At 60.0% G+C, this 114,611-nt stretch carries 115 protein-coding genes and 1 riboswitch (2 of these 116 cut by a window edge); of the genes, 58 read left to right on the top strand and 57 right to left on the bottom strand.

What is annotated here, in order from left to right; all coding sequences use genetic code 11:
- Together JJ917_01075 and petA are read right to left on the bottom strand one after the other, a co-directional pair.
- Positions 1 to 71, bottom strand: the 5' portion of a protein-coding gene (locus JJ917_01075; protein MBO6697400.1) for a cytochrome b/b6. It extends 1,222 nt beyond the left edge of the window; the window shows 71 of its 1,293 coding nt (coding positions 1-71); the start codon lies at positions 69 to 71; its stop codon lies beyond the left edge, outside the window.
- Between the two features lie 44 nt (positions 72 to 115).
- Positions 116 to 688 carry a ubiquinol-cytochrome c reductase iron-sulfur subunit gene (gene petA / locus JJ917_01070; GenBank protein ID MBO6697399.1) on the bottom strand — a complete coding sequence of 191 codons (573 nt, stop codon included), beginning with the start codon at positions 686 to 688 and terminating at the stop codon, positions 116 to 118.
- A 344-nt stretch (positions 689 to 1,032) separates the two neighbouring features.
- Between petA and JJ917_01065 the strand changes: the two genes are divergently transcribed.
- The 3 genes from JJ917_01065 to JJ917_01055 all read left to right on the top strand — a co-directional run bounded on the left by JJ917_01065 (position 1,033) and on the right by JJ917_01055 (position 2,961).
- Positions 1,033 to 1,548: a tRNA (cytidine(34)-2'-O)-methyltransferase gene (locus tag JJ917_01065; protein ID MBO6697398.1), complete on the top strand. Its 516-nt coding sequence runs from the start codon at positions 1,033 to 1,035 to the stop codon at positions 1,546 to 1,548.
- Positions 1,549 to 1,562: 14 nt separating this feature from the next.
- A complete protein-coding gene (gene hemF / locus JJ917_01060; protein ID MBO6697397.1) occupies positions 1,563 to 2,480 on the top strand; it encodes an oxygen-dependent coproporphyrinogen oxidase in 918 nt (305 codons plus the stop codon).
- Between the two features lie 127 nt (positions 2,481 to 2,607).
- Positions 2,608 to 2,961 (top strand): GNAT family N-acetyltransferase, encoded by a 354-nt coding sequence (locus JJ917_01055; protein MBO6697396.1) that lies wholly within the window; start codon positions 2,608 to 2,610, stop codon positions 2,959 to 2,961.
- Here JJ917_01055 and JJ917_01050 read toward each other — a convergent pair.
- Genes JJ917_01050 through JJ917_01035 form a run of 4 tightly spaced genes read right to left on the bottom strand, consistent with a single transcriptional unit; the run spans position 2,958 to position 5,763 of the window.
- The gene (locus JJ917_01050; protein MBO6697395.1) at positions 2,958 to 4,205 is read right to left on the bottom strand and encodes a CCA tRNA nucleotidyltransferase; all 1,248 of its coding nucleotides are present in this window, start codon (positions 4,203 to 4,205) and stop codon (positions 2,958 to 2,960) included. The genes JJ917_01055 and JJ917_01050 overlap by 4 nt on opposite strands.
- Positions 4,202 to 4,456 (bottom strand): hypothetical protein, encoded by a 255-nt coding sequence (locus tag JJ917_01045; protein ID MBO6697394.1) that lies wholly within the window; start codon positions 4,454 to 4,456, stop codon positions 4,202 to 4,204. Before JJ917_01045 ends, JJ917_01050 begins: the two co-directional genes overlap by 4 nt.
- A gap of 24 nt (positions 4,457 to 4,480) precedes the next feature.
- Positions 4,481 to 5,173 (bottom strand): CoA pyrophosphatase, encoded by a 693-nt coding sequence (locus tag JJ917_01040; protein ID MBO6697393.1) that lies wholly within the window; start codon positions 5,171 to 5,173, stop codon positions 4,481 to 4,483.
- Positions 5,174 to 5,205: 32 nt separating this feature from the next.
- On the bottom strand, positions 5,206 to 5,763 hold the full coding sequence (locus tag JJ917_01035; GenBank protein MBO6697392.1) for a DUF1285 domain-containing protein: 558 nt from the start codon (positions 5,761 to 5,763) through the stop codon (positions 5,206 to 5,208).
- 316 nt (positions 5,764 to 6,079) lie between these two features.
- On the opposite strand from JJ917_01035, the gene JJ917_01030 reads away from it, so the two are divergent.
- From JJ917_01030 to JJ917_01015, 4 genes are read left to right on the top strand one after another with little or no spacing between them, the layout of a single operon-like run.
- A complete protein-coding gene (locus JJ917_01030) occupies positions 6,080 to 7,078 on the top strand; it encodes a MoxR family ATPase (protein ID MBO6697391.1) in 999 nt (332 codons plus the stop codon).
- Positions 7,075 to 8,016, top strand: coding sequence for a DUF58 domain-containing protein (locus JJ917_01025; GenBank protein MBO6697390.1), 942 nt, complete (start codon positions 7,075 to 7,077; stop codon positions 8,014 to 8,016). The genes JJ917_01030 and JJ917_01025 overlap by 4 nt, the downstream gene beginning before the upstream one ends.
- Complete coding sequence (locus tag JJ917_01020) at positions 8,017 to 10,857, top strand: DUF4159 domain-containing protein (protein MBO6697389.1); 2,841 nt, start codon at positions 8,017 to 8,019, stop codon at positions 10,855 to 10,857. It abuts the gene before it with no gap.
- On the top strand, positions 10,854 to 12,992 hold the full coding sequence (locus tag JJ917_01015) for a hypothetical protein (protein MBO6697388.1): 2,139 nt from the start codon (positions 10,854 to 10,856) through the stop codon (positions 12,990 to 12,992). The genes JJ917_01020 and JJ917_01015 overlap by 4 nt, the downstream gene beginning before the upstream one ends.
- Here JJ917_01015 and JJ917_01010 read toward each other — a convergent pair.
- Positions 12,989 to 13,459 carry an N-acetyltransferase gene (locus JJ917_01010; protein MBO6697387.1) on the bottom strand — a complete coding sequence of 157 codons (471 nt, stop codon included), beginning with the start codon at positions 13,457 to 13,459 and terminating at the stop codon, positions 12,989 to 12,991. The genes JJ917_01015 and JJ917_01010 overlap by 4 nt on opposite strands.
- Before the next feature lie 379 nt (positions 13,460 to 13,838).
- Between JJ917_01010 and JJ917_01005 the strand changes: the two genes are divergently transcribed.
- Positions 13,839 to 14,831 (top strand): glutathione S-transferase family protein, encoded by a 993-nt coding sequence (locus JJ917_01005; protein MBO6697386.1) that lies wholly within the window; start codon positions 13,839 to 13,841, stop codon positions 14,829 to 14,831.
- A gap of 3 nt (positions 14,832 to 14,834) precedes the next feature.
- Here the strand turns inward: JJ917_01005 and JJ917_01000 are convergent, their stop codons facing one another.
- Entirely contained in the window at positions 14,835 to 15,257 is a 423-nt protein-coding gene (locus JJ917_01000) for an NUDIX domain-containing protein (GenBank protein ID MBO6697385.1), read from the bottom strand.
- A 389-nt stretch (positions 15,258 to 15,646) separates the two neighbouring features.
- A complete protein-coding gene (locus JJ917_00995) occupies positions 15,647 to 16,339 on the bottom strand; it encodes a hypothetical protein (GenBank protein MBO6697384.1) in 693 nt (230 codons plus the stop codon).
- A gap of 172 nt (positions 16,340 to 16,511) precedes the next feature.
- Between JJ917_00995 and JJ917_00990 the strand changes: the two genes are divergently transcribed.
- Entirely contained in the window at positions 16,512 to 17,408 is an 897-nt protein-coding gene (locus JJ917_00990) for a metallophosphoesterase (protein MBO6697383.1), read from the top strand.
- Here the strand turns inward: JJ917_00990 and JJ917_00985 are convergent.
- The 6 genes from JJ917_00985 to JJ917_00960 all read right to left on the bottom strand — a co-directional run bounded on the left by JJ917_00985 (position 17,405) and on the right by JJ917_00960 (position 24,043).
- Entirely contained in the window at positions 17,405 to 18,022 is a 618-nt protein-coding gene (locus JJ917_00985; protein MBO6697382.1) for a hypothetical protein, read from the bottom strand. The genes JJ917_00990 and JJ917_00985 overlap by 4 nt on opposite strands.
- Positions 18,015 to 19,187 carry an acetate/propionate family kinase gene (locus JJ917_00980; protein ID MBO6697381.1) on the bottom strand — a complete coding sequence of 391 codons (1,173 nt, stop codon included), beginning with the start codon at positions 19,185 to 19,187 and terminating at the stop codon, positions 18,015 to 18,017. The genes JJ917_00985 and JJ917_00980 overlap by 8 nt, the downstream gene beginning before the upstream one ends.
- A 6-nt stretch (positions 19,188 to 19,193) precedes the next feature.
- On the bottom strand, positions 19,194 to 20,639 hold the full coding sequence (locus JJ917_00975) for a bifunctional enoyl-CoA hydratase/phosphate acetyltransferase (protein MBO6697380.1): 1,446 nt from the start codon (positions 20,637 to 20,639) through the stop codon (positions 19,194 to 19,196).
- Between the two features lie 67 nt (positions 20,640 to 20,706).
- On the bottom strand, positions 20,707 to 21,423 hold the full coding sequence (locus JJ917_00970) for an ATP-binding cassette domain-containing protein (GenBank protein MBO6697379.1): 717 nt from the start codon (positions 21,421 to 21,423) through the stop codon (positions 20,707 to 20,709).
- Positions 21,420 to 23,003, bottom strand: coding sequence for an ABC transporter permease subunit (locus JJ917_00965; protein ID MBO6697378.1), 1,584 nt, complete (start codon positions 23,001 to 23,003; stop codon positions 21,420 to 21,422). Before JJ917_00965 ends, JJ917_00970 begins: the two co-directional genes overlap by 4 nt.
- 23 nt (positions 23,004 to 23,026) lie before the next feature.
- Positions 23,027 to 24,043 (bottom strand): thiamine ABC transporter substrate binding subunit, encoded by a 1,017-nt coding sequence (locus tag JJ917_00960; protein ID MBO6697377.1) that lies wholly within the window; start codon positions 24,041 to 24,043, stop codon positions 23,027 to 23,029.
- Between the two features lie 74 nt (positions 24,044 to 24,117).
- Positions 24,118 to 24,221, bottom strand: a riboswitch (TPP riboswitch).
- A gap of 94 nt (positions 24,222 to 24,315) precedes the next feature.
- Here JJ917_00960 and JJ917_00955 point away from each other — a divergent pair.
- Complete coding sequence (locus tag JJ917_00955) at positions 24,316 to 24,966, top strand: thiamine diphosphokinase (GenBank protein ID MBO6697376.1); 651 nt, start codon at positions 24,316 to 24,318, stop codon at positions 24,964 to 24,966.
- Here JJ917_00955 and JJ917_00950 read toward each other — a convergent pair.
- From JJ917_00950 to JJ917_00930, 5 genes are all read right to left on the bottom strand, one after another.
- Positions 24,963 to 26,060 (bottom strand): LacI family DNA-binding transcriptional regulator, encoded by a 1,098-nt coding sequence (locus tag JJ917_00950; protein MBO6697375.1) that lies wholly within the window; start codon positions 26,058 to 26,060, stop codon positions 24,963 to 24,965. The genes JJ917_00955 and JJ917_00950 overlap by 4 nt on opposite strands.
- A 183-nt stretch (positions 26,061 to 26,243) precedes the next feature.
- Positions 26,244 to 27,629: an MATE family efflux transporter gene (locus tag JJ917_00945; protein ID MBO6697374.1), complete on the bottom strand. Its 1,386-nt coding sequence runs from the start codon at positions 27,627 to 27,629 to the stop codon at positions 26,244 to 26,246.
- A gap of 25 nt (positions 27,630 to 27,654) precedes the next feature.
- Positions 27,655 to 28,353, bottom strand: coding sequence for a D-lyxose/D-mannose family sugar isomerase (locus tag JJ917_00940; GenBank protein MBO6697373.1), 699 nt, complete (start codon positions 28,351 to 28,353; stop codon positions 27,655 to 27,657).
- A gap of 116 nt (positions 28,354 to 28,469) precedes the next feature.
- Entirely contained in the window at positions 28,470 to 28,787 is a 318-nt protein-coding gene (locus tag JJ917_00935) for an usg protein (protein ID MBO6697372.1), read from the bottom strand.
- Between the two features lie 159 nt (positions 28,788 to 28,946).
- The gene (locus JJ917_00930) at positions 28,947 to 29,795 is read right to left on the bottom strand and encodes a helix-turn-helix domain-containing protein (GenBank protein ID MBO6697371.1); all 849 of its coding nucleotides are present in this window, start codon (positions 29,793 to 29,795) and stop codon (positions 28,947 to 28,949) included.
- 102 nt (positions 29,796 to 29,897) lie between these two features.
- Between JJ917_00930 and JJ917_00925 the strand changes: the two genes are divergently transcribed.
- A complete protein-coding gene (locus tag JJ917_00925) occupies positions 29,898 to 30,728 on the top strand; it encodes a phytanoyl-CoA dioxygenase family protein (GenBank protein MBO6697370.1) in 831 nt (276 codons plus the stop codon).
- Positions 30,729 to 30,732: 4 nt separating this feature from the next.
- On the opposite strand, the gene JJ917_00920 is transcribed toward JJ917_00925, so the two are convergent.
- On the bottom strand, positions 30,733 to 31,206 hold the full coding sequence (locus tag JJ917_00920) for a DMT family transporter (protein MBO6697369.1): 474 nt from the start codon (positions 31,204 to 31,206) through the stop codon (positions 30,733 to 30,735).
- 144 nt (positions 31,207 to 31,350) lie between these two features.
- Between JJ917_00920 and JJ917_00915 the strand changes: the two genes are divergently transcribed.
- The 7 genes from JJ917_00915 to JJ917_00885 all read left to right on the top strand — a co-directional run bounded on the left by JJ917_00915 (position 31,351) and on the right by JJ917_00885 (position 41,837).
- The gene (locus JJ917_00915) at positions 31,351 to 32,028 is read left to right on the top strand and encodes an MBL fold metallo-hydrolase (protein MBO6697368.1); all 678 of its coding nucleotides are present in this window, start codon (positions 31,351 to 31,353) and stop codon (positions 32,026 to 32,028) included.
- A 21-nt stretch (positions 32,029 to 32,049) separates the two neighbouring features.
- Positions 32,050 to 32,664: a LysE family translocator gene (locus JJ917_00910; protein MBO6697367.1), complete on the top strand. Its 615-nt coding sequence runs from the start codon at positions 32,050 to 32,052 to the stop codon at positions 32,662 to 32,664.
- 183 nt (positions 32,665 to 32,847) lie between these two features.
- Positions 32,848 to 34,581 (top strand): ABC transporter substrate-binding protein, encoded by a 1,734-nt coding sequence (locus JJ917_00905; GenBank protein MBO6697366.1) that lies wholly within the window; start codon positions 32,848 to 32,850, stop codon positions 34,579 to 34,581.
- 102 nt (positions 34,582 to 34,683) lie between these two features.
- The gene (locus JJ917_00900; GenBank protein MBO6697365.1) at positions 34,684 to 35,760 is read left to right on the top strand and encodes an ABC transporter permease; all 1,077 of its coding nucleotides are present in this window, start codon (positions 34,684 to 34,686) and stop codon (positions 35,758 to 35,760) included.
- A complete protein-coding gene (locus JJ917_00895; protein MBO6697364.1) occupies positions 35,760 to 36,788 on the top strand; it encodes an ABC transporter permease in 1,029 nt (342 codons plus the stop codon). The genes JJ917_00900 and JJ917_00895 overlap by 1 nt, the downstream gene beginning before the upstream one ends.
- A gap of 11 nt (positions 36,789 to 36,799) precedes the next feature.
- Entirely contained in the window at positions 36,800 to 38,569 is a 1,770-nt protein-coding gene (locus tag JJ917_00890) for an ABC transporter ATP-binding protein (GenBank protein MBO6697363.1), read from the top strand.
- Between the two features lie 22 nt (positions 38,570 to 38,591).
- Positions 38,592 to 41,837, top strand: a complete 3,246-nt coding sequence (locus tag JJ917_00885) for an alpha-mannosidase (protein MBO6697362.1) — start codon at positions 38,592 to 38,594, stop codon at positions 41,835 to 41,837.
- On the opposite strand, the gene lhgO is transcribed toward JJ917_00885, so the two are convergent.
- Positions 41,791 to 42,933 carry an L-2-hydroxyglutarate oxidase gene (gene lhgO / locus JJ917_00880; protein ID MBO6697361.1) on the bottom strand — a complete coding sequence of 381 codons (1,143 nt, stop codon included), beginning with the start codon at positions 42,931 to 42,933 and terminating at the stop codon, positions 41,791 to 41,793. The two genes, JJ917_00885 and lhgO, sit on opposite strands and share 47 nt — an antisense overlap.
- Positions 42,934 to 43,005: 72 nt before the next feature.
- The gene (locus JJ917_00875) at positions 43,006 to 43,461 is read right to left on the bottom strand and encodes a lactoylglutathione lyase (protein MBO6697360.1); all 456 of its coding nucleotides are present in this window, start codon (positions 43,459 to 43,461) and stop codon (positions 43,006 to 43,008) included.
- 70 nt (positions 43,462 to 43,531) lie between these two features.
- Here JJ917_00875 and JJ917_00870 point away from each other — a divergent pair, with 70 nt between their 5' ends.
- From JJ917_00870 to JJ917_00850, 5 genes are all read left to right on the top strand, one after another.
- The gene (locus JJ917_00870; GenBank protein MBO6697359.1) at positions 43,532 to 45,175 is read left to right on the top strand and encodes an FAD-dependent oxidoreductase; all 1,644 of its coding nucleotides are present in this window, start codon (positions 43,532 to 43,534) and stop codon (positions 45,173 to 45,175) included.
- Positions 45,165 to 46,007, top strand: coding sequence for a helix-turn-helix transcriptional regulator (locus JJ917_00865; GenBank protein MBO6697358.1), 843 nt, complete (start codon positions 45,165 to 45,167; stop codon positions 46,005 to 46,007). Before JJ917_00870 ends, JJ917_00865 begins: the two co-directional genes overlap by 11 nt.
- A 102-nt stretch (positions 46,008 to 46,109) precedes the next feature.
- Positions 46,110 to 46,640: a YbhB/YbcL family Raf kinase inhibitor-like protein gene (locus tag JJ917_00860; GenBank protein MBO6697357.1), complete on the top strand. Its 531-nt coding sequence runs from the start codon at positions 46,110 to 46,112 to the stop codon at positions 46,638 to 46,640.
- 60 nt (positions 46,641 to 46,700) lie between these two features.
- Positions 46,701 to 47,324 carry a YbhB/YbcL family Raf kinase inhibitor-like protein gene (locus JJ917_00855; protein MBO6697356.1) on the top strand — a complete coding sequence of 208 codons (624 nt, stop codon included), beginning with the start codon at positions 46,701 to 46,703 and terminating at the stop codon, positions 47,322 to 47,324.
- A 262-nt stretch (positions 47,325 to 47,586) separates the two neighbouring features.
- Positions 47,587 to 48,102 carry a damage-inducible protein DinB gene (locus JJ917_00850; GenBank protein MBO6697355.1) on the top strand — a complete coding sequence of 172 codons (516 nt, stop codon included), beginning with the start codon at positions 47,587 to 47,589 and terminating at the stop codon, positions 48,100 to 48,102.
- A gap of 23 nt (positions 48,103 to 48,125) precedes the next feature.
- Here the strand turns inward: JJ917_00850 and JJ917_00845 are convergent, their stop codons facing one another.
- On the bottom strand, positions 48,126 to 48,527 hold the full coding sequence (locus JJ917_00845) for a RidA family protein (GenBank protein ID MBO6697354.1): 402 nt from the start codon (positions 48,525 to 48,527) through the stop codon (positions 48,126 to 48,128).
- Between the two features lie 271 nt (positions 48,528 to 48,798).
- On the opposite strand from JJ917_00845, the gene JJ917_00840 reads away from it, so the two are divergent.
- The 9 genes from JJ917_00840 (at position 48,799) to JJ917_00800 (ending at position 57,327) form a co-directional block, all read left to right on the top strand.
- Positions 48,799 to 49,830: an ABC transporter substrate-binding protein gene (locus JJ917_00840; GenBank protein MBO6697353.1), complete on the top strand. Its 1,032-nt coding sequence runs from the start codon at positions 48,799 to 48,801 to the stop codon at positions 49,828 to 49,830.
- A gap of 181 nt (positions 49,831 to 50,011) precedes the next feature.
- Positions 50,012 to 50,719 carry an ABC transporter ATP-binding protein gene (locus tag JJ917_00835; GenBank protein MBO6697352.1) on the top strand — a complete coding sequence of 236 codons (708 nt, stop codon included), beginning with the start codon at positions 50,012 to 50,014 and terminating at the stop codon, positions 50,717 to 50,719.
- Positions 50,719 to 51,600, top strand: a complete 882-nt coding sequence (locus JJ917_00830; protein MBO6697351.1) for an ABC transporter permease — start codon at positions 50,719 to 50,721, stop codon at positions 51,598 to 51,600. Before JJ917_00835 ends, JJ917_00830 begins: the two co-directional genes overlap by 1 nt.
- Positions 51,601 to 52,875 (top strand): cytosine deaminase, encoded by a 1,275-nt coding sequence (locus JJ917_00825; GenBank protein ID MBO6697350.1) that lies wholly within the window; start codon positions 51,601 to 51,603, stop codon positions 52,873 to 52,875.
- A 3-nt stretch (positions 52,876 to 52,878) separates the two neighbouring features.
- The gene (locus JJ917_00820; protein MBO6697349.1) at positions 52,879 to 54,279 is read left to right on the top strand and encodes an FAD-binding oxidoreductase; all 1,401 of its coding nucleotides are present in this window, start codon (positions 52,879 to 52,881) and stop codon (positions 54,277 to 54,279) included.
- Positions 54,280 to 54,337: 58 nt separating this feature from the next.
- Complete coding sequence (locus JJ917_00815) at positions 54,338 to 54,907, top strand: NAD(P)H-dependent oxidoreductase (GenBank protein MBO6697348.1); 570 nt, start codon at positions 54,338 to 54,340, stop codon at positions 54,905 to 54,907.
- Between the two features lie 6 nt (positions 54,908 to 54,913).
- Entirely contained in the window at positions 54,914 to 55,594 is a 681-nt protein-coding gene (locus tag JJ917_00810; GenBank protein ID MBO6697347.1) for an NAD(P)H-dependent oxidoreductase, read from the top strand.
- Positions 55,591 to 56,529 (top strand): isopenicillin N synthase family oxygenase, encoded by a 939-nt coding sequence (locus tag JJ917_00805; protein ID MBO6697346.1) that lies wholly within the window; start codon positions 55,591 to 55,593, stop codon positions 56,527 to 56,529. The genes JJ917_00810 and JJ917_00805 overlap by 4 nt, the downstream gene beginning before the upstream one ends.
- The gene (locus JJ917_00800) at positions 56,530 to 57,327 is read left to right on the top strand and encodes a creatininase family protein (protein ID MBO6697345.1); all 798 of its coding nucleotides are present in this window, start codon (positions 56,530 to 56,532) and stop codon (positions 57,325 to 57,327) included.
- 6 nt (positions 57,328 to 57,333) lie between these two features.
- On the opposite strand, the gene JJ917_00795 is transcribed toward JJ917_00800, so the two are convergent.
- Together JJ917_00795 and JJ917_00790 are read right to left on the bottom strand one after the other, a co-directional pair.
- Complete coding sequence (locus JJ917_00795; GenBank protein ID MBO6697344.1) at positions 57,334 to 57,555, bottom strand: helix-turn-helix transcriptional regulator; 222 nt, start codon at positions 57,553 to 57,555, stop codon at positions 57,334 to 57,336.
- Positions 57,555 to 58,124, bottom strand: a complete 570-nt coding sequence (locus JJ917_00790; protein MBO6697343.1) for a DUF2975 domain-containing protein — start codon at positions 58,122 to 58,124, stop codon at positions 57,555 to 57,557. Before JJ917_00790 ends, JJ917_00795 begins: the two co-directional genes overlap by 1 nt.
- Positions 58,125 to 58,233: 109 nt before the next feature.
- Between JJ917_00790 and JJ917_00785 the strand changes: the two genes are divergently transcribed.
- The 3 genes from JJ917_00785 to JJ917_00775 all read left to right on the top strand — a co-directional run bounded on the left by JJ917_00785 (position 58,234) and on the right by JJ917_00775 (position 61,312).
- The gene (locus JJ917_00785) at positions 58,234 to 58,854 is read left to right on the top strand and encodes a hypothetical protein (protein ID MBO6697342.1); all 621 of its coding nucleotides are present in this window, start codon (positions 58,234 to 58,236) and stop codon (positions 58,852 to 58,854) included.
- 95 nt (positions 58,855 to 58,949) lie between these two features.
- Complete coding sequence (locus JJ917_00780; GenBank protein ID MBO6697341.1) at positions 58,950 to 60,761, top strand: amidohydrolase family protein; 1,812 nt, start codon at positions 58,950 to 58,952, stop codon at positions 60,759 to 60,761.
- Positions 60,762 to 60,937: 176 nt separating this feature from the next.
- Complete coding sequence (locus tag JJ917_00775) at positions 60,938 to 61,312, top strand: hypothetical protein (protein ID MBO6697340.1); 375 nt, start codon at positions 60,938 to 60,940, stop codon at positions 61,310 to 61,312.
- Positions 61,313 to 61,413: 101 nt separating this feature from the next.
- Here JJ917_00775 and JJ917_00770 read toward each other — a convergent pair whose 3' ends face one another.
- A complete protein-coding gene (locus JJ917_00770) occupies positions 61,414 to 62,283 on the bottom strand; it encodes a DUF2189 domain-containing protein (protein ID MBO6697339.1) in 870 nt (289 codons plus the stop codon).
- Positions 62,284 to 62,778: 495 nt separating this feature from the next.
- Between JJ917_00770 and ccoN the strand changes: the two genes are divergently transcribed.
- From ccoN to JJ917_00725, 9 genes are all read left to right on the top strand, one after another.
- On the top strand, positions 62,779 to 64,275 hold the full coding sequence (ccoN, locus tag JJ917_00765; GenBank protein ID MBO6697338.1) for a cytochrome-c oxidase, cbb3-type subunit I: 1,497 nt from the start codon (positions 62,779 to 62,781) through the stop codon (positions 64,273 to 64,275).
- Positions 64,276 to 64,281: 6 nt separating this feature from the next.
- A complete protein-coding gene (gene ccoO / locus JJ917_00760; GenBank protein ID MBO6697337.1) occupies positions 64,282 to 65,022 on the top strand; it encodes a cytochrome-c oxidase, cbb3-type subunit II in 741 nt (246 codons plus the stop codon).
- On the top strand, positions 65,019 to 65,231 hold the full coding sequence (locus JJ917_00755) for a CcoQ/FixQ family Cbb3-type cytochrome c oxidase assembly chaperone (GenBank protein MBO6697336.1): 213 nt from the start codon (positions 65,019 to 65,021) through the stop codon (positions 65,229 to 65,231). Before ccoO ends, JJ917_00755 begins: the two co-directional genes overlap by 4 nt.
- Before the next feature lies 1 nt (position 65,232).
- A complete protein-coding gene (gene ccoP, locus JJ917_00750; protein ID MBO6697335.1) occupies positions 65,233 to 66,138 on the top strand; it encodes a cytochrome-c oxidase, cbb3-type subunit III in 906 nt (301 codons plus the stop codon).
- A gap of 137 nt (positions 66,139 to 66,275) precedes the next feature.
- On the top strand, positions 66,276 to 67,730 hold the full coding sequence (ccoG, locus tag JJ917_00745; protein MBO6697334.1) for a cytochrome c oxidase accessory protein CcoG: 1,455 nt from the start codon (positions 66,276 to 66,278) through the stop codon (positions 67,728 to 67,730).
- A 52-nt stretch (positions 67,731 to 67,782) separates the two neighbouring features.
- On the top strand, positions 67,783 to 68,328 hold the full coding sequence (locus JJ917_00740; GenBank protein ID MBO6697333.1) for a FixH family protein: 546 nt from the start codon (positions 67,783 to 67,785) through the stop codon (positions 68,326 to 68,328).
- A 33-nt stretch (positions 68,329 to 68,361) separates the two neighbouring features.
- Positions 68,362 to 70,665 (top strand): cadmium-translocating P-type ATPase, encoded by a 2,304-nt coding sequence (gene cadA / locus JJ917_00735; protein MBO6697332.1) that lies wholly within the window; start codon positions 68,362 to 68,364, stop codon positions 70,663 to 70,665.
- Complete coding sequence (ccoS, locus tag JJ917_00730) at positions 70,665 to 70,859, top strand: cbb3-type cytochrome oxidase assembly protein CcoS (protein MBO6697331.1); 195 nt, start codon at positions 70,665 to 70,667, stop codon at positions 70,857 to 70,859. The genes cadA and ccoS overlap by 1 nt, the downstream gene beginning before the upstream one ends.
- Positions 70,856 to 71,458, top strand: a complete 603-nt coding sequence (locus JJ917_00725; GenBank protein MBO6697330.1) for a hypothetical protein — start codon at positions 70,856 to 70,858, stop codon at positions 71,456 to 71,458. The genes ccoS and JJ917_00725 overlap by 4 nt, the downstream gene beginning before the upstream one ends.
- Before the next feature lie 78 nt (positions 71,459 to 71,536).
- On the opposite strand, the gene JJ917_00720 is transcribed toward JJ917_00725, so the two are convergent.
- The 12 genes from JJ917_00720 to cofG form a co-directional block, all read right to left on the bottom strand.
- Complete coding sequence (locus tag JJ917_00720) at positions 71,537 to 73,645, bottom strand: PAS domain-containing protein (protein MBO6697329.1); 2,109 nt, start codon at positions 73,643 to 73,645, stop codon at positions 71,537 to 71,539.
- 158 nt (positions 73,646 to 73,803) lie between these two features.
- Entirely contained in the window at positions 73,804 to 74,343 is a 540-nt protein-coding gene (locus tag JJ917_00715) for a hypothetical protein (GenBank protein ID MBO6697328.1), read from the bottom strand.
- 115 nt (positions 74,344 to 74,458) lie between these two features.
- Positions 74,459 to 76,300 carry a cyclic nucleotide-binding/CBS domain-containing protein gene (locus JJ917_00710; protein ID MBO6697327.1) on the bottom strand — a complete coding sequence of 614 codons (1,842 nt, stop codon included), beginning with the start codon at positions 76,298 to 76,300 and terminating at the stop codon, positions 74,459 to 74,461.
- Between the two features lie 177 nt (positions 76,301 to 76,477).
- Positions 76,478 to 78,256, bottom strand: coding sequence for a cation acetate symporter (locus JJ917_00705; GenBank protein ID MBO6697326.1), 1,779 nt, complete (start codon positions 78,254 to 78,256; stop codon positions 76,478 to 76,480).
- 15 nt (positions 78,257 to 78,271) lie between these two features.
- Positions 78,272 to 78,535, bottom strand: a complete 264-nt coding sequence (locus JJ917_00700) for a DUF4212 domain-containing protein (protein ID MBO6697325.1) — start codon at positions 78,533 to 78,535, stop codon at positions 78,272 to 78,274.
- Between the two features lie 408 nt (positions 78,536 to 78,943).
- Complete coding sequence (locus JJ917_00695; protein ID MBO6697324.1) at positions 78,944 to 79,948, bottom strand: TIGR03842 family LLM class F420-dependent oxidoreductase; 1,005 nt, start codon at positions 79,946 to 79,948, stop codon at positions 78,944 to 78,946.
- 37 nt (positions 79,949 to 79,985) lie between these two features.
- The gene (gene npdG, locus JJ917_00690; GenBank protein ID MBO6697323.1) at positions 79,986 to 80,654 is read right to left on the bottom strand and encodes an NADPH-dependent F420 reductase; all 669 of its coding nucleotides are present in this window, start codon (positions 80,652 to 80,654) and stop codon (positions 79,986 to 79,988) included.
- A complete protein-coding gene (cofE, locus tag JJ917_00685) occupies positions 80,651 to 81,424 on the bottom strand; it encodes a coenzyme F420-0:L-glutamate ligase (GenBank protein MBO6697322.1) in 774 nt (257 codons plus the stop codon). Before cofE ends, npdG begins: the two co-directional genes overlap by 4 nt.
- Positions 81,421 to 82,068: a 2-phospho-L-lactate guanylyltransferase gene (cofC, locus tag JJ917_00680; GenBank protein MBO6697321.1), complete on the bottom strand. Its 648-nt coding sequence runs from the start codon at positions 82,066 to 82,068 to the stop codon at positions 81,421 to 81,423. The genes cofE and cofC overlap by 4 nt, the downstream gene beginning before the upstream one ends.
- The gene (locus tag JJ917_00675; protein MBO6697320.1) at positions 82,065 to 82,982 is read right to left on the bottom strand and encodes a 2-phospho-L-lactate transferase; all 918 of its coding nucleotides are present in this window, start codon (positions 82,980 to 82,982) and stop codon (positions 82,065 to 82,067) included. Before JJ917_00675 ends, cofC begins: the two co-directional genes overlap by 4 nt.
- A gap of 1 nt (position 82,983) precedes the next feature.
- Complete coding sequence (gene cofH, locus JJ917_00670) at positions 82,984 to 84,249, bottom strand: 5-amino-6-(D-ribitylamino)uracil--L-tyrosine 4-hydroxyphenyl transferase CofH (GenBank protein ID MBO6697319.1); 1,266 nt, start codon at positions 84,247 to 84,249, stop codon at positions 82,984 to 82,986.
- Entirely contained in the window at positions 84,236 to 85,345 is a 1,110-nt protein-coding gene (gene cofG, locus JJ917_00665; GenBank protein ID MBO6697318.1) for a 7,8-didemethyl-8-hydroxy-5-deazariboflavin synthase CofG, read from the bottom strand. The genes cofH and cofG overlap by 14 nt, the downstream gene beginning before the upstream one ends.
- A 221-nt stretch (positions 85,346 to 85,566) precedes the next feature.
- On the opposite strand from cofG, the gene JJ917_00660 reads away from it, so the two are divergent.
- The 7 genes from JJ917_00660 (at position 85,567) to tmpT (ending at position 91,924) form a co-directional block, all read left to right on the top strand.
- Positions 85,567 to 86,955, top strand: a complete 1,389-nt coding sequence (locus JJ917_00660) for an HD domain-containing protein (protein ID MBO6697317.1) — start codon at positions 85,567 to 85,569, stop codon at positions 86,953 to 86,955.
- On the top strand, positions 86,946 to 87,458 hold the full coding sequence (locus JJ917_00655; GenBank protein MBO6697316.1) for a hypothetical protein: 513 nt from the start codon (positions 86,946 to 86,948) through the stop codon (positions 87,456 to 87,458). Before JJ917_00660 ends, JJ917_00655 begins: the two co-directional genes overlap by 10 nt.
- Positions 87,459 to 87,518: 60 nt before the next feature.
- Positions 87,519 to 88,754 (top strand): OmpA family protein, encoded by a 1,236-nt coding sequence (locus tag JJ917_00650; protein MBO6697315.1) that lies wholly within the window; start codon positions 87,519 to 87,521, stop codon positions 88,752 to 88,754.
- Between the two features lie 69 nt (positions 88,755 to 88,823).
- Complete coding sequence (locus tag JJ917_00645; protein MBO6697314.1) at positions 88,824 to 89,804, top strand: carbohydrate kinase family protein; 981 nt, start codon at positions 88,824 to 88,826, stop codon at positions 89,802 to 89,804.
- The gene (locus JJ917_00640; protein ID MBO6697313.1) at positions 89,801 to 90,724 is read left to right on the top strand and encodes a pseudouridine-5'-phosphate glycosidase; all 924 of its coding nucleotides are present in this window, start codon (positions 89,801 to 89,803) and stop codon (positions 90,722 to 90,724) included. The genes JJ917_00645 and JJ917_00640 overlap by 4 nt, the downstream gene beginning before the upstream one ends.
- Positions 90,721 to 91,224: a CIA30 family protein gene (locus tag JJ917_00635; protein ID MBO6697312.1), complete on the top strand. Its 504-nt coding sequence runs from the start codon at positions 90,721 to 90,723 to the stop codon at positions 91,222 to 91,224. Before JJ917_00640 ends, JJ917_00635 begins: the two co-directional genes overlap by 4 nt.
- A gap of 49 nt (positions 91,225 to 91,273) precedes the next feature.
- Positions 91,274 to 91,924: a thiopurine S-methyltransferase gene (gene tmpT / locus JJ917_00630; protein MBO6697311.1), complete on the top strand. Its 651-nt coding sequence runs from the start codon at positions 91,274 to 91,276 to the stop codon at positions 91,922 to 91,924.
- A 159-nt stretch (positions 91,925 to 92,083) separates the two neighbouring features.
- Here tmpT and JJ917_00625 read toward each other — a convergent pair whose 3' ends face one another.
- From JJ917_00625 to JJ917_00580, 10 genes are all read right to left on the bottom strand, one after another.
- On the bottom strand, positions 92,084 to 93,079 hold the full coding sequence (locus tag JJ917_00625; GenBank protein MBO6697310.1) for an ABC transporter substrate-binding protein: 996 nt from the start codon (positions 93,077 to 93,079) through the stop codon (positions 92,084 to 92,086).
- 65 nt (positions 93,080 to 93,144) lie between these two features.
- A complete protein-coding gene (locus JJ917_00620; GenBank protein ID MBO6697309.1) occupies positions 93,145 to 94,017 on the bottom strand; it encodes an ABC transporter permease in 873 nt (290 codons plus the stop codon).
- Positions 94,017 to 94,895: an ABC transporter permease gene (locus JJ917_00615; GenBank protein ID MBO6697308.1), complete on the bottom strand. Its 879-nt coding sequence runs from the start codon at positions 94,893 to 94,895 to the stop codon at positions 94,017 to 94,019. The genes JJ917_00620 and JJ917_00615 overlap by 1 nt, the downstream gene beginning before the upstream one ends.
- Positions 94,892 to 95,473 carry a hypothetical protein gene (locus JJ917_00610; protein ID MBO6697307.1) on the bottom strand — a complete coding sequence of 194 codons (582 nt, stop codon included), beginning with the start codon at positions 95,471 to 95,473 and terminating at the stop codon, positions 94,892 to 94,894. The genes JJ917_00615 and JJ917_00610 overlap by 4 nt, the downstream gene beginning before the upstream one ends.
- 33 nt (positions 95,474 to 95,506) lie before the next feature.
- Entirely contained in the window at positions 95,507 to 96,070 is a 564-nt protein-coding gene (locus JJ917_00605) for a hypothetical protein (GenBank protein ID MBO6697306.1), read from the bottom strand.
- A 17-nt stretch (positions 96,071 to 96,087) separates the two neighbouring features.
- The gene (locus JJ917_00600) at positions 96,088 to 96,879 is read right to left on the bottom strand and encodes an ABC transporter ATP-binding protein (GenBank protein ID MBO6697305.1); all 792 of its coding nucleotides are present in this window, start codon (positions 96,877 to 96,879) and stop codon (positions 96,088 to 96,090) included.
- 190 nt (positions 96,880 to 97,069) lie between these two features.
- Positions 97,070 to 97,471, bottom strand: coding sequence for a hypothetical protein (locus tag JJ917_00595; protein MBO6697304.1), 402 nt, complete (start codon positions 97,469 to 97,471; stop codon positions 97,070 to 97,072).
- The gene (gene hydA / locus JJ917_00590; GenBank protein ID MBO6697303.1) at positions 97,471 to 98,922 is read right to left on the bottom strand and encodes a dihydropyrimidinase; all 1,452 of its coding nucleotides are present in this window, start codon (positions 98,920 to 98,922) and stop codon (positions 97,471 to 97,473) included. Before hydA ends, JJ917_00595 begins: the two co-directional genes overlap by 1 nt.
- Positions 98,919 to 99,293 (bottom strand): endonuclease domain-containing protein, encoded by a 375-nt coding sequence (locus JJ917_00585; GenBank protein MBO6697302.1) that lies wholly within the window; start codon positions 99,291 to 99,293, stop codon positions 98,919 to 98,921. Before JJ917_00585 ends, hydA begins: the two co-directional genes overlap by 4 nt.
- Positions 99,294 to 99,450: 157 nt before the next feature.
- Positions 99,451 to 100,725: a Zn-dependent hydrolase gene (locus JJ917_00580; protein MBO6697301.1), complete on the bottom strand. Its 1,275-nt coding sequence runs from the start codon at positions 100,723 to 100,725 to the stop codon at positions 99,451 to 99,453.
- Positions 100,726 to 100,902: 177 nt separating this feature from the next.
- Here JJ917_00580 and rutR point away from each other — a divergent pair, with 177 nt between their 5' ends.
- Entirely contained in the window at positions 100,903 to 101,517 is a 615-nt protein-coding gene (rutR, locus tag JJ917_00575; GenBank protein ID MBO6697300.1) for an HTH-type transcriptional regulator RutR, read from the top strand.
- On the opposite strand, the gene JJ917_00570 is transcribed toward rutR, so the two are convergent.
- A complete protein-coding gene (locus tag JJ917_00570) occupies positions 101,514 to 101,984 on the bottom strand; it encodes a MarR family transcriptional regulator (protein MBO6697299.1) in 471 nt (156 codons plus the stop codon). The genes rutR and JJ917_00570 overlap by 4 nt on opposite strands.
- Before the next feature lie 122 nt (positions 101,985 to 102,106).
- Between JJ917_00570 and JJ917_00565 the strand changes: the two genes are divergently transcribed.
- The 6 genes from JJ917_00565 (at position 102,107) to ugpC (ending at position 109,256) form a co-directional block, all read left to right on the top strand.
- Positions 102,107 to 102,634 (top strand): cytochrome b/b6 domain-containing protein, encoded by a 528-nt coding sequence (locus JJ917_00565; protein ID MBO6697298.1) that lies wholly within the window; start codon positions 102,107 to 102,109, stop codon positions 102,632 to 102,634.
- 152 nt (positions 102,635 to 102,786) lie between these two features.
- Positions 102,787 to 104,136 (top strand): extracellular solute-binding protein, encoded by a 1,350-nt coding sequence (locus JJ917_00560; protein ID MBO6697297.1) that lies wholly within the window; start codon positions 102,787 to 102,789, stop codon positions 104,134 to 104,136.
- A gap of 197 nt (positions 104,137 to 104,333) precedes the next feature.
- Positions 104,334 to 105,581, top strand: a complete 1,248-nt coding sequence (locus tag JJ917_00555) for a sugar ABC transporter permease (protein ID MBO6697296.1) — start codon at positions 104,334 to 104,336, stop codon at positions 105,579 to 105,581.
- A gap of 3 nt (positions 105,582 to 105,584) precedes the next feature.
- Positions 105,585 to 106,865, top strand: coding sequence for a carbohydrate ABC transporter permease (locus JJ917_00550; protein MBO6697295.1), 1,281 nt, complete (start codon positions 105,585 to 105,587; stop codon positions 106,863 to 106,865).
- A gap of 3 nt (positions 106,866 to 106,868) precedes the next feature.
- Positions 106,869 to 108,188 (top strand): hypothetical protein, encoded by a 1,320-nt coding sequence (locus tag JJ917_00545; GenBank protein ID MBO6697294.1) that lies wholly within the window; start codon positions 106,869 to 106,871, stop codon positions 108,186 to 108,188.
- A gap of 9 nt (positions 108,189 to 108,197) precedes the next feature.
- Positions 108,198 to 109,256 carry a sn-glycerol-3-phosphate ABC transporter ATP-binding protein UgpC gene (gene ugpC / locus JJ917_00540; GenBank protein MBO6697293.1) on the top strand — a complete coding sequence of 353 codons (1,059 nt, stop codon included), beginning with the start codon at positions 108,198 to 108,200 and terminating at the stop codon, positions 109,254 to 109,256.
- 39 nt (positions 109,257 to 109,295) lie between these two features.
- Here ugpC and JJ917_00535 read toward each other — a convergent pair whose 3' ends face one another.
- The 7 genes from JJ917_00535 to JJ917_00505 all read right to left on the bottom strand — a co-directional run.
- The gene (locus JJ917_00535; protein MBO6697292.1) at positions 109,296 to 110,075 is read right to left on the bottom strand and encodes an ABC transporter permease; all 780 of its coding nucleotides are present in this window, start codon (positions 110,073 to 110,075) and stop codon (positions 109,296 to 109,298) included.
- Positions 110,076 to 110,140: 65 nt separating this feature from the next.
- On the bottom strand, positions 110,141 to 110,938 hold the full coding sequence (locus tag JJ917_00530; protein ID MBO6697291.1) for an ABC transporter ATP-binding protein: 798 nt from the start codon (positions 110,936 to 110,938) through the stop codon (positions 110,141 to 110,143).
- Between the two features lie 24 nt (positions 110,939 to 110,962).
- The gene (locus JJ917_00525) at positions 110,963 to 111,982 is read right to left on the bottom strand and encodes an ABC transporter substrate-binding protein (GenBank protein ID MBO6697290.1); all 1,020 of its coding nucleotides are present in this window, start codon (positions 111,980 to 111,982) and stop codon (positions 110,963 to 110,965) included.
- A gap of 207 nt (positions 111,983 to 112,189) precedes the next feature.
- Positions 112,190 to 113,554: an FAD-binding oxidoreductase gene (locus tag JJ917_00520; GenBank protein ID MBO6697289.1), complete on the bottom strand. Its 1,365-nt coding sequence runs from the start codon at positions 113,552 to 113,554 to the stop codon at positions 112,190 to 112,192.
- Positions 113,551 to 113,943 (bottom strand): oxalurate catabolism protein HpxZ, encoded by a 393-nt coding sequence (gene hpxZ / locus JJ917_00515; GenBank protein MBO6697288.1) that lies wholly within the window; start codon positions 113,941 to 113,943, stop codon positions 113,551 to 113,553. Before hpxZ ends, JJ917_00520 begins: the two co-directional genes overlap by 4 nt.
- On the bottom strand, positions 113,940 to 114,380 hold the full coding sequence (locus JJ917_00510; protein MBO6697287.1) for a cupin domain-containing protein: 441 nt from the start codon (positions 114,378 to 114,380) through the stop codon (positions 113,940 to 113,942). The genes hpxZ and JJ917_00510 overlap by 4 nt, the downstream gene beginning before the upstream one ends.
- A protein-coding gene (locus tag JJ917_00505) for a cysteine hydrolase (protein ID MBO6697286.1) crosses the window boundary here: on the bottom strand, positions 114,377 to 114,611 show its 3' end. Its footprint extends 554 nt past the window's final position; only the last 235 of its 789 coding nucleotides appear in the window; its start codon lies off the right edge, out of view — the gene reads right to left on this strand; it ends in the stop codon at positions 114,377 to 114,379. Before JJ917_00505 ends, JJ917_00510 begins: the two co-directional genes overlap by 4 nt.

The raw sequence follows: 114,611 nt of genomic DNA, 5'->3' as shown, positions 1-114,611 counted from the left end.
ACGACAGGCAGGCGTGCATCGAGCCAACGCTCAATACCGCTCTTTGGAACGTAGGTTGAAGGTCCAGCCATAAAGGGGTCTCCTAGAAACCTTTCAAACGAAAGATAGGATCGGCTTAGCCGATGCGAATGGTCGTTTCTGAAATGAACGCATACTGCGGAATGTGCAGGTTTTCCGGCGCCGGGCCGCGGCGAATTCGGCCAGCAGTATCATAGTGCGAGCCGTGGCACGGGCAGAACCAACCGCCAAAATCACCAGCCTCAGACAATGGGATACAGCCCAGATGCGTGCAAACACCGATCATCAGCAGTAGCGCTGGATTTTCCGGAACCGAGCGCGCCTCATTGGTGGCCAGCGCGGCCTCATCGGTGGCCAAACGGGCAGCCGGATCGGGAAGATCATCTACGTCGACAGCCTCAGCCTCAGCGATCTCTTCCTCGGTGCGGTAGCGGATGAAAACCGGTTTACCGCGCCACATCACCGAGACCTGCTCGCCGGGCTGCATCGAGCCGATGTCAACTTCACTGGTCGACAGTGCCAGCGCCGAAGCGTCCGGGTTCATTTGGGCGATGAAGGGCCAAGCCAGCCCGCCAACGCCAACGGCGCCCATGGCGGCCGTAGCAATAAAGAGAAAGTCGCGCCGGGTCGGCTCGTCCTGTGTCTGGGCTTCAGTCGACAACTTCGTCATCCTTCGTAGCAACTGTCCGATGGGGCCAGCAAATCAAACGCCAGACCCCGTAAAATTCCATACTCTGATGAGCAGAGACGCTATAGAGAATCGCGCGCGCCTTGGCATGCAGGCATATCGCCGCATTCCCGAAGGCTCAACAGGTGGCTGCTCTTAGCGTTTGCGCGGCGCGCTTGTCCACTAGTCCATGGGTGGGAAGGGTGCGGCATGAGGCGATCGAACTCGTACCCACCCTCTTCGGCCAATGGCTGAGGCATCCATGCCATCTTTGGTCTCGCGCAGGACGTCGTAATGTGTAGAAAGAAGACGCGCCTCACCCTCTCCTCTGACGCTTCGCACACCCGTTGGTTTCACTCGCCCTTTTCCAGCCCGAAATCCCATCGAATACCGGCACGCTGATGCGTTTGTCGGCTTGCCTCAACGTGCCTTTGCACGTGATCGGCCCCACCGGATTTTCTATGGACGACCGGGCTTTGCGCCGCGCTGGCCTGGACTATCGCGACAAAGCGCTGACGTCCGTCCACGTTGACTTCGATGCCTTTCGCAAGGCCACGGCCTGGGCGCCGCCCAGGTTGGTGTTGATGACCACCAAGGCGACAACCGCGCACACCGATTTTCAGTTTCAGCGCGACGATGTCATCATGATGGGCCGGGAAACCTCCGGTGCGCCGGACTGGCTGCATGGCCGCGCTGATGCGCGGCTGATCATTCCGATGATGCCGGATGCGCGGTCGCTCAATATGGCCGTTGCCGCCGGCCTTGTTGTCGGCGAAGCTTTGCGCCAGACCAATGATTTCCCAAACACCATGCCGCAGACCCCTGTGGACGATGCGCCTGCGACAGGAAACGCAACATCATGACAGCCTTCACGCCGATTTTCTCGCCCGATCAGCTCAAACCTGGCTTGCCAAGTGATATCGACACAAAGAAAGACGCCGCGCAGGCTTGGTTTGCGCAGTTGCGCGATCAGATCGTCGGCGCGTTCGAGCGCATTGAAGATGAGGCCGATGATAAACCTGGCACCGAGGGATATGAGCCCGGTCGCTTCCGATTGATTCCGCACGAGCGCACAAATCATGACGGCACGCCTGGTGGCGGTGGCACGATGGGGCTGATGAAAGGCCGTATCTTTGAAAAAGTGGGTGTGCACGTCTCAACCGTCCACGGCACATTTGCGCCCGCTTTCCAAAAGCAAATCCCAGGCGCGGAGGAGGATCCAAGGTTTTGGGCGGCCGGCATCTCACTCATCGCCCACATGCGCAACCCGAACATTCCAGCCGTGCATATGAACACCCGCATGGTCGTCACGACACGCCAATGGTTTGGCGGCGGCGCAGACCTGACGCCGGTTCTCGATGCACGGCGCAACCAGACCGACCCAGACACCATTGCCTTCCATGAAGCGATGGAGATGGCGTGCGAAGGCCATGCACAGGCCGATTACCCGGCGCTCAAAGCCTGGTGTGAGGACTATTTCTATCTGCCCCACCGCGACGAACCGCGCGGCATTGGCGGCATTTTCTACGACTATCTGAATTCGGGAAACTGGGATGCCGACTTCACGCTTACCCAGTCGGTTGGGCGCGGCTTTGCCGATATCTATCCCAAGCTTGTTCGCGCCAATTGGGACACGCCCTTCACCGAAGAGCAGCGGCACGAACAGTTGGTCCGGCGCGGGCGCTATGTCGAGTTCAACCTGCTCTACGACCGTGGCACCATCTTCGGTCTGAAAACGGGCGGCAATGTCGACGCCATTTTGTCGTCCATGCCCCCCGAGGTCCGCTGGCCGTGAGTTTCAGCATTCGATTGGCAACGCTAAGCGATGTCCCAGCGCTGGTGCCGCTCTGCCTTGAAATGGAAACGCACTACCAAGGCGATGAGGCCATTGATGAAAGCACGGCACGTCGGCGCCTAACCCATTGTTCGACAAGACCAGCGACAGCGTCATGCTCGTGGCCGTCAAAGACAAGTCACTTGTCGGCCACGCGGTCATTTGCCCCCTGTTTCCAGCTGGCAACCTCGACACTGCATGGTTCTTGAAAGACATTTATGTCGCGAGCGCCGCTCGCGGCGAAGGCATTGGCGAGGCTCTTATCAAGGCTTGCGCTAAGGAAACGCTGCGCCGCAAAGGCGCTCGGTTCGATCTCACCGTGGATGCAGGGAACGATGGCGCGCGAGCGCTGTACGAACGCTTGGGCGCAATCGACACGCGCAAAGCCTATCTGCGCTGGGATGGTGAGGCCTTAGAATCGCTGGCAGAGAGAGCCGGTTAGGATTTCAACACAGCCAGCAGATCGTCGCGGGTCATCGTGAAATCTGAAGCGACCCAGGCGCCCTCCATCACTTTCAGCGCGGCCCCCAGTTGCGGGCCGGCCGGGATGCCCCGCCCCAACAGATCATTGCCGGAGACGGGCAAGTCAGGTTTGGTCCAGGTGTCGGAGAGGTTCCAAAGCCGAGCGACCCGGTCGGCAACGCCATCCGGCAAGGGCTGTTCCGGATCGGCATCGAGCGCCCTGGCAGCCTGCAAAACCAAAACATCGCGCACCGCCCGCCCGCCATGATCGTAAAGGGCAGCGCGCAAGGGTTTCGGGTCATCGAGTTGCAACGTGTCGAGCACCGCATCGGCCTTCATGGCCGACACCAACCGTTCGCGCTCGGCGCCGGATAGCTTCAGCCGCTTGGCCAAATCCTGCACACGGTCCAGCGCCCGCGGCGGCAGCAGCGCCATTAGCCGCAGCAAAGGATTAGCTCGTATGCCAACGGCCTCTTCCAGCCGTATGAACCGGGCGAACCCATCCATATCGCCGCTTTCGGGCAGCACGACCTGATAGACGCCGGTCTGGCGCATCCAAAGCAGCGAGCGGGTGACCTGTGGCGCGGCGAGTATCTTTTTCAGCTCCGCCCAAACCCGTTCAGCCGACAAAGAGGTCAGCCCGGATTTATTGGCGACGATGGCTTTGATCGCCTTGCGATCCGGCGAGCCGTGGCCATACCAGCCGTAAAACCGGAAATAGCGCAGCGTGCGCAGATAATCCTCGCGGATGCGTGTGCCCGCATCACCAATGAAGCGCACCCGCCGCGCTTCCAGATCTTCAAGGCCGCCGACCGGGTCGTGGAGGGCGCCAGCGCGATCGACATAAAGCGCGTTCATCGTGAAGTCGCGCCGGCCGGCATCTTCCGCCAGTTCGCGGCTGAAGGCCACAACGGCCCGCCTGCCGTCAGTTTCAACGTCACGGCGCAGCGTCGTCACTTCTATTGGATGGTGATCGACCACTACGGTCACGGTGCCATGCTCTATGCCCGTCGGCACAGCTTTGAGCCCGGCAGCTTCGCTCCGCGCGGTCACGATTTCCGGCAGCGCCTGCGTGGCGATATCGATGTCGCTGATCGGCTGACCCAGCAGCGCGTTGCGTACGCAGCCACCAACCAGCCAGGCGTCATCGTCGTCTTGCGCGATAGCCTTAAGAACCGGGCGGACGCCTGGTCGCTCTAAAAGGTCGCGAAGCGGCTCACTCATTCAACCGGTTCGACGATCCGGCCCGGCACGATCTCGCCGTTCTCGAACCGTGGTGGCTCATACTGACCTGTCACGTCCCCGGTTTCGAACTGAGCAAAAGCGATCATCGCCACCAGAACCAGCGCTACGCCCGATCCGACAAGCCAGTAAAACGGCATGTCGGAGCGCTTGCCGCGCACCGTTGTCCACAAAAGGTAGAGGGCGAACGGGACAAGAAACAGCGCCAGATTGATGATGGCTATACGCAGCACGCGAAAACTCCATTGGCCGAAGCGTTAAGTGAGGTGAGAGATCAACCGTTCTGACATGTGGTGCACGATACCCGCCGTCAAACCCCAGATGGCATGATTCTCAAATCGGTAGGTATAAAAATAGCGCTCTTTGCCTTCAAACACACGGCTCGTGCGTTCCGCGTTGGTGGGATCGAGCAGGAACGACAACGGCACCTGAAAGATGCTGTCGACCTCCGCCGGGCTCGGCGAAAGCGGCGGCAAGCCATCAAGTGCTCCGACGACTGGATAGACACGGTAGCCGGTGCGCGAGGCATAACTGGGCAAGAACCCTTGCACCTCCACCGCGCCCGGCGACAGCGCGATTTCTTCCTCCGCCTCGCGGAGCGCCGTCTCTTCGGGAACCTCGCCGGGATCCATTCGCCCTCCGGGAAAGGCGATCTGACCGGCATGAGCGCTCAACGTGCTGGTCCGCACCGTCAATGTCACGTCTGGCTCGGCCTTAGCCATATCGATGGCGATCAGTACCGCAGCCGGTTTCAGACCGTTTTTCGGTCGAAAGGTCGCAAAATCAGGGTTGAGAACATGATCGCCGGACGGATCATCGGCCTGCGCATCACTCGAAACGACCGGCTGGTCGTTGGTCAGGGACTCAAACAACGCATTGGCGAGACGATGGCCATCTAGCCCAGCCGGCAGTTCAGGCTGATTGGCGAAAGGTTGTGCCTGGTTCGACAAAAAAGGTTCCTAAGCGAAAAAAGGAGATTGGCTCAATCGGCGGGCAAAACTGGAAAGATCGCTGCGCCGGAACGCAGCACGGGCGTTTGCCCATCCAGATCGACAAAGCGCTCGTCGTTGAGAAGAGCAATGGTCGTGGCCCTATTGAGCAGCGCGTCGATCCGGCCACGGACAAGCACATAAGGCTTCACGCCCTCACTGCCAACTTCCAGCGCGAAACGCACCGGATGATCAGCGCCAACCTCGACCACATCATCCATCGACGTACGCAACACCAATACCTCCCCGTCGAGGCCTTGCTTCGCAGCGTAGTCGACGACGACGAGCGGCGCATCGTCGACCTGGATGGCGAGCTTTTCATGCGGCGTGACAAGATAGGTCACGCCATCCCCATCTTTGCGCAAGAGCGAAGAAAAGAGCTTGGCAAGCCGAGTACGCTGGATCGCCCTGCCTTCATGAAACCAGGTCCCATCGGCGGCAATACGAATGTCGATGGCGCCACAAAGTTCAGGGTTCCAGCGCTCGACAGGCGGCGTGCGCTTGCCCGATCCAGCCGCAAACAAAAGGTTTTCAAACGAGGTGGTGGTCATCCTGTCTTACGCTGGCTCAGCGGTGCTCAATCCCACCATTTGACGTTTCCAAATCCCATAGAGACCCTAGTTTTCACCATATGGTGAGCGCAGAAGCGACCTTTGGACCTTGCGTCTGGCGCACAGATTGCGCAGCCTCCAACCGACCAGCCTTTGAGAATCCTCCGCGAGGGCAGACAAAGGCCAACACGGGCGACGACAAAAAGGCGCCATGAACGGTGCCGATAAGGTGGCGCGTTGCCCAGATTCGATCGTGCGCCAACTTTATTCACCAGAGAATTGCCGCCCTTAGGAGCATCACGTGCAGGATACGCAATTGGAACCCAAAGCCAATGCCGAAACGGCGATCACCGACCGCGCCGAAGCGGTGGCTGGCAGGCTAGCCGCCGCCAAGACAGCCATCGGCAAGACCATTCTTGGCCAGGAGCAAGTGATCGAAAACACTTTGGTCGGCCTGCTCTGTGGCGGCCACGTACTCCTGGTCGGCCTGCCGGGCCTGGCGAAAACCAAACTCGTCGAAACGCTCGGCACGGTGCTCTCGCTTGGCGCCCGCCGGGTGCAATTCACGCCTGACCTGTTGCCGTCCGACATTTTGGGCGCTGAAGTCCTGGAAGAAAGTGCAACCGGATCGCGCGCCTTCCGCTTCATCGAAGGTCCGATCTTTTCGCAGCTTTTGATGGCCGATGAGATCAACCGGGCGAGCCCACGGACCCAGTCGGCTTTGTTGCAGGCGATGCAGGAACACCATGTCACGGTGGCCGGCACCCGCCACGATCTACCGAGCCCGTTTCATGTGCTCGCCACGCAGAACCCGATCGAGCAGGAAGGCACCTATCCGCTGCCGGAAGCGCAGCTTGACCGGTTCCTGCTCGAAATCGAGATCGGCTTTCCCGACCGGGAATCCGAACGCGCCATGCTGCGGCTGACAACGGGAGAAACCGAGACGCCGCCACAGTCCGTCATGGGCCCGGAAGAACTGATCGAAGCGCAAAAACTTGTCCGCGCCATGCCAGTCGGCGAACAGGTTGCCGATGCGATCCTTGATCTCGTGCGCGGCGCGCGTCCCGGCGCGGGCGCGCATCCGGTCGTCGGCGACCATCTCGATTGGGGACCTGGACCACGTGCATCGCAGGCCTTAATGCTGGCAACCCGCGCCCGCGCTTTGCTCGACGGTCGTTTCGCACCGTCCAAGGACGATGTCGCCGCGCTCGCCGAGCCAATTTTGCGCCACCGGATGGCGCTGACCTATGCAGCGCGCGCCGAAGGCGTCACCCGTCGCGATCTGGTTGCCAAACTCGTCGAGGCGCTTTTGTGATCACGCTTCCACGGCGCACCACACAATCCAGCGGCCCCGGCGCTCTAACACCGCTCGATCCGCTCGACTTGGGCACGCGCCCACGCGCGTTGGCCGATGCGATGCCGGACTTGATGGTGGAAGCGAAAAACCTTGCCGCCTCGCTGCTTGCCGGCCTGCACGGCCGCAAGCGCGCCGGCTCCGGCCAGTCCTTCTGGCAGTTTCGCCAGTACGGCTCGGGCGATGCCTCAAGCCGCATCGACTGGCGGCGGTCGGCGCGCGGCGACGCGCTTTTCGTGCGCGAAATGGAGTGGGAAAGCGCCCACACGGTGCGCCTGTCAGTCGACATGTCGTCCTCCATGCGTTTTGCCTCTCCGGACGCTCGCGAACCCAAGCGCGACCGCGCCGTGGTCATGGCGCTGGCCCTGTCGGCCATGCTGACCAAAGGCGGCGAACGGGTCGGGCTGATTGGCGGCGAGCGCCCCAAGACCGGTGATGCCGCACTCAACACCATGGCGCTGGAACTGATCACGCGCGACACAGACAAATCTGGCAAACATCGCTGGTCGGACATGACAGCGGTGAAACCGCGCGAGGATGTGATCATCCTGTCCGATTTTCTCTTCGACGAGACAAGCCGCGACCGACTGGTCGAGCAACTGGTCTCGCGCGGTGCACGCGCGCATCTGGTCCAAATCATCGATCCGGTCGAAGAAGCCTTTCCCTTTAAGGGGCGCATGCGCTTTCAGCCGCTCAGCAAGAACAGTTCCGAAATCACGGCTGGGCGCGCCGAAAGCTGGCGGCAACCCTACCAGGCGCTGTTCCGCGCTTTCACCGACGAGCTGCGGCAAATCGCACGCGCGCGCGGCTGGAGCCACACGGTCACGCACACGGACCGCCCCGCCGCCACGCCTTTACTCAGCGTGCATGAAGCGCTGTCGCGCGCGCGGGATCGCTAAATGAGCGCGGTGAGCTTTCTTGCACCCTTGGCACTGCTCGGCCTGCTCGCGCTGCCGGCGCTTTGGTGGCTGTTGCGCGCGACCCCGCCGCAACCGGCAACAACGCCTTTCCCGCCGCTGCGCCTTCTGGAAAAGCTCACCAACGCTGAAGAAACGCCGGTCAAAACACCTTGGTGGCTGTTGGCCCTTCGCCTTCTGCTTTTGACCTTGCTCATTCTCGCCTTTGCAGGCCCAGTCTGGCGGGCGTCGGACCCGATTGCCCTGCCCGGCGCAAACGACACCCCTCTGCTCATCGTCATGCAGAGCGATTGGGCGACGGCATCCGCTTGGGACGTGCGCCAAGACCAGGCGACCCGCCTCATTGAGGCGGCAAGCGCCGAAGGCCGCCCCGTCGCCATAACAGCCTTCCCGCAACCGTTGGCCCTCACCCCTTTGCCCGGTGACCGGGCTGACGCGCTGGCCATGCTCGCCAATATCGCGCCCCAACCCGTAGCGACCGATTCATCCGCTTTGCGCGCTCATATTGAAACGGTGTTGGCCAATCCCGGTTGGCGTGACGCGTCCCTCGTCTGGCTGACAAATGGTTGGGCACCTGATGATGACACCCAAGCATGGCTAACATCGCTTGCGTCCGAGCGGCCGATTGCCCTGGTGTCCGGCCAGACGCCTGATCTGGCGCTAAGCCTGGATGGGGGCGTTGATGGCCCAGCGGCCATCGTGACTGCGGTCACCACCGAAGAACCTGTCGCTGATCCACGTTCCGTCGCGGCGTTGGACGGTTCTGGCCGCCAATTGGCGCTCGTTGCTTTGACTGACGATGATGGCAACCTTCGCAATCGCGTTGCCTTCGACCTGCCGCTTGATTTGCGCAATGATATTGCTCGCATCGCCATCGTCCCTACGCGCCATACCGGCGAGGTCGTTCTGGTTGATGATCGGCTGGAACGCAGGCGCGTTGGCATTGTCGGCGCCGAGCGGCGCGACGAGGCGCAGCCGCTCCTTTCCGGGACAACCTATGTGGAGCGAGCATTGCGTCCGACCGCCGATGTGGTCGTGCCGCGCTCTGGCGACACCAGTGGTGAAATCGATACCATGATCGCCCAAGGCGTCGACGTCATCGTCCTGGTCGATGTCGCCAGCCTCATACCTTCCACCGTGTCGTTGCTCGAGCCGTGGATCGAGGAGGGCGGCGTGTTGATCCGCTTTGCCTCCACCGGCCTCACCCAATCCAACGATGACCTGATCCCCGTGCCACTGCGCGCGGTCGATCGGCAACTCGGCGGCGCGCTCACCTGGGAGGAACCGCAAAGCATCGCGCCCTTCGCCGCAGGCAGCCCGTTTGCTGGCCTTTTCATCCCGCAGGACGTGGCCATCGAACGCCAAGTGCTCAGCGAACCGGGCGCCGCGCTCGCTGCACGAACTTATGCGGAATTGGCTGACTCCACGCCTTTGGTCACGGGCGAGGCGCGCGGAACAGGTCAACTTGTTCTGTTCCACGTCACCGCCGACACAGGTTGGTCCAACCTGCCCCTCTCGGGCCTCTTTGTGGATATGCTTGGACGATTGGTGGAACTCGCGCCCACACGCTCGGACGCTGGGGCAGGCCTAGCGCCAAGCGACGAAAGCCTGCTCGCCCCGCGCACCACGCTTGATGCCTTCGGAACGCTGGGCAGCCCGCCGCAACATGCGGAGCCTTGGACGGCCAGCACCGGTTCATCCGCGCCATCAGTAACCAACCCACCGGGCTTTTACGGCCCGGCGGCGAGCCCGCGCGCGCTCAACCTGTTTGCCGAACCACCCACACTGACCCTTGCCAATGCTGATCTCGCCGCGCAGCTCGGCGCGGAACCACTGGAAATCGGCGCAGATCAATCGATCTCGTTGCGACCGGCTCTTGTTACGCTGGTCGCCCTGCTCGCCCTTGCGGACGCGGTCATCGTACTTGTCCTGTCGGGCGCGTTGGGTGGCCTTGCTGGTTCACGTCGCGCCGGGACGGCTGCCAGCATTGCTGTCCTGGCCGCTGGGCTCGTGTTTTCTGGCCAGCTCGCGCCAACAAGCGCACTTGCACAATCCAACAGCGCCGAGCAGTCGCAGATCAGTCGGATGATTGCTGCCGCGAACTCCACCCGACTTGCCTATGTGGTGACCGGCGATCGTCAGATCGATCAGCGCTCACGCGAGGGCCTTTCCGGTCTGTCGCGTATCCTCACCCAGCGCACCGCGTTTGAACCTGGCGATCCGATGGCCATAGATCCTGCCGACGATGAGCTTGCCTTCTATCCGCTGATCTACTGGCCGATGCCGGAAACGCCGATCGCTGTCTCCGACCGGCTGATCACACGCATCGACGCCTATATGAACAATGGTGGCACGATCCTCTTCGACACCCGTGATGAAGCCTCCAACTTCGCTACCTCCTCGATCAGCGCGCAAACCGCCAATCTGCGCACGCTCCTGGCGGCGCTGGACATTCCGCCCTTGGAGCCGGTGCCCGACGATCATGTGCTCACCAAAAGCTTTTATCTGCTCGACAGCTTTCCCGGTCGCTACGCCACGGGACCGCTTTGGGTGGAAGCGCTGCCAGACGACCCGGCTAATGTCGATCGCCCAGCGCGCGGCGGTGACGGCGTGAGCCCGATCATGATCACCGGCAATGATATGGCGTCGGCTTGGGCGCTCTCCTCGGATGGACGGCCGCTTTATGCCACCTCACCGCCCAATCGGCTGCAACGCGAGTTCGCCTACCGCACGGGCATCAACATCGGCATGTATGTCATGACCGGCAATTACAAGGCCGATCAGGTCCATATCCCAGCGCTGCTGGAACGGCTTGTCCAATGACCGATTGGACGCTGCTTTTCGATCCGCTGGTTCCGGTCTGGCTGATCATCCTCTTTGGTGTGATCGGCATTGTTCTTGTCGGTTTTGCGCTTTGGCGCGGCCGTCCGGGTGCGTTGCTGCGCGCAGCGGCCATGGCCATCATCGTTCTGACCTTGGCCGATCCGTCGCTGCGCTTGGAAGAACGCGACCGACTGCCAACCATTGTCGCGCTGGTCACCGACGAAAGCGCAAGCCAGTCCATCGAGGATCGCAGCGCTATGGCGCAAGGCGCCGCCGACGCGCTGCGCCCGAAACTGGAAGCGCTGGGCGACATCGATGTGCGCACCATCCGTCTCGGCACCGATGCTGAAAGCGGAACGCGGGCGCTTGGCCCGATCCAGGAAGAACTCGCAGACGTGCCCCAGGATCAGATCGGCGGCATCATCCTGCTCACCGATGGACAGATCGCCGACGCGCCTGCGGACGGCGCCTCAACGCCGCTGATCGAGTCCGGCGCTATTCCTGTCCACACACTGTTGACGGGCCATCCTGACGAGGGCGATCGCCGGATAGAGCTGGAGCAAGTGCCGCGCTTTGCCTTGGTCGATCGCCGCGAGGTGGTGCGGTTCACGGTTGTTGAGGAAGGCGTGCCGCTCTCAGCCAATCCGAACCCCACCGTTAATCTGACGATCCTGCGCAACAACGCCATACTCGCCGAGGCGCCAGTTCCGATCGGCGTGACCGTCGACGTACCGGTGCAGGTGGACCGTGCAGGCGACAATCTGTTTGAAATCCGCATCGAGCCCGCCGACAGCGAGCTGACCGCGCTGAACAATCAGGCGGTGTTTTCCGTCGAAGGCGTTCGCGACACGCTGCGCGTTCTGCTCGTTTCCGGTGAGCCACATGCCGGCGAGCGCACCTGGCGCAATCTTCTCAAATCCGATCCTTCGGTGGACCTGGTCCACTTCACCATTTTGCGTCCACCGGAAAAGCAGGACGGGACTCCGATCAGCGAGCTGTCTTTGATCGCGTTTCCAACCCGCGAGTTGTTCGTCGATCGCATCAATGACTTCGATCTGATCATTCTTGATCGTTACCAACGGCGCAGCGTGCTGCCGCTCGTCTATTTTGAGAACATTGCCGACTATGTCCGCCGTGGCGGCGCGCTTTTGGTGGCGGCCGGCCCAGAGTTTGCCGATACCAGCAGCATTGCTTTCACCGCGTTGGCTGACATCCTGCCAGCCTACCCGACCGGCTCCATTGCCGAGGAGCCCTTTCGGCCAAGGGTCACCGACTTGGGCCGCCGCCACCCAATCACGCGCGGCCTGCCAGGGGACGTTTCTGGCGATGTGGCGGGCGATGGTGATGGTGATCCCAGCTGGAGCCGCTGGTTCCGCCTGATCGAAGCCGAAGCCTCCAACGCCAGCACGATTGCCATGCGCGCGCCGACAACCAGTTCCATGCCCGGCGCGCCCTTGTTGGCGCTTGACCGTGTCGAGGAAGGCCGCATCGCCCTTCTTCTGTCCGATCATGTCTGGCTTTGGGCCCGCAATTTTGAGGGCGGCGGTCCGCATGTTCAGCTACTGCGGCGCATGGCGCATTGGCTGATGCGCGAGCCCGATTTGGAAGACGAAACGCTGACCGCACGTACGCAGGGCCAGCGGATGATCGTTGAGCGGCGCACGCTGGGTGAAACCGTCGATCCGCTGCAAATCACCGCCCCGTCTGGTGCGATCACAACGCTGGTACTCACCGATGAAGGCGACGGGCTGTTTCGCGGCAGTCTTCCCGCCGAAGAGATCGGCCTCTGGCGGATCACCGATGGCACACGCACCACCCTCGCCCATGTCGGTCCGCCCAATCCGGTCGAGCTGCAACAGGTGGTCTCGACCCCAGATCGGCTGCAACCGCTGACTGAGGCAAGCAACGGCTCCATCGCGCGCCTGGCGCAAAGCCAAGGCGAGGAGATGGACGTGCCCCGCCTGCGCCTAGTGGGCGAGGCGGCACGCACGTCCGGCAATGGATGGATCGGCGTGCGCCGCACCGATGCTAGTGTCCTGGTTGGTGCACGGCAGCAGCCGCTCTCACTCGGACTTTGGACCCTGCTGCCGGCACTCGCGCTCTGGGGCGCCGCCTGGTGGCGTGAAGGGCGCTAGTCGGCGGCACCACGCACTGCGCCGCTGGGCGATGATGAATGTTCAGGATTCATCGCAATCAGCAGCCGTGATGGGTCCACCGGACCGGGCGTGGTCATCGTGCCAAATGGCACCGTCTTGAAACCGACCGGCGCGTAATACGGCAAGTCGCCCACCAACAGCACGAAGAGTTCTCCGGCATCGAAAGCCTTGGCAACGGACTTGGCGAGCAACGCTTTGCCGATGCCGAGATCACGCTTGTCGGGAAGCACCGCAAGCGGCCCGAGCAACACGCCACGGACCGCGCCGACCATAATCCGTGACATCGAAACCGCACCAATCAATTGGTCACTCTCCTCCGCAATCAGAGAAAGCGGCAGGAGCGGTGCGGCCGTCTCGCGCAATCGAAACGCCGTGCGGGCAAAACGGCCAGGGCCGAAAACTTCGGCCTGCAACGCCTGCACGCGCGCGTCGTCGCTGGCATACATAGGAGAAATGGTGACATGGCTAGGCGCGGCAAACGCACCGACGTTCAATGGGGAATGGGTCACGAAAACGATACTCAGAAGGAAACAGGCTCAAGCGAGCGGAAAGGCGACAGCACATCGCCATAGGGCGTGCGGTGGGCGCACTATCGTCGCGAGCGTCGTCGCTCTGCCTGGAACCGGATCGTTTTCATGGCGTTGCGCTATCACGGTCAAACGGGTGATGCAATCGCTCAAAAGCGGCGTTGTTCGCCATTCGACAACAGTGCGTGTCACATCGGGTCGCTAGGCAGAACGATGCGCGCGCTCTATGTCCTGTCGCAAGGGTATGACCCGACAGGGATTTATGTCCAAACGAAGCCAATTTGCAAAGGAGCGCCCCATGGGCTTGCTGGTAGATGGTGTCTGGCACGACACCTGGTACGACACGAAAAAATCGGGCGGCAAATTCGTCCGCAAGGCCTCCCAGTTCCGCAACTGGATCACTGCCGATGGCAGCGCCGGGCCGACCGGAAAAGGCGGCTTCAAAGCTGAGGCGGGTCGCTACCATCTCTACGTGTCGCTCGCTTGCCCCTGGGCGCACCGCACACTCATCTTCCGCAAGCTTAAAGGCCTGGAAGACATGATCAGCGTCGATGTGGTCTCACCGCTGATGTACGACAAAGGCTGGGTGTTCGACGCCGATCAGCCCGACGCAACGACAGACCGCTTGTTCGGCTCGGACGTGGCCGCCGATATCTATGTGAAGGCCGATCCCAAATACTCAGGCCGCGTCACGGTGCCGATCCTTTGGGACAAGCAGACGAACACCATCGTTTCCAACGAGTCCTCAGAGATCATTCGCATGTTCAACGAGGCCTTTGACGGCATCGGCGCCACCCCGGGTGATTTCTACCCGCAAGCCCTGCGCGAAGAGATCGATGCCATCAACGAGCGCGTCTATCACGCGGTCAACAACGGCGTTTACAAGTCGGGCTTTGCGACGACGCAAGAAGCTTATGAAGAGGCTGTGACTGAACTATTCACCGTTCTTGATGAGCTGGAAGACCGCCTTGGTGCACGTCGCTATCTCGTTGGCGATCAGATCACTGAGGCCGACTGGCGCCTGTTCACCACGCTGGTGCGGTTCGACCCGGTCTATGTCGGCCACTTCAAGTGCAACATCCGCCGCATCGCCGATTATCCAAACCTGCTTGGCTATTTGCGCGAGCTTTACCAAGTGCCGGGCGTCGCCGAGACCGTGAACATGGATCATATCAAGCGGCACTATTACATGAGCCATGAAACCATCAATCCGACCCGCGTCGTGCCGGTTGGACCAGACCTAGACCTGACGGTTGCCCATGGTCGCGACAGCCTAAAAGCTGCGGCGTAAACCTCAGGCCCAATAGGGATCGACATCCTGCCCGGTTTGCCATTCGGTAAGCCGGGCACGCGTGCCTTTCGTCGTGCCCTCTGGCAAGGCATCAGGCGCGAAAAACCCGATCTCGGCAATTTCAAAGGTCGGCGAAACATCGCGTACCTTCTCAACGGCAGCCGTGTGAAAGACGGCGACATGATCGCCCTTCCATTGACGGGTATTGTAGGCCAAGCCGCGCAAGGTCAGGCCACCGGCGACGCGATAACCAGTTTCCTCTTCCAGTTCGCGTCGCACGGCTTGCTCGGCCGTTTCGCGATAATCCACGCCGCCACCGGGCAAATGCCAGCCCGGCGTGTAGCCGTGGCGAACCAGCAGCACCTGGCCTTCCGCATTGAGCGCAATGATCCGCACGCCAAACGTCATGCCTCGTTGCAGAAGCATGATCCGCACCCAAATCCAGCGCGTCAGCCTGCCGAAAAGGCCCCTAGGCTTGTCCAAGTGTCACCCGCTCGAAAGGCTTTTGTTATGTGTGAAGGAAGCGTTGCCGGCCACATGCGTGCCGCGCATGGCTGCCCCGCTTTGCCATCTGTTGTTGGCAGCGGTCAAACGCGTCATAGCCCCTGTCCCGATGATTATGCCTGCGCGGCCGATGGCAGCGCTTCCCCCCACACCTAGGCTTTGGTGATAGAAATGTTTGCTATGTTTTGGAAGGTTCTTTGGTCCGGCCCTTTGAGTGCCCGCCACTCGTCGATGGACTGGTCGCGCCCCGGCAATTACGCCGCCCGCGATACGATGCCGCTCTAAGCGGAACGCAAAGAACGGCCAGGGCGCTAGCGCCCTGCCGTCTGGCCAAGATCACGGCGCAGCGGTTCGACCACAGCCAGGAACTGCGCCATCACCGCCAGGAACAGGAAGAGCACGCTTTTCAGCTTGGCGCTTTCTTCTGGAATATCCTTCCAGGCCACCGTGTCAGGCACGATGGAATCGATGCCGGTGTGCAACGCGTAGAAGGCAAAGCCGCCCAGAAACACCAAGGCAAACACCCGGCAGCGCAGAATTTCCCGCCCGAACATGGCCGCGATGGCCAGCGCCACAACGCCGTAGCCGATCACGATAACGTCGTTCCAGTTGCGGAACATCTCGGTCGCGCCAACGCTGCTCACCTCAATAACGTGACCGCCGCGTTCGTGTAGCATCAGCTGCTCATCAAGCGCCAGGAACGCGCATCCGGCAGCAAGAACCGGCCAGAACAGCGCACCGCTCTTCCAATCCTCAATCCGCAGGTAGAACACCGCCAAGGCAAGTGCGCTGGCCATGGAGAGGAACACCGTGGAAAGCGCGGTAATCGCGCCATCTTCGCCAAAATGGTAGAGCGGCTCATCGCTGGGCGCTGCAACAATCGAGAGCGCGATGTAGGCAATCACGCCAAGGATCGCCAAACCCGCCAAACCAAAGAAGAAACGCGGCGGCGCGAGCTCTTCGTGTGTTTGAGCGTGGGAAAGGTGAGTATGAACGAAAGACATGGTGCGCGTATCCCTTAGGTGAAACCAGTATTCGGCAGAATTGAACCTAACAACGAGCGTCGGGTCTGGCACGACAAACCTGGTTAAAGGGTTAGCGGCGGCTTTTCATTCCACATTTGGCTGGCCTTTCAGGCCTTGCGCGGCGCGCAGGAATGGCCAATGTGCGCGCGCCATGACCTTCCGCATTGCCCACCTTTCCGATTGCCATCTTGGACCGTTGCCGCCGGTGCACCGGCGCGAGCTTCTGTCCAAGCGCGTGCTCGGCTACCTGAATTGGCAGCGCAATCGCGCCAAGGCCTTTGTCGGCGGAACGACCGAGGCGCTGGTCGCCGACCTCAAGGCCCAGTCGCCCGATCATATTGCCGTCACCGGCGACTTGGTGAACATCGCGCTGGAAGCAGAGTTTGAGAATGCCGGCCGTTTTTTGGCGACCCTCGGTTCGCCGGACATCGTGACTGCGATACCCGGCAATCACGACGCTTATGTTCCTGGCGCCCTGGATCGCTTCAATCTGCATTGCGCGCCATTTTTGGAATCCGACATGCCCGGGCCCCTGCTCTACCCGGTGCTGCGTCAACGCGGGCCGGTGCAGATTATCGGCCTATCGACGGCGACGGCGACCGAGCCATTTCTCGCCACGGGCGCGGTGGATCGAAACCAGCGCACGCGCATGGCAGCGGCGCTTGATGGCTCAAAGGACAAATTTCGGCTGGTCCTTATCCACCACCCGCCGTTTGACAGAGCCGGGCCGTGGCATAAGCGGCTGATCGACGCGAAAAGGGTGCGCGCGATTTGGCAAGATCACGGCGCCGACCTCATCCTGCACGGTCATACCCATTTGCCGACGCGGCGCACTGTCCAGGGCCCGGCCGGACCGATCCCGGTATTCGGCGTATCCTCGGCAGCCCAGAGCATCGGTGGGCACAAACCTGCGGCCAGCTACACACTGTTCGACATTGACGAGAGCGAGCAAGGCTGGAAGGTCTCCGCCACACGACGGGGTTATCCAGCCGATGGCGGACCGATCACCGAACTATCGACCGAAAGCTTTGCCGCCTTGCGGGCCTAGCCAGGAGGGCCCGCCTGAAGCCAAGCGTAGGTGAACAGCGCTGTGGCCGAGCAAACACCGCCAAGCACGAACCACCAGAACCCAACCCAAAACCGTGATTTCTGAGGTGGCGACGCCGCAACCGGTGTCGAAACGGCGGGCGTGGTTGCGGGCGCAGGCGCGGCAGTCGGGCTGGGAGTTCGAGCAACCGGGGACTGAGATGTGGCTCCGGCCAGCCCTTCGCGTTGCACGATCCGTTCGGCGACGTAATCAGCCACGCTGTCGGCCATCGCCTCGCGCTTCGAACTCTCGGCAATCACGTCGGGGCCGTCGCGGTCTTGCCGCACCAGCCGGTAATCCAGCGTCTCAGGGTGCAGATCGACAAAGCTCTGCGCATCGATCGTCAAGCGCTCGCCATTCTGTGCTGGCACAAATGCAAAGCGATCGCCTTCGCCGGCGGGCAACTCGTCGGCCATGGCGCGCAGATCATCGGCCAAAGCTTCCAGGCGCCCGTCACGCGCGGCCATGGCATCACGGGCACGGGCCTGCTCGCGTGCGCGAACCCGTTGTAGCGCATCGGCCAATCGACCGGCGCGGCTCACCATGGGCACAACATTGGAACCATCCTCACTCATGGGACGACCCTAGCAGATCGGCTGTGTAGCGGGCAATCATGCCCTCTTCATCGGTTGGCACGACCAGCACGCGGATCGACGAACCTTCAGCCGCGATGTCGTGCGCATTGGCGGTGTTGGCGTCCTCATCCAAGGCCAGGCCAAGCCATTCAAAACCCGAACACACACGCTCGCGGATCGGCGCGGCGTTCTCACCGATACCACCGGTGAAAACCAGGGCATCCAGACCGCCAAGCACGGCCGTCATACCGCCGATTTCGCGCTGAATGCGGAAGACGAAATAGTCGAGCGCCTCTTTGGCATGGGGATCATCGCTGGCAAGCAACACGCGCATATCATTGGTCAGACCCGACATACCCTTCAGGCCCGACTCCTTGTAGAGCAGCGTTGCAATCGCATCGCCATCCATGCCGTGTTCCTGCATCAGGTAGAGCAGGACACCAGGATCGATTTGCCCGCAGCGCGTGCCCATGGGCAGGCCATCGAGCGGCGAAAACCCCATCGTCGAGCCGACGCTTTGTCCGGCTTTGAGCGCACACATCGACGCGCCATTGCCGAGATGGGCGATGATCACCCGGCCAGCCGTCAGTGCCGGATCAAGCGTGCTCGACACGTAATCATAAGACAGCCCGTGGAAACCATAGCGCCGCACACCCTCAGCATAGAAACGATGTGGCAGCGCGAACGTGTCATTCACAAACGGATGAGTGCGGTGAAACGCAGTATCGAAACAGGCCACCTGCAAGGCCTTTGGAAAGGCCGCTTTCGCCTGCTCAACACCCGCCAAATTGTGTGGCTGATGCAACGGCGCCAAAGGCGAAAGCTTTGCCAGGTCGGCAATTGCATCCTCGGTCAGCACCACAGGCGCAGCGTGATCCATCCCGCCGTGAACCACCCGGTGGCCGACGGCAACAACCTCATCAAAGTCGGACTGCTGCTCACACCAAGTGAGCACCGCAGCAAAGGCGCTCGCCAGGTCGCCGGGCTGGTCCAGCGTCAAGTTCTTGCGCGCTCCGTCGGCGCTGGTGATGGCCACCTCGCCCGGCGCCCCGCCACGGTCGAATGCGCCGGTGTAGCGCCGTTCTGGCGCGTCGTCGGTAAGAGCAAACAGGCTGAACTTGAGGCTCGATGAACCGGCGTTCAGCGTCAGCAACGCGTCGCTCATCGCCCGTTACTCGGTTTCGTTGAAGAGGCGCGCATTGACCGGTTTGCGCGTGCGCAACCAAGCCCCGTAGAGCACCGCGAGCGCACAGGACGCGAGCCGTGCCTTGTCATCATCGGCCCGGCTGGTGAGGATCACCGGCACGCTCGCCCCAACCAAGAGCCCTGCAGCTTCGGCATGCGCCAAAAAGGTCAACTCCTTGGCGAGCATATTGCCCGCTTCAAGGTTGGGCGCGACCAGCACATTGGCGTGCCCGGCCACCAAGCCGCCAATGCCTTTGGTGCGCGCCGCGCCAACATCCACCGCATTGTCCATTGCAAGCGGCCCATCGACGATGCCGCCCTTGATCTGACCGCGATCAGCCATCTTGGAAAGCACCGCCGCATCCAACGTGGACGGAATGGCAGGGTTCACCGTTTCGACGGCGGAGAGAATGCCGACCTTCGGCGTTTCGATCCCGATCGCGAGCGCAATATCGATCGCGTTCTGGACGATATCGACCTTGGTTTTGAGGTCCGGCGTGATGTTGATCGCCGCATCGGTGATGATGATCGGCTGCGGACGACCGGGAACATCCATCACAAACACATGGCTGATCCGCTTGCCGGTGCGCAGCCCGCCATCGGCTTTCACCACATGTTTGAGCAGCCCGTCGGTATGCAGATGACCCTTCATAACCGCGTTCACGCGGCCCTCATGCACCAACGACACCGCGCAGGCCGCAGAGGCTGGCTCATCCTCAATATCGATGAGTTCCAGATCCTCGATTGATACTCCAAGGGTCGCGGCCGCCTGTTCGATGCGCGTTTTCGACCCCACCAAAATGGGCTTGATCAGCCCCTCGTCACGCGCCAACAGCGCACCGCCGAGAGAATTGGGGTCGTCCGGCGCGACGACGGCGACCGGCAGAGGATCCAGGCTCTGCGCCAGTTCCAGCATGGCGTCGAAGTGGCGGTGCTTCTGCACCTGAAGGTCCGGCACCTCGATATCATTGAGATAGACCGGTGCCTCTGGCGCCTGGATTTGCGCTTCGCCTTCCACCAGCACAACGCCATCAGGTCCCTTGACGCGCGTAACCAGTGTCACACGGCGATCCTCGGACAGCTCTGCCACGGTCACTTTGACCGTCAACTCATCCCCAACCCGGGCCCGACCGGAGAAAGTCAGCGTCTGCGACAGGTACAGACTGCCCGGCCCCGGCAGATGATTGCCCAAAACCGAAGAGATGAGCGATGCAAGCCACATGCCTGGCGCGATCGGCGCATCGTCAACGCCGTCGCCGGTTGTATCGGTGGACGGCAAATGGATCGGGTTCAAATTGCCCGAAGCGTGGGCGAAGACGATCAGATCATTGGCCGTGCAAAGCCGCACAACCGAGGCGCTTTGCCCGACGCGCAGTTGATCAAAGGGCGTGTTGGCAAGACTGCCTGAGGTATCGGAGGGGGAGAGATTCATGACGGATTCCGTTTCAACTCCCCGTTCCTAACGCAATCAACGTGACGTCGCCATGTCGGACAAACGCTCAATTCTGGTGTGCGGACACGCCCAAATAGGTCGCCAAGGCAGGATGCGGCGGATCGGTTAGCATCGCTTCGGTGTCGCCAAGCGCTGCGATCCCTCCGTCAGCGACGAAAGCCAGCCGAGAACACAGTCCGCGCAGCTCGGTTGGTGCGTGCGAAACCGTCAACATCGTCAGCCCACGATCTTTCTGCATGGCGCTGAGCAACGTGGTGAAATCAGCACGCATGGACGGGCCGAGCGCCGCAAAAGGTTCATCGAGCAGAAGGATGGGCTTGTCGCGCACCAACGCCCGCGCCAATGCAACCCGTTGGGCTTCCCCGCCGGAAAGGCCGGACGGCCGCCGGTCTTCAAAGCCATCAAGCCCGACCTGACGCAGCGCATCTTTGACCTTTCCCATGGCCGCGCCTGCACGGCGAAAACCAGGCGCGATGCCAAGCCCTACATTGGTGGCCACATCCAGATGATCGAACAAATTGTTGGACTGAAACACCATCGATATGGGGCGGGCCGCGGGCGTACTGGTGCTGTGATCCTGCCCCGCCAAGCGAATGAGCCCGCCATCCAGATCGACAAATCCGGCGATCATTTGCAGCAGCGTTGACTTACCCGCACCGCTGGCACCGATGACGCCAAGGCTCTCGCCTTCGCCGACGTTCAGATCGAAGCGAAACACGCCTTCCTCCGAAAACCGTTTGGTGGCACCGGAAAGCTCGATCATCCCAAAACCCTATGCGTACGCTCAGCAAGCGCGATGAGCACAAAAACGAAAACCCCAAGCAGCAGTGCAACGCCTGCTGCATCATCGGTGCGATAGCTGCCCATCAGGTTGAGGATCAGAACCGGCAGCGTCACCAAATCATAGGCCCCAAACAAAGCGGCCGCTCCCAGATCGCCGACCGAAAGCACCAGCGCGAAAGCAAGCGCAACCGCAAACGGGCGTGCCAAAACCGGCGCATCCACACGGGCAAAACGATGCAGACCTGTCATGCCGAGGCTGGCCGAAAGGGCGCCATAGCGCCGTTCGGAGGCCTGAAAGGCCGGACTCATGATGCGCAGGACAAAGGGCAGCGCCATCAAGGCGTTGACCAAAACAACCAGGCACCCAGCGATGAAGGTCGGCGCCGGCCAACCACGCATCGCCAAAAACCATCCGGCGCCCAGGACAAGCGGCGGCACCGCCAACACCGCCGATCCAACCATGCCATACCCGGTCTCATAGAGGCGCAGCGCCGTGCTTCGGGGCTGAAATCCGCGCTCGCGCGCCACAAGCAGCGCGTAGCTGGCGCCTGTCGCCAAGATTGCCGCGACCGTTGCGATGGCCAAACTGGTTCCGACGGCCGACCAGAGCCGCGCCATGCCGAAAAGCCGCCCCCATTCGGCAATTAACCCACCGACCACAAGAGCCACAAGCGGGAGGACCAAAAAGAGAAGTGCCAAGCCTAAGATTGCACGACCCCAGAGCGGCAAGGGTCTTGCCCGTGCTTCACTGGTCGGCAGCGCCCCAGCTCTATCCTCAGGTGCGCCGCCAAGTCTGGTCAAAAACAGAAGCACGGCGCCGGCCAAGGTCAGCTGAACCATCGTGTAGAGCGCGGCCAGACCCGGATCAAAGTCAAAGCGTAGCGCCTGATAGATCGCAACCTCAAAGGTTGAGGACGATGGTCCGCCACCCAACGTCAGAACGAGCGTGAAGGAGCCAATGCAGAGCATCATGATGAGACCGGCAACGCCCGGCAGATGCGCACGAAGCAAAGGCCATTCGAGACGGAAGAACCGGTTCCAGCCCTCCAATCCAAGCTGATCGGCGAGGCGAAAGGTCGTGGCCGGTTGCCGCTCCAAATGCGTCAGCATCAGGCGTGCGGCCAGCGGCAAGTTGAAGAACACGTGCGCCAGAAGAACGCCCTGCAGGCCAAAAACATCCAGCCGAACGTCGAAGCCGGCCTGTTGCAGCATCCAGGAGACAAGCCCATTGCGGCCCCACACATCCAATAGGCCGAACACCGCGACCAAGGGCGGCAAGGCCAGCGGGAGAGCCAGCAGGCGCACCAACGCCGCCCGCCCAAAAAACCGCTGGTGGCGATGCATCACGACGACCAACGGGAGTGCGCCAAGCACCGAGAGCGTCACCGACAAGGTCGACTGCAGCAAGGTGAAACCAAGCAGCGAGCGCGTGTAGGGACTGGTGAGGCGATCCACCGGAAGGCCGGACCCGCCCGCCATGACGAGCATGACGAGCGCCAGCGCGATGAACGCGCCAAATCCGGCCACAACAATGACCCCTGGCAGGGCGCTGGCGCGCATCGACCTGTTCCCTGGTGGTGCTGCTAGCGGCTCATCGCGTCGAGCCATTCATCGACCCAACCGGCACGCTGCTCGGCGATCGTCTCGGCATCGATGGAAAGCACCTGTGTTGGCTCAACAAGACGGTCAAACACGGCCGGCAGAGGGTCGGACGGCTCACGCACCGGCATCATCCAATGATTGACCGGCATCACCGCCTGCGCTTCGGCCGAAATCATGAAATCGAGGAACTGACGGGCGAGATCGAGCTCCGGCGAATCCTTGATCGCGGCACCGACCTCGATCTGGATGTAATGACCCTCGTCAAATGCAAGTGCCTGATAACGCTCCTCTTCTTCGACCAGCATGTGATAGGCGGCAGAGGTGGTGTAGCTGAGCACCATCGGCGTTTCGCCAGAGGTGAACAGACTATAGGCCTCGCTCCAACCCGGCGTCACAGTAAGGATTCGGTCGGAAAGCTCAGCCCATTTTTCGTTGGCCTCATCGCCGTAAACGGCCTTCATCCAGAGCACCATGCCAAGCCCCGGGGTAGAGGTGCGTGGGTCCTGAATGACCAGCGGTTGGTCGGAGGGGCCATCGATCAATTCTGCCAAGCTCGACGGCGGGTTCTCAACCGCTTCCGCATCGTACATCACGGCAAAATAGCCAAAATCGAACGGCACGAACGTGTCGTCGGTCCAATCGACGGGCATCTGCAAAACCGACAGATCAGCCTCATGCGGCGCCAGCAACCCGGTTTGCTTGGCGGCCACGATCAGGTTCTGATCAAGCCCTAAAACAAGATCGGCGTCCGTCGAGTCACCTTCAAAACGCAGGCGGCTAAGCACCGCCACACCATCGCCGGGCGCGACCCATTCGATGGTGCAATCGCACTGCGCCTCGAACATCTCCTGCCAGACCGGGCCAAGGCCCCAATCGGCGACGAAACTGTCATAGGTGTAGATGGTCAGCGTGCGGTCTTGAGCGCTCGCTGCGGTGGGCAGCGCTATCGCGGTTGCGAGAGCGGCACAGGCTGTGAACTGGGTAAGGCGATTGGCCATAGGTAAGGTCTCCACGTCAAAAGAGCGGAACACCAAACGGATGACAGATGTTGAGATAGCGCTTTGCCGAGACGGCAAGACGCTGGCCCAAATCCCTCCGCCGGCATGATCCGGATCAGGTTCTACGGGTTCGCGTCAGCATCTCAGCCCTCGTCAAAGGGCACCCCGGTGAGCAAGAGGAGACATAGGCCGAGGCAGTGACCCTGTCCAGTAGGTGTCACGCCACTTGGGCGCTTGCGTCGCACCTTGCGCTGGTCCATTGGGTGGCGCCGATGACCCAAGACTCGACTCATTTTGCCGTGCTGCTGGCAGGACCAGTGACGCCCACCACGCGCCTGCGCCATCAGGTGGAAGGTGCGCGAACGATTGCCGCTGATGGCGGCATTGCCCACGCCAAAACCCTCGGCCTGACGCCAGAACTCTGGGTGGGAGATTTTGACTCGTCGTCGAACGGGGATGGCGATGCCTATCCCGACATCACACGCCAGGCCTTTCCAGCCGCCAAATCGATCACCGATGGGGCGCTGGCGATCCGAGAGGCGATCAAGCGCGGCGCCACCGCCATCACGATTGTCGGCGCTTTTGGTGGGCGCACCGACCATACCTTTGCGATCATGGCCGATGCCTGTGCGCGGGCCAAAGAGGGACTGTCGGTTCTGCTCAGCAATGGCGAGGAAGAGGCCACGCCGCTGTCACCCGAGCCACAGACCTTCGACTATTCGAGCGGCACAGTGTTCAGCGTGCTGGCTTTTTCTGGCCTGGAAGGACTGACCCTGGAGGGCGCGGTTTGGCCGCTCGACGCGATCACGATGCCATTCGGCGACACGCTGACGATTTCCAACGAGGTCGATGGCCGGCTGACAGCCACCTTGAACAAAGGAACCGCGCTGCTGATCGCGCGGCTGGCAAACCAAAACGATTAGGGCAAGGCCCGCGCCGCTTCGACCAGCGTTGGCGAGCCGTCCGATGCCCGGCGCACGAGCGTCGGCTTGAGCACGGCATCGAACTGGGCCGGATCGGCCCCCTCCATCACCCGAAACAAAATATCGACAAGCTGTTGGCCGATGTCACGAGTCGGCTGGCTCATTGTGGTCAGTGGCGGGGCCGTGTAGGCGCCGAGCGGCACCCCATCATAACCGGTGATCGAAACATCCCGCCCCACATGATAGCCGCGGGCGCTCACCGCCTGAATGGCGCCTATCGCCACTACATCGGCTGGGCAAACGACGGCCGTCGGCCGGTGCGAGTTGCCGCCGTCAAACAAAGTGGCGATGGCGCTTTGCCCTCCGGCGGAGGTGTGCGGCACCCGCACCATCGCTACCTGTTGCTCGGGCAATCGGTTGCGTAAAACGCCTTGCTCGAAACCAGCGCGGCGCAGGCGTGCAAAAGTCGCCACCTCCTCCAGATCGACATAGGCAAACCGCTGGTGACCGAGCGCCACCAAATGATCGACCATGCCGGCGATGCCGGCCTCATTGTCCATGTCCAGATGCGGATAGGGCACATCACTGGATGCGCGGCCATAAACGACAAACGGTACGTTTAACTCGCGCAGCAGACTAATGCGCGGATCATCATCGCGTGAGTTTGTGACGATGAACCCTGCGCATTTGCGCGCGGCGATCAGCCGTCGATAAACCTCGATCTCGTCTTCATCATCACGAATCGTCGCAACCAAAAGATCGTGGTCGCGCGCCGATAGTGCCGAGGCGAGCGCGTCGAGAAAATCGGAAAGAAACGGATCGTTCGACTGGCGGCTGTTCACCGGCAGCACAAAAGCCACTGTCTCCACGCGACCACGTGCAAGCTGGCGGGCACGCGAGGAGGGTTGATAATTGAGTTCGCTGGCAAGCTTCAGGATGCGCGTACGCGTCGCTTCCGCAATATCGGTATAGCCGTTCAGGGCGCGCGACACTGTTGCCGGCGCCACGCCCGCGCGTTCGGCCAGATCATTGATATTGATGCCAATCCGGCGACGTTTCAAACGCCTCGGACCGGTGTTCGGTGACTTGGTCACGCGTTTCCCCCGGTAGTGACCTTCACGGCCATCTTCAACGCAGCCGCCGGTGGAGACCTAGCGAAAGCGGTTTCGCTCAGCCTGCCCCATCCAAGGGCCGCCGCGCAAGGGCCAAGATCGTCGTCAAGGAAAAAGAACCGGGATGAGAGCACGCTGCCAAAGGCCGTGCGCCGCACGTTTGGCTTACGTCGGCTGCGGTATGGCAGGCAGGCCGCGGCGTGACAACTGGACAAAACGGCTACCCATCGCGACCAGCGAAACCAGGCTGGTTACCAGGATCGCCTGATAGAGACCGACCGCCCCGCCATCGAGCCGCAACGCCAGCAGCCAGGCCAGCGGCAACATGACGAACCAGTAGCTGACCATATGGAGCAGGGTGGGGACCCAGGTATCGCCGCGCCCACGGCAGGCATGATTGAGAACGGTCTGGCCACCATCGGCGAGCAACGCCATCACCATCCAAATCATGACTGGAAGCGAGGCGGCGATCACCACTTGATCGGTGGTGAGAAGACCGACGAAGAAGGTTGGAACGATCAAAAACACCAGGCTGATCGCCGCCGAACAGACAAGCGACAGACCAAAGCCCGCCCAACCGGCCTGGGCCATGCCGCGCGCGTCCTGGCGGCCCCAAGCATTGCCGACCCGCACCTGCGTTGCGCCAGCGATGCCGAACGAGATCATGAAGGTGAGCGCGAAAAGCTGGAACAGAACGCCCATGGCTGCGAGCCCGATCACGCCGAGCAAGCCGGCAATCACCGTGATACCGGCAAAGGCCGCTGCTTCCAGACCGTAGGACGCACCGGCGGCATAGCCGAGCCGCCTTTGTTCGATGCCCGATGGCGGGGCATCATCTTTTTTCGCGCCAAAGCCGAACGTCTGCCGCCCAGGCAGGAGGAACCGAACATAGCCGGCCAGGCCGAAGCCGAGACACGCCGAGGTGATGACGGTGGCCAGCGCACACCCCCAGGCGCCCATGGCCGGGATCGGTCCAGCGCCAAAGACGAAGAGAATGCTCAGGCCTAGGTTCAAACCATTGGCGAGCAACACGGCGATGGTCGCGTGAAACGGTTTTTCCAACGCTTCCAAGAGCATGGCAGAAACCAAAAAAAGCCCGACAAAGGGCAAGCTAAACGCCAGCAAGGCCGTCACCGCGCCGCCGCCGCGTGCTAGATCAGGTTCTTGGCCCATAGCCTCAAAAAACCAAGGCGCGATTTGCCAGAACAGCGCGGCGCCAAGGCCGATAACGATGGAAAAGATGAGACCCCGGCGCCAGATCAAAGCTGCCAAATGCGCCCTGCCCTCGCCAATCGAGCGGGCGGTTAGCACCGGTACACCCAGTTGCAAGCCGGCCATCACTGCGACCATGCTGTCGATGATCGCGTAGCCGAGAACGTAATAGGCAAGTTCCTGCGCCCCAGCCCGGCCAACCACGACGACGTCAAGCGTGGTCATCATCAGCACGCCGACGCGCGAGAGGATCACTGGCCAGGCAAGCACCAGCGTACGCCGCACATGCCAGCGCAGCGTATTGGGCGTTTGGGTCAGTGGGAGCGGCGCATCAGACACTCATCGTGCCGCTGTGCGCGTATCATCACGCATTGGCCAGCCATTTGTCATAGTCGGACACCAGCAAATGATTGGGCTCCACATCGTCCTCGATGTGGGCAAAGCGTGGGATATCTTCCTGAAAGATGTTGTCGGTCTCATCATCGTTGACGGTGGAGACTTCGCCGATCAGCACATCGCCACCCTCGCCCCAGAAGGCATGCCAAACGCCCGGCAAAAGCGTCACACTCTCGCCCGGATCAAGCTTCAAGAGGCCCCCGGCTTGCAAGGTGCGCAACTCGCCATCGACAGGAACCGTGACCGGTTCGGTCGGATGGCATGAGCCGTCCTCCGCAGAGGTGAAAAGCTCAAGCACCAGCTTCCCGCCACCGCGGTTGATGATGTCCTCAGCCTTGATGACATGCTTGTGCATGGGCGCCAGCTGATCCTTCTTCGAGATCATGATTTTCTCGGCATAGACCATGCCACCGCCGGCCTGCAGATCCGACAAAAGGCCGTTTCGCACGGTGAACAGGAACAGACCGGTCGAACCGAAATCGCCCTTGCCATAGTCGGTAATGTCCCAACCCATGCGCCGGTCGATGATCATGCTGCCGCCGGGTGCACGGCCATGCGCGATCAGTTCGTCCGGCGACCAATAGGCAAAGGGCGGCAGACAATAGGAAAAGGATTTGAAGAAGGCATCGCCCTCTTCAAGAATGGCGTTTACCTGCGAGCGCTTCATGGCATTGGTCCTGACGCTGAAGATCCCGAGGGATCAGTCCAAACGGAGCTGCCTGTTTAGACCGATAGCATCAGCGGTCAATGATCTGCGCGCTGGGAAACGGTCCAATCGTGCAATCAATGCAGGCTGAGTTCGCCGTCCACCTTGCGCCAAAGGCCTGGCTTGATCAGCTTATTGTGGGCGTATTGCACCGAGTGCAGCGGCCCATCCAGCTTATCGCGCCAGAAATCCAAAAAACTAAATAAGCGCGGAAATTTCGGGGCCAGATCATAGTCCTGCCAAATGAAGGTCTGCAGGACGCTGGGATGATCAGGCATGCGATAGAGTATGTTTGCTGTTGTCAGGCCATAGCCCTTCAGCATCAGCTCCATTTCGCTCAGGCCACCTTCATGCCCGGCATCGCCGCGCGGTCCGTCGGCACCTTGATCCGTCATCATCACAGTTACCTCCATACTGGCCTATCGCCATCATGGAAGCGTCTGCCTCTAAGGTTAACAAGTGCTGAACGCGACCTAAGCGTGGGTGTGTTTTGTCTCAATTTGCCAATATGTTAGCAGCCGAACCAGGTGAGTGATAATGCCAGCCGTTGGACGCTAGACGCCAACGATAGAACGGCGATGCTGCACGCGATAGGCCCGCGGCGTCGTCGCATGGTAGCGCTTAAAGAGCGCATAAAAATGGCTGAGATTGTCCAGCCCAACTTCCATTGCGATGGCAATGATCGGCTCATCCGTGGTGGCCAAAAGACGGGCTGCCATCGCCATGCGCGCCGCCGCAACAAGCTGCGAGGGCGTCTTGCCGGTGTGGCGGACGCAGACCCGAGACACATGCGAGGGATTAAGGCCGCTGACGGCAACAAATCCGGCGACACCCGCGCGCAAGACGTCGGTTTGCCTCAGCGCGCGGCAGGACTCGGTAAGCCAAACCGGCCCCTGATCAGCGCCGTCCGGCAATGGATCCGGATGGGTCAAAAGCGAGAATGCTGAAAGTAGAAAGGCGTCAAGCGCGAACTGGCTGCGCCCAGCCTGTTCCAACTGGCCCGCCAACGCAGTGAGCTTGCGATGATCGGCACCATTGAGGTCGTGAGAGGTTGACCGGTCCTCTGACCAGGCGCCAACCTGTGCCAGCGTTTCGCCATATCGACTTTGAAGATGCACCACCGTTTCCGGCCAGAAGGCGATGTTTGTGATCGTCGCGGCGCCATCCCTGGGACGCAAGCTATGGACAGTTTCCGGACGAATGAAACAGAGCGCCCCTTCCGCCAGCGGCTCCTCGTTGTCAAAGGCTCGATGGGCAACCCGTCCGCGCTCGACCCAAAACATCTCAAAAAAGTCGTGCCGATGCTCGCGCGCCTTGGCGCCCGGCACGAGACGGGTACGTGCGAAGTGAAACCGCTCGTCCGGCTCTAGGTAATCGCTCAGATGCAGCGTGATGGCACTCAATAGTCAAAATACCATAAGAAAATGGATAGATAATGCAAGATAGATCATTCAATAGGAGACATCGTCAAGGCTAGCACCCACCCTCAAGGAATGCCGCAAGCCATGCTGCAAACAGTCTCTGATCTGTCATTTTCGCCGGTCGAAACAGAGAACCCGCGTACCCTGACGCGTGATCACATCGCCCACTACAACCGCGAGGGTTTCATCACCGGGCTGACTGCCTTTGACGAAGCTGGCGCCACACAAAACCGCGCCTACTTTTACTCGCTTTTGGAACAAGCCGGACCGGAGGGCGGCTATGCCATCAATTGCTTTCAGGCACGTCTGAAAGGCGTTTGGGACCTGTGCACCAACCCAACAATCCTCAACCATGTCGAAGACATTGTCGGCCCCAACATCATCTGCTGGGCCTCGCACTTTTTCGCCAAACTGCCCGGCGATCCCAAAACGGTGCCGTGGCATCAGGACGCCAGCTTCTGGCATCTCGCTCCGGCGCGCACCGTGACCGTGTGGCTCGCGATCGATGACGCCGATGTGGACAATGCGGCGATGCGGTTCATCCCGCGCACCCACGATAAGGGCGAGTTGCAATGGCAGGCTGCCGGCGATGGCAACGTTCTCGACAAGGAACTTGTTGGCGCGCAGGAGCTTGGGAAGCCGTTCTCCAACACTTTAAAAGCCGGACAGTTTTCGCTTCACGCCGACATGCTGGCGCACGGCTCGCTGCCCAACACGTCGGAGCGTCGCCGCTGCGGCCTCACGATTCGCTACTGCCCACCGGAAGTCACCATCACCGACGCGCAATGGGAAACCGGGATTGAAGCCATCCTCTGCCGTGGCGAAGACCCAACCGGCCGTTGGCGCCACCACCCGCGCCCATCATCGGACCGGTTTTCGCCAAAAGAGGGGCCACGCAATGTCGGCGGGAACTAGCGCCTTAGACGCGCGAGAGGACCAAGCCGCCGAGCACCATGAAGACAGCTAGAATTCGCGTCAGCGATATCTCGCGCGCTGCAAGCCCAAACGCGCCGATGGCATCCATAACCAGCGCCGCCATGAGCTGTCCGAAGACCGCCGCCGCCACGACGGTTAGGACGCCCACCTTTGGCACGCTCCACAGAGCGGCCAGAACATAAACGGTGCCGAGAATGCCGCCGACCCAGACCCAAGCCGGTAAACCAGAAAGGCCTGCGAGATCAGGTCCGCTGCTGCGCACCGTTAGGCTGATCCCCCAAGCCGCAAGGAGCGCGAGAAAGCCGACAAAGAAGGAAATACAGGCGGTGAGAATCGGATCGGAAAGCCCACGGCTTAATGTGGCGTTGATCGGCGCTTGCACAGAAATGGCCACGCCACCGGCGATCATCGCAAGGATGGCGACAATCAACAGGGCGGGAGACGGGTCGGTGGACATGGCGCATTCCTTTGCGGATCACAGCGCCTTTGCCTCGCGCGGGAAGCCAAATGCGCACTGTCGGACCCAACGAACGATCGGGTCTTGCATACGCATTCAAGATGCGCGAACGATTCACCGCACCAAAACCGGGATTTCTCTGTCATGCAACTGAAATGGTACGGCCACGCCGCCTTCCGCATCACCGCCGAGGATGGAACCTCCATCATCACCGATCCCTATACGCCGGAGGGTGTCGGCTACCGACCGATCAAGGAAACCGCCGATCTGGTCATCATCTCATCCGATGATGATGACGCTCACTGCCGCGCCGATCTCATCCCTGGCAAACCGGCGGTCATCAACGCCCTCGACACCGCGCTTGACGGTGGAAGCGCAACGGCGGCAGGCGTCACCGTCAATGCCATCGAAGCGGCCGAATGGGTCAACCATCCTCGGGGCATACCAGGCCAAAACGGCATGTACCGTTTCGAGGTCGATGGCATCAAAATCGCCCATATGGGCGACGTTGGAAATCCACTGACGGATGCGCAGATGGCCTTCTTTGAAGATGTCGATGTGCTGCTGGCGCTGGCTGGCGGCTATTTGACGATTGAGCTGCCGGACCTGGATGTGCTCATCAAAAAAGTGCGCCCAAAGATCATCGTGCCGATGCACTTTCGCACCCTCACCTACAAGCCGCGCAACACCATGTGGATCGAGAGCTTCCTCGCCTACTTTGACGACGCAAAAGTCGACTTTGCCTTTGAACATGTCGTCGATATTACCAAGTCCAACATCCCCGATGAAACCCGCGTCTTGGTGATGGATTACGTCCACTAGCCACGGTAGTGGTGGGCAGCGATGCTGACAGCCACCCTCTCCTTTTTGCTTGCCGCTTTGGCCCTCACCGGCAGCCCTGGCCCCAACACGCTGAGCATGGCCGCCGTTGGCGCGTCGTTCGGGCGTTTGCGGGGCCTGGAATACATGGCCGGCCTTAACCTCGGGATGGTTGCGGTGATCGCTTTGGTTGGCACGGGCTTCGCTGGCATTGTGCTGGCCGTGCCCGGCATTGCGCCCGTCGTGACCGCGCTGGCCGCAGCCTATTTCCTTTATCTTGCCTATCGCATCGCGACGGCTCCGCCGCTGAATCAACCCGCTGAAGACAACACCAAGGTCAATGAAGAAACGGCGCCGCGTTGGTATGAAGGGTTCGGCCTTTCGTTGGTCAATCCCAAGGCCTATGCGGCCATGGCGGCGCTCTTTTCCGGTCATGTGCTCGTCGAAGGCAGCCAGCTTACCGACAGCCTTTGGAAAGCCGGCCTGCTGATCTTGACGATCTGTGTAGTCAACACGGCCTGGCTTTTTGCCGGTGCTGCGATGACAAGTGCCCTGCAAAATCCGCGAACATCGCGCATCGTCAACATCGCATTCGCCATTCTTCTATTGCTTTCTGTGGCTTACGCGACACTCAGCTAACGCCGACCAGCCTGTACAATTTACCCAACGGCAGCACAAAAAACGTGCACCCTTGCATTCGTATTCATTCTGGACTTATGCTTGCTGAAAAATAGCTTCGTAAGAAGAGCGCGAGCCTGGTCTGCAACGACCATCGAAAAGGCTTTCGCCGGTTCCATGAATCAGGTTCCAAGGGAGGAAACCATGAACCATTTGAAAGCCAGCCTGCTTGCTGGCACGGCCTTCGCCGTTGCTCTGACTGGCGTTGTCGCCGCCCAAGAGGTCGCGCGCGAAGACACGGTCATCTTTGACATTGACCGCACGATCCGCGACCCGGAAAACTTCAATCCCTTCACGCCTGGCGTGAAACGCCAGCATGGTGCCCACCAGACGATGTGGGAGCCGCTTTTCATCTTGAACTATGAGTCCGGTGAAATCGAACCGTGGCTCGCCACAGGCTTCTCATCCAACGAAGCCCAAGACGAGTGGACGGTCACCCTGCGCGACGGCGTTAGCTGGTCCGATGGCGAGGCGTTCAACGCCGATGATGTGGTGTTCACCGTGCAGATGGCGCTCGACAATGAGGGCCTGTCGGAACGCGAGCCGGCAACGATCCGCGCTCAGGTCGCAAGCATCGAAAAGGTCGACGATCTGACGGTGCGCTTCACACTGAACAATGCCAATCCGCGCTTCATTTTGGAGAATTTTTCCAACCGCATCTTTGGCTCGTTCCTGATCATGCCCGAACATGTTTGGGCCGGCGAAGACCCGGCAACCTTCGCCTTCAACCCACCAATCGGCACAGGGCCTTACACGCTGGATTCCATTGCCACCAACCGCGCGATCTGGGATCGCAATGATGATTGGTGGGGCGCACAAGCCGGTTTTGAAGACCTGCCAGAGCCGCTGCGCGTGATCTTCCTGGAATCGGGCGGCGAGGAAAACCGCGCCCAGCTCATGGTCTCCAACCAGATGGATGCGGCGCAGGCCGTAACCCTCGGTACGTTCGAGGCAATGGGTTTCCAAAACCCCAACATAATCGCTTGGTTTGACGATCTGCCCTACGCTTGGCCAGATCCTTGCGCCCGCCAGATGGAGTTCAACACGACCGTCGCGCCATGGGACAATGCCGATATGCGCCGGGCCGTGGAGATGCTGATCGATCGCAATCAGATCGTGAATATCGCTTATGAGGGTACGACGCAGCCCTCGCGCTCCATGTTCGTGCAGTATGGCGCGATGGATCCGTTCATCGATGCGGTGGAAGCCGCGGGCCACGCCTTCACGGCCGAAGCCGATGTCGAAGGCGCGCAGGCCATCATCGAAGCCCAGGGCTACACGCGCGGCGACGATGGCATTTATGAGCTGAACGGCGAAGACCTGACGGCCAACATTCATGTGAACTCGGCCTCCACCGAGTACACTCGGACCATCGACATCGTGGTTGAACAGCTCAATCGCGCCGGCATCTCCGCCCGCGCCGTGCCGGTTGAAAACTCGGTGTTCTGGGGCGAAGTCCTGCCGCTTGGCGGCTACGACATGAGCTATTCCTGGCTCTCTTGTGGCTCGGTCAACGAGCCCTGGGCGTCGATGAACCGCTACACCAACGCGACCATCGCGCCGATCGGCGAGCGCGCGCCAGGCTTCAACAACACCGGCCGGTGGGACACCGACGCGACAGCCGCCTATACCGAGATTGTCGAGCAGATGGGCACGATGGCCATCGGCGATCCGGCGATCCCGGCGATGGTGGCCGAAGCGCACGGCTATCTCTCAAACGAGGTTCCATTCGTGCCACTGGTTCAAGCTGCCAAGCTGCTGCCGTTCAACACCACCTATTGGACGGGCTGGCCGACGGCTGAAAACAACTACAACCATCCCGCCTTCTGGTGGGGGTCGGCACACCAGATCATCCACAATCTGGAACGCGCTGAATAACAGCCAATCCAAGGCGGGACGCATCCATGCGCCCCGCCTTTTTTGCACCCTGCCCGGCACAATACCGGGCCAGTGCAGCAAAGGACGAGGGGGAAATGACCGATGAGCGATGCAACGGCAACCAGCCCACCGGCAAGCAAGGGATCGGGCGGCGCGACGCTGTTCGGCATCCCGCGCGACTATATCGTCAACCGGGCGATCACCTTCGTACTGACCGTCTGGATCGCGGCAACGCTCATCTGGATCATTCCGCGCCTCTCACCCGTTGACCCGGCTGAAGTAATGCTCGGACGTATGGCCGCCGGCGGTGCCTTCGTTGAGGGCTCTGACCAAATTCTAGAACAGTTGCGCGAGCGCTTTGGCCTCAATGAGCCGCTCTGGGTGCAATATCTCCTCTATCTGAAATCGATCATCACCTTCGACTTCGGCCTTTCCGCAGCCAGCTTTCCCACGCCCGTCGCCTCGCTGATCGCCCAGGCCCTGCCCTGGACCATCGGCCTGATGCTGCTTTCGGTGATCATCACCTTCATCATCGGCAATGCGCTGGGCGCCTTCATGGTTTGGGAGCGAACCCCAAGGGTCTGGAAGGTCGTGATCCCGACCTTGATGATCTTCACCTCGGTCCCACCGATCCTCTCGGGACTCTTATTGATGTACGTGTTCGCGGTGCAGCTGCGAGCCCTACCGCTAACGGGCAGTTACGGCCTGGATGTCGTGCCCGAATGGTCGCTCGATTTTGCCATGAGCGTGGTCGAGCACGGCACGCTGCCTGCCCTTTCCATCATCCTTGTCACCTTCGGCTTTTGGACGCTCGGCATGCGCGGCCTGATGATCACCGTGCAGGGCGAGGACTATGTGAATCTTGCCAAGGCCAAGGGTCTGAAGCCGCGTTACATTCTCTACAAATACATGGTGCGCAACGCGATCCTGCCGCAGGTTACAGCCTTTGCACTGAAGATCGGCCTGCTTGTTTCCGGCCAGATTCTTGTTGAGCGCATCTTCTCCTACAACGGCATGGGCAAACTGCTTTATGACGCGATCCTTGATCAGGATTTCGCGGTGATCCAAGGCGTCAGTTTCATCATCATCTTGATGACGGCGCTCAGCGTATTCCTCGTTGATCTGCTCTATCCGCTGATCGATCCAAGGATACGCCAGTCTGCGGGAGGCAACAGCTGATGGCTGACACCACCCACTCGCAAGCCGGCACCGCATCCGACAAGGCAACGCTAGACGACCCTGCCCGTTTGCTTGGCGCGAAACCCGGCAACATCGACCCAACCACCGACAGCGCCGCCGTCGGCGTCGTTGACACGTCTACCGCGTCAGGCCGCTTCAATCGGTTCGACAATCCCTGGCTCAATCCGAAGCTTATCTGGGGCGTCGTCATCCTTGGCGGCATCCTCTTCCTGGGGTTCATCGGCGGGATCATTTGGAACACCGAACTGGTCTTCACCGGGTCAACGCCCCTCAAACTGCCGCCGCTTGGTTTTGAGAACTTGCGCCGCCAGGAAGGCCTGGCCGAGTTTCCGCTTGGCACCGATGGCGCAGGCCGCGACCTTCTCGCGCTCTTGATCGTTGGCACCCCCAACACGCTGATGATCGGCGCAGTCGCGTCACTCATCGGCATGTCAACCGGCATCTTCCTTGGTTTTTCCGCCGGCTTCATCGGCGGCCGTGTCGACGATGTGATCCGCATCTTTTCCGATGTCATGATCACCATCCCGCCGCTGCTCATTCTGGTGGTGTTCCAATCGGCGTTTGGCGATGTGTCGCTGATCATGATGGCGGTGCTGATCGCAGGCTTCATGTGGCAATCGCCGACCCGCCTCATCCGCGCGCAAGTGCTTTCAATGCGCGAGTCGGGCTACGTGAAAATGGCCCAGCTCTCCGGCGCATCGACCATGCACATCATGTTCCGCGAGATGATGCCGAACCTGATCCCTTATCTGTTCGGCTCCTTCATCGCCAACGTGACCACCGCCATCGTGACGGCTGTCGGGCTAGAAGTCCTTGGTCTTGGTCCGCAGCGCATCCCGACCCTTGGGCGCATCATTTACGACGCCATCAATTCCGGCGCGCTCATCCAGAACCTCTGGTGGTGGTGGGGCCTACCAACGGCCTTGCTCGCGATCATGTTCATCGCGCTGTTGCTGGTGAATTTGGGGCTCGATGAAGTCTCCAACCCGCGCCTGCGGAAAATGTGAGGACACACGCAATGGCCGTTGAACAATCAGGCAAGACCGTCCTCACACTGAAGGACATCTCCATCGACTTCCCGACGTCGGCGGGGCTGGTGCACGCCGTGCGCAACCTCGATCTGGCAATCTATGAAGGCCGCCGCGTCGGCTTCATCGGTGAGTCCGGCTCCGGAAAGACCACCACCGCACTGGCAGTCATGCAGATGCTGGCAGCGCCGGGATACGTCTCGTCGGGCTCGATCAAGCTTGGCGAAACCGAAATCCTCGACCTCAACGAGGAGCAGATGCGCAGGACCCGCCTTCAGCGGGTCGCTTACATTCCTCAAGGGGCGATGAACTCGCTCAACCCCATCATGCGCATCGAGGATCAGATCTGGGATGCCGTGCGCGCCCATGAGGGCAATGTGTCGAAGGCGGAACTGAAGCGCCGCTCCGACGATTGCCTGGCAAGCGTGGGTCTCGCTGGCCATGTCGGCAGGCTCTATCCGCACGAGCTATCGGGCGGTATGAAGCAGCGCGTCTGCATCGCGCTTGGCGTGTCGCTGAACCCGGAACTCATCATCGCCGACGAACCGACCTCCGCGCTCGACGTGGTAACCCAGCGCCACGTCATGCAGACGCTCAAAGAGGTGCAGGCCAAGATCGGTTCGGGCCTCATTCTCATTGGTCACGATATGGGCCTGATGGCGCAATCCGTCGATGAATTGGCCGTGCTGAAAGATGGCGAACTGGTCGAACACGGCACGGTCAAACAAATCATCGAGAACCCGCAGCACCCGTACACCAAGCAACTGATTTCCTCTGTCCCGCTGGTTGGCGGCGACAGCTTTTTGGATGAGGGCATCGGCGCCCCACCAGTCAACCGCTCCGCTGGCGCCGAGGCGCTGCTGGAGTTCGATGCGGTCTCCAAGACCTATGGCGATGTCACCGCCGTGCACCCCATGTCCTTCAAGCTCGACGGCGAGGTACCAAAGATCATCTCCATCGTTGGGCAGTCAGGGTCCGGCAAATCGACCATGGGCGGCATGATGCTCGGCTTTACGCCACCTTCCTCAGGCCGGGTGCTCTTTGAGGGTCAGGACATCAACAGGATGGGACCGTCAGCGAGCCTTGATTTCCGCAAGAACGTCCAGGCCGTGTTCCAGGATCCCTATGCCTGCTTCAACCCGTTCTACCGGGTCGATCACGCCCTGAAATTCCCGTTCAAACGCTTCGGTTTTGCCAAGTCCGAGGCGCACACCGAAGAAAAGATGTTCGAGGCCTGCACAGCCGTCGGGCTTGATCCAAACCAGGTGCTGCGCCGCTACCCGCACCAGCTCTCCGGCGGCCAGCGTCAGAGATTGATCGTCGCCCGCGCGCTGATGCTTTCACCGAAACTGTTGATCGCCGATGAACCGGTTTCGATGGTAGATGCAAGCTTGCGCGCAACGATCCTGAAGAACATCTACGATCTGAAAGACCAGTATGGGATTTCGATCCTCTACATCACCCACGATCTGGCGACCGCCTATCACGTGTCAGATTATGTGATCGTTCTCTACCACGGCCATATCGCCGAGGCTGGGCCGCCCAAAGAGGTGATCGGCAACCCACAGCACCCCTACACCCAGCTTCTCATCGACTCGATCCCCTGGCCGGATGTGAACCGCTCCTGGGGCGAGTCCGCCTCCGCCGATGAGGATGTCAAAACGCTGGCGGCGCTCAGCCAAAACACCCAAACCGTGTTCCGCGGTCAGGTGCCGGGCTTTGATCTCACCGTTCCTGGGAGTATGTCGAAAGCGGCATAAGGCTCTTCGAAGAACATATCCCATGAAGCACAACATCTATTGGACGGTCGAGAAAATCGCCGCCCGTCTGAAACTGGTCGCGCCCCTGGTCTATCGGCGCCGCCAGCCGATCATGCCGTTCCGCTACACGACGCTGGAGGGTCCGCTTGCCAAGGCTCCCGTCGAAGCGGGCGTTGACATCAGCGATTGGCCGATGATCCCGTTCGACAGCTACTGGGGCAATTGGGCGACGGACTTTGTGTTGCGCACGCGGCTTTCAGTACCTCCGGGATGGGGCGATATCGGGCCGCTCGCCCTGCATCTGCCGCTTGGGGTGGCCGGCGATATTTTCACCCACCCCGAGGCACTCGCCTACATCGATGGCGAGCAAGAAGCCTCCGTTGACCGCCACCATCACGAACTCTTCCTGCCGGAGCGCGTCAATGATGGGCAAGAACATGACCTGGCGCTGCACGGTTGGACCGGCCTTTCCGGCTGGCCGCCTAACCCCAACGCCAAAGACAAGCTCTTTATGCGCGAATGCTCGCTAGTGGAGATTGATCCGCCGACCCGCGAGCTATGCCAATTGGCGCACACCGCGCTCGATGTGGTCAGCCAGCAGCCGGAAACCTCCACCGCGCGCAACGAAATTCTGAAAAGCCTCGACGCTGCTTTCAAAGCGCTCGACACGCGCGACCCGGTCGGCGGCGAGCCCTTTTACGCCTCCGTGCCAGAGGCGCTTCAGGTGCTCAAGGATGGCCTTGCGCAAGGTGGCAACCCGCTGGACGTCGATATCATCGCCATCGGCCACGCCCATCTTGATCTGGCCTATATGTGGACCGTTGATCAGTCGCGCCGCAAATGCGGGCGCACCTTCGCCAACGTGCTGAAGATGATGGACACCTACCCGGACCATCACTTCAGCCAGTCGCAACCGCTCCAATATCAGTTCACCAAGGAAGACTATCCGGCGATCTATGAGGGCATGCGCGCCCGCATCGAAGAAGGTCGCTGGGAAGTGCTTGGTGGCATGTGGGTCGAGCCCGACTGCGTGATCACCGGTGCCGAAGCGTTGGCCCGCCAAATTGTCTATGGCCGCCTCTATTTCCGCGAGGAGTATGGCCCGGAGGCCGAGACGCCGGTGCTCTGGCTGCCCGACACGTTCGGGTTCACCTGGTCATTGCCGCAACTGATGAAGGAAGCGGGCCTGAAATGGTTCGTCACCAACAAGCTCAACTGGAACCAGTACAACCAGATGCCGCACCAGCTGATGTGGTGGCAAGGCCTGGATGGCAGCAAGGTGATGGCCCATTTCTTCACCACGCCGCGCAAAGTGCAGTACCTGCCCCATGCAACGACCTATAAGGCCGAACTGACCGCTGAAGAGGTGTTTGGCACCTGGGAGAACTTCCGCCAGAAACCTTCCCACAATGAGCTGATTATCGCCTACGGCTATGGCGATGGCGGCGGCGGACCGACCCGTGATCTCATCGACACGCTGCACGCCTATGATCAGATGCCAGGCGCGCCGCGCCTACGTCCGGGCACGGTGCGCGAATTCTTCGAAAACGCTGAAAACGATCCCGAAGTCACAAGCATCCCCACCTGGAACGACGAGTTCTATCTGGAGCTCCACCGTGGCACGCTGACCAGCCAGGCCCGAGCCAAGTGGCACAACCGAAAATGCGAAGTGCTGCTGCATCAGGCCGAGTTCATCGGCGCGCTGGCCAATATAACAACCGGTCACCCCTACCCGGCCGAAACGCTGCGCAAGGCCTGGGAGCTGGTACTGCTCAATCAGTTCCACGACATTCTGCCAGGCTCCTCGATCACTGAGGTCTACGAGGAAACCATGGCGGACTATGCCGAGGTGCGCCGCAGCGTTTCCGCGGTGCGCGAAAAGGCGATCAAAGCACTGGCTGGGTCCATGCCTGAACGCGCCACGGCCCTGGTCATCAATGCCCAGCCCTTTGGCGGCGGGCGCACCGGCTTCCTGGCTGACGACATCGACACCGGTCTGATGGATTTGCGCGATGAACGCAGCCTGCTCACGCAAGCCGTCGATGGCGGCACGCTGATCGAGACCCCGATCATCGAGCCCTATTCGGTGATCGCCCTTGGACCGACCGCGAGCCCGGCCAACACGAACACCGGCCTCACCGCCGAACTTACCGAGACCGGCGCTACCCTGGAGAACTTTGACCTCAAGGTCGTGTTCGATCTGAAGGGCGAGATCGCCTCCATCTGGGACAAGCGTGCCAAGCGCGAGGTGCTCGAAGAAGGCAAAACCGGCAACCGCCTTCTCGCCTTCGAGGACCGGCCTGTTGTCTGGGATGCCTGGGACATCGACATCTATTACGAAGACCGCTGCGATGTAATCGATACCCTCGATTCCATGGAGGTGGTGGAAACCGGTCCGCTGCGCGCAACCATCGCAATCACCCGCACCTTCCGGCATTCCACCATCACCCAGCGCATCTCGCTTGATCATCGCTCCAAACGCATCATGTTCGACACGGTGATCGATTGGAACGAAACCCACACCTTGCTGAAAACCGCTTTTCCGGTGGCTATCCTGTCGCCAACCGCGACCTACGACATTCAGTTCGGCAATATGGAGCGCACCACCCACCGCAACACCAGCTGGGACTATGCGCACTTTGAGAGCGCGGCCCAAAAGTGGGCCGATCTGTCAGAGGGCAATTACGGCGTCGCGCTGCTGAATGACAGCAAGTATGGCTATGACATCCACCACAATGTCATGCGGCTCTCGCTGCTGAAATCGGCCACCATGCCCGATCCGATTGCCGATCAGGGCGTGCACTACATGACTTACGCCCTGCTGCCCCATGAAGGTGATTGGCGCCGCGATGTGCCGCGCGCGGCCTATGATCTCAACAATCCGCTGATCGTCCGTCACGTTAAGCATACGGGCGGGCGAACGCCCTGGCGCCATTTTGCCATGCCGCATCAATCCAACCTCATCATCGAGACCATCAAGCAGGCCGAAGACGGCAATGGTGTTATCATGCGGCTTTACGAGAACAGCCGCGAGCGCGGGCCGGTCACGGTTCAGTTCGGCTTCGATGTCGCAGCCGTCATGCGCTGTAATCTGCTGGAAGATGTGCTGGAGCCGGTGCCGGTGCGCCACAACCATATCGAGCTGGACGTGAAGCCCTATCAGATCATCACGCTACGGGTCATTCCCGCGCTCACCGGCGGCGGCGTACCATTGGAGCTGATCAGCCAGGGCCCTCTGCCAGACGACGAACAAGATGCTCCCCAATAGGCAGCGATGATGTGGCAGCCGGTGACGGCGCGTTACAGACATGCAGCGTGCGCGGCGTCTGTTTGATCAGAAAATCATGAACCAGCGTGCCGTCCATCATGACCGCTTGGGCGCGAATGCCAGCCGGATAAGGCTCCAAATCCTCAAGCGCCAGACCAGGCGCATACTTCTGGCAGAGCTTCAGATAGCGCCGTTTTGAGAGCGAGTTGCGGAACTCGGTAATGCCCGAGCCGAGATTTTTGCCCATCACTTTCCAGAAGCCTGAAAAACCGAGCATCGCGGCGACATCGCCTGCATTGAACGAGCCCTTGGGATAACCTTCGCGGGCAAAGCCAAGCACCGCGTTGGGGCCGACGGTCACCGACCCATCGATCATACGCGTCAGGTGCACGCCGAGAAAGGGCAAGTCCGGATCAGGGATCGGGTAGATAAGGTGCTTGATGATCGCGTTGTGGCGCGCGTTCAGGCGATAGTACTCCCCGCGAAACGGCACGATCTGAAAATCGACATCGACGCCCGCCATCTTGGCAAGCCGATCAGCTTGCAAGCCGCCGCAGACGACCAATTGCCTCGCTTCATAGAGGCCCCGACTGGTGGCAACGGGAACACTGTCGGGGCCTTCAGCGATACCCGTCACGACGCAGTTCAGCACCACGTCACCGCCAGCTTCCATCAGTTCCGTAGCCATCGCGCGGGCCATCGCTGGATAATCGACAATGCCGGTCACCCGCACGAACAGCGCACCAAGCCCGGTGATGTTTGGCTCGCGCGCTTTGAGCTCATCGGCGGAAAGGCGCTCGGGGTCCAGCCCATTGGCGCGGCAGCGCTCTTCCAACACATCCATCCGCTCAAGCTCAATGGGCGTGGTCGCCACCAAAAGCTTGCCGCACTGCTCGAATGGGATCTGATGCCGCGTGCAGAAAGCGATGGTCGCCTCAACACCAGCGCGGCAAAACTTCGCCTTCAAACTGCCCGGCGCGTAATACACCCCGGCATGGATGACACCGGAATTGTGCCCGCTCTGATGGGCGGCCAGGCGGTCTTCCTTCTCCAGCACCCGAACGGTGGAATCCGGATGCGTTTTGGCAAGCTGCATCGCGGTCGAAAGACCGACAATGCCGCCGCCAATCACCAGATAATCTGAATGCCGGTCGTCAGAGCGCAAGGCCTACCACTCGCCGGTGTTGGGCATGGATGCCCAAGGCTCCCGCGCCGGCAAATTATCGCCTTTTTGCAGCATCTCGATTGAGATGCCGTCCGGTGAACGGACAAAGGCCATATGCCCATCGCGCGGCGGGCGATTGATGGTCACGCCACCATCCTGAAGTCTTTGGCAGAGCGCGTAGATGTCATCGACCACATAGGCCAGATGTCCGAAATTGCGGCCACCGGTATAGGCCTCGGATTTGCCGTCCTCATCGGGCCAATTGTAGGTGAGCTCGATCATCGGCGCCTTGTTGGCAAGCGCCGCCTCTTTGTCCTCGGGCGCGGCCAGAAACACCAGCGTGAACCGGCCGCCTTCGCTGTCGCGGCGGCGAATTTCCACCATGCCCAAAAGGTTGCAGTAGAAGTTGAGGCTGGCGTCGATATCTTGGACGCGAACCATGGTGTGCAAATAACGCATCGTCGCTCTTTCTTTTTGTCTGGTTGATCCCGACATAGGACACCTGACGCGCTGAACCAAGGTCCCCCCGATGCCAATCAAAACCCACACGCCGCGCAACACCCAGCCGAAAAACAACCTGGAGCGCGCGGCCTACCCCACGCTATCCGATGAACATGTCGCTCTTCTGGAAAGCGTTGGCGAGCGCCGCACGCTGGAACCGGGAGACGTTGTCTTCGAGGTGGGACAAGACAGCTACGATTTCCATCAACTTCTGTCGGGCACGATGCATGTTATCGACCGCACCGACGGGCACACCGTGGTGACGGTATCCTCACCCAACTTCATCGGTGAGCTTGGCATGCTGATGGGTCAGCGGACCTTCTTTGCCGCCGAAATCGGCGAGAAAGCCGAAGTCATCACGGTCAAAAACGACGTGCTGCGAGAGCTGATCGCCACCCATCCGGAATTCAGTGACATCATCGTAACCGCCTTTGCTGCCCGACGACGCCTGATCATGGAATGGGGTGAAGGGCGCCTGACCATCGTCGGCGATCCAACCAACCGCACGACACTGCGCCTTCTTGAATTTGCCACCCGGTCTCTTGTGCCCCACCGGTTTGTGGACCGCACGCAAGAGGGTTGGGAGCAAGCCCTCGATCATCATTGCGCCTTGCCGCAGGCCGATTGCCTTGCGCTGATCGGCAAGGATGAAATCCTGGTCAATCCGCGCGCGCGCGAAGTCTCAGCTGCGCTTGGCCTCGATCTAGAAGCCAAGGCCGACCGGCTGTTCGATGTGCTTGTCGTCGGCGCTGGTCCTGCCGGCCTGGCGGCATCGGTCTACTCGGCCTCTGAAGGGTTGAATGTGATCACCATCGAAGACACCGCCATCGGCGGCCAGGCGGGCACCTCCTCGCGGATCGAAAACTATCTGGGCTTTCCGCGCGGCATTTCCGGCGCTGATCTCGCCTATCTCGGCGAAGTGCAGGCGGTGAAATTCGGCGCCCGTTTCACCGTACCGCGCCGCGCGACCAAGCTGCACTGCAAGAAAACCCACTACGAAGTGGAACTGGACGACGAAACTTGCATCCGCACCCGCTCTATCGTGCTTGCCAATGGTGTGCAGTACCAGCGCCTACCATTGGACGATCTGGAGCGCCTGGAAGGCCATGGCGTCTACTACGCCGCCACCGAACTGGAAGCCCGGTTTTGCAAGAACACTGAAGTGGTGATCATCGGCGGCGGTAACTCCGCAGGTCAGGCCGCCATGTTCCTGTCGCGTCATGCCAAACATGTGCATTTGCTGGTGCGCCGTGACGGTTTGTCGGAGACCATGTCATCGTACCTCTCGACACGCATCCTAAGCGACCCGTCGATCACCCTTTGGACGCAAAGTGAAGTCTGCCATCTGGATGGCGAAAAACGCCTGGAATCGGTGCACATCAAGAACCGGCAGACCGGCGAGGTGAAACAGGTGGATAGCCAAGCGCTGTTCATCATGATCGGCGCAGCGCCCAACACCGGTTGGCTCAACGGCCAGGTCGATTTGGACGCCAAAGGATTCATCAAAACCGGCGCGGACGTCAGCCTGGAAACGCGCGGTTACGCGACCTCCATGCCAGGGATCTACGCCGTCGGCGACATCCGCTCCGGGTCGGTCAAACGCGTCGCCTCGGCGGTTGGCGAGGGCTCTGTGGTGGTGTCAGCGGTGCATGCCCATCTCAATGGCGGATAAACGCACCGTGTCGAAGCTGGGCGACGCCGGGAGCGACTTGGGGGCAGGTGCGCAGGCCAAAGTTTCGATCTACCCGATCACGCAGGCCACGACCGCGACCTTCACCGAGCTCTATTTTCGACTGACGTTCCTGTTCTTTATCCAGCGCGGAAGCAAGCACGTTCTGTGCCCGAAGCAGGGTGAAATCGCCGGCCACGAAGGCGATCTGATGATCTTTCCGCCGGGGTCCATCGTCACGATGGAAAACCGCCCGGTCATGAACGACGATTACCGAGCTCTGGGGGTGTGTTTCACCCACGATCTGGTGGATGCGGTCTTTGCGGACCTGCCAAAATCCAACAGCGCCTTGGGCGTGCAGGTTGTGCGCGCGAAGGACCACAATCCATCGCATATCCTAAGCCTGATCCAAGAGACTTTGGACAATGACAGCCTGCCGGAAACGATCAAACAACATCGCCTGATCGAGCCTTTGCTCTGGCTGCGCGGCAAAGGATTTCGATTGCCGACTAAGGTGCAAGATGACCCGATCAGTCAGGTTAGAAGCCTGATCGAAACCGACCTCAGCCATCCCTGGATGGCCAAAGAGGTGGCCGAGCACTTTGCCATGAGCGAGGCAACAATGCGCCGCTGGCTATCGCGGACGGGTCAAGGATTCTCCAAAATCCTATTGAACACGCGGCTCGAACGAGGATTAGCCCTGCTGCAAACAACGCACACGCAAGTGTCCGAAATAGCCTTAGAGTGCGGGTTCAAAACGCCATCGCACTTCTCCGACGCTTTCCGCAAAAGGTTCGGAGTTAAGCCAAAAGACATCCGTTCAGCGGCAAATTGATCGAATTTCGAATATTCTTGATTGGGTGTAAGAAGCGACAGAGCGAGACGGCAGGTAGGTTGACCTCATCAACAACCCACGATCCCAAGCAAGGATAGAACGATGAGCCGCAACCTAGTCTTCTCCACCGTATTGGCCGCAACACTTGCGAGCCCCGCTTTGGCAGACGGATTGACCCTGACCAGTCCTGACATTGCCGAAGGCCAGCAGTTGAGCAATGAGTTCGTTTTTCAAGGCTTTGGCTGTGAAGGCGAAAACACTGCTCCAACACTGGCCTGGTCCGGCGCCCCTGACGGCACGCAGAGCTTTGCCGTGACCGTCTATGACCCGGACGCACCGACCGGTTCGGGCTGGTGGCACTGGTTTGCCTTCAACATCCCTGCCGACGTCACGGAACTGCCTGGCGGCGGCGAGATGCCAGCAGGCGTGGTTGAGCTGGCCAATGATTATGGCGCAACAGGCTTTGGCGGCGCTTGCCCCCCTCCAGGAGAAGTGCACCGCTACATCTTTACCGTCCACGCGCTCGGTGCGACGCTCGAACTGGACGCCTCTGTCAGCAACGCGCTGGCCGGCTTCATGGTCAATGCCAACAGCCTGGCTTCGTCGACCATCACCGCGGTTTACAATCGCTGAACTCAAAACCGTCCCGGCACACGCCGGGGCGGCGCCTCTTTGATTTAAGGGAGAAACGCAATGAAAATCACGATCAACGACTGGGCTAACGGCGCGCCCATCCCGCCCCGCTTTGCCTTCGGCAAGATCCCGGCCGAGGGTCGTTTCGAGCTCTCCGACAATGTCAACCCGGCGGTTGCTTGGAGCGACGCGCCGGCCGGCACCAAGTCCTTCGCCCTGATCTGCCATGACCCGGACGTTCCTTCGAGCGGTGACGACGTGAACCAGGAAGGCAAGACCGTTCCAGCCTCGCTGCCAAGGGTCGACTTTTTCCATTGGGTTCTGGTCAACATTCCCGCTTCGGTCACCCAGATAGACGAAGGCGCCGCCTCATCGGGCGTGACGCCCAGGGGTAAATCCGTTGGCGCGAAAGCCTATGGCCTGGCTGGCGAGAATAACTACACCAACTGGTTTGCCGGTGACGACGAAATGGGCGGAACCTATGGCGACTATGATGGGCCGTGCCCACCATGGAACGACGCCATCGTCCACCACTACCATTTCACGGTGTATGCGCTCGACGTTGAAGCGGTGGACGTACCGAACGACTTCGGCGGACCGGAGGCGTTGGCGGCCATCGATGGCCATGTCCTTGATAGCGCGGCGCATATCGGCACCTACACAATGAACCGCGACTTGGACTGAAGCCCTGCTGATCTGACCAGGTCGTTGCACTGCCATCGAGACGAGTGTCGTGACAACTGTGCCGATATTGGGCTGGAACCCCCCGAGGCTATGCGACCTCCATGCGACGGATCTATGCCGTCGGCGACATCCGCTCCGGCTCGGTCAAACCCGTCGCATCGGCCGTTGGCGATGGATCTGTGGTGGTTTAAGCGATGCCAAGCTTTCTGGCGCAGAGCGAAGGCAAGCCAAAACCGGCGCACATCCTTTGAAAGGAGACACCATGCCGACCAAAGAGCATGCGATCACCATGGCGCGGTACAATGCCTGGCAAAATGAGAGCCTCTATTCGGCCGCCGATCAACTAGGCGCAGATGAGCGCGAAAAAGAGCGTGGCGCATTCTTTGGGTCGATCCATCAAACGGCCTCCCATCTGTTATGGGGCGACTCATTCTGGATGAGCCGCTTTGCAGGCACGCCTGCGCCGGGCGGCAGCGTCAAAGAGTCGACGGCCTTCGCATCGGCGTGGGATGATCTAAGGGCGAGGCGCAAGGCGCTCGACCAGACAATTTTGCGCTGGGCGCACGACGTTCCAGCCGACTGGTTTGACGGCGAGCTTTGCTGGCATTCGGCGGTTGCTGGCGGCGAGGTTTGCAAACCTCACAAGATCCTGGCGACCCATTTCTTCAATCATCAGACCCACCATCGCGGCCAGATGCACGCGATGCTCACCGCGGCAGGTGCTAGGACCGAGGATACAGACCTGCTGTTCATGCCAGAGGCTTTTGCCAGCCTCTAGCGAGGTGCCTAATTAGCAAAAAATTACGCTACCGGCCCAACCGCCGTTGCTTCGATCTCCACCAGAAATTCCTCGCGGGTGAAGCCGCCGACGATGATCAGCGTCGAGGCCGGTAGCTTTGGCACATTGGCGAGCCAAGCGTCGCGGGCTTTCATATAACCGGCCATATGCTCGCGGGCCGTAACAAACGCAAACAGATGACAGACATCGTTCTTGCCAAGGCCACCTTCGGCGAGCACAGCCTCGATATTTTCAAAAACCAGATGCGCCTGCGCCTCCGCGCCCTCAGGAATCGTCCCGTCCTTGGCCATCGCCAACTGACCGGCAGTGCGCACCATGCGTTGACCGGCCTCGATCGCCACACCGTGCGCATAGCGCGCAAAAGGCGGAGCCAAACCGTCGGGCAAAAGGGATCGAAAGCTCAAAGCGTCACCTCATGAAGGACGAAAACCGGCCAATTGCCTCCATAGCAAGCACAAAGCGTGGGCATCATGCACAGGCAAAAGGCAAAGGCGCATTGCGACTAGATTTTAGGCGTTTTTGCGTTGACATCACAACCCACCCGCCACCTAATCGTAACCAAGCGGGTTGGTCTGAGCGCATCGAGCGAACCGGACTGTGCCCCAAAAATGGCTAACCTATAGTGGCAGGCCAAACATGCGCGACGCATGCGCACAAAAAACAGCGGAGTCCTTGATGACACTTTCTTCCTCGTCCCACCGCCGCACATCCACGCGCAAAATTGCCCTGCTAGCAGCCACCGCCTTGTCCGTTGGCGCGGTTTCGCCAGCGCTTGCCCTTGAAGAGGTGGTGTTCGGCACCAACTGGCTCGCCCAAGCCGAGCACGGCGGTTTCTATCAGTCCGTCGCCGACGGCACCTATGAGGCCTGCGGTCTGGACGTTTCCATCGTCACCGGCGGCCCACAGGTGAACAACAAGGCGCTGCTTCTGGCCGGCCGGATTGACTTCCACATGGGTGGCGATTTGGTCTCCACCTTCCTCGCCGCCGAGCAAGACATCCCGGTCGTCGCCGTCATGGCCGCCTTCCAGAAACACCCTCAGGTGATTATTGCCCATCCCGGTGAGGCCGATTCGTGGGAAGAGCTCAAAGACCTCACGCTGCTCATCGGCGACAACGGCTTTGCCGGCTATTATCGCTGGATGGTCGAGGCCCACGGTTTCACCGACGAGCAGCGCGTGCCTTACACCTTCAACCCGGCACCGTTCCTCGCTGACACGCGCACCGGCATGCAGGGCTACCTTTCCTCCGAGCCTTATGTCATCGAGACCGAAGGCGGATTCACCCCCAACGTGTTCCTGATCGCCGACGCGGGCTTTGCGACCTACGCAACGACCGTGGAAACCATGGCGGCCACCATCGAAGAGCGGCCTGAAGTCGTCGAATGCTTCGTCGAAGGCTCGATCCTCGGTTGGTACAACTATCTCTATGGCGACAATGCCGCCGCCAACGAGCTTATCATGGCCGACAATCCGGAAATGACGCAGGACAAGATCGACTACGCGATCGAAAAGATGCTCGAATTCGGCATCGTCGATTCCGGTGATGCGTTGGAGCTGGGGATCGGCGCCATGACTGACGAAACCATCGACGCGTTCTACGCCCAGATGGTCGACGCCGGTGTGATCGACGCGGGGCTTGACTACACGGCCGCGTACACGACCGAATTCGTCAACCAAGGCCTGGGCTTGGACTTGCGACCGGAATAACCCTTTTCAATTCCTCCCCCCGACGACACTGTAACGGCGCGCCTAAAAACAAGGGTGCGCCGTTCCCCTGAAGAGACCTGGACATTGCGTCTTGCCTGATACCCAAGCTCAATCCACGCCCATCCTATCGCTGCGCCATGTCGGTAAGGTGTTCGGCGGCTCGGTGACCGCGCTCGATGACATGTCGATGGACATTCACGACGGCGATTTCGTCAGTCTCCTCGGGCCGTCAGGATGCGGAAAATCCACCGCTTTGCGTTTGATTGCCGGGCTGATGCGGCCAACATCCGGGCGCATCGTCTGGACCGATACCGGGCGCAAAAGCACCGGAGGTCAGGACCTCGGCGTGGTGTTTCAGGAGCCGACGCTGATGCCGTGGGCAACGGTGGAAGATAACGTCTGGCTGCCCATGAGGCTCGCCAAAATCAGCAAAGCTGAGGTGAAGGACAAGATCGACGAAATCCTCGAAGTCGTCGGCCTGTCTGGGTTTGAAAACAGCTACCCGCGCGAACTGTCCGGCGGCATGAAAATGCGCGTCTCCATCGCCCGCGCCATGGTCACCCGGCCAAAACTCATCTTGATGGACGAACCGTTTGCAGCGCTCGACGAAATCACCCGCTTCAAGCTCAACAATGACTTGCTGGAGATGCAGGCGCGCATCGGTTGCACCGTCATCTTCGTCACCCATTCGGTGTTCGAAAGCGTCTTTTTGTCGAACCGCATCGTGGTCATGGCCGCCCGTCCAGGTCGCGTCGTGCAAGAACTGCGGGTGAACGAGACCTATCCGCGCCACGAAGACTTCCGCACGTCGCCCAAATATGCCGCCCACTGCCGTGAGGCCTCCGAGGCTTTGCACGCAACGCTCGGCACCAACGCGGAGGCGGCATAATGGCTGTGATCTCCAACGATGATGCACCACGCCTCTCGCCATCCGACGACGCGCAGGTTGTCGATCTTGAAGAACGCGCCCTTGCCCGCCGCGAGCGCTTGGACAAGATCGGTGCTTGGATGCTGCCAGTCGTCATGATTGCGCTCGGCATCTTTGCCTGGGATCGCGTCGTCGCGATCAACGAGATCCCGCATTACATCTTGCCATCGCCCGGCCGCGTTTGGGACACGCTGATCGCTGATTGGCGGGTTCTGTTCGATGCGCTTTCCATCACCATGATGATCACAGGCGCCGCGCTTTTGGCCGCCATCATCGGTGGTGCGGGCTTGGCGATCCTCTTCAAACAGTCTCGCCTGATGGAGATGTCACTCTACCCGTATGCGGTGATCTTGCAGGTCACGCCCATCGTGGCGATTGCCCCGCTGATCTTCATTTATGTCGAAGAGCGCCTGGTTGGCCTGCTGATTTGCGCCTGGCTCGTGGCCTTCTTCCCTGTCCTGTCCAACACGACGCTGGGCCTCAACTCCGCAGACCATAATCTGCGCGACCTGTTCAAAATCTACGGCGCCTCGCGCTGGCAACGCCTTTTGCATTTGGAGCTGCCCTCAGCCCTGCCCTACTTCCTCGGTGGCCTGCGTATCGCGGGCGGTCTGGCGCTCATTGGCGCGGTGGTCGCTGAATATGTGGCCGGCACCGGCGGTATCGGCTCGGGCCTCGCTTTCACGATTTTGGAGGCCGGTTACCGTCTCAACATCCCGCGCATGTTCGCTGCGCTGATATTGATCGCGGCAACTGGCGTGGTGATCTACGCTGTGCTGAGCTTTCTCAGTTGGCTCTTGCTCCACAAATGGCACGAGAGTGCCTTGAAGCGGGAGCGCTAGGTGACCAGCGCATTTGCTCTACCTGAAGGCCCGGTTACCCTCGATAATCTCACCCTGCCAGGCCCGCTGATCGGCGCCGATGACGCATTGGTCACAGGCTCCGTCACGATTAATGACGGGCTCTTCTCAGACCAGATTGCGCCGACCCGGATCAACATGCATGGGCGCATGGCCCTACCAAGCTTCGTCGATATGCACACCCATCTAGACAAGGGGCACATTTGGCCGCGCACACCTAACCCCGATGGCACGTTCGACGGCGCCCTCTCGTCAGTGGCCGGGGACCGCGAGGCCCGCTGGTCTGCCGACGATGTCCGCGCCCGCATGAACTTCGCGCTGGAAGCCGCCTATGCCCACGGCACCAAGGCGATCCGCACGCATTTGGATTCGATCCCGCCTCAGGATGACATCTCCTGGGCGGTGTTCGACGAGGTGCGCGCCGATTGGAAAGGCCGTGTCGATCTGCAAGCCGTCAGTCTTGTCGGCGCTGATGGCATCGAACCAGACGGCACCGGTCGCTACCAAAAAACCGCAGACATCGTTTCCAAAGCCGGTGGCGTGCTCGGCCTGGTCACCTATCCCTTGCCGGACCTGGAAGATCGGCTGGAAGCCTTTTTCCGCCTGGCCACAGAGCGCGAGTTGGACGCCGATTTTCACGTCGATGAAACCGGCGATCCCTCGGTCGCGACACTGCGCCAAATCGCGCAAACTGTTCTAAAAACAGGCTACAAAGGTAAAGTCGTCTGCGGTCATTGCTGTTCACTCGCCGTCCAGGATGAAAGCGAAGCTGATCGCACCATGGATTTGGTCGCCGAAGCTGGCCTGACCGTCGTCTCGCTGCCGCTGTGCAATCTCTACCTACAGGATCGCAATTCGGGCGCCCGCACCCCGCGTTGGCGTGGTGTAACCTTGGTGCACGAGATGAAGGCGCGAGGCATCCCGGTCGCCTTTGCCTCGGACAACACACGCGACCCCTTCTACGCCTATGGCGATCTGGATATGGTCGAGGTGATGCGCGAAGCGACCCGCATTGCGCATCTGGACCATTCCGATGCCGATTGGGTGACCGCCTTCTCGACGACCCCGGCAGCCATGTGCGACTTTGACTACACGCCCTTTGCTGCTGGCACACCCGCCGACTTCAATCTGTTCAAGGCGCGCTCATGGAGCGAATTCATGGCGCGTCCGCAAACCGACCGGACCGTGATCCGTGATGGCAAGGTGCTCGACCTTTCGCCGCCCGACTACGCGGTTCTCGACCCGTTTATGGAGTAACCAATGACCGGAAACATCGCCGCCGTGCGTGAAGCGCTTGACCATCTCGACATCGACGATAACCCGGCCACGCTGAAACAGAAAAGCCGCGACTTCTTTTGGTACTCCCCGGTGCTCAAAGAGAAGATGGACCATCTGATCGGCGATTTCGTCGTGTCACCACGCTCCGAAGCCGAAGTGATCGAAGTCCTGAAAACCTGTTTCGCCCACGATGTGCCGGTCACGACACGCGGCGCGGGCACCGGCAATTATGGTCAAGCCATGCCGCTGGCCGGTGGCGTCATTATGCACATGAAGAACATGACCAAGGTGAAGGAAATTCACCCAGGGCGCGTGATCGTTGAGCCTGGAAAGGTGGTCAAAGACCTGGACGCTGAGACCCGCGCCCATTCCGGCCAGGAACAGCGTATGATGCCCTCCACCTACGGCACGGCAACCATTGGCGGTTTCATCGCCGGTGGTTCCGGTGGCATCGGCTCAGTGCGCTGGGGCGCTTTGCGCGACCTGGGCAACATTCTGCGCCTACGCGTTGTCACCATGGAGGCTGAGCCACGCATTTTGGAATTCACCGGAGAAGACTTGGCGCGTGTTTCCCACGCCTATGGCACCAACGGCATCATCACCGAGATCGAAATGCCGCTGGCCCCGGCGTATGACTGGGTAGAGTTCGCGCTCGGCTTTGACGATTTCATGGACGCGGCGACCTTCGGCTACAATCTGGCCCAGCAGGACGGCATCCTGGTGAAGCTCATCACACCCATCGAAGCGCCGATCCCCTTTAAATTCTTCAAGCGTTTTCAGGGGCATGTCCGGGAAGATCAGTCGATCCTTATCGTGCTGGTCGCGCCGCAATCGCTGGATGGGTTCACCGCCTTCATGGGCCGCAACAACGACCCGGACGTGATCTACCGCTCTGATGCGTCGACCTTCGATCGCACGCCCGGTCATCTGGCTGAATACACTTGGAACCACACCACCCTGCGCGCGCTGCAGGTCGATCCGACTGTCACCTATCTCCAGGTGCGTTATGGCGGCCCTGATCCGCTGGCTAAGGTCGCCAAGGTCCGCGAAACGTTTGGCGCCGAAGTGCTCCAGCATCTTGAGGCCATGCGCGAAGGCGGCAACGTCATCTATGCTGGACTGCCCATCGTCGATTTTTCCAAAGAGGAACGGCTCAACGAGATCGTGCGCATCCACGAAGAGCTGGGCTGCATGATCTTCAACCCGCACCGCTACACGCTGGAAGAAGGCGGACGGCAGAAAACCGATGATCGTCAGCTGAAATTCAAAAAAGAAGCCGATCCCAAAGGCCTGTTGAACCCGGGCAAGATGATCTCCTGGGACGATCCAAATTGGTCTTACGAAACGATGTACGCCTATCCGAAGATGAAGCAAGCAATTTGATCAACTGACTTTCAGTTAAATAAGGGGATTTGTGGTGTCCGAGGCTGGCAAAAGGGTGATGGTGATCTTTGCACACCCCGTGCCTGAAAGCTTCTCAGCCGCGTTGCATGCACGTGTCGTCAAGACAATGGAAACGGCCGGATGGCAAGTGGATGACTGCGATCTGAACGCGGAAAACTTCCCAGCCGTCATGACCTGCGAGGAACGGCGCACCTATCATGACGAGCAAATCAACAAAAATCCAGTTAAACGATATGTCGAACGGCTCCAGGCAGCCCAAGCCGTCGTATTCGTCTACCCAGTTTGGAACTTCGGCTACCCTGCCATCCTGAAAGGGTTTTTCGACAGGGTTTTCCTTCCTGGCGTCTCCTTCAAGCTGGTCGATGGCCATGTGCGCCCGGCGCTCACCAACATCAAGAAGTACGCCACGGTCACCACCTATGGCGGCACACGTCTACGTGCCTTTCTGGCCGGCGATCCGCCACGTAAGCTCATGACGCGGCCTGTGCGCTACGTGATGGGCGGCGCGCCTATGCAATACCTCGCACTTTACGACATGAACCGAGCGAGCGATCAGAAGAGGGCGGCGTTTCTCGCCCACGTCACCCAACAGATGGAGAGGTTCTGACCCGGCATGCAGGCCAACCGTGCAACCAGCGGCATGAAAGCGCTGATCGTTTATTGCCATCCCAGCGCGACAAGCTTCAACCATTCGGTTCTTGAGACCGTCACCGACGAACTGACCCAGGCCGGCGCTGAGACCCGCGTCATCGACCTTTATGCCGAGCGCTTCCAACCGTCACTGACGTTGGAAGACTGGACCGACTACGAAGACACCAGCTGCAACACCGACCGTATCGGCCCGCATGTGGAAAGCCTGCAATGGTGCAACGCGCTGATCTTCGTCTACCCCACCTGGTGGTTCGGCCAACCGGCCATGCTGAAGGGTTGGCTTGACCGCGTGCTGGTGCCCGGCGTTGCCTTCACCATGCCGTGTGAGGACAACAAGCGCTTTGGCCACACGCTCAAGCACATCAAGCATCTGGGCGTCTTCACCACCTGCGGTGCCTCGTTCTGGCTCACCAAATTGATCGGCTCGCCCGGCAAGCGCATCCTGATGCGCGGTTTGCGAGCTCTTTGCCACGATCGGGCGCGCACCGTGTTCGCCGCCCACTACCGCATGGATTTTTCAACATCGGATAGCCGCACCCGGCACTTGGCACGCGTTCGCAAAAAGATGCGCAAGCTGATCGGCCAGCCAACCGCAGCAGTGCCGGTCGCAGGCTATCCCAACAAGGTGAGGCAAACGGCATGACGACCATCCCCGTTCTCGACTACGCAACGTTCTCCGGCGCGACCAAACAGGACTTTGTGGACGCTTGGGGCAAAGCCGCCCGTGGGCCGGGCTTCATGGTGGTGAAAAACCACGGCGTGGACCCAGACCTGATCGCAAACATGTTTGCCAAAGCCGATGAGTTCTTTGCTCTGCCCGGAGAGGAAAAAGCCAAGATTTCGATCGATAAATCACCGCATAACCGCGGTTATGCCGGCACCGGGTCGGAAAGCTTGGATGAGAAGAGCGGCCAGATGGATCAAAAAGAGGCCTTCAACATGGCCCTTGATCTGCCTGCCGATGATCCGCGCGTGATCGCCAAAGAGCCCTATCGCGGCACCAATATGTGGCCCGATGTTCCGGGCTTCAAAGACACGTTCACCGCCTATTTCGATCAAGTGTTCGACCTCGGACAGAATCTCCACCGCGCCATCGCGCTGGATCTCAGCCTGCCAGAGGACCATTTCGCTGAACCCTTTGTGGATTCCATGTCCACCTTGCGGGTGCTGCGCTATCCACCGGCGATCAACCCCCAGCCCGGCGAAATCGGCGCGGGGGCGCACACCGACTACGGTTCCATCACTTTGTTGATGAGTGATGGCACTGCCGGCCTTCAGGTGAAGCCACGCGACAGCGCCGAGTGGATTGATGTCCCGGCTATTGATGGTGCCTTTATCGTCAACATCGGTGATCTGCTGATGCGCTGGACCAACGACATCTATGTGTCGAACCCGCACCGGGTTCTGCGCCCAGTAAAAGAGCGCCGCTCGATTGCTTTCTTTATGGACCCCAACCCGAACGCGCTCGTGCAAGCGCTGCCCGGAACGGGCGAGGAAAAGCATTATGAGCCAATCCTCTGCCACGAATATCTCACGATGCGCCTGACGGCCACCTACAGCCAGAAAGCGGCAAGCTAAATGACGAAACGCTACCGCTGGGCCGACTACAAGACCACCGAATTTGAAAATCTCGATCCGCAAAAGGTGATCGCAGTATTGCCAACGGCTGCCATTGAGCAGCACGGGCCACATTTGCCGGTCGGCGTCGATACGTTCTTGAATGAGGGCATGCTCGCCACCGTTGAAACGCTGCTGCCTGAGCTGGCGCCGGACCTAGATGTGCGCATCTTGCCGGTGCAGGCTATCGGCAAATCCAACGAGCATCTGCACGCGCCTGGCACGCTAACCCTGCCCGCCGACTTGGCCCTTGCCATCTGGACGGAGATCGGCCTTTCGGTTGCCCGTGCTGGCGTGCGCAAGATGGTCATCACCAACTCCCATGGCGGCAATCTCGATCTGATCTCCATCCTATCGCGCGAAATGCGGGTGCAGGCACGGATGCTCTGCGTCAAAAGCCAGTGGGGCAATTGGGGCGTGCCAGATGGGCTCTACACGGAGGATGAGATGAAGTTCGGCATCCATGGCGGCGATGTTGAAACGTCGATGATGCTGCACTTCCATGAGGATTTGGTGGATATGAGCAAGGCGGAGAACTTCCGCTCCACCGCCGAAGATCTGCAAGGCGGCTTCAAGATCTCCCCAACCGGCATGCCCGCCTATGGATGGATTTCGTCCGACCTCAACAGCGATGGCACGGTGGGTGATGCGAGCATAGCAACGGCGGAAAAAGGCCGACAAACTGCCGACCATTATGCGCGTGGTTTCATCGGCCTGTTGAAAGACGTTGCCGAGGCGGACATCACCCGGTTCGACTAGGCGGCTCTAGCCCTCGCCGGCCTCGTCCGGCTCGTAGCGAATCAAATCTCCCGGCTGGCAGTCGAGATACGCGCAAATCTTCTCCAGCGTCTCAAAGCGCACGCCCTTCACCTTGCCGGACTTGAGCAGCGACACCTGCTGCTCCGTGATGCCAATGGCGGCGGCAAGCTCTTTGGAACGCACCTTCCGCCGCGCCAGCATCACATCAAGATCAACGACAATCGCCATCAGACGATGCTCGCATGATCATCGGCCACCCGCGCGGCTTCGCTGAGCACCAATCCCAATCCCCACAGCGCAAAACCTGCTGCGAATGCGCCAATATCAGATGTTGTGAAACCGACACTGAGCACACCTGGGCCGTCTGGATTGGTCATCGAAAGATAGAGCGTGGATAGCGTGTTGCTTGCCATAGCCGTCACCGCGAACACCACGAACCCCAGACCCGCCCGCGACACCAGCTGCGCGTTACGGGCATCCAGCACGGTGCCTTTGGCCAGGCGGCGAAACAGCTGAAAAAGCACCAGCATCGTCAGCACAAACACGACAACGGGGACCGTGCGCAGCAGCATCGGCACAATCACATTGGGGAAGCTGGCCGCATCAGCCGCCATTTCTGTGCCCAGCATGCCAAGCGAGGTGCTGATGAAGGTGATGCGGATGTCTTCAGAGACCCATTGACCGATCAAGCCGATCAACAGCCCGGCAGCAGCAAGCAAGGGAACAATCGCGACCCAACGGGCGCGACGCGAGACAGGTGTGAGGGCAGACGGGGAGGAATGGGGGGAGGCAAGCATGGGGATGTCCTTGAACTGGGAATGATCGAGCGATGAAATTATCGCTTCCAATCTAAAAATTAATATAATAGATGAATTTTATCGAGTCAAAGTAAGAGTTCTTCAAATCATGAAATTCCCCCTATCCGTGCTCTCCCGCGGTTCCATCTCCCGCAAAATCACCGCTGCCGTTCTTGGCGGCGCAACGGCGCTTGCCCTGCTGGCCGGCTGCAGCCATGTGCCCATCACATCCGTTCCGGCGCTCGCAGCCATTGACTTCCAAACGACAGAGTTTGGCGCCCTGCGCGCCGCGATCGAGATGCCGGCTGCTCTGGTGCCGAAAATTGACGGCGTTCGGCTCAATGTCAGGCTGACCATTGAAGGAGCCGTGGCCGAAGAGCGTTCCTACGCGCTGGTTGGGCAAGACCTCACGTCAGTCCAAACAGATCTTCCGCAAGCCGACGGCGACCGCCACACCTTCATTTATGCGCTTTCGCCGGACGATCAGCGTGGCATGGACGCCATCCGCCGGGCCGTCGAGGTCGCCAAAGCGAACCAGCAAAGCGGATCGCTCAGCGTGAGCGTCAGCGTCGACGAGATGTGCGTTGCCGGCGACCTTCCAGATGGTCCGCTGCGCGTCGACGTCTTCTTGAAAACCAGCGAAACCAATCGCTTCGTCCGTACCCTTGATGGCTTTGATCTGCGCGAAATCTCAACCGACGGATTGGACGAGGAACTCCCGACCTGCTGACGCAGGCGAAGGCAATGTGAACAGAAATGCCGCTTGCCAAGGTTGGAGGCGCGATGAAAGGGTGAGGGCATCAAATCGATGCTTGGAGCCCACTGATGTCCTCGCCTTCAACCACCCTCACCCGCTTTTCCGTCGCGCCCTTGTCCGGCATGACCCGCCACCTTGCGGACGTAACATCCGGGCGCGCCGATCCCGACACGGTGATCACCGACGTGCGCACGCTCAACACCTACTCCGAGCGCATTGCACCGGACAAAGAAGTGTGGATTGCCGGTGGACGGATCGCCGCCGTGAAACCTGCCGGCACCTACCAGGGCGCAGCCCCGCGCTATGACGGAAAAGGCGGCATCATCGCGCCTGGCCTGGTCGATCCGCACCTGCACATCGAATCCTCCATGGTCACCGCTTGCGCCTATGCCGAGGCAGCTTTGCTCAACGGTACGACCACGATCTTTTGCGACAGTCACGAAATCGGCAACGTCATGGACGTCGCCGGGGTCGAGGCCATGCTGGAAGATGCGCGCCAGGCCCCGCTTTCCATCTTCCTCACCGTGCCATCGACCGTCCCCGCCACTTCACCGGAGCTTGAAACGGCAGGTGGCGATCTGACGCCGGAGAAAATCGCCGGCATTTTCGATCGCTGGCCGGAAGCAGTGGCCCTCGGCGAGAAGATGGATTTCGTGCCCGTCTGCCTGTCGGACGAACGCTCGCACGCCATCATCGAAGCTTCTTTGTCACGCGGGCGCCCGGTCTCCGGTCACGTCTATGGCCGCGAGTTCGTTGCCGCCTATGCCGCCGCTGGTGTCACCGACACCCACGAAGCGATCGACCGCGACATCGCCGACGATCTTCTGGACGCCGGCATTTGGGTGTTTCTGCGCGGCGGACCACCGACAACGCCATGGCACTCGCTGCCGGAGGCGATCAAGACGATCACCGAGCTCGGCGCCTCCACCAAACGCGTCGCCGTCTGCACCGATGATCGCGACGCCGATGATCTTTTGATGTTCGGCCAGGATTGGGTCACCCGCCAAGCCGTCAACGCCGGCATCAAACCGGAGACCGCCTGGTCGATGGGCTCGCTCCATGGGGCCACACGCTTCGGCATGGAAAACGAGATCGGCGGCCTCGGCGGTGGGCGCCGCGCCGATCTGGTGCTGCTCAATGATGAGTTGGAACCGCAAAACACCTGGTATGGTGGCGAGCTGGTCGTTGAAAACAAATCGATCACGCCACGCCTCGATCAGGCGCTCTCCACACGCTACACCTATCCCGATGCGGCCTTCACCAGCGTGAAGCTGCCCGAGGCTATCACCATGACGCCTGAGGTCCCCTCGCGCGATGTCACCGCCAACGTGCTGCGCGTCGCGCTGCCTGGCATCACCCTCTACCATGACACGGTAGATCTTAAGGCCAGCAATGACTGGGGCACGCACTTCGATGACCACGGGCTGTGCTTCGTCACCATCATCGAACGCCACGGCAAGACCGACGGAAACGTCGCCCACGGTTTGTTGAAGGACTTCGGTTTGAAGGATGGCGCGGTGGCCTCATCGGTTGGCCATGACAGCCACAACATCATCATCGCTGGCACCAACGCCGAGGATATGCAGGTCGCGCTGGCAGCTCTCAAGGAGCATCAAGGCGGCGTCGTCACCGTCCAGGGTGAAGAGGTTACAGCCATGGTGCCGCTGCCGATCGCCGGGTTGCTGTCGGACAAGCGTGTCACGGTGGTCGCTGAAGAGATGAGCACGCTGAAAGCCGTCTGGAAGGAAATGGGCTGCACCATTCCCTTCATGGGCTTCAACCTGATTCCCCTCTCGGTGATCCCGGAAATCCGAATCACCGACAAGGGTATGGTGCGCGTTCCGGAGATGACTCTGGAGCCGCTTTACGTTGGGGAATGAGAAAAAGCCTTGGGAATCAATACCGGTTGCGGAAAAGCCTGCCGACCGAAATTCCTGAATGGCGTCAGACACTTTTGCGAAAAGTGAAACAATGACGCAAATTTTAGCCCAAATATGCGCCTAAAAGGCTAAGGTTAAGTACGGACCAACTGGCCCTCCAACCAAGGAGTGTGACCATGCAAGCACCTTACCTTTCGCCACCGGGCAGAATGCCCAAGCCGCCACTGGTGCGATTCCTTATCAAAAATGCTGCCATTGGCTTTGCGACGGCCGTCCTGTTTGTCGCCGCGATGCTTTACTTCAACGTCGGCAACCTAATGGCCCTTATCGTCCAATCCGATGTCGGCCTGTTCGCGATCGTGCTGATGACGCTGATGATCGGCTTCACCTTTGCCAGCCTGCAAATGGGCTTTGCGGTGATGTTTGCCTCAGACGATATCGACAAGGGACAGCCCGGCCGCGCCAGCCCGCTCATGTCGAACAAGGAAATGCGCCGCCTCGGGTTGCGCCCTCTACCGGTAAAACCCAAACCCGGCGCAAAGCACCCCTGAGATAAAGTCTCCTCCCAAACTGAAAACGCCGCGCTGGGATTTCCAACGCGGCGTCTTTTTGTCCGGACGCGGTCGTGTAGGACCCGCAGAACCTTTGGGGCTTAGGCCTCGTCATTCGGCACGACCGTCTGGCGATAAAGGTGCCAGGTCGCGTGCCCAATGATCGGCAGCGTGATGATCAGCGGGAAGAAGAACAGCAGCGCTGAAACCGCCACGATACCGGCAACCATCACGCCCCAGACGAACATCGGCCAGGGGTTTTTCGCCACGGCGTGGACGCTGGTCATGATCGCGGTCATGAAATCCACTGGCTTATCGTGCAGGTAGGGCACGCCGACGACCGAGATGGAGAACACAGTGCCCGCGAGAACGGCACCGAAGGCGTTGCCGACGAACAGGAATACCAGACCACGGGCGGTGAAGGCTTCCTCGATCAGCGAGCTGAGATCCATCTGCGCGAAGTAGAGCGGGTTGTAGCCGAAATTCAGCGCGTAGATCACGCGAGCAACGACCAGCCAGACGATCAGCATGAACGCCAGCACGAAACCATAAAGAAACACGTGCGTGACGCCATGGCGTTTGAAGGCCCCGAGCACGTCCCAGCCAACCTGCTCGCCGGTTTCGATACGGCGCGAAATCTCATAAAGACCAATCGCCGCGATCGGGCCGATCAGCAAAAAGCCGGCGGTGAAAGGGAAGATCAACGAATAGGACTCGGTGACCAGCAAGAACACCATCAAGAGCAGGCCCATGATGAAATAGGCCGCGCCGAAGAAGGTGGAGACAAAGGCGCCCTTCTTAAAATCGGAAATGCCCGCGTGCAGCGAGCTGAACACCGTGTCGAGACTGATCTGATTGACCTTGGTCGGCGGCACATAGCCTTGCGGCACGAAACCGGCACGGCTGTCCTCGGGCTCACCAATGATCTCATCAAGCTCGCTGATGTTGTTTACGTCGTTTGCACTCGTCATCGGTGTTTCATCCCTCTAGTGCCTGCATCATGCCAAGCGGGCGCGGCCAAGTGCGCGCGACAACGCTCGTTCCAGTCGGACCACAGCGTATGCCCGCGGCCTGCCGTATGCGACAACCTGTCCAAGAGGCGCAAAAAGCGCAAGTCCGGGCAAGTGACTGCATACCAGCCCACCAGCTTCACGATGGGGTCCACCCCGACCGCTATACCGAAACCCGTTTCCTGGGATCGACATAGATCAAATGCGGACCCGACTTTTGTCGATCAGGGAACCCCCGTGCGCAGCACCCCCAACTGATGGATGATAAGTGAGTTTGGCTACCTTTGATGTAGCGCAACGCCCTCGCGCCCGCTTGAGGGTTTGTGGGCGATGCGTTGGGCCGCGAGTCCGTGTCCGCCAGCATCATATCGGTTTCGACGATTTGACAGGCATCCGGCATCGCTTCGCCCGCACGCAGACGCGACATGACACGAATTAGGTCAAGGACACCAAACAATGTCAGCACAAGCCGTAGCTCAATCGGCTGGCAGCACAGAGGCCCCGGCCCGCCCGCTCACTTACGCGGATGACGCCGTACGCCTGTTTACCATCGCAACGGTCCTTTGGGCTTTTGTTGGGATGGCAGGCGGGGTCTTCATTGCCGCACAGCTCGCCTTTCCGGCCCTAAATTTTCACGAGTGGGTCAATTTCGGCCGCTTCCGCCCCGTCCACACCTCCGGCGTGATTCTGGGCTTTGGCGGCAACGCTTTGCTGGCCACGTCCTACTATGTTGTACAGCGCACCTGTCAGACACGGCTGTTCGGACCCAACTGGTTCCACATCCTGCAGTTCTGGCTATTCCAAGTTGTGCTGCTGTCAGCCGCCGGCTCCTACGTGCTTGGGTTCACCCAATCGAAAGAATATGCCGAGCCTGAGTGGTTCTTCGACATTCTCATCACCGTCTGGTGGGTGTCCTACCTGGTTGTCTTTGTCGGCACGCTGGTCCGGCGCAAAGAACCGCACATCTATGTCGCGAACTGGTTCTTCCTGGCCTACATCGTCGCCGTGGCCATGCTGCATACGGTCAACAACATTTCGATCCCGATTTCGTTGTTCTCGCCACATTCCTACTCGATCTATTCCGGCGTCCAGTCGGCGATGATCCAGTGGTGGTACGGACACAACATGGTCGGCTTCTTCCTGACCGCCGGCTTCATCGGCATCATGTACTATTTTGTGCCCAAACAGGCCGAACGCCCGATCTACAGCTATCGCCTGTCGATCGTGCACTTCTGGGCGCTGATCTTCCTCTACATCTGGGCTGGTCCGCACCACCTGCACTACACCGCGCTGCCCGATTGGGCGCAGACGCTGGGCGTGGTGTTCTCGGTCATGCTGTGGATGCCTTCGTGGGGCGGCATGGTGAACGGTATCATGACCCTGTCGGGCGCCTGGCATAAGCTGCGCACCGACCCGATCATGCGCTTCCTGGTGGTGGCTGTTGCCTTCTACGGCATGTCGACCTTCGAAGGTCCGCTCATGTCGATCAAAGAGGTCAATGCCCTCTCGCATTACACCGACTGGACGGTTGGTCACGTGCACTCCGGTGCTCTTGGCTGGGTGGCGTTCGTTGCCTTCGGCGCGATCTACTATCTCGTGCCACGCCTTTGGCGGCGCACCATGCACTCGGTCGCCCTGATCGAGGTCCACTTCTGGCTCGCCTCAATCGGTATCCTTCTCTACATCACCGCGATGTGGGTGTCGGGTATCACGCAGGGCCTGATGTGGCGCACCTATGATGAGAACGGCTTCTTGCTCTACACGTTCTCCGACACGGTCGCGATGCTGCACCCCTACTACGTGACGCGCTTCCTGGGCGGTGTCCTCTATCTCGGTGGCGTGGTGGTCATGATGTACAACCTCTACCGCACCATCACCGGACCGATCCAAGCGCGCACCCCCACCCCCCTCGTTTCGGGCCACAAGCCCGGCGACCTCGCACCGGCGGAGTAAACGGTCATGTTGAATCACGGTATCATTGAAAAAAGCACGCCGTTGATGCTGCTCTTGATCCTGCTGTCGCTTATCGTCGGCGGCATGGTCCAGATCATCCCGCTGTACAAAGTGGAATCGACCATCGAGCCGGTGTCGGGTGTGCGACCCTACTCACCGCTGGAGCAGATCGGCCGCAACCTCTACATGCGCGAGGGCTGCTACAACTGCCACTCGCAGCAGGTGCGTCCGTTCCGCGATGAAGTGGACCGTTATGGCCACTATTCGCTCGCCGCAGAGGGGGTCTACGACTACCCCTTCCTATGGGGCTCCAAACGCACCGGGCCGGATCTTGCCCGCGTCGGCGGCAAATACTCCAACGAGTGGCACGCTGCCCACTTGCGCAACCCGCAAGCCGTGCTGCCGGAATCGATCATGCCGGACTACGCGTTCCTGGAACGCCCGCTGGACTATGACGATATCGAGCTGCACATGCGCACCCTGCGCTTCGTCGGCGTGCCCTACACCGACGCCGACATCGAAGCGGCCCGCGATGACATCATCGCTCAGGCTGTCCCGACCATTGGCGACGCCACGGCACTGCGCGAGCGTTATGCCGACGCCCCGCTTGGCCCATTCACCGGCAACGATGAAGAGGTCACGGAAATGGACGCGATGATCGCCTACCTGCAGGTGCTCGGCACGATGGTGGACTTCACCACCTTCGATCCGGAAACCATGCTGCAGGGCCAGGAGGTGGGACGATGAGCTCTGAGGCTCTGATCGGCTACTCGGAGGCCGCCTTCCTTGCGATCGGCCTCCTAGCCATCCTCCTGTTGCTGGTGCGCGTCTTCCATCCAGCCAATCGCGCCAAGATGGACGACCACGCCAACATCATTTTCCGTGGCGAAGATGCCCCCGAACCTCGGATGCCCGATAACCACGAACCAAGCCGCAACCCGGCAAGGCAGGACTGACATGGGTAACAAGATCGAACGCGACCCGATTACCGGCCAATACACAACCGGCCACCAATGGAACGGGATTCGCGAGCTGCGCACACCGGTGCCAACCTGGTGGATGCTGGTGTGGATCGCCTCCATCGCCTTTGCCGTTGTCTACGTTGTGTTGCTGCCGTCCATCCCGCTCGGTGATCAGACAACCTCTGGCACCACCGGTTACACGGCTCGCCTGGCGCTGGAGGAACAGCTGGAAACCGTGCGCACAGCACGCGAAGCCCAAGGCGCGGTTTTGGCAGAAATGGAGTTGGCCGACATCGCCGCCGATGCCGAACTGGCAACGCTCGCCTTCAATGGCGGTCGCTCGGCCTTCGGTGTGAACTGCATCCAGTGCCACGGCGCTGGCGGTGGCGGCCAAATTGGTCAGTTCCCATCGCTGATCGATGATGACTGGCTGTGGGGCGGCACGCTCGATGACATCTGGTATTCCATCAATCACGGCATCCGCAATGAAACGCTCGATGCACGCTTCTCCATCATGCCGGCCTATGGCGATTTCTACGAGCAGGCCGACATTGAAGCCGTCACCGATTATGTGCTGGCCCTCAACCCATCCGCACCCAACCACGCCACGCGCGACCAATTGCCTGGCGCGGAGACGTTTGAGCTGGAATGCTCAGCCTGTCACGGCGTGAATGGTCTGGGTGATCCGATCTTTGGGGCGCCAAATCTGTCGGATGCCGTCTGGCTCTATGGCGGCGAACGCGAAGAAATCGTCGCGCAAATCACCAACCCGCAAATGGGCGTGATGCCAGCGTTCGGCGAACGCCTGGATGAAGCCACCATCAAGATGCTGGCCATCTATGTGCACTCCTTGGGCGGTGGTGAAGCCGCCGGTTCTGGTGAAACCGCCGCGCTGCAATAGGACCAACGCCACACCAACAGGCCGCGCGGCATTTCGTCCGCGCGGTTGCCCTTAAGGGCTAGTGCTGACGACGAAGCAGCCACCGCTGTGGAACATTAGCAGCACATTATTCAAACCAACCAAAAGGCATGCAATCCATGGTCGTGGGCTACCAGGCAGACGAGTTTCCTGGCGTCAAAAAGGTCTACCAAAAATCCGTCACTGGCACGTTCCGCCGGATCAAAAGCGCGGTTCTGGCAGCGATCACGGTGTTCTTCTTCGGCGCGGCGTGGATTCCATGGAACCGCCCCGGCGACACCCCCGACCAAGCCTTCCTCATGTCGTTCACCGAAGGCAAGTTTTACGCTGGCCCATGGACCTTCTGGCCGCAAGATCTCTATCTGCTGACGCTGGTGCTTCTGTTCTCCGCCTTTGGGCTGTTCTTCACCAACACCATTGTCGGGCGTATCTGGTGCGGCTTTTCCTGCCCGCAGACGCTCTGGACCGATGGGTTCCAGATGATCGAGCGGCTGTTTGAGGGCGACCGCAACGAGCAAATCAAACGCGCCAAAGAAGGTCTGACTGCCCAGAACCTTGTCCGCAAAATTGGCAAGCACACCGTTTGGGCGGCCATCGGCCTGCTGACCGGTCTGACGCTGATTGGTTATTTCGCTGGCACCATCAACACCTTCACCCAGGTCCCGACGTTTCAAGCCGCCACACCGACGATCGTGATGGTCGGCGTGTTCGCCGCGCTCACCTATCTGCTGGCCGGGTTCGCGCGCGAAAAAGTTTGCCTCTACATGTGCCCCTGGCCGCGTTTTCAGTCGGCCATGCTCGACCCCAACACCAAGATCGTGACCTATCACGCCTGGCGCGGTGAACCGCGCGGCAGCGCCAAGAAGAAGGCGGCTGGCGCCGACATTGGCGACTGCGTGGACTGCAATCTGTGCGTCAATGTCTGCCCAACGGGTGTCGATATCCGCAACGGCCTGCAATTGGGTTGCATTGGCTGCGGGCTCTGCGCGGATGCCTGCGATGGCATCATGACCAAGCTGAAACGCCCGACCGGCCTGATCAACTTCGCCAGCCTTGCCGAAACCCACGATGAGGCTCATCTGGCCGCACCGATGGTGGAAGTGGGTGGCAAGAAACGCAAACCCACCAAAGTGCGTTTCTACGGTTATGGCGCTTTGATGATTCTGGTGTCTGCCGCCATGGTTTTCACCGTGCTCAACCGCACTGGCTTTGACGTCGCCATCACGCCGGAGCGCAACCCAGCCTTCGTCACGCTGTCGGATGGTTCGATCCGCAACATCTACAATGTGCGCCTGTCGGATCGCGGCTCGGAAGCCGAGATGGTGCGTTTTGAGATCGATGGCTTGGTCGGCGAAACGGTCACGATCAGCCATGCCGGCTCGGCACTGGCCGAGGGCGAGAACCCGACCATTGCCTTTGGCGATATCGAAGCGGCCTCGCTGCGCGTCCTCATCACCGTGCCGCCGACGCGGCGCCCGGAAGGTCGCACGCCAATCACCTTCTCGCTGGTCAATGGTGACAGCGGCCAGGTGATGACGACCAGCAATACCTATTTCTGGGGTCCAGAGAATTAGAAGCCTCGAAGAAGGCCAGCGGTCCGACACGGGCCGGAAGGGAAGAACGACCATGAGCACCGATGCTTTGCACAATGAGCCGCCTAAGCGCGGAGGTTTCCTCGGCTGGCTGATCGGCTCCAATGGCTGGATACCGTTGCTCTTTGTCGGTGGTTTTCTCATTCTCTTCGCAGTCACCGGCAACTTCGTTCGCCTGGCCCTGACCACGTTCCCCGGCCTTGTCACGACCAATGCCTATGAGCGTGGCCTTGCCTATGACGATGTGATTGCCGCCGAACAGGCACAGGCCGAGCAGGGCTGGCAAATGCAGATTCTTGCGCCTGAGTTTTCCGGCGATGGCCAGATCGCGGCGATTACGCTTGCCGACCGCAATGGCGAAGCGCTGTCAGGCGGCACCGTGATCATGATGGCTGAACGCATGACCCGTTACGCCCAGCAGGTTCGTGTTCAACTTACCGATGTTGGCGAGGGCCGCTACGAAGCGCCGATGGAGTTTCCGATCTCCGGTCGCTGGTTCGTCAGCGTCTTGGCCGATGTCGAAGGAAGCCGTCACTTCGCGACCGAAGAGATTTTCGTCCATGCACCCGGCGTCAACTAGGCCTCCATCGCAGGATTGTTCTGAGACCTCGTAATGGCATCACTCGACGCGTCCCTCGCCCCACCTTCCAGCCGCGCAAAGACGCGCACGGTCGTCGATTTGTCGACCGCCGCTGAGACCGATGCCAAAGGCACGCACACGATCAACCTTCTGGTCGGCAATGTGCACTGTGGCGGTTGCGTGCGGAAGATCGAAGACCGCTTGGCCAAGGAACCCGGCGTTGAGACGGCACGCGTCAATCTCTCCACTCGTCGACTGACGGTGAAATGGAACGGGGATGAGGATCGCGCCAACGCGTTTGCCAGCGCGATTGAGGATCTTGGCTATCCCGTTGCCCTCTACCGCATGGAAGCTGTGGTCGAACGCGACAAAAAGACCGAGCGCGAGCTGATCATGGCGCTGGCGGTGTCGTTCTTCGCCGCTGCCAATCTGATGATGCTCGCTTGGGCCGTATGGGCCGGGCATTTCGCGACCATGGGCCAGGCGACCCGCGACTTCTTCCATTGGATCGCCGCGCTGATCGCCGTGCCGTCGGTCTATTATGCCGGCCTGCCCTTCTATCGCTCGGCCATTGCCGCGCTGCGCAAGGGCCGCTCCAACATGGATGTGCCGATCTCGGTCGGCGTGACGCTGACGACGGCGATGAGCATGTATGAAACCTGGACCGGTGGCCCGCACGTCTATTTCGACGGCGCGCTGATGCTGCTCTTCATCTTGCTGGTTGGCCGTTATCTTGATCACAAGGTGCGCGGGACTGCCCGCTCCGCCGTACACGATCTGGCGATGCTCGCTGGTCAACCGGTGCAGAAGCTTCTGCCAGACGGAACGCTGCAGGCCGTAGCCTCCGACAGTTTGGCAAGTGGTGATCGAATCCAAGTGGCCGCCGGCGAACGCATCGGCGTGGACGGCATCGTGCGCGAAGGCGGCTCGTCCATCGACACGGCGCTCATTGATGGCGAAACCACGCCGAAAGATGTCGCTGTCGGCGCCAATGTGCTGGCCGGCACCATGAACCTCACCGGCCCGCTGATTGTGGAGGCCAAGAGCGTCGGCGAAGCCACCGTGCTTGCCGAAATCGTGCGCTTGTTGGAAGCTGCCGAGCAGAAAAAGGGCCGCTACATGGCCTTCGCCGACAAGGTGGTGCGCTGGTATTCACCCACTGTGCACGCCCTGTCGCTCGGCGCCTTCCTTGGCTGGTGGCTTTTTGGCGGCATGGCCGTGCCCGAAGCGCTGATGATCGCGGTTTGCGTGCTCATCATCACCTGCCCCTGCGCCCTTGGTCTTGCCGTGCCGATCACCCAAGTGGTCGCCGCAGGCCGTCTCAGCCGCCAAGGCGTGCTGGTGAAATCCGAAACGGCGCTGGAACGCTACGCCGCCATCGACACCATCGTCTTCGACAAGACAGGCACGCTGACCACGCTTGAGCCGCGCCTGGTCGGTCTGCCAGACGACGAGGAAGCCCTGCAGATCGCCTCCTCAATCGCAGCTTCGTCCAAACACCCCCTCGCCCAGTCGATCCGCGCCGCCGCGCCGGATGTGCCGCGCGCCAAAGGCGTCGAAGACACACCCGGCATGGGCCTTTCCTGGCAAAACGAAGACGGCGAAGTTCGCCTTGGCTCGGCGCGCTGGTGCGGTCTGTCAGACGAGGATACTGAAGCCGCCAACACTTCCGGCGGCGGCCTGGAAACTGAGGTCTGGCTCACCCGCCCTGGCCATGGCCCGGCACGCTTTGTCTTTGCCCCGCTGCTGCGGCCGCAAACCCGGCAAGTCATCGACACGCTAAAGGAAGGCGGGTTCCAGATCGCCATCATGTCCGGCGACCGCGCTCGGTTCGTGGGGCCGCTTGCCGATCAGTTGGGTATCGCCGATTGGCAAGGCGACATGACGCCCGCCGACAAAATCGCCGCTATTGAAGCGATGAAGGCCGATGGCAAACATGTCTTGATGGTCGGCGACGGCCTCAACGACACCCCTGCGCTTGCCGCCGCCCACGCCTCGCTTGCGCCGACCAGCGCTGCCGACATTTCCCGGCGCGCGGCGGACGCGGTTTTTCAGGGCAACAGCCTCAGAGCTTTGCCCGAAACGCTGGCCACGGCCCGCGCGACCCGCCGCATCGTGGTACAAAACATTACGTTCTCTGTGGGCTACAACCTTTTCTGGGTGCCGGTTGCCGTGCTCGGCCTCGTCACACCGTGGATCGCGGCCATCGCCATGGCCGCCAGCTCGCTGATCGTCACGCTCAACGCCATGCGGCTTGACGGTGCCGGTCCGTTCAAACGGATCGCCACCCGCCAGCAACCACCGGCGCAAATCCTCGCCACCGAGGGAGCCGCCTGATGGATGTGCTCCTGTTTTTGGTGCCGCTTGCCCTTTTTCTCTCAACAATTGGTCTAATTGCGTTCTTTTGGGCGCTAAAATCGGGACAGTTTGATGATCTTCAAGGCGCGGCCGAACGGATCCTCTACACCGATGACCATCCTGAGCATTCCCTGCCACCTGACACACCCAACACGATGGATGAAAAGCAATGAGCACTTCAAACGCGGGCCAATCGAGCGCCGGTAAAACCCTAGGCGGTCTCATCGTCCTCCTTATTGTTATCGTCGGCTTCGCGGGCATCGGCTACGCCGTTGGCGGTGTCACCGGCGCCATATGGGTCACCCTCATCGGCCTGGTTCTCTACGGACTTCTCTACGCGTGGCCCAGCCTAACGTCGGGCGCCGAACAGACCGGTTTGGCCAAAATCGTCTCCGCGCCTTTCGCGTTGGTCGCCAGCATTGTCCTGTTCATCCCGGCCGTCATTGTCGGCCTCTTCCGCCGCCTGAAAGCGCAGCGCGACCGCAAAATGGGCATCGAACCAACCATCGATGATGTCGATGAAAGCGGTCAGAAGCGCAGCTTCTTCTATGGCCGTTGGACCGACGCAACGACGCTGTCGCTGTTCCTCATCAATGCCGTCGTGGCGCTGATCATCGCGCTCATCGTCTTCGGCCCAATGGCGCTCATCGTTTTCGGCGTGGTTGCAACGCCGCTGTTCCTGGTGGCGCTCTTCCTGGTGGGCCTCAACGGCGCCAACCCTGAGCTGGCCAAACCGCAGCCTGGCGAAGAGGTCGAGGAACTGGCGATCTAAGCCAAACACCTTCGTCCCGACATATCAAAGGGCGGTGCTACGGCGCCGCCCTTTTTCATGCTCGCATTCCCGCTATTGTCAGAACTGTTCCTGCATCCGCCGCAGGCCAATCTGCCGGTCGGAGGCGGCCAGAGCATCGGCGAGCGTCACAACGCCCTGCGCCTCAAGCAATGGTAGGAGCTTGATGAAAACCTCGCCGGTTGCCAGGGCATCGCCAAGCGCGGTGTGACGATCTTCCGGCGGCAGAACCACGCCGAACCGCTCTGACAGACCGTCGAGAGAAAGGCTCTCATCACGCCCCAACGCATGGGCCGCCAACAGCAGCGTATCGAGCACCGGCTGATTAAACCGCACGCCGACTTGGGCTTCCTTCAAGGAGAGAAACTTCATGTCGAACGCCGCATTGTGCGCGATCAGTGCGCCTGGCCCGACAAAGCCATGAAACCGCGGCAGGGTTTCTTCGATCCCTGGCGCATCGGCCACCATCGCATCGGTGATGCCGTGGATTTTTGTGGAGGCCGCCGGAATGGTGCGTTGCGGATTGACGAACTCATTGAAGATTTCGCCGCGCAAGACCCGCCCATTGACGATCCGTACCGCCCCGATGGAGATGATCTCATCACCCTTGGACGGCTCAAGACCCGTGGTCTCGGTGTCGAACACCACCGATGTCAGCGCGCGCAGCGGTCGCTTGTCGAGCTCGCTGGCGTGGGGGCGATGGAGCAGGTCGAAATCGTAGAATTCGCGCCGCGCTTCGGCCGGCATGAACGAGCGTTCGGTTCGCTCATAGCGCTCAGCAGCCACCTTCAGCGGAAGGCGCAAACGCGTCACGCCTTCGCCAATGTCCGCATCGACACGCAGCTGCGTGCGGTGACGGTGGAGAATGTCGCCGCCGGTGACCGCGCCAAGATCGGGCTCCAACTGTTCCTCCAGCCAACTGGACAGCGTTTCTTCTGAAACCGCTTCACCTGTGTAGAGCAGATCGACAAACGCATCGCCGTCCGAGGCAAGGGTGGCGATAACGCGGAAGTCTTTCACCTCAAAGTCGATGGCCAAGCGGTTGGCCAGCCGGTCCAAAAGATCGGTGATCGAGGCGCTGTCGCAATGCAGCCAGACCGGGTCGCCTTCGACGGTGAATGTCAGCCCGCGGCCCTCAGAGTCGCGTTCCGCGATGCAATGAAACAGCGTGGTGGAAAACACTGCGCTCATCGGCCAGGCGCCTGCAAGGACGTCCAACAGGAACGTATCGAGACGCTCAATCTCTTCGGTCACAGCCGCCATGTCCTCGCCCATGTCGGCCGCATCGGCTTTGGCCGTGAGCCCGGTGAGGCGCGCGCGCAGATCATCGCGAATGTCGAACAGCGCACGCTCACGATAAAGCGCTGTCGATAGTGCGTTGGTGACGTCCTCAAACGTCACGACATACCCGACGGGCACCGCGCCAGCATCGTCCATCATCAGAGACATGCGCCCCTTGATGGTATGGCGCCCATCTACCGTCCCGGCAATCAACATGATGCTTAGGCCATCGGCATGCTCGGCATGGCGACCCGAAGCAAACCGGGATTGAAGACGCAAAAGCGCGTGACGAAACGGTCGCTCGGCCAAGGTTTCGAACAGAGGACGGTCAAGACCCACATCGCCGGTGACGTGCAGGATTTCCAGCGCCCGGCGATTGTAGAGCAGCACCTGATGGTCGAGCGTGCATATCAGCACCCCGTCATGGAGATCGCGCAGCACGGTCTCCAGCCGACCGCGCACGACCGTCTCGCGCTCTTTGGCATCGTCCTGACCGCTCGGCAAATAGGCTTCAAGCAGCGCGCTGACCTCACGCACCACACCGCCGAGTAATCCCGGATCACGCAAGCCGGAAACCGCGGCGACGCCTTCGTCCGGTACCCGGCGCAAAGCCGTCTGCAAGCGGGTTGCGGGCGCAAGCGCTGTGGATTTGACCTTGGCCATGCAGGCAAAAAGCAAACCCACCAACCCGAACGCCAAAAGCACAATGACCGGCGCCAAGGTTCGGCCGAGCCCGCCATCGCTGCCGCCCCAGGCGGCAAGGCCCGATAGCACGATCAGGAGGATCGCGACGGTCAGCGTCGGCATAAACAGGCGGCGCGCCAGCGCATTGGGTTCAGGCGCCACGCGCGCGGAGGCATGATCACGCGCTTGATCAGCAGAAGCCATGGTGTGTTCCCTCCCACAGGTGGTCACCAATTAGCGGCATCCGCATTCATTGTTGTTGTTTCTAAACGCGGGCCAACCCCGGCAGTTAAGCCGCGGGGCATTCAGTATGCCTTGATCCTCGCCAACATCAGTCTAGCGCTTTCGTCGGATAGCCCGGTCTAACTATCGACTGGCGTTCCATGTCGAGCGCAGGCCGCCGCAACAAGTGGATCGTCCAGGCCAACCGACGACCAGTCGCCGTCAAGCGGCATACCGTTCTCGTCAAGCTGCATAGCATCGCCGACCAAAAGCCGTGCACCAGCCTCGCAATCCACGAAATTGGTGGCCACGAAGGTCGGCGAGAAACGCTCCATCAAAATGACGTCGATGAGCACAAAATTTTCAACGTCAGGGTTGGTGCGTGCCGTCGTGTGATCGATCGCGACAAAACGATTGATGCGCGGAACGAGATAGGTCCAAGGCTGATAGGGCACCGAGTAATCAAACGTCTCCACCACCTCAATCTCTTCGGGCAGCGTGGAGCGTACCTGATTGAACCAGCTATATTCGATGTGGATCGTGAGCAGCAGCATGCCCAGACCGCCGGTCGCCGGATAAAGCCAGCGCGGCAGGTTGAGCCGAAACGTCTTGGAGATGATCAACAAGACAGCGGCCAACGAGATGCCGCCGGCAATGGCGCCAATATATCCTAAAAACATCGATGCCTTTCACGCATACCAACTAAGAGCCCAGGCGCTTGATGTAGCCCTTGGCGCTCTGGAGCGCCAGCACCTCATTTGGTCGATGTTTAAGGCGCATCAGGATGCCGGCGCGTCAGCCGACGCTCCGCCCATGCCCAAGAGCCGATTGCAGGCTTTTGATGACACCGAACGCATCTTTTAGATGGTTGCGCTCAAATGAAGACAACCGGGAAGGCGCTAGGAAATTGTCCGGCTTCTCACCGTCGCGGATTTGTCGGGCCTGATGGCGAAGGCGCATGGTCGATATCAGATCATAGGCATCAATGAGGTCGCTCGCGCCCGACTTGGAGACAGTGCCCGCCTCCTGCGCCGCCTGAAGCCGCTCGCGCGTATTGACCGCGCCGATCGCGCCTTCCAGGGCGTACATGCGCGCCAGATCGACGATCGGAACCACACCATTGTGCTTCAGATCGACGGTGTCCTTGTGCTCACCGGAGCGGATCAGCGCAAACCCGCGGAACAAGCCGAGCGGTGGCGTATGCTTCAGCGAGTTGGCCGCCATATGCGCGCGGAAGATCGAGTTCTTCGACGCCAACTCCAAGGTCTTCTCCTGAAGACCGTCGAACAGGCTCATTTCGCCGTGGATAGCGCGCAAATCGAACATCACCGAGGCGAGCATCTGCGCCATCGGGTCGGGCTTGCGCACCCAGCTCTCGAAATAGCCGCGCCAGACGTTCACCGGTTTCCGCCAACGATCGTTGGTCGCCATCATATCGCCCGGGCAATAGAAATAGCCCGCCTCATCAAGCCCATCCGACACAAATGTTGCCATGTCCTTGAAGTAGGCATCATGCTTGGCGGCGTCGAAATCATTATGCAGGATCAGGCAGTTATCCTGGTCTGAGACGCCGGTCTGCTCGCGCCGCCCTTGGCTACCGCAGGCCAGCCACAGATAGGGCACCGGTGGCGGCCCCAGCTTTTCTTCGGCCATCTCCAGAAGGCGGATGGTGAGCGCATCGGTGAGCGAGGTGATGACCCGTCCGATTTCGTGCGGCGGTACGCCCGACCCGACCAGTTGCACCAAAAGTGAGGGCGTCTGCTCGATCACACCGGCCAACTCCGCGGTGTCGGACAGCCGTTGGATGTCGCCGATCATATAGACCGCCGACACTTGCTGGCGGCGCACCAGATTGGTCCGCGTGATGATGCCAACCGGCTTACCATCCTCGGCAATCGGCAAATGACCGATCCCGTTGGTGCTCATGGCCAGCATCGCATCAAAGCCGGAGGCATCGGGCGCAAAGGCCATCGGATCACGCGTCATGACCTCGTCCACCGGCACGCCCGGATCACGGCCTGCCGAGACGACCCGCCCAGTGATATCGCCAGTCGTCAAAAGACCGACCAACTGGTCGCCATCGACGACGAGGACACAGGAAATGTGCTTGTCGGCCATCAAGGTCGCCGCGTCCTGGACACGGGTGCCGAGCGGTACCGTGACGGGGTTCGGCGTCATCAACTCGTGCAGCGGAATGCCGACAAGGCTGGCATCGGTGGTCGGAGCCGGCTCGCTCTGGTCCGGCAGGAAGCGACCGAAGAACGCCTTGAACGGATCGCTGGATTCCACCAGCTCTATGAACGTCGTCAGCGGAACGGTGTAGACGGCTGCCTGGTCACCGCGCGCGCGGGCCGATTGATTGGCCACGCCGTCATTGAAAAGGGCGCGCGAACCAAAACTATCGCCAGCATGGACCTGGCTGATCACATCGCCGTCGGGCGACAGCAAATCCACCTCGCCGCGCGCCACAATCCGAAGCGCGTCCACGTCCTGGCCGAACCCGTAAATGATCGCCCCATCGGCATAGGTCTCAACACCAAGACTGCCGAGCAACGTCGCCATCGCCTCTTCTGACAGGGAATCGAACGGATGATAGTTGCGCACGAAGCTGGGCGCATTGGCGAGGGTGACGTCCATAGGGAATCCTTGAATCAGGCGTCGCACATGAGGCGATCAGACCATGCGCCGTTGGTCGACGAGGGCCAATAGGGCAAAGCGCGTAAACCCTTCCAACAGCGCAGAATTTGCAGTCCCAAACGAAAACGGGCCCCGCAAAAGCGGGACCCGTCAAAGCATATGGCAGAGGCTGCGGTGTTAGTGATCCGCAGCAGCTGCGGCGGCACCGCGTGGGAACCGAACCGATTCCACCAGCTCCTGAATGTGCTCCGGTGGAGCAGCTGTCGCACGCGACACCAGGAACGCTGCAGCGAAGTTGAACACCGCACCAATCGGCCCGAAGTGGGTCGGTGGGATGCCGAACAGATACTGCGAGCTATCGAATGTCGCCGTGCCTGGGATGAAGAACCATCCAAGGAACAGGAAGAGGTACAGACAGGTCGAAATCAGACCGGCCAGCATACCTGCGATAGCACCAGCAGAGTTCATCCGCTTGGAGAAGATGCCCATCATCAGCGTCGGGAACAGGGTCGCAGCGGCAAGACCGAAGGCCAGCGCCACCACCTGAGCCGCGAAGCCCGGGGGATTGAGGCCCAGATACACCGCCACACAGATGGATACCAACATCGAAATACGCGCTGCAAGTAGCTCGCCCTTCTCTGAGATATCCGGATTGAATACCGACTTGATGAGGTCATGACTGATCGCCGAGGAGATGGCGAGCAACAGACCAGCAGCCGTTGACAGCGCGGCGGCGATACCACCGGCAGCAATCAACGCGATCACCCAGCCTGGAAGCTGTGCAATCTCCGGGTTAGCAAGCACGAGGATGTCACGGTTGAAGGTGACAAGCTCATTGCCTTCCCAGCCACGCTCAGCGGCCAGTTCGGCCATCGCCGGATTGGCATCGTTGTAGTACTGGATCCGACCGTCGCCGTTCTTGTCTTCGACACCCAGAAGGCCGGTGACCTGCCAGGTTTCGAACCAATCGGGCAACTCATCGACCGCAACCGCTTCACCTTCAAGACCAGCCGGCCACATCGTGGTGGTGATGTTGAGGCGCGCCATCGCACCAACAGCCGGAGCCGTCAGGTACAGAAGGGCGATGAACACCAGTGCCCAACCAGCAGACCAACGCGCGTCAGCCACCTTAGGAACGGTGAAGAAGCGGATGATCACGTGGGGTAGACCAGCAGTACCGATCATCAGCGACAGGGTGTAGAGCGCCATCAACCAAGGATTGGTGGTGGCGGTGTATTCCCTAAAGCCAAGATCCGTCAGCAGCCCATCGAGCACCACGAGAAGGTGCTGGCCTGCGCCTGCATTGCCTTCTGCCATGGTTGAGAACAGGCCAAGACCCGGGATCGGGTTGCCGGTCAGGTTGAGCGAGATGAAGATCGCCGGAATGGTGTAGGCGATGATCAGCACGCAATACTGGGCCACCTGGGTATAGGTGATGCCCTTCATACCGCCGAGCACAGCGTAGACCAGAACGACAAAACCAGCGGTGTAGAGGCCGAGGTCAATCGGGATTTCCAGGAAGCGCGAGAAGGCAATGCCTGCACCACGCATCTGACCGATCACATAGGTCACCGAGATCACGATGAGACAGATAACTGCCACAACGCGCGCGGCGGTGGAGTAGTACCGGTCGCCCACAAACTCAGGAACCGTGAACTTGCCGAACTTACGAAGGTACGGTGCAAGCAGCATGGCCATCAGCACGTAGCCGCCCGTCCAACCCATCAGGAACAGTGAGTTGTTGTAACCAACGAAGGCGATAAGACCCGCCATCGAAATAAACGAAGCAGCGGACATCCAGTCAGCTGCGGTCGCCATACCGTTGATGATTGGGTTCACGCCGCGACCAGCGGCATAGAACTCACTCGTCGACGCAGCACGCGCCCAGATGGCGATACCGAAGTAGAGCGCAAACGACGCGCCCACCACGATAAAGTTGAGGGTTGTTTGATCCATTACAGCGCTCCCGGACTATTCTTCGTCCACGCCGTGTTCACGGTCGAGAGCATTCATACGCCAAGCGTAGAAGAAGATCAGGACCAAGAACACGAGGATGGAGCCCTGCTGGGCGAACCAAAAACCAAGATCGGTGCCGCCGACGGCGATACCGGAAATGAGTGGGCGTAGCAGAATGGCGAAGCCAAAGGATGCAATGGCCCAGATAACAAGGCAGATGCTGATGAGGCGAAGATTCGCCTTCCAGTATGCCGTGTTTTCTTCTGAGTAGTCAGACAATACGCGTCCTCCCTAAAGACGTTTCCAGCCCTTGGATCGCGTGTGCCCGAATGGGCCTCCTGCGAGCAGGCCCGAAGGCGCGCCCATAGGATTACCGAATGGTAACGATCCAAAGCTGTCGGGCAAACTATCGGAAGGTTTCGGATTCTTGAAGCGGGTACGTACGGACTACCCCCTATACTTCCGGGTAATCAACGAAGGGCGTTCAACCTTTGGCTAGGTCAAAAATTAGTCAATAATTTCAATGATATAGATTTGACTTGCCCATCGATATCAGCGGTGCGGCGCAGCAATTAGGTGCGCCGCAACCTTCGTCGCTTGGGAAAAGCCCGTAGCGGCAAAATCAAGCCGGCGGCTACGCCGCCGGCCAGTCGCTCTGCTCAGTGCGCGTCCTTTGAAGACGTCTTGTTAGCTCGTCATCGCAGGGATGATCGTATCGCCGTAGCGCGCGATGATGTTCTCTTCATCGCCATTATCCAGATAGATGTTGAACTGGGTCACACCCACGCTTTCCAGCTCTTGAAGTTTGGCGATGTGGTCATCCACAGAGCCGAGAACGGCGAACCCGTCGATGATGTCATCGGTGATGAAATCGAGATACGGATTGTCGCTCTGGCCGTGCTTGGAATAGTCGTAGCCGCGACGCTTCTCCACATAGGCGGTCAGGCTCTGCGGCACCAGATCGGTATCAGCGCCATACTTCTCGACAATATCGGCAACGTGGTTGCCAACCATGGCGGGGAACCATTTGGTCGCTTCGCGCGCTTCGGCCATCTCACCGATATAGGCCGGTGCCGCGGACATCACCTTGAAGTTTGACATGTCACGGCCTGCCTCGTTTCCGGCGGCGATAGCCTGGTCGGCTAGCCATTTGCAGATGCCCGGCTCGGCGATTTGCAGGATCAAACCGTCACCGACCTTGCCGGCTGACTTCAACGCCATTGGGCCGTATGCGGCGACCCAAGCCGGCAGCTCGTAGCCGGTAGCCCAGGGAAACTGAATCGGCGCAGGCACATCGCCGTAGGTCACCTCTTCGCCGCGCACCATGGCTTTGACCTTGGTGATGAACTCTTCCAGCACGGCGAGCTTGGCCGGCTTTTTGCCCATCACGCGCACGGCGCTGTCGCCGCGACCAACACCGATGTCGAACCGGCCTCCGGACTGTTTGGCAAGGGAGCCGAACATGGACGCAGCCAACGACCAATCGCGGGTGTTCGGGTTGGTCACGCAGGGACCAAACCGCATGGTCTTGGTGTGCTCCATGCACATGGCCATAGCAGCAAAGCTCTCACGCCAAAGAATGTGGCTGTCGTAGAACCAGCAATAGGTGAAGCCTGCATTCTCCGCTTGGCGTACCAAAGCGCGTGCGCGGTCTGGCTCCACAAAGCCCTTAAATGTAATCCCAAATTCCATCGGTTTACTCCCTCTTATTTGTTGAACTCAGTGAAGCTTAATGGGCAGGTGGCCAGATCTTGATGCCCGCATGGGTGAACGGCACCTGCTTGGAAATATTGATACGGATGAGAATGGGCGTGATCGCCTCGATGCACCGCGCCGCACTGGCACCACCGGCATTGTAGGCTTCCACACCCAGCTTTTTGACCAGCGCCATCACCTCTTTACGGGCATCCAGCGAGTTGCCGCAGACCAGGATGTCGCAATTGATATCCCAATCAAGGTTGTTGAGCGTCGCCGCAGACACATTGTGCAAAGCGCCGATAACGGGAATGTCGTCACCAATAAGGGCCTGCGCCGCCTCGGTGGCCGAGCCTTCTGGGGGCATCTCAACGATTTTCGGATCGTTGGGCGCGAGCGGCACGACGATATCGACCAGGATTTTGCCGGAAAGTGCGCCTTTGATCTGCTCCAGCGTGGCGTTGTGCCCGGCATAGGGCACCGAAAGGATCACGATCCGATCAGCGGCGGCAACGGCATCCTCGTTGCTATGGCCAGAGATGGGGGCAGCGTCACTACCAAGCTGGCCTGAAAGCTCCGCCGCTATGTCCGCCGCGCGCCCACCATCGCGCGACCCGATGGCCACCGGCACACCAGCGCGGGCAAACCGCAGGGCCAACCCTTTTCCCTGAGGGCCTGTGCCCCCGACTATCGCAATCGTCATCGAAACATATCCTCGCTTTGCGCGCGGATCAGGTCAGCCCCCCGCGCCTCATTTGTTGGCGGCCAATCAAGGCCGCGAAAAAGCACCACCGGCGTTTGCGCCGCTTTGCCAATCACCAAGCCGGAGGCGGCCGCCACCTCATCGGCAAAGGCTGGCTCGGTCACCTTTAACTCGCGCCCGCGCGCATCGTGTCCACCGGCTTCATTGATCCGCGCTGGGACACCGGCCAAGCCGATGGCCACATTCACTTGGCCAAGACGCCATGGCCTGCCAAACGTGTCGGTGATGATCACGCCGATATCTGCGCCAAAGCGCACTTGAAGCGCATCACGAAGCGCTCGGGCGCTGGCATCTGGGTCCTTGGGCAGCAGGATCACCTCATCCGCACCGCCTGTGTTGCTTTCATCCACAGCCGCATTGGCGGAAATCAGCCCCAACCGATGCTCGCAAATCATCGTGCCTTCCTTGGCATGGGGATGTTTGAATGCGCGAACCACGCGGGTGCTTTCATCAAGAACGGCCTGAACTTTGCGCGGGTCTTTGGCAAGCTCTTCGCCATACTGCAGCGCTTCGTCACCCGGCGTGATGTCGGCCAGTCGTCTCACCTGCCCCTCGGCTTTGGAGACGATCTTGTGGGCAAGGGTCAGGACGTCGCCATCGCCGGGAACAAGATCAGCTACGACCAGCGCATCGCCGATAAGGGTCGCCAGATCATCGCCGGCTTTCACTTCCGGCAGACCAGGTACAGCTAGGATCTCCGCGCGCCTCATCCAGCCACCCCCTTGCCGAAAGCACCAAGCGAGCGATCGAGCCCCCGCACCAAACGGGCGCCGAGATCAGAGGAACGATCCACATCGTAGAGCAGGCTTGGCAGCGGCATCACCACACAAGAAAGGCCAGACTTTTCCGCCAGAGCCTGATGAGCCGCACAGCTGTCCGGGCCGTACGCGAAGGTCATGGCGTCCGGCGGGGTGACCACCAGCGCGTTTGTCCCGCCATCATGGGCGGGTGCGAGGATCACGGACTTCTCCTCGCGCGGCATCGCCAACAGCGCGGTCAGGTCATCGCGCGACGGGTCGGCGAGATCACCGGGCAGAACACAGAGGCTCGCAAAACGATGGTGCGCCGCATAGTCGACGCCCGCTTTCACGGCAGCGTTCAACCCGCCTCCTGGGTCACCGAGCACCTGCACACGAAATGGCAGACAGATTTCGGCAATGGCATCGGAATCGGTGACCACCACAATGTGCAGATCTTGATCGAGAGACTTCAGCACCCGCAGCGTTTGCCGGAACAAGGTACGCGTCAGGGCCGCGCGCGTCTTCGCCGGCAGCGTGTCGCCGAGCCGGGTCTTCGCCTGGTCGGGGTCTTTCATCGGGATCACGACGCAAAGCGATGGGTTGGGCGAGCTCACATCCCCACCTCCGCCAAATGGGCCGCCAGCGTTCGCTTGCGCTCCGGCGTTCCGATCATGATGTCGGTGACCGAGACATCCATGCCGAGCGCTTCGATGTCGGCTTCAAGCGCGGCATCCTGATTGTCGATCACCAGGCAATCGACCAGCCCCTGATAGTGCCGCGCGACACCCAGCGCCGACGCTTCAAGACCAACGCCTGTCATCATCCGTGCTGCGGGCCCCTTCACGGTTTTGCCCGCGATCAATGGACTGACGGCGATCACCGAAGCGGGGGCCTCCACCAGAGCGTCATGCATGCCGGGGATCGCAAGAATGGGATCAATGCTCACCAGCGGGTTGGACGGAGCAACAATAATAAGGTCCGCATTTTCAAGGGCTTCCAACGCTTCCGGCGTCGGCTTGGCGAACTCAACACCCTCAAACCAAATCTCCTGAACGTCAGGTTTGCACTTCTCGCGCACGAAATATTCCTGGAAGCTGAGCGGCCCGATATCGGTCACCAACCGCGTTTGCATCCAATCGTCCGTCGGCAGGACAATTGTTGGTTCAACCCCGAAAGCCTTAGCGATGTGGCGGGCAATATCGCTGGGCCGATCGCCCTCATGGCGGCGCATGGTACGATAGATATGCAAGCCAAGGTCTTTGTCGCCAAGCGTCATCCAAGTGTGCTCGCCAAGCGTCTCCAAAACGCCGAGCGCCCGCAGCCCCTCATCGGCAACACCCCAGCCCTGCTGACGGTCAATGAGGCCAGCCAGCGTGTATGTCACCGTGTCGATATCTGGCGAGACCCAAAGCCCGTGAAACTGATCATCATCGGCGATGTTGCCGATGATCGTCAGCTCGACATCGTCCAGGGCGGCCAGACCTTCAGCCATTTTGGCGCCACCGACACCGCCTGCAAGAAGGGTCACTTTAGGCACGTTTGCGCTCACCCTTCTCTAGGAAGGAAAGAGGGTCAGCGCCCTTGCGGTCGACCAGTGGGTCAAGCGCCAAAGGATCAACTTTATCAAAGCGTTGGATCGTTCCGTAGAGCGTATTCCGTTGCACAGGCACCCGACCTGCAGAGCGGATGATTCGCACCATCTCGTGGGCCGTAACCTCCTGCCCATTCTTGGCGCCAGCGGCCCGCGAGATGCTCTCATTCATCAGCGTACCGCCCAAATCATTGACGCCGCAGGCAAGCATCGCCTGCGCCATTTCTGGGCCGAGCTTGGTCCAGGAAACCTGGATGTTATCAATGTATCTGTGAAGCATGATCCGCGAGACGGCGTGCATCAAAACCACCTCTTCGCGGGTCGGACCGGGTCGCACCGCCGAGGGATCCTTGCGGTAAAGCGGTGCGTCCTCGTGCACGAACGACAGCGGCACGAACTCCGTAAAACCACGGAAAGAATACGCCCCCTCTTTGTCGCGACTACCGCCGGTTTTGTCGCGACTAATTACCTGAATGTCGCGAATACGCACCAGATGATCCGACCAGTGTTCCGGCCCATCGACGTGCCCGTACATGATCGTCGCGGTGGTCTGAATGCCAACATGATGCGCAGTGGATATGATCTCCACCCACTCATCGGCAGTAAGCTTGTCTCGGGTCAGCACTTTGCGGATCTCAGTGTCCAAAATCTCCGCCGCCGTGCCCGGCATCGACCCCAATCCGCAGGATTTGAGATCGGTGAGAAAGTCTTCGATGCTCATGCCGGTCTTTTTCACGCCATACCAGATCTCGAACGGTGAGAACGCGTGGATATGCATGTCCGGCAGCTCGGCTTTGATGGCGAGCAGAATATCGCGGTAATGCGTGCCCTTCATCTTCGGGTGCAGCCCACCCTGGATGCAGACCTCCGTGGCGCCGCGGTCCCAGGCTTCGCGGGCGCGGGCGACAACGGTTTCCAGCGACAGGAACTCCGCGCCGTCCTCTTCCATGCGCTTGGCAAAGCCGCAGAACTGGCAGCCCATGTAGCAGATGTTGGTGAAGTTGATGTTCCGGTTGACGGCAAACGTCACCTCATCGCCCACCGCCTGGCGGCGTAGCTGGTCGGCAACGGCAACAATGGCTTCCAGATCAGCGCCGCGCGCCTGAAACAGAACAGTGCCCTGCTCGCGGGTCACATCTTTGCCAGCCAGCGCCTGATCGAGGATCGCCCGCACCGGCGAGGAGGCCGGTTTAGGCAGCAGCATGGGCAGCCTCCCCCTCTTGCTCCAACGCCTGGGAAAGCGCCAACCCATCCCGGCGCGCCATGGCCTTCGCCCGCGCGGCGACAGGCGGCGCCACATAACCGCCAGATTGCAGATAACTCGGATAGACGGTGAGCCGCTCCTGCAATTTCAGACCCTTTTCGGCGCAGGCCTTGGCGAGCCCATCCAGCTGCGGCCACGGGCGTTCGGGATTGATGAAGTCACGCGTCACCGGCGAAATCCCACCCCAATCATTGATCCCGGCATCCAGATACGCGGCATGTCGCGCCGACAGGTTGGGCGGCGCCTGCAGGCTGATCGACGGGTCCAGTATCAGCCGCGCGGTGGCAAGCGTCAGCAGCATATCGTCCAGCGACGGTTCGGGATGATCGGCCATGGCGATGCCCGGCTTGGCGCGAAAATTCTGGATGATCACTTCCTGGATGTGACCATGGCGGCGGTGTGCTGCATTGATCGCAAACAGCGCTTCGACGCGCTCAGCCCAGGTCTCACCAATCCCGATGAGCAGCCCGGTGGTGAACGGCACCTTGTTGCGCCCGGCAACCTCAAGCGTGCGCAGCCGCGCCTTTGGCGTTTTATCGGGGCATTGATGGTGCGGCATGCCCGGCTGCATCAGCCGGTTGGAGACCGTCTCCAGCATCATGCCCATACTGGCCGAAACCGGCTTCAATGTCTCGATCTCTTGGTCCGTTAGCGTACCGGCGTTGACGTGCGGCAGCAGCGAGGTTTCTTCCAGCACCAGCGCACACACGGCGGCCAGATAGTCGATCATGCTGGAATAGCCGCACTTGGCCAGCGCCTCGGCGGCTTTCTCGTAGCGCTGCTCAGGCTTTTCACCCAGCGAGAAGAGCAGCTCCTTGCAGCCAGTGTCTTCGCCCTTGCGGGCGGTGGCGAGAACCTCGTTCGGTGTCATGATGAAGGCGCCGGGATCATCGGGGTGCTTGACGAAGGTGCAGTAGCCGCAGGTGTCGCGGCACATGGTGGTCAGCGGCGCAAACACTTTGCGGGAATAGGTGACCGTGTCGCCCCATTGGGCAGAGCGGATGGCAGACGCCTGACGCGCGAGTTCGCGGCGCAAACTTTCGCCTGCATGTTCATATGCAACTGCCTCGTGCAGGCTGACCATAAGGCCTGTCCCCTCGACATCAGCGGGCACTTTCTGGCGAGCGCAACCGCTTTCAGAGGAAACTAGACCATTTGGTCAAATTTCGGTCAAGGGGTAGACGCCTGAGCAAATTTGTTCTACTTTTGTTCTCATAAAGGCTAGCAACTACTTAGCGAATCTCATACTGGGTGTTCATGCAGCGCATTCGCGATCCACTTCATGATTTGATTGAGTTCAAAACTGACGACGAACTTGAAAGCCATTTGTGGCGTGTGGTTCAGAGCCGACCATTTCAAAGATTGCGTCGAATAAAGCAGCTGGGATTTTCCGACTTAGTATATCCCGGTGCAAGTCATTCAAGACTAATTCATAGCCTGGGAGTGTTTCATACTGCGCGCCAGTTGATGAAAGTTATTAATCGAGCGAGTGATGTAATCCAGTCCCCTTCACGGGAAAATCGAGCCATGGCTGCAGCTCTGGTTCATGACCTAGGCCACGGTCCCTTTAGCCACGCCTTTGAAAAGGTCGGTGAACGCCTAGGGCTGAAGTTGGCCGATCATGAGTTGGTAAGCGACGCCCTAATTAGGGATGGGGAAGTTGCTGAAATTTTAAACGACATGGGAAGCGGATTTGCTTCAGATGTCGCAGACATAATCAAAGGTGAAGGTAATATAACTGTCCATAACGCGGTTGTATCAAGTCAATTTGATGCCGACCGACTCGACTACATGAGACGCGATCGATTGATGAGCGGCAGTGAACATGCCGCCATTGATTTTACTTGGCTTATTAATAATTTGGAGATTGGAACAATCCCCATCGGAGTCGACGAGCAAAAGACTGGAGACGTTAACACATTTGTCCTTGGCTCTAAGGCAATTTATGCTGCAGAGGCTTATGTTTTAGGCCTGTTTCAATTATATCCAACTGTTTATTTTCATAAAGCAACACGTTGCTTAGAGAAAATTTTTACAGAGTTGTTCGTTCGAATCGTCGCGCTTGCGCTTGATAGCAGCTCAAACAGAACTGGCTTGCCGCAGAACCATCCCATACTTCTTTTTATCCGAGATCCAGAAAACCTTGAGGCAGTTCTTGATTTGGATGACTCAGTCATATGGGGAGCTTTGCCTTTATTGGCCAATGCAAATGATTCAGTTGTGGCAGAACTTGCATCGCGACTTCGAGACCGCAAGCTTTTTAAATGCGTTGATATTCGTTCGAGGGTCGTCCACGCACTTGACCCTGCCAGTCAGGGCACTCCTACCCATATCGAAAAGATAGATCGTTGCTGTGAGGCGATTAAAGAAAAATTAACTGAATGGACGGACCGTCGAGACGGAAATTTGCCTGCTATCCTGATAGATGAAGCAACTCGCTCCCCTTACAAGCGGAACGCAGGTTTACTTGGTAGAATAAACATACGAACCGACGGCGGTGAACTTGTAGACCTTAAAGAGCAATCACAGGTCGTTGCCAGCCTTAAAGACTTCAAATTGCTTCGCGCCTATCATGATCATGGCGATGATGGCTCTTTGGAATTGATTAATTCAACTATTTTGAGGGAGGTATCTGCATGTCAATAAATAAATCAAAAAGAGCCGCATCTTTAATTGCTGATTCTGGAGGCAAAGTTATTGGTCGCACTCGAATACAAAAAATCGCCTACCTTTTAACGGTAGCAGGAATGGAGAATGATTTCAAATTTTCCTATAAACACTACGGTCCCTATAGCGAAGAATTAGCTGACGCGTTGATGGTTGGGAATTTGTTGGGAGAATTTAGCGAAACAGAGCATCCTGCAAACTGGGGTGGAACCTATTCCGTTTTTGAAAGTCCTAAATCTGCGTCAAATGTGACTACTGGTCCCCGCAGTGAGTTTGCTAAGGCGATAGTTGGCGAAAATGCGATAGAGTTAGAACTGGCCGCCACAGCCGTCTTTTTGGCAAAAGACGGTTTTCATGACCCCTGGGGGGAGACTGCCCGTCGCAAGCCAGAAAAATCCAGTGTCGCTCATATAGACGGAGCTAAAAAAATTTTGGAAAGGTTACGGGCGATCGATACTCCAGAACAAATTCCTGTTTTCTAGTGGCCTCATTGCCCCCACACCTCCCCCTGCCTAAACTCCGGCAAAACCGGGGAGAGACTGATGCCAAACCATCCCGCTGCAACCCTATCCGGAACGATGGCCACAGCCGCCATCACCGCGCTGCTCACAACTGTACCGTACGCCCAAGACGCCCCCGAGCCCATCGATCTGATGACGTTCGCGCAAGGCGTGCTGCCGGTTGCGATCACCACCAGCGCTGACTTCCGCACCGCCATGGAGCACGCCATCAGCGCGATTGATGGCAACCCGGGCAAGTATGTGATGACGCCTCGCTTTGGCGGGCCCAGCGACACGCTAGAGATCACCTACGCCCTGCCGGCGCCGACCCAGTTCACCCGCTTCGCCGTGCCGGGCATCGCCGAAACGCCGAGCCCCTCGCAAACCTTCTTTAAATCGGTGGAGGTTTTAGGCTCGACCGAGAGCGCCGAAGGGCCCTTCGTCACGCTCGCCGCCGGCACGCTGGAAGAGCATGCCGAGCGTGGCCTCGTCACCGACCTCACCATGACGGCTGACCAGCCCGATGTGCAGTGGGTGCGGCTGCGCCTCTCCGATGGCCTCGACGTGCAGGTGGAGAACACGTTTTTCGAATTCTCCGAACTGATCGGCAACGGCACCCAGGCGCCGGCAGCGCTATCGGAGCAGTTCAGCGGCGTGTGGGACGGCCGAGGCGTTGACATCGAACTGGCGCAGGACGGCGCCAGCGTAACCGGCTGTTACGACACGCGTAGCCCGCTCAGTGGGACTGTCGATGGCAATGTCCTGCGCGCGCTTGGCGCAGACGAGGCCGGCATCCCCTCGCAATTCATCCTGATCGCCGCTGAGAATGGCGCGCTGCGCGGTCTGCGCTCCACCAATGGGGCACCGTTCCGCCCCTATGATGGGGAGGCAAGCGCGGCCTCACCCGTCTGCCTGCCGGCCGAAGAGCCGATGCTCGGCTGCGGTTCGGTGGTGCACGGGATCGGGTTCGATTTTGATTCCGACCTGCTGCGCCCCGACGCCGCGCCGATCCTCACCGCTATGTTTGAAGGGCTGCAAGCCGAAGGGGATGTGAGCGTTGAGATCATTGGCCATTCTTCCAGCGAAGGGGCAGACGACTACAACCGCGATCTTTCCGAGCGCCGTGCCAGCTCGGTGGTTGCGGCGCTGGTGGCGCAGGGCATGGATCCGGCGCGCATCTCCGCCTCTGGCCGTGGCGAGGACGAGCCCATCGCCAGCAATGATGATGAAGCCGGCCGTTCGCTGAACCGTCGGGTGGAGATCAGCTGCGCCGGATAAGCGCCAGCCTCTTCCTCAACCGTCGCGCGTTGGCTATAGCCTCGACCATCCTTGGCGAGCCGGAACCGCATGACATCCCCAAAAACTTCAGATGGCACAGCACGGCGAACCAGCGATCTGGTGTGTATTGGCGGGGCGGCAATCAACCGCAAATACCACGCCAAGGGCGCGCTCATCGCCGGCACGTCCAACCCTGCCACCACCAATCAGAGCTTCGGCGGCGTGGCGCGCAATGTCGCCGAAACACTGGCGCGTTTGCAGAAGGCTGTGGCACTGGTCTCGCTGGTTGGTGAGGACGAGGCGGGTCGCGCCATCTTTCATCATTTGAGCGAGCTAGGCGTCGATGTCGGCCAAGTTGCTGTGTCGCCCATGAGCGCAACGGCGGAATATGCCGCGATCTTGGACGGCACCGGCGATCTCCACATCGCCATGGCGGCGATGGACGCACTCGAAGCGATCACACCCGCCATGCTCGTCAGCGCTTGGCCGCACATCGCTGCGAGCCGCTGGATATTTGCCGATTGCAATCTGCCTGAAGCAACGCTGCACGCGCTGCTGCAAGGCAAGGCTGGCGCCAAGCTCGCCGTCAACACGGTGTCGGTGCCCAAAGCCGTGCGCCTGCCCGATGATTTGTCGGCGATCGACGTGCTCTTCACCAACGCCGGTGAAGCCAAGGCGATGCTTGGCATCAACACCAACGCGCCCAGCGATCTCACCACGGGCCTGCGCCAACGTGGTGCCAATGCCGTGGTGCTGACCCTTGGCGCGGATGGGCACCTGGTCGCGGATGATACCGGCACGCACCAAGTCAAGGCGCTGGACGCTCACACCGTCGATGTCACGGGCGCCGGCGATGCGCTGATGTCGGGCACGCTCTACGGCCTGATGAACGGCCAATCTCTGGTCGATGCCTCGCGCCTCGGCGCCGTGCTCGCGACCTTTACCCTTGAATCCGAGCAAGACGTTTTGCCGGACCTCACCCCTGCTTGGTTGGAGTCACAGACCGACCGCCTGGCCCGCATCACATCACGAAAGCTGCCCATTTCATGACACCCGACTCCCTCAAGGCTTTGATTGATATCCACCCGACGGTCGCCGCGGCGCTGGCCGCCGCCAAGCCCCTCGTGGCGCTGGAAAGCACCATCATCACCCACGGCATGCCCTACCCGCAAAACCTTGAGATGGCGCAGGCAGTGGAGGATATCATCACTGAAGGTGGTGCGACTCCAGCGCTGATAGCGGTGGTGGATGGCCGCATCAAGGTCGGTTTGAGCGATGAAGAACGATCCGCCCTGGGCCAGACCAAAGACGCCCGCAAAGCCTCCCGCGCTGATCTGGCCTATGCCGTTTCCAGCGGAGAAAGTGCAGGCACCACCGTCGCCGCCACCATGATGGTAGCGCAGATGGTCGGCATCAAAGTCTTTGCCACCGGCGGCATTGGCGGCGTGCATCAGGGCGCGAGCGACAGCTTCGACGTTTCCGCCGATCTGATGGAGCTGGGTCGCACTGGGGTGATCGTGGTCGCCGCCGGCGCCAAGGCCATCCTCGATATTCCCAAAACGCTGGAAGTGCTGGAAACCCAGGGCGTGCCGGTGGTCGGCTACCAAACGGACGTGATGCCCGCCTTTTGGTCGCGCGAGTCAGAGCATTCCGTGCCTTTGCGGATCGACAGCGGGCAGGGGATTGCGGCCTTCCAAAAGACCCGCGATCATATGGGTGTGGACGGCGGCATGCTGGTCGCCAACCCCATTCCGGTTGCCGATGAAATTCCGCAAGCTGAAATGCAGGGCTACATCGCGCAGGCACAAGCCGATCTGGAGCGTCTTGACATCAAAGGCAAAGAGGTCACGCCCTATTTGCTTGGGCGCATTCTTGAACTGACGGACGGCAAGAGCCTGACCAGCAACATCGCGCTGGTGAAAAACAATGCGCGCCTGGCCACAGAGATCGCCAAGGCACTTGTGACATGATCATTGATGATCTCAGCCGCCCTGCCCCGCAGGCAAGCAACGGCGCGACCTGGCAGTTCATCGCCGACGGTGTGATGGGCGGTGTGTCGCAAGGCACCATGACCCGCGAAACGGTTGATGGGCGCGAGGCTTATCGCATTCGCGGCGCAGTGAGTTTGGAGAACAATGGTGGCTTCATCCAGGTGGCGCTGGATTTGACCCCCGATGGTTCAGCGGTGGATGCAAGCGCCTTCTCTGGCATCGCACTGGACGTGACGGGGAACGGCGAAACTTACAATCTCCATCTGCGCACAACCGATCTAACGCGTCCCTGGCAAAGCTACCGCCAAAGCTTGATCGCCGGTCCTAGCTGGGAAACCCATCGCGTCCCCTTCACCGATTTTGCGCCACATCGCATCGATACGCCAATGGATGTTTCCAAACTGCGCCGCCTAGGCATTCTGGCAATTGGACGGGCGGTTGACGCAGATGTAAGCGTCGGTGGCGTCCGGTTTTACTAACACTTTCGCTCAGCATTCCCGCTATCGCGAGCCAAGAACGGAGACCCTAATGGAGCACGCCTTTTGGCAGGAGCGCTGGCGCGAGAACCGCATCGCGTTTCACGAAGCAGAACCCAACCCGCTGCTCACCCAGAACTATCACCACCTTAAGCTTTCAGCCGGTGATCAGGTTTTCGTGCCGCTCTGTGGCAAATCGTTCGATCTGGATTGGCTGCTCCTCCAAGGCGTCACAGTTATCGGTGCTGAACTCAATGAAGGCGCCGTGCAGGAGGTGTTTGAGCGCCTGCGCCTGACACCAGAGATTACTGCAATCGGCGCACTGAAACGCTACAGCGCCGAGGCGCTCACAGTGTTTGTTGGCGATTTTTTCCTGCTGCAAGCCAGCGACATTGGGACGGTGAACGCCGTTTATGATCGCGCGGCTCTGGTTGCCATGCCCGACAGCATGCGCGCCGACTACGCCCAGCATCTCATGGCGATCACCGGCAAGGCTCGCCAACTTCTGGTCTCGTTCGACTATGATCAAAGCCAGATGAATGGCCCGCCGTTCTCAGTGCCCGACAAGACAATCGCGACTTATTACGATGACGTGTTCAAGCGAGAGTTGATTTCCGACACAGCCATTTCCGGTGCACTGGCTGAGCGATGCAGCGGCCAGGAGCAAGTCTGGTTGCTGACGGCGTTGGACAGACTCCCGTAAAAAAGGGCCGGTCTCCCGGCCCTCCTGCATCTCTTGGTGTTCCCGGTCGTTCTGTTCCTGACGGAACAACCACCCGCGGGGGTAGCACCATTCATCACGTCGTCTGGCTGAGCGGTTGTTCTGAAAGAACAGAGCGACCCAGACCAACAAATGGACGGCTTACAAGCCGTCCGTGATGACGGATGTCCAAGCACCGGTTGGGCGCTCGGTGATCACTGGATCATCGCCACCAAAGAGCAGCGAGTCGACCGTTGTCTCGGCGGCCGCCACATCCAGCGCGCCGGTGGACCCGGCCGTCAGATTGTTGATCTCACCCATCATGCGGATCTGATGCGCTTCAGTCTGTGCGCCGGTCTGGTCATACTCCAGCACGATCATCGCCGCTTCTTCAGGGTTTTCCTGCGCCCAGTTCCAGCCCGCCATCGAGGCCCGCACGAAGCGGGTCAGCTTGTCGACCATTTCAGGGTCTTCCAGCGACTCTTCGAGCACATAAAGACCGTCTTCCAGCGTCGCGACGCCTTGGTCGGTGTAGTTGAACACCACCAGATCGTCCGGCGAGAACCCAGCGTCGATCACCTGCCAATATTCATTGTAGTTCATGGTCGACACGCAAGCGGCCTGACCTTGAATGAGCGGATCAACGTTGAAGCCCTGACGCACAACCGTCACGCCTTCATCACCACCATCGGTGGGAATGCCAAGCTGGCTCATCCAGGACAGGAACGGATACTCATTGCCGAAGAACCAGACGCCCAACGTCTCGCCCGGGAAATCCTCCGGTGAGGTCACACCGCTATCGGCGCGACAGGTTAGCATCATGCCAGAACGGGCAAACGGCTGAGCGATGTTGACCAGCGGCACACCACGCTCACGCGCAGCCAAAGCAGCCGGCATCCACTCAACGATCACATCGGCAGCACCACCAGCAATCACCTGCGGCGGTGCGATATCCGGGCCACCCGGATTGATGGTGACATCAAGATCTTCAGCCTCATAGAGCCCCTCATGCAGCGCCACATAGTAGCCGGCAAACTGCGCCTGCGTGACCCATTTCAGCTGCAGTGTCAGCTCATCTGCCGACAGCGCCGGTGCGGTCATCGCAAAGGATGAGGCAAGCAATGCGCCCCCTGCCAAAAGTTTGGTTGCGGTTTTCATAAGTTGGAACTCCTTCCAGTTTTCGTGGGCACCTTTGCGACGCCCATTCCCCTTATTCTTCGAAACTATCGCGCCCGCCGGTTGGACGGATGCCAGAACGTCACGCGCCGTTCGATCAAAGCTATCGCACCATAGGTGAGCGAGCCTGCCAAGGCGGCGACGAAAATTTCTGCCCACACCAGATCAATGTTGAGGCTGCCGACAGCAGTAGAGATTCGAAAGCCCATGCCAACAATTGGCGTGCCGAAAAATTCTGCAACGATTGCTCCAATAAGCGCCAGAGTGGAGTTGATTTTGAGTGCATTGAAGATGAACGGCATCGCCGCAGGCAAGCGCAGCTTGATCAGCGTTTGCGGATAGGATGATGCGTAAGTGTGCATCAAATCCCTTTCCATCTGGCCTGAAGCGTTAAGGCCCGCCAACGTGTTCACCAGCATCGGGAAGAACGTCATCACGACGACGACCGCGGCCTTGGAAGGCCAGTCGAAGCCGAACCACATCACCATGATAGGCGCTATCCCGATGATCGGCAGGGCCGACATCAGATTGCCCACCGGCATGATGCCTGCTTTCCAGAACGGCGAACGGTCCACCAGGATCGCGACCACAAACCCCAGCCCGCAGCCCATGACGTAGCCTGCGATGACAGCTTTCAAGAACGTTTGTTGGAAGTCGGCCCAGAGAATATCGGTGCTCGAAACGATCCGCTCCCACACCATGGACGGCGGTGGCATCACCACCTGGGGCACATCCAGCCCGCGCGTAACCCCTTCCCAGAGCACCAGAAGCGTCGCGCCAAACAGCACCGGGATCAGAAGGTTCACCAGCACCTTGGGCGCACCGGAAAGGTTCAGCCCGGCAAGCCGTTGGTTGGCGGCCCAGGCGACGATCCAGAAAGCAAGCGCAGCCCAAAGAATACTGGTTCCGGTGAGGCCCATCATACTGCCGCCTCACGCGCACCCATGCGCTTGTTCACAACCGCGCCGATCCAGCCAATGGCATAGACGAGCAACGCCGACATAAAGGCAGCAGCAAACAGCGCCGCCCAGATCTGGATGGTCTGACCGTAATAAGAGCTGTTGAGCAGCCGCGCGCCGATGCCGCCCTGCGCGCCGGTTGGCAACTCGCCGACAATGGCGCCGACCAGCGAGATGGCCACGGCAATCTTCATCGAGGCAAACAGATAGGGCAGCGAGGCAGGCAGCCGCAGCTTCCAAAAGGTCTGGCTGCGCGTCGCGTTATACGTGTGCATCAGATCAAGGTGCATGGCTTCGGGCGAGCGCAGCCCCTTGGTCATGCCGATGGCGACCGGGAAAAACGCCAGATAGGTGGAGATGAAGGCCTTGGGGATCAGCCCCTGCACGCCAAGCGTTGAAAAGACGATGATGATCATCGGTGCGATGGCGAGGATGGGAATGGTCTGCGAGGCGATGATCCAGGGAAGAAGGGATTTGTCGAGCACTTTGGAATGGACGATCCCGACGGCCAGCAGAATGCCGAGCAAGGTGCCCATCGCAAACCCCACCAGCGACGACGACAGCGTGATCCAGGCGTGGAACACCAGGCTGCGCGGCGAGGACGGGTTGCGCTCGAAGACACTCTCCTGGAATTCGACCCAGACCTGATGCGGCGCCGGCAGCACCGGCCGGTCCATGGCCATCGTCGCCTGGACCATTTCCATGGTGGTTTTTTCCAGCCCCATGCGCTCGAAACGTTCCGCCTCGATGCGCCAGTTCATGGCCACGGCCCCGCCGTACCAAACGGCGAGGATGATCGAGAGGACCGTGAGAATGGGGAGGATCGAGCGGGCGATCATGCAACTGGCTCCACGTCAACGCGACCGGTGTCGGCAAGTGCTCGCAGAATTTCACGCGCCTGGTCTGCGCTCAGACCATGGGCCAACTTGATCGCTTTTCCAGAGTAGGAGGAAGCAAGGTGAGCATGCACCAGCTGATCTTTCCCAACTCCACTGCGCCAATGCTCCGCAACAAATCGAACCGTGTCCAGCTTCGCAAACGAATAGAGGGTGACTTTTGAATAACTCAGACATCGGAACGTCCGAACCAAAGCGTCGGTTTTGATGGTGAGCGTTTCGCGTCGTGCGGTGAACCAAGCAACATCGACCGCGAACGTTGCCGTTCCGATCAAGGTAAAAAGCAAACCGACAACAGAAAAGACAATCACAGTTGGCTCTTCTGCGGGTTCACCACCAACGCCCAAGGCGTGGAAGGTCATGGAGAAAAACAGCGTAGCCAATCCGCCACACACTGTGGTGAGAACCACACCGAGCAAGACGATAAATGGCCTTCTCGGGTAAGCGATTTCGAACGATTCTGGGGCGCGATCGTCCGTCACCGTTCCGTTGACCGACGGCATTTGAGCTGATTCATTCATGACCAAAAATCATCCCGAAAAGCACGTTCTTGGTCATCGCGATACACTCTCGTTTTCAGCGATTTCAAATCCGCCAACGTCGCGAAGAAACGCCAAAATGCGCGCGCCTTCTTCATCGTCGATATCCAAGGCCAGCCGTTTGAACCGGCTCATATAAGGGACATAAATCTGCGAGGGCCGATGAACGGCATACTTGCCCGAACCGACCTTTTTGTAGGGCAAGTAGCTGATCGGGCCTATGTGCTGACGCAGATAACGTGAGCGCCTCCGGAATCCGAATAGAGCTACACTGTGGATGAGCGCATCCTCTGTGAAAGACAATCGCTCATCTCCAAATAGTGTTTGCGCCAAGGTATTGATGGCCCGAGCGACAAGGACAACGAATAAAGCACCGCCAGCGAAAATCATGAACCGTTCAACTTGGCCGCGTGAATTCCAATCGATATCGGAATCGGCGATGGTCAACCAGACACCGGCAGTCAACAAACCGATAAAGAAGATCAGGAATAAGCCTGCGAGGTGATCTGCGACTTTGCGGGAATGATGGACAACAAGTTCGGCATCTGCTCGATCACCGCTCGATTTGTCATGCTCCATTGATGCCTGAGAAGACGTCAAACAACCTCCTCATAAGCATGGCCAGCCCGCAGGCCCTCACGCACGCGATGCGCTATATCGAGAAACTCTTTGCTCTCACGAATATCCAGTGGACGCTCCTTCGGCAGTGTCGACTCGATCACATCCGTCACACGGCCCGGGCGCGGGCTCATCACGACGATCTTGGTGGAGAGATAGACCGCCTCCGGGATCGAGTGGGTGACGAAGCAGATCGTCTTGTTGGTCCGGTCCCAAAGCTTCAAAAGCTGTTCGTTCAGGTGGTCGCGGACAATCTCATCCAACGCGCCAAACGGTTCATCCATCAGCAGGATATCGGCATCGAAGGCCAAGGCCCTAGCAATGCTGGCACGCTGCTGCATGCCGCCAGAAAGCTGCCAGGGAAACTTCTTGCCAAAACCTGCCAGATCCACCAGCGCCAGCGCCTTTTCGGCCCGCTCCCGCTGTTCGGATCTGGAAAAGCCCATGATCTCCAGCGGCAGCGTAATGTTGGCTTCAATCGTGCGCCAGGGATAGAGCGCCGGGGCCTGGAACACATAGCCATAAGCGCGGTTCAGCCGGGCCTGATGCGGCGTGGTCCCATCCACTTTGATCGTGCCACCGGTCGGGCTTTCCAGATCGGCGATCACGCGCAGAAACGTGGTCTTGCCGCAGCCCGACGGCCCGATGAACGAAACGAACTCGCCCTTGTGGATGTCCAAATTGACGTCGGACAGAGCATGCACCGGCCCATCATTGGTGGTGAAGGTGAGATCAAGATTCTTGGCGGATATAACGGGTGGGGTCGTCACGCGGAAACTTTCATCGGGGTCTTGCTGGTTCTCAGCAAAGCAAGATGTTTGCCAAATCGCCAATCGTCACCCTCGGGCTTGATCCGGAGATCCAGCTCGGGGATGCGCCCACCGGATTGATGGCTACCATCAAAGCTGGATGGCCGATTCAAGACCGGCCATGACGATCTTAAATGGGACGAAACCCTACTCATCCCTTGCCACCTTGGTCCGGCGCGCTCTCGCACACATCCAGAACCCAGAGCTGGCTACCATCCGGTCCAGAAACGGTCATGCGCGGCGTGGGGCCATCGCGGTTGAGCTGGACAATGAACTGCTCCAACGAAGGAATGCCTTCGCCGCTGCACAAACCTTGCAACCCATAACCTTGATCGTTCGGATAGGGCCAGACTTCAGCCCAACTGCATCCCCACTCATACCCAACCAGGCGGTCGGCATAGACATTGATGCCGCCCGGTTCGTCGATATCGTTGGGACCCATAGTGAGCCGCGCGCAACCAAGCTCATCGCCGAAAACACCGTCGATCGGCAGCTCAGCAGCGAGAACGGAGGTGGCGCAAAGCCCGGCTGCAGCAACCAAAACGAGGCGCATCACACCCCGCTCGCCGGAATGCCAGTGCGCTCCACTTTCCTTGGCGCGGTCACCTCTTTCCAGGTGGAAAGCGCAGTGTTCACCGCCTGGAACGGCTCGCGAGCAACGAACTTGCCGTGCCCTTCACGCGTCTTCACCTCGCCATCATCCACAGCCACCACGCCACGTGTCAGCGTGTATCGCGGCAGGCCTTTCACATGCTTGCCCTCAAACACATTGTAGTCGATGGCCGACTGTTGGGTGTCAGCCGTGATTGTTTTCTCCTTGGCCGGATCCCACACCACGATGTCAGCATCGGCCCCTTCCAGGATCGCACCCTTCTTCGGATAGACGTTCAGGATTTTGGCGATGTTGGTGGACGTGACGGCGACAAATTCGTTCATGGTCAGCCGGCCCGTTTCCACGCCGTGAGTCCAAAGCATCGGCAAGCGATCTTCCAGGCCGCCGGTACCGTTGGGGATCAGGGTGAAATCGCCGACGCCGTTGCGTTTTTGCTCGGTGGTGAAGGCGCAATGATCGGTAGCCACGACTTGCAGGGAACCTGCCGCTAGCCCCGCCCACAAGCTATCTTGGTGCTTCTTGTCGCGGAATGGTGGGCTCATCACCCGGCGCGCGGCATGATCCCAATCGGGATGCGCATATTCGCTATCATCGAGTGTCAGATGCTGGATCAGCGGCTCGCCATAGGCACGAATGCCGTTCTGGCGGGCCCGACGGATCGCTTCATGCGCCTGCTCAGACGAGGTGTGCACGATGTAGACCGGCACGCCCGCCATATCAGCGATCATGATGGCGCGGTTGGTCGCCTCTCCTTCCACTTCGGCAGGGCGAGAATAGGCATGCGCCTCCGGACCATTGTTGCCTTCGGCCAAAAGTTTCTGCTGAAGCTGGGCGACCACATCGCCATTTTCAGCATGCACCAAAGGCAAGGCACCGATGGCCGCGCAGCGCTGGAAGGATGAGAACATCTCATCATCGTCCACCATCAACGCGCCCTTGTAGGCCATGAAGTGCTTGAACGTGTTGATGCCGCGCTTGGTGACGTCCTCCATCTCGTTCCACACCTGCTCACCCCACCAGGTGATGGCCATGTGGAAGGAATAGTCGCAGTTGGCGCGGGTCGATTTGTTGTCCCAGCGCTGCAACGCTTCGAGCAGGCTCTGGTCAGGGTTGGGCAGGCAGAAATCCACCACCATCGTCGTCCCGCCGGAAAGCCCAGCACGCGTGCCGGACTCAAAATCGTCCGACGAGTAGGTGCCCATAAACGGCATTTCCAGGTGCACATGCGGGTCGATCCCGCCCGGCATCACGTAGCAGCCCGTGGCGTCCAGCTCCGTGCCGCCGGAGAGGTTCTCGCCGATTTCGGTGATCACACCGTCTTCTATTCTGATGTCGGACTTGTAGGTCAGATCGGCGGTGACGATTGTGCCGTTCTTGATAATGGTGGTCATTGTTGGTCTCCCGATTTTGGGGCAAGCGCGATGGCATTCCCCTCCCCCTTGTGGGGAGGGGCTAGGGGTGGGGGTGCAGCCACATCCAAAATAGCCTGCAGGCACCCTTCTATATTCGAAATCAAGTCGCCGGTGGAAAAACGCAGAGTTTGATAGCCTTGCCCAGCGAACCAAACCTCACGGTGCGCATCGAGGCTTTGTTGCTGGGCTGATTGATGGTGCTCGCCGTCAACTTCAATGATCAGCCTCGCATCGTGGACTGCGAAATCCGCCACGTAGGGACCAATGGGTGCTTGCCGGCGAATGTGCAGATTGTGGCTTCGCCGCAAAGTTCGTAGACGAGCCCACAAACGCTTTTCACCTTCCGTCATGGAGTGACGCAGAGCGCGAGCGCGCGCAATGGCTGGATTGCCCCCCACCCTTAATCCCTCCCCACAAGGGGGAGGGAGACAGCATCGCGCCCTCCGCAACTCAGAATAGATTCCCCTCCCCTTGATGGGGAGGGGTTAGGGGTGGGGTGAAGTTTTCTCACCCAACAATCTCCGCTTTTTCCACCACCGCGTGGAACAGCACATCGGCCCCGGCGCGCGCCCAGTCCTTGGTGATCTCTTCGGCCTCATTATGCGACAGGCCATCGACGCAGGGGCACATGACCATGGCGGTTGGCGCCACACGGTTGATCCAGCAGGCATCGTGGCCAGCGCCGGAAACGATATCGCGGTGGGAGTATCCCAAACGCTCGGCAGCATCGCGGATCATGCCAACACAGCCTTCATCAAAGGCAGGCGGGTCGAATTCACCCACCGTCTCGTAGCTCAGCTCTACGCCAATCGCCTCGCAGAGCTTGGGTGCTTCTTCTTCAAACCGCGCCACCATGCGCTGCAGGCGTTCCAGCTCATGGCTGCGCATATCAACGGTGAAAACCACCTTGCCCGGAATGATGTTGCGGCTGTTGGGATAGACATCGATATGGCCAATCGCACCGACGGCGTTGGGCGCATTGTCCATCGCGATCTCGTGCACCAGCTCGGTGATCCGCGCCAAACCACGGCCGGCATTCTTGCGCATCGGCATCGGTGTTGAGCCGGTGTGGCTCTCCTTGCCGGTCACCGTGCATTCAATCCAGCGCAGCCCCTGTCCGTGGGTGACAACGCCAATATCCTTGCCCTCAGCTTCGAGGATCGGGCCTTGTTCGATGTGCAGCTCAAAGAAAGCGTGCATCTTGCGATCGCCGACTTTTTCGTCGCCCTTCCAGCCTATCCGCTTCAGCTCATCGCCGAACTTTTTTCCCTCAGCATCGGTGTGCTCATAGACATCGGCCTGGTCGAGAACACCGGCAAACACACCGGACGCCATCATGGCCGGGGCGTAGCGCGTGCCCTCTTCATTGGTCCAGTTGGTGACGACGATGGGATGCTTGGTCTTAATGTCGAGATCATTGAGCGTGCGCACGATTTCCAGGCCGCCAAGCACGCCGAGAACGCCGTCATACTTGCCGCCGGTCGGCTGCGTATCGAGGTGCGATCCGACATAGACCGGCAGCGCATCGGGGTCGGTGCCCTCACGGCGCATGAACATGGTGCCCATCTCATCGACGCCCATGGTGAGGCCAGCCTCTTCACACCATTTTTGGAAAAGCCTACGACCCTCAGCATCCTCATCGGTCACCGTCTGTCGATTGTTGCCGCCAGCGATTCCCGGACCGATCTTCGCCATATCCATCAGCGAATCCCAAAGGCGCTCCGGATTGATCCGCAGATTTTCTCCAGGTTGGTTTCCTGACTGATTGCCCACTGAACCCATTGCGTTCCCCTCTGGTTCAAATCGGTTTGGGGCAGTGAAGACCGCAAACGGCCCCACGTCAAGATTTTGACCATTTGGTCGAATGTTGGTGGCCGTTCCAACAGCGTAGGGTTGCGTCCCGAGAGATCTAAGCGCTAGCGTCGCTTCCCGAAAACAACTGCGCATTGGCCGACACGCTTGAACAAACACAGCCGCATTCAACTGGAAAACCGAGCCGCAATTGCCGAGGCGGCGGTCAGCGAGTTTTCGTCACGTGGCTATCACGGCGCGACCATCGACGCGATTGCCGACCGGGCGGGCATGTCCAAGCCCAACCTGCTCTACTATTTCCCCTCCAAAGAGGCGATCTACAGAACGGTTCTGGAACAGATCGTCGAAGAGTGGCTGTCGCCGCTGATGACGCTCGACCCCGCCGCTGATCCGGTGGAGGAACTGCGCCGCTACATCACGCTGAAAATGCGCATGTCCGCCGATCGCCCGCAAGCGTCCAGGCTTTTTGCCTCGGAGGTTCTTGCCGGCGCGCCGATCCTGAAAGACTTTCTGGAAACGCGGCTGAAGTCGCTGGTGGAGGAGAAAGCCACCATTCTTCAGGGCTGGATCGATGCGGACAAACTGGCGCCAGTTGATCCGGTGCATCTCATCTTCATGATCTGGGCGACCACCCAGCACTATGCCGATTTCGAAGCCCAGATCGACGCCGTCACTGGGGGACAGTCGAAACGCTCCGGCTTTTACGAGCAAGCCTCGCAGGCGGTGCTGTCGATCCTGCTCAATGGCGTCAAACCGCGCTAGACGTCGGCAAGGCTGTTGTCAGCAAGTACCTTGCTGAGGAGCGCAATCATCTGCGATCGTTCGGCGGATGACAGCCTAGCCATCAAACCACCATTCACGCCGTCGATGATCGTGAGCAGGGTCGGTATCAGCGCCTTCGCCTTGCCGGTCGCGTGCACGGTGTTCGACCGCCGCGACCTGGGGTCCGTCCGCCGCTCCAGATAGCCATCACGCTCCAGGGAATCGATGGCCCGGCTGATCGCATAGGCAGGCGCACTGAACCGCTCACCGATTTGCGTCTGCGACAGCCCGTCTTGCTCAACCAGCGCCATGACGATGGCGAAGCTTTGCACGGTCAGCCCATGGGGTTCCAAGGCGCGGTTCATTGCCCGATCCAACTGCCCTGCCAGCCGCTGAATGTGCCAGCCGGCGCTGCTGGTGCGCGTGGCGCGGACCTGCTCGCTCAACTCATCGAATCCAACCGTCATGCCACCTCGCCTCTTGGTCAGAACGCCATAGGCAGAAATATCGCATTCAGCAACATTTGCATATTGCAACAAAAAAGAGATTGAGCTAATAGGGCGTATCAACACCGCAAAGGACGCATGCCATGACCCGCTACCATCCCGCCCTTGTGACACTTCATTGGCTCTTGGCACTGTTCATTATCGCTGCGCTTTTGATCGGCAATTTTGCGCTCGATCCAATTCCGGAAAGCGACCCGGCCAAAATCGACGCCTTGCGCTCTCACATGATTGGCGGCGCGGTGATCCTCCTGTTGATGCTGGTACGCCTGGTCGTGCGACTGCGGACCGAGCATCCGCCGGAAGCCGATATTGGCATCCCAGCCATAAACCGCGTTGCGCGGCTGGCGCATTGGGCGCTCTATCTCTTGGTGTTTGCGATGGTGGGTTCCGGCATCGCGATGAGCGTGCTTGGCGGCCTTCCCCCGATTGTTTTCGGCGGATCTGGCGATCCATTGCCAGTGTTTGACGAACTCGCACCTCGGGCCGCCCATGGCTTCTTTGCAGCCGCGCTTGCAGTGCTGATCCTCGGTCATATCGCGGCAGCCTTTTACCACGAACTGGTACGTCATGACGGGCTGATCAGCCGCATGTGGTTCGGCAAGCGAAGCTAACTGCGAGGAACCCGGCCAAGGTTGCCTGCCTAATTGTTGGGCTGGACGAGGGAAATTTCATCGCCTACGTTTTCTCCCGAACCTCGATCAACGAGGTCAAGCGCGGCGTGGGGCACTCCTCGAAAGCGCTTCCAATTCTAGGGAGATGATCAATGAAAAGAACAACCCTTACCATCAGTGCGCTTTTGGCCGGCACCTTCTTGGCGTCCGCCGCAAGCGCTGAGACGATCCGCTTCTGGACGACCGAAGAGCAGCCCGAACGCCTTGCTATCCAAGAGCAGATGGCCGCTGACTTTTCTGCCGCCACCGGCAATGATGTGCAGGTTATCCCGGTGTCGGAAAACGAGCTGGGCACCCGCGCTACTGCAGCCTTCGCCGCCGGTGACCTGCCCGACGTGATCTATCACACGCTGCAATATGTCCTGCCTTGGACCGAGGCCGGCATCCTTGACCCGGACGCCGCCACCGACATCATCGATGATCTGGGCGACGACACATTCGCACCCGGCGCTCTGGAAATGGCCGAGATCGACGACGATCTCTACGCCGCTGTGCCAGTGGACGGCTGGACGCAAATGGTCGTCTACCGGACCGACCTGTTTGAGGCAGCCGGCCTGGAGCCGCCAACCTCGTACGCCAACATTTTGGCCGCCGTTGAAGCACTCCACAATCCACCGGAGGTGTTCGGCTTTGTCGCCGCGACAAAGATCGATGAAAACTTCATGAGCCAGGTGCTAGAACATGTGTTCCTCGCCAATGGCGTCTCCCCTGTCGACGATGATGGCTTCGAGCCGCTGGACGAAGACTCCACCATCGAAGTGTTGGAGTTTTACAAAGCCATCGCCGAGGCCTCTCCTCCGGGCGACCTTTTCTGGCAGCAATCGCGTGAGCTGTACTTTGCCGGCCAGGCCGCGATGATCATCTGGTCACCCTTCATCTTGGATGAACTGGCCGGTCTGCGCGACAGCGCGCCACCAACCGTCAATGATGATCCAACCTCGCGCGAGCTCGCCTCTAATACGGGTGTCGTGACCACCATTTCTGGCCCATCCAATCCGGATGGCGCGGCCTGGGCGGACATCCGCTATCTCGGCATTACATCGGGCGCAAACCTTGATGTGGCACAGGACTTCGTCGCCTACTCGATGAGCGAAGGCTACATGTCGACGCTCTCCATCGCGCCGGAAGGCAAGTTCCCCGTGCGTCGCGGCACCGAGGACAACCCGACTGAATTTGTTGATGGTTGGTCGATGCTGGATGTGGGTGTGGATCGCCGGGCGCCCCTGTCTGATCTCTATCCAGAAGAGGTCATTGGCAGCATCGTCGCTGGCCTTGAAACCGCTGATCGCTGGGGCGTGACCGAAGGTCAACTCTCCATTGCTTCGCAGATCATCAACTCGCAGATTATCAACCGCTATGTGCGCGAGTTCATCGATGGCGAGCGTGACGCCGCCGCGACGGTTGCGATCATCAACGACGAGTTGGCTGCCGCCGTCGAGTAGGCACCAACGAAAGACGCTAGATGCGATGCTGCCCTGAATGGGCGGCATCGCCCTCCCCCTCTGGCACCCTTGTTTGCGACCAATTCTTTGCTTGAACGCACCGGGTGAATGCCGTGTCGATTGCTGACTCCTCCTCAGGCCCGCCCAAAGGCTCCGGCCCCATATCCGCCCTTGGCCCGCCCAAGGGGTCGGGACCTATGCGCAAACGCGAGGCGCGGCTTGCCTTCAACATGCTGCTGCCGACGGCGCTGATCGTGGTCTTGGTCGTGCTAGGCCCGCTGCTCGCCAACTTCTGGATTTCCGTCAAACCGGTCGAGTTGGCTGATCTTCGCGCGCCCAGCATGCTACTTACCGAGCGCTTTCGCGGCGACGCTGAGGCTGTTGGCGATGAGGTCGAGCTTGAATATCGCATGCGCAACTCCTCGCCCAACCAACCGGTGCGTGATGCGGCCTTCACTGACCAAATTCCAGAGGGCCTGACGGTCACCGGTCTTGACGAGCGCTGCACGCTGACCGGCCGTGAGCTTTCCTGCGCGTTGGGCGATCTGGAAGGCGGCTTCCGCGAGCGCTTTCGCTTGCAGGCCGAGGTCACCCAGGCGTTCCTCGACAACCCGATCGACGTTCGCCAAACCGAGCCGAATGTCACGGGCTCCGGCGTCAATGTGCTCACCAGCTTTGATTTCACGCTTGAGAACTTTCAGCGCGTTTTTGACAGCTCCGAGTTCTGGTTCGTGCTGCGCGTCACCATCTACTATACCGTGTTCTCCACCGCAGGCGCGCTGGTGGTTGGACTGTTTGCTGCGCAACTGATGAACACCGCCTTCAAGGGTCGCGGTATTCTGCGCGGCCTTTTCCTCTTTCCCTATGTCGCGCCGGTGATCGCGGTTGCCTTCACCTGGCTCATCCTGCTCGATCCGTTTTCCGGCACGATCAACGCGATGCTGGTCGAGATGGGGCTGATAGGTGCGCCGATAAACTTCTTCGGGACGCGTGAGGTGGATGTCACCATCTTCGGCTTCACCTTCGGATTCCCGGTCGCGCTTTCCACGGTGATCGCGTTCGAAGCCTGGCGGTACTTCCCGCTCTCTTTCCTTTTCATCCTGGCAGCGATGCAATCGGTCTCCGCAGAGATGTACGAGGCCGCCGAGATGGACGGCGCCACACCGCTGCAACAGTTCTGGTACCTGTCGCTGCCGCAATTGGTCGGCATCCTATCGGTGCTTTTCCTTCTGCGCTTCATTTGGACCTTCAACAAATTCGACGACATCTTCCTGCTGACTGGTGGTGCAGCGGGCACGCGCACGCTGACCGTCCAAGTCTACGAGCAGGGCTTTGCCCTCTCCAACCTTGGTGCAGGTGCTGCGGTGGCCGTGGTCGTCTTCTTCGTGCTTTTGGTCTTCGCACTCGCCTTCTTCAGGTTCTCACCCAAAGAGGGAGGGGCGTAAGCCATGGCCATCGCAGAAACGTCCCCAGCGCCTGCCCCGGCACAGTCCGGTTTTAACTTCGGCGCAGGCACCTTGATCAGCGCGGTCATCGGCGCCTTGGCGGGCTTCGTGGTGATGATTGTGGTCGGGGTGACGCTCGGCCTCATCACCGGCGCCTTTGCCTCACCGCCCGCCGGCGCTGCCGCGCTCGCAGGCCTGGTCGCAGGCGCTTACATCAGCGCACTCGACCCCAAGTCCCGCGCCACCAAACGCTCCCGCGCCATCGCTTTCATACTCTTCTTGATCGTCCACTTGCTGGCAACGTTCGCCATGCCCTTCGGCCTGCCGATGGACGCCGTCGCGGTTTGGCAAGGCATTGCGCTCGCCATTCTCGGAATGCTGACCGTTATCGGTACGACGCTGATGATCGGCGATCTGCCATCGGGCAAAGTCTCGCGTTACATGGCTGAAGCGGCCTTTATCCGCACCATGAAGGGCCTTGGCTATGTGATCTTCACGGTCATGGTCGCCCTGCCCTTCTATGTCATGGTGATGACCAGCCTGAAGAACCAGGCGGAGCTTTTGGCCAACCCACTCGACCTATCCATCGATCTCAGCCAGGGCTTTGCCGGCCTTTTCTCCAGCTATTACGAGCTGTTCACCCAGTTCAATTTCGGGCGCTATCTGCTCGTCTCGTTCATCGTCTCGACGGCAACGGTGATCCTGACACTGCTCTTTTCCATCCCCGGCGCCTATGCCGTGGCGCGGCTGCGGTTCAAAGGCCAGCACGCCTTTGCGCGCTCGATCCTCTTAATCTACATGGTGCCGGCCATCGTGCTGGTGATCCCACTCTACGCGGTGTTCTCGCAGCTTGGCTTGCGCAACTCGCTGCTCGGCCTGTTGATCGTCTATCCGGCAACCACGGTTCCAGTGGCGCTTTACATGCTCAAAGGCTATTTCGAGGGCATCCCGGCGGAGTTGGAAGAGGCCGGACTGATGGATGGGCTGACGCGGTTCGGCGTGATCGTCAAAATCACCCTGCCGCTCGCCCTGCCGGCCCTCGCCTCAGTCTCGCTCTACGTCTTCATGATCGCCTGGAACGAGTTTCTCTTCGCCTTCATGTTCCTCGATGACCCGAGCATCTTCACGCTCTCGCGCGGTGTCGTCTCGCTCAACTCCTCCGAAGTGCCACGTCAGCATTTGATGGCCGGTGCCGTGGTGGCGACCGTGCCAGTGCTCGTCGTCTTCCTATGGCTGGAGCGGTTCCTGGTAGCCGGGCTCACCGCCGGCAGTGTGAAAGGCTAGCCCGTGTCCGCAGCAGAAAAACTGGACTTGGATGACGCTGCGCTGTCGCGGCAGGCGCAGGCGATCATCACCGGCAATGATCGCGGTGGGTACACCGTGCCAACGGCGGGGCTTTACCCCTACCAATGGAACTGGGATTCAGCGATCGTTGCCATGGGCTTCGCCGCCTTCGATCTGGATCGCGCTTGGACGGAGATCGAAACGCTCGTTGCCCATCAGTGGCCCGACGGGATGATCCCGCACATCGTCTTCCACAAGGAAGCGCCGACCTATTTCCCCGGCCCGAATGTTTGGGACACCGGACGCCCTGTGCCGACGTCTGGGCACTCGCAGCCACCGGTAGCCGCCTTCTGCGCCGAGGAACTGCTCTCCCGCGACAACGGCCCGCTCGGCCAGGCCCGCGCGGCGCGCGTGTTCGATGCGCTTATGCGCTGGCACCGCTGGTGGCACGATTACCGTGACCCCGGAAAGCTCGGCATTGTTGCCGTTACCCACCCTTGGGAATCGGGCCGCGATAATTCTCCTGATTGGGATGAGGCGCTGAAGGCCGTCGATGGCTCCAAGGTGGCGCCCTATGAGCGACGCGACTTGAAGCATGTGGATGCCAAAATGCGGCCAACCAAAGAAGAGTATGACCGTTACATTGCGCTGGTGGAGTTTGGTCGTTCGCTCGGTTGGAACGCCCGCGACATCGGTCAGCGCAACCCCTTCTTCGTCGCTGATCCCGGCACCACCTTCATCCTTCTGGCCGCCGACCGGGCGCTGCTGCGCATGGCGCATGTCTTGAAAAAGATCGACGACATCCCAGTCATCGAAGAATGGATCGCCCGCGCAGAAGCCGGCGTGGACCGCCTGTGGGATGCAAGCCAAGAAACCTTTGCCGCGCTTGACCTGCGCACCTCCAAACATGGCGGCGGTGTCTCCAATGCGGCCATGCTCTGTTTCTTTGCCGGTGCTGGTTCAGACGACCAACGCGCGGCCATGCTGGGCCATTTCAGGCGCATTCGCGCAAAGACCGGCTATGGCGTTGCCAGCCACGATCCCGATCAGCCCAACTTTGATTCCATTCGCTATTGGCGCGGCCCAGTCTGGGCCTTCATGAACATGATGATTGGCAAGGGGCTGAGCGACCAAGGTTATGCGACCGAAGCCCAGCAGGTTTGGGACGACACCCGCGCGCTGATGTCCAATTTCGGTTTTGCCGAATATTTTGATTGCAATGACGGCTCACCAGCTGGAGGCGGCGCGTTCTCCTGGACGGCCGCCACATGGCTGCAATACGCCGCGGACGGAGCCCCTTGGGCTCCACAGAACAAAGAGTAGAGGGTTCCAATGGGCGCGATTGAACTCAAAGCGGTTGAAAAATGGTTCGACGAGTTACAGGTCATCAAGGGTGTGGACCTGACCATCGACGATGGAGAGTTCGTCGTTTTTGTCGGTCCGTCAGGCTGTGGGAAATCGACGCTCCTGCGGCTTATCTCCGGCCTGGAAGAGACCTCGCGCGGTGACATTCTGATCGACGGCAAAAGCGTTGTTTCGGCGCCACCATCGCAGCGTGGTCTTGCAATGGTGTTCCAGTCCTATGCGCTCTATCCGCACATGTCGGTGCGCGAGAATGTCGGGTTTGGTCTGAAAACAGCCGGCAAACCGAAAAGCGAAATCCAAGAGAAAGTCGATTATGCAGCGAGCATCTTGAAGCTCGATGATTATCTCGACCGGCGACCCAAAGCGCTGTCCGGCGGACAGCGTCAGCGTGTTGCCATCGGGCGCGCCATTGTGCGTGAGCCCAGTGCGTTTCTATTCGATGAGCCGCTTTCCAACCTTGATGCGGCGCTACGCGTCGAAATGCGTTTTGAAATCGCCAAGCTGCACCAAAACCTTGGCTCGACGATGATCTATGTGACCCATGATCAGGTCGAGGCAATGACGCTGGCCGACAAGATTGTCGTGCTCTCAGCTGGCCAAATCGAACAGGTCGGCTCGCCGCGCGATCTCTACGATCATCCGGCCAATCTGTTCGTCGCCCAGTTCATCGGCTCACCGAAGATGAACATCATTCCTTGCACGACGGTGGCGGAGAACTTCAAGATTGACGGTCATGGAACCGGCAGCTTCCCGCAGCACACAACCGGTCGCAAGGCAGTGAAGCTTGGCATACGCCCGGAACATATTCAGCTCGGCGATCCGGCCTATGCGCACATGCAAGGCCGCGTCGATGTGGTCGAGTATCTTGGCGCCGACACCTATCTTTACGTGACACCCAAAGGTCACGAGACCATGATCGTGCGCGTGGCAGGCACCGAGACCGTGAAGGTGGGCGATGAGGTCGCGCTGGTCTTCGAAAAGGACTTTATCTGCTTCTTCGACGAGGACGGCCAGGCGATACGCTAGACTGCAATACGATAGACTGCGATCCGTTAGATCGGCCCTTTAGCTGCCCGCCGCTGGCCCATCCATTTCGCGCATCGACCACCCGGTCATCCGCTTTTCCACCGCGATGGCAATCACATACATGATGACGCCCATGATGGCGGTTACCAGCAGTCCGGCAAAGACCAGCGGCACTTCGAACCGCGAGCTTGCCACGATCATGAGATGACCGATGCCTTTGTTGGAGGCCACCGTCTCGGCGATGATCGAGCCGACAAACGCCACCGTGATCGCGATCTTCAGCGAGGCGAAGAAGTAGGGCAGCGAGCGCGGTATACCGACCTTGACGATGATGTCGCGTTTGGAGGCACCCAGTGCCCGCAACACGTCTTTCAGCTCCGGCTCAACGGTCGCGATCCCCGTCGCAACGTTCACTAGGATCGGAAAGAAGGAAATGAGAAACGCGGTGATGATGGCCGGCACCGTACCGATGCCAAACCAGATCACCAGGATCGGCACGACGGCCACTTTCGGGATCGAGTTGAAGCCGATCAGCACCGGATAAAAGCCATTGTAGATCAGGCTCGACGAACCGATGATGATCCCGGTGACAAGGCCAAAGACGATGGCGATAGCAAAGCCCACGACCGTCGTCATGGCGGTTTGCGCCGCATTGTCCAGGATCGGCACCCGCCACTGCCACATGGCCTCAAAGATTACTGAGGGCGCAGGCAGAATGAACTGCGGAAAATCAAAAACCCAAACGGCGAATTCCCAGAACACAAAGAGGCCGATTACCACCGCCCAGGGCATAATCCGCTCAAGGGTCTTGGCCGACATATGAAAGCCGGAAGGTGCCTTGTCAGCGCTGGGTGACGTCGCCTGCGGTGCTGTCGTATCGGCCATCAGGCGGCATCCTGTCGAGCGGTGTAGATGTGGTCGCGCAGATCGTGCGCGATGTCGCCAAAGTCCGGGCGGAAGGTGATATCGAGATCGCGCGGACGGGCAAACTCAATCTCGCGCTCATGGATGATGCGCCCCGGTCGCGAACTCATCACGTACACCTTGTCGGCCAGATAAACCGCCTCGCGCAGATCGTGGGTCACCAGGATAACGGTGGGGCTTTTGGTCATCCACACTTCTTGCAGAACCCCCCACAGCTCCTCACGGGTGAACATGTCGAGCGCTGCAAAGGGTTCGTCGAGCATCAGCAGAGCTGGTTCATGGATCAACGCCCGGCAGAGCGACACCCGCTGCTGCATACCGCCGGACAACTGCCATGGGTATTTTTCATCGAACCCCTCAAGGCCGACAAGCTTTAATAGCGCCCGCGCTTTGTCCTTGAAGTGGCTTTTTCGCCGGCTCATCTCCGAGCGATAAGGCTGGGTGATCTCCAGCGGCAGCATCACATTGTCGAGCGTCGTGCGCCACGGCAGCAAGGTCGCTGCCTGGAAGGCCATGCCGACAATCGACAGGGGACCGGAAACGGTTTGCCCGGCGACGGAAACGCCGCCGGAGGTCACGGGCCAAAGCCCGGACATCGCTTTCATAAGGGTGGACTTGCCACAACCTGACGGGCCGACAACGGCGATGAACTCGCCCTTGTCCACCGACAGGTTCATACCCGACAAGGCGAGCGTGCCGGTGGCTTCACCACCATAGCGCAGCGCCACATTGTCGATATCGACAAATCCAGTCCCCATGTAACCGCCTCCAGGCTTTCGGTGTTACGGCAGCATACGCTCTTCAGCCGGTGGCAGATAGGCATCGCTGAAGATGTCATCTACACTCAGCACGTTGGGCAGACCGTAGGCATCCTCAACCGACGCGATGGAGCGCTGGAAGTACTCCGGATCGATGGTGGAGATGCCGCTTTCGACCACCGCGGGCGTGGTGATCATTTCTTCCATGGTGATCCGCCAACGACGCAGCTCAACCTCTGGATCGGTCAGCGGCTCATGGTCGACCAAAGCTTCCATAGCGGCCTCTGGATCAGCCATGGCCATCTGCACACCATTGATCATGCAACCCACGACCGTGCTGACCGCTTCCGGGTTTTCTTCGGCAAACGCGCGGCTCGTCAGGATCGAAGTGGAGTAAAGTTCCACATCATAATCCTTGTAGCGGAACACCCGCTGCTCATCGGTGGCCATGCCCAGGCGATCAAGCGAGATCGTCGAGGACGTGATGAAGCCGGTGATGCCATCGGCCTCACCACGCACCAACATCGGCTCGCGCAATTCAGGGCTGACCGAGATCCACTCGATGGTGGAATCATCAATGCCTGTGGCAGCGGCGAAGATCGGGAAGAGCTGGCGGCCCGCATCGAAGTCAGGCGCGGCAAGCGTTGTGCCCTCAAAATCAGCGGGTTCGGTAATCTCACTGTCAGCAGCAACCACGGCCACCAGCGGGGAACCGGCAAAGAGCACCGCAACGGCAATCAGGTCGCTGTCAGGGTTTTCAGCCCGGAATTTGATGGTCGGGTTGATGTCGGCCAGGCCCATATCATAATTGCCGCCTGCCAGTTCCACCGGCACACGACCGGACCCAAAACCGCGGTCCATCGAAATGTTGACGCCGCCTTCTTCAAAGCAGCCGGAGTTCCGCGCCATCAGCGCGAAAGCCTGCGGACCCTGCCAGGCCCAATCCATCATGAACCGAATATCGGTGGCGGCAGCGGACGTTGCACCCAATCCAACGCTCAACGTCGCGGCCACTACGGCGCGTCCCATCATCTTGCGACCCATTGCTGTTCTCCTCATTCTTGTTGATCCAGACCGAGATCGGCCCCTGCGCGCGCCTTACGGCCGCGCGCCTGACCCACGGGTAAAGGTCAGGAAAAACCAGGACAAGCAGCGAAAAGCGCGAGTCCTGCACATTTATCCATCATGCCCAACATTCATTCCCGATGCACAGCCTTTTGCCGAAAAATGAGGCAATGCTAATCAAACCCCTCACGGAATTGCCGGAACATAGCTTGGCATCTTGCCAGGGTTCAAAAGCCCATGCGGGTCAACTTTGGCCTTGAATGCCAACTGATCGCCAGGCACGCGTTTGTGGCGCGAGCCGTCTTCGACGGTGAAGACATGCGGGTTGGCGACCGGCACGCCGACCTCCTCGTGCAGCGCGATAATCTCAGCAAGTCGCTCCGGCGACGTGTACGGCCAAAGCTGCGCACCATTGGCGGCCAGCTCACCCTCATAACGGATGAACTCCAAATGCATCGGCAGTTCATCACCGAGCGCATTATGCATCTTCGTCGCCGTTTCGATGATGCGCCCTGGGGGAAACAGCGTCTGCAAATAGGAGAGGTTCCGGTTCTCTTTCAGCGCGTGCAGCGTGGTGTGACCCCAGGCCATCTCATAGATCGGCAAACGTTTGGGATCGGCCTCGCGCTCATCGGAAGGTTCCGACAGGATGACAGGTTTGGTCTCGAGTTTTTCCAAATCGCGACTGTCGATCATCATCAGAACTGCACACTGCCCCGCCTCCAGTCCCGGGATCAGAGGGCGCAGATAGTGAGCGCAGCTCGCCACATGAAACGACACCAGCCGCTTGGCGATGGCATCATTGGCCGCCACATCGTGCGCATAGGCAAGTGCCTCGTCGAAATCGGCAAACGCGGCAACAACGTCCTGCCAGGGCCGCGCCGGCTCCAAAGGGGCGGACACATCCACCACGATGCCGGTCGAGCCGAAGGTACGGTTGACCAAGTTGGTGTCGAGACCTCCCAGCATGATGATCTGCGGCTCTTCCTCAAGGGTGACGACCGTGGCGCCATGAAGATTGCCTGCTTCGCGCAAACCGCCCCAGGTCACCGACCCGATGCCACCGGACCCGCCGCAGAAATAGCCACCGATGGTTGCCATCTTTTTGGTCGAGGGGTGCATACGTAGCTCCAACCCCTGATCCCGCGCCGCCTGTTCCACCGCATCGACCTTGGCGCCGGATTGCGCCTTGAACCCATCCGAGCCGACGCGCTCAATCGCCGTCATTTGCGAAAAATCGAGCACAATGCCGCCAAAAAGCGGAACGGCCTGCCCATAGGTCCCGGTGCCAAGGCCGCGCACTGTCACCGGGATGCGATGTCGCGCCGCCGCCGCGGCAATCTGCATGACATCGTCAATGCTCTGCGGCACAGCGACCAGATCGGCCACTTTTCCATCCAGGGCCGCCTTGGCGATGGGGCTGAACCAATAATAGTCGCGACTTCGCCGCTTCAGCGTCACCGGATCATCAAGCAGCGTGATGCCCGGCACTGACGCACGAAAACCCGCCAGATCGTAAGCTTCGCGATCCTGCAAATAGGCCACCGTCACGCTTCGCCCTCCACCGGCTCGCGCAGCGAAACATGCGCGGCGACCACCTTCCAGCCATCTGGCATCCGCACCCAGCTCTGTGATTGGCGGCCAATTTTATCGGTTCCCTCGCGGATGAACTCGGTGTTGGCGGTCGCAAAGTCCGTTCCAAAGGTCGTGATAACGGTACGACGTAGCGTGCGGTCCAATCCCGCGGACGGGCGCGCCTTGCGAAACGCCAGGATTTCGTCCTGCCCGTAAAGGCTCTCCGCCGGACCATAGCGAATGGTATGCGGCGAGCCCCAAAACAGCGCATCAAGAACGGCGACATCATTGCCGATCAGCGCCGCTTCATAGCGTGCAAACGCCGCCTCAACCTCCACCAAGACTGCGGGGTCGTTGATCGTCATGCGGCCACCGGCATGCGCCGCGAGATCACGGCCAGGTCTTCCTTCGTCAGCGGCACCTCTTGCCCAGAATGGATCAACTCCGCAAATTCTTCATTGGGCACCATCGCGCAGAGCGCATAAAGCTTGCCCGCGCCGGTGTTCTCCACAATGTGCTCCTTGCCCGGCGGAATGAGCAGCGATGACCCGGGCGCCAGATCGACCTCCACCCCATCGCAATAGCCCTTGCCAGTGCCTTCCAGGATGAAGAAGAACTCATGGGCAATGCTGTGCGTGTTCGGCGGCGTGGCCCCGCCTTTTTCGTAGATCTCAACAATGAACGTGAACGGCACGCCCTCGGCCACCGGGTCAGCAAGACAGGCGAAATAGTTCGTGTCGTCGGGGCTGATTTTGTAAGCCTTCAGGTCAGCGGGTGATTTGGCGACCACCTGTCCGGTCATGATGTCTCTCCTTCTATGCCGGCAACAAAGGCGGTCGATGTCAGAGTGAAACCGAAGATTTGCCGTGCGTTGTGCAACGTCGCCTGCATGCAGAAATCGGGGTTTGTCGTGGCGCTCGCATCTTCAAAGAGCAGCGTGTCGTAGCCAAGGAAACTGGCATCGGCGAGCGTGTGCAGCACGCACTGGTCGGCGTTGACGCCGCCGAAGAACAGCGTGTCGACCTTCAAATTG

The sequence above is a fragment of the Hyphomicrobiales bacterium genome (assembly GCA_017642935.1).
Lineage (GTDB): Bacteria > Pseudomonadota > Alphaproteobacteria > Rhizobiales > MH13 > MH13.
This window is presented reverse-complemented; position numbering and strand designations above follow the sequence as displayed.

Bases quoted from the DNA above. Each gene is read 5' to 3' on its own strand.
- petA (MBO6697399.1), bottom strand. From the start codon at position 688: ATGACGAAGTTGTCGACTGAAGCCCAGACACAGGACGAGCCGACCCGG.
- JJ917_01050 (MBO6697395.1), bottom strand. From the start codon at position 4,205: ATGAGTGAGCCGCTTCGCGACCTTTTAGAGCGACCAGGCGTCCGCCCG.
- JJ917_01035 (MBO6697392.1), bottom strand. From the start codon at position 5,763: ATGACCACCACCTCGTTTGAAAACCTTTTGTTTGCGGCTGGATCGGGC.
- JJ917_01020 (MBO6697389.1), top strand. From the start codon at position 8,017: ATGAGCGCGGTGAGCTTTCTTGCACCCTTGGCACTGCTCGGCCTGCTC.
- JJ917_01015 (MBO6697388.1), top strand. From the start codon at position 10,854: ATGACCGATTGGACGCTGCTTTTCGATCCGCTGGTTCCGGTCTGGCTG.
- JJ917_01010 (MBO6697387.1), bottom strand. From the start codon at position 13,459: ATGTATGCCAGCGACGACGCGCGCGTGCAGGCGTTGCAGGCCGAAGTT.
- JJ917_01005 (MBO6697386.1), top strand. From the start codon at position 13,839: ATGGGCTTGCTGGTAGATGGTGTCTGGCACGACACCTGGTACGACACG.
- JJ917_01000 (MBO6697385.1), bottom strand. From the start codon at position 15,257: ATGCTTCTGCAACGAGGCATGACGTTTGGCGTGCGGATCATTGCGCTC.
- JJ917_00995 (MBO6697384.1), bottom strand. From the start codon at position 16,339: ATGTCTTTCGTTCATACTCACCTTTCCCACGCTCAAACACACGAAGAG.
- JJ917_00990 (MBO6697383.1), top strand. From the start codon at position 16,512: ATGACCTTCCGCATTGCCCACCTTTCCGATTGCCATCTTGGACCGTTG.
- JJ917_00985 (MBO6697382.1), bottom strand. From the start codon at position 18,022: ATGAGTGAGGATGGTTCCAATGTTGTGCCCATGGTGAGCCGCGCCGGT.
- JJ917_00980 (MBO6697381.1), bottom strand. From the start codon at position 19,187: ATGAGCGACGCGTTGCTGACGCTGAACGCCGGTTCATCGAGCCTCAAG.
- JJ917_00975 (MBO6697380.1), bottom strand. From the start codon at position 20,639: ATGAATCTCTCCCCCTCCGATACCTCAGGCAGTCTTGCCAACACGCCC.
- JJ917_00970 (MBO6697379.1), bottom strand. From the start codon at position 21,423: ATGATCGAGCTTTCCGGTGCCACCAAACGGTTTTCGGAGGAAGGCGTG.
- JJ917_00965 (MBO6697378.1), bottom strand. From the start codon at position 23,003: ATGCGCGCCAGCGCCCTGCCAGGGGTCATTGTTGTGGCCGGATTTGGC.
- JJ917_00960 (MBO6697377.1), bottom strand. From the start codon at position 24,043: ATGGCCAATCGCCTTACCCAGTTCACAGCCTGTGCCGCTCTCGCAACC.
- JJ917_00955 (MBO6697376.1), top strand. From the start codon at position 24,316: ATGACCCAAGACTCGACTCATTTTGCCGTGCTGCTGGCAGGACCAGTG.
- JJ917_00940 (MBO6697373.1), bottom strand. From the start codon at position 28,353: ATGAAGCGCTCGCAGGTAAACGCCATTCTTGAAGAGGGCGATGCCTTC.
- JJ917_00935 (MBO6697372.1), bottom strand. From the start codon at position 28,787: ATGACGGATCAAGGTGCCGACGGACCGCGCGGCGATGCCGGGCATGAA.
- JJ917_00925 (MBO6697370.1), top strand. From the start codon at position 29,898: ATGCTGCAAACAGTCTCTGATCTGTCATTTTCGCCGGTCGAAACAGAG.
- JJ917_00920 (MBO6697369.1), bottom strand. From the start codon at position 31,206: ATGTCCACCGACCCGTCTCCCGCCCTGTTGATTGTCGCCATCCTTGCG.
- JJ917_00915 (MBO6697368.1), top strand. From the start codon at position 31,351: ATGCAACTGAAATGGTACGGCCACGCCGCCTTCCGCATCACCGCCGAG.
- JJ917_00910 (MBO6697367.1), top strand. From the start codon at position 32,050: ATGCTGACAGCCACCCTCTCCTTTTTGCTTGCCGCTTTGGCCCTCACC.
- JJ917_00905 (MBO6697366.1), top strand. From the start codon at position 32,848: ATGAACCATTTGAAAGCCAGCCTGCTTGCTGGCACGGCCTTCGCCGTT.
- JJ917_00900 (MBO6697365.1), top strand. From the start codon at position 34,684: ATGAGCGATGCAACGGCAACCAGCCCACCGGCAAGCAAGGGATCGGGC.
- JJ917_00895 (MBO6697364.1), top strand. From the start codon at position 35,760: ATGGCTGACACCACCCACTCGCAAGCCGGCACCGCATCCGACAAGGCA.
- JJ917_00890 (MBO6697363.1), top strand. From the start codon at position 36,800: ATGGCCGTTGAACAATCAGGCAAGACCGTCCTCACACTGAAGGACATC.
- JJ917_00885 (MBO6697362.1), top strand. From the start codon at position 38,592: ATGAAGCACAACATCTATTGGACGGTCGAGAAAATCGCCGCCCGTCTG.
- lhgO (MBO6697361.1), bottom strand. From the start codon at position 42,933: ATGCAGCTTGCCAAAACGCATCCGGATTCCACCGTTCGGGTGCTGGAG.
- JJ917_00875 (MBO6697360.1), bottom strand. From the start codon at position 43,461: ATGCGTTATTTGCACACCATGGTTCGCGTCCAAGATATCGACGCCAGC.
- JJ917_00870 (MBO6697359.1), top strand. From the start codon at position 43,532: ATGCCAATCAAAACCCACACGCCGCGCAACACCCAGCCGAAAAACAAC.
- JJ917_00865 (MBO6697358.1), top strand. From the start codon at position 45,165: ATGGCGGATAAACGCACCGTGTCGAAGCTGGGCGACGCCGGGAGCGAC.
- JJ917_00860 (MBO6697357.1), top strand. From the start codon at position 46,110: ATGAGCCGCAACCTAGTCTTCTCCACCGTATTGGCCGCAACACTTGCG.
- JJ917_00855 (MBO6697356.1), top strand. From the start codon at position 46,701: ATGAAAATCACGATCAACGACTGGGCTAACGGCGCGCCCATCCCGCCC.
- JJ917_00850 (MBO6697355.1), top strand. From the start codon at position 47,587: ATGCCGACCAAAGAGCATGCGATCACCATGGCGCGGTACAATGCCTGG.
- JJ917_00840 (MBO6697353.1), top strand. From the start codon at position 48,799: ATGACACTTTCTTCCTCGTCCCACCGCCGCACATCCACGCGCAAAATT.
- JJ917_00835 (MBO6697352.1), top strand. From the start codon at position 50,012: ATGTCGATGGACATTCACGACGGCGATTTCGTCAGTCTCCTCGGGCCG.
- JJ917_00830 (MBO6697351.1), top strand. From the start codon at position 50,719: ATGGCTGTGATCTCCAACGATGATGCACCACGCCTCTCGCCATCCGAC.
- JJ917_00820 (MBO6697349.1), top strand. From the start codon at position 52,879: ATGACCGGAAACATCGCCGCCGTGCGTGAAGCGCTTGACCATCTCGAC.
- JJ917_00815 (MBO6697348.1), top strand. From the start codon at position 54,338: ATGGTGATCTTTGCACACCCCGTGCCTGAAAGCTTCTCAGCCGCGTTG.
- JJ917_00810 (MBO6697347.1), top strand. From the start codon at position 54,914: ATGCAGGCCAACCGTGCAACCAGCGGCATGAAAGCGCTGATCGTTTAT.
- JJ917_00805 (MBO6697346.1), top strand. From the start codon at position 55,591: ATGACGACCATCCCCGTTCTCGACTACGCAACGTTCTCCGGCGCGACC.
- JJ917_00800 (MBO6697345.1), top strand. From the start codon at position 56,530: ATGACGAAACGCTACCGCTGGGCCGACTACAAGACCACCGAATTTGAA.
- JJ917_00795 (MBO6697344.1), bottom strand. From the start codon at position 57,555: ATGGCGATTGTCGTTGATCTTGATGTGATGCTGGCGCGGCGGAAGGTG.
- JJ917_00790 (MBO6697343.1), bottom strand. From the start codon at position 58,124: ATGCTTGCCTCCCCCCATTCCTCCCCGTCTGCCCTCACACCTGTCTCG.
- JJ917_00785 (MBO6697342.1), top strand. From the start codon at position 58,234: ATGAAATTCCCCCTATCCGTGCTCTCCCGCGGTTCCATCTCCCGCAAA.
- JJ917_00780 (MBO6697341.1), top strand. From the start codon at position 58,950: ATGTCCTCGCCTTCAACCACCCTCACCCGCTTTTCCGTCGCGCCCTTG.
- JJ917_00775 (MBO6697340.1), top strand. From the start codon at position 60,938: ATGCAAGCACCTTACCTTTCGCCACCGGGCAGAATGCCCAAGCCGCCA.
- JJ917_00770 (MBO6697339.1), bottom strand. From the start codon at position 62,283: ATGACGAGTGCAAACGACGTAAACAACATCAGCGAGCTTGATGAGATC.
- ccoN (MBO6697338.1), top strand. From the start codon at position 62,779: ATGTCAGCACAAGCCGTAGCTCAATCGGCTGGCAGCACAGAGGCCCCG.
- ccoO (MBO6697337.1), top strand. From the start codon at position 64,282: ATGTTGAATCACGGTATCATTGAAAAAAGCACGCCGTTGATGCTGCTC.
- JJ917_00755 (MBO6697336.1), top strand. From the start codon at position 65,019: ATGAGCTCTGAGGCTCTGATCGGCTACTCGGAGGCCGCCTTCCTTGCG.
- ccoP (MBO6697335.1), top strand. From the start codon at position 65,233: ATGGGTAACAAGATCGAACGCGACCCGATTACCGGCCAATACACAACC.
- ccoG (MBO6697334.1), top strand. From the start codon at position 66,276: ATGGTCGTGGGCTACCAGGCAGACGAGTTTCCTGGCGTCAAAAAGGTC.
- JJ917_00740 (MBO6697333.1), top strand. From the start codon at position 67,783: ATGAGCACCGATGCTTTGCACAATGAGCCGCCTAAGCGCGGAGGTTTC.
- cadA (MBO6697332.1), top strand. From the start codon at position 68,362: ATGGCATCACTCGACGCGTCCCTCGCCCCACCTTCCAGCCGCGCAAAG.
- ccoS (MBO6697331.1), top strand. From the start codon at position 70,665: ATGGATGTGCTCCTGTTTTTGGTGCCGCTTGCCCTTTTTCTCTCAACA.
- JJ917_00725 (MBO6697330.1), top strand. From the start codon at position 70,856: ATGAGCACTTCAAACGCGGGCCAATCGAGCGCCGGTAAAACCCTAGGC.
- JJ917_00720 (MBO6697329.1), bottom strand. From the start codon at position 73,645: ATGGCTTCTGCTGATCAAGCGCGTGATCATGCCTCCGCGCGCGTGGCG.
- JJ917_00715 (MBO6697328.1), bottom strand. From the start codon at position 74,343: ATGTTTTTAGGATATATTGGCGCCATTGCCGGCGGCATCTCGTTGGCC.
- JJ917_00710 (MBO6697327.1), bottom strand. From the start codon at position 76,300: ATGGACGTCACCCTCGCCAATGCGCCCAGCTTCGTGCGCAACTATCAT.
- JJ917_00705 (MBO6697326.1), bottom strand. From the start codon at position 78,256: ATGGATCAAACAACCCTCAACTTTATCGTGGTGGGCGCGTCGTTTGCG.
- JJ917_00695 (MBO6697324.1), bottom strand. From the start codon at position 79,948: ATGGAATTTGGGATTACATTTAAGGGCTTTGTGGAGCCAGACCGCGCA.
- npdG (MBO6697323.1), bottom strand. From the start codon at position 80,654: ATGACGATTGCGATAGTCGGGGGCACAGGCCCTCAGGGAAAAGGGTTG.
- cofE (MBO6697322.1), bottom strand. From the start codon at position 81,424: ATGAGGCGCGCGGAGATCCTAGCTGTACCTGGTCTGCCGGAAGTGAAA.
- cofH (MBO6697319.1), bottom strand. From the start codon at position 84,249: ATGCTGCTGCCTAAACCGGCCTCCTCGCCGGTGCGGGCGATCCTCGAT.
- JJ917_00660 (MBO6697317.1), top strand. From the start codon at position 85,567: ATGCAGCGCATTCGCGATCCACTTCATGATTTGATTGAGTTCAAAACT.
- JJ917_00655 (MBO6697316.1), top strand. From the start codon at position 86,946: ATGTCAATAAATAAATCAAAAAGAGCCGCATCTTTAATTGCTGATTCT.
- JJ917_00650 (MBO6697315.1), top strand. From the start codon at position 87,519: ATGCCAAACCATCCCGCTGCAACCCTATCCGGAACGATGGCCACAGCC.
- JJ917_00645 (MBO6697314.1), top strand. From the start codon at position 88,824: ATGACATCCCCAAAAACTTCAGATGGCACAGCACGGCGAACCAGCGAT.
- JJ917_00640 (MBO6697313.1), top strand. From the start codon at position 89,801: ATGACACCCGACTCCCTCAAGGCTTTGATTGATATCCACCCGACGGTC.
- JJ917_00635 (MBO6697312.1), top strand. From the start codon at position 90,721: ATGATCATTGATGATCTCAGCCGCCCTGCCCCGCAGGCAAGCAACGGC.
- tmpT (MBO6697311.1), top strand. From the start codon at position 91,274: ATGGAGCACGCCTTTTGGCAGGAGCGCTGGCGCGAGAACCGCATCGCG.
- JJ917_00625 (MBO6697310.1), bottom strand. From the start codon at position 93,079: ATGAAAACCGCAACCAAACTTTTGGCAGGGGGCGCATTGCTTGCCTCA.
- JJ917_00620 (MBO6697309.1), bottom strand. From the start codon at position 94,017: ATGGGCCTCACCGGAACCAGTATTCTTTGGGCTGCGCTTGCTTTCTGG.
- JJ917_00615 (MBO6697308.1), bottom strand. From the start codon at position 94,895: ATGATCGCCCGCTCGATCCTCCCCATTCTCACGGTCCTCTCGATCATC.
- JJ917_00610 (MBO6697307.1), bottom strand. From the start codon at position 95,473: ATGAATGAATCAGCTCAAATGCCGTCGGTCAACGGAACGGTGACGGAC.
- JJ917_00605 (MBO6697306.1), bottom strand. From the start codon at position 96,070: ATGGAGCATGACAAATCGAGCGGTGATCGAGCAGATGCCGAACTTGTT.
- JJ917_00595 (MBO6697304.1), bottom strand. From the start codon at position 97,471: ATGCGCCTCGTTTTGGTTGCTGCAGCCGGGCTTTGCGCCACCTCCGTT.
- hydA (MBO6697303.1), bottom strand. From the start codon at position 98,922: ATGACCACCATTATCAAGAACGGCACAATCGTCACCGCCGATCTGACC.
- JJ917_00585 (MBO6697302.1), bottom strand. From the start codon at position 99,293: ATGACGGAAGGTGAAAAGCGTTTGTGGGCTCGTCTACGAACTTTGCGG.
- JJ917_00580 (MBO6697301.1), bottom strand. From the start codon at position 100,725: ATGGGTTCAGTGGGCAATCAGTCAGGAAACCAACCTGGAGAAAATCTG.
- JJ917_00570 (MBO6697299.1), bottom strand. From the start codon at position 101,984: ATGACGGTTGGATTCGATGAGTTGAGCGAGCAGGTCCGCGCCACGCGC.
- JJ917_00565 (MBO6697298.1), top strand. From the start codon at position 102,107: ATGACCCGCTACCATCCCGCCCTTGTGACACTTCATTGGCTCTTGGCA.
- JJ917_00560 (MBO6697297.1), top strand. From the start codon at position 102,787: ATGAAAAGAACAACCCTTACCATCAGTGCGCTTTTGGCCGGCACCTTC.
- JJ917_00555 (MBO6697296.1), top strand. From the start codon at position 104,334: ATGCGCAAACGCGAGGCGCGGCTTGCCTTCAACATGCTGCTGCCGACG.
- JJ917_00550 (MBO6697295.1), top strand. From the start codon at position 105,585: ATGGCCATCGCAGAAACGTCCCCAGCGCCTGCCCCGGCACAGTCCGGT.
- ugpC (MBO6697293.1), top strand. From the start codon at position 108,198: ATGGGCGCGATTGAACTCAAAGCGGTTGAAAAATGGTTCGACGAGTTA.
- JJ917_00535 (MBO6697292.1), bottom strand. From the start codon at position 110,075: ATGTCGGCCAAGACCCTTGAGCGGATTATGCCCTGGGCGGTGGTAATC.
- JJ917_00530 (MBO6697291.1), bottom strand. From the start codon at position 110,938: ATGGGGACTGGATTTGTCGATATCGACAATGTGGCGCTGCGCTATGGT.
- JJ917_00525 (MBO6697290.1), bottom strand. From the start codon at position 111,982: ATGGGTCGCAAGATGATGGGACGCGCCGTAGTGGCCGCGACGTTGAGC.
- hpxZ (MBO6697288.1), bottom strand. From the start codon at position 113,943: ATGACGATCAACGACCCCGCAGTCTTGGTGGAGGTTGAGGCGGCGTTT.
- JJ917_00510 (MBO6697287.1), bottom strand. From the start codon at position 114,380: ATGACCGGACAGGTGGTCGCCAAATCACCCGCTGACCTGAAGGCTTAC.